This is a genomic window from Bacillus carboniphilus, assembly GCF_020524035.2.
Taxonomy (GTDB): Bacteria; Bacillota; Bacilli; order Bacillales; family JAIVKR01; genus Bacillus_CC.
Genome location: NZ_CP129013.1, coordinates 3,387,553 through 3,502,895 on the forward strand (window position 1 = coordinate 3,387,553; position 115,343 = coordinate 3,502,895).

The 115,343-nt window shown below is 35.2% G+C and carries 122 protein-coding genes and 12 pseudogenes (2 of these 134 only partly in view); 105 read left to right on the forward strand and 29 right to left on the reverse strand.

What is annotated here, in order from left to right:
• The 4 genes from LC087_RS17645 to LC087_RS17660 all read right to left on the reverse strand — a co-directional run.
• On the reverse strand, positions 1-249 hold the 5' portion of the coding sequence (locus LC087_RS17645; RefSeq protein ID WP_306019750.1) for a nucleoside deaminase. The gene continues 237 nt to the left of window position 1, outside the view; only the first 249 of its 486 coding nucleotides appear in the window; the start codon lies at positions 247-249; its stop codon lies off the left edge, out of view.
• Positions 250-315: 66 nt separating this feature from the next.
• Positions 316-471 carry a hypothetical protein gene (locus LC087_RS17650; protein WP_226541018.1) on the reverse strand — a complete coding sequence of 52 codons (156 nt, stop codon included), beginning with the start codon at positions 469-471 and terminating at the stop codon, positions 316-318.
• Between the two features lie 90 nt (positions 472-561).
• Positions 562-1,116: a hypothetical protein gene (locus LC087_RS17655; protein ID WP_226541020.1), complete on the reverse strand. Its 555-nt coding sequence runs from the start codon at positions 1,114-1,116 to the stop codon at positions 562-564.
• Between the two features lie 298 nt (positions 1,117-1,414).
• Positions 1,415-1,642, reverse strand: coding sequence for a DUF1128 domain-containing protein (locus LC087_RS17660; RefSeq protein ID WP_226541021.1), 228 nt, complete (start codon positions 1,640-1,642; stop codon positions 1,415-1,417).
• A gap of 206 nt (positions 1,643-1,848) precedes the next feature.
• Between LC087_RS17660 and LC087_RS17665 the strand changes: the two genes are divergently transcribed.
• From LC087_RS17665 to LC087_RS17680, 4 genes are all read left to right on the forward strand, one after another.
• On the forward strand, positions 1,849-2,319 hold the full coding sequence (locus LC087_RS17665) for a low molecular weight protein-tyrosine-phosphatase (RefSeq protein WP_226541023.1): 471 nt from the start codon (positions 1,849-1,851) through the stop codon (positions 2,317-2,319).
• A 78-nt stretch (positions 2,320-2,397) separates the two neighbouring features.
• Entirely contained in the window at positions 2,398-2,718 is a 321-nt protein-coding gene (locus LC087_RS17670) for a hypothetical protein (RefSeq protein WP_226541025.1), read from the forward strand.
• A complete protein-coding gene (locus LC087_RS17675; protein ID WP_306019751.1) occupies positions 2,711-3,562 on the forward strand; it encodes a YihY/virulence factor BrkB family protein in 852 nt (283 codons plus the stop codon). The genes LC087_RS17670 and LC087_RS17675 overlap by 8 nt, the downstream gene beginning before the upstream one ends.
• Positions 3,563-4,170: 608 nt before the next feature.
• Complete coding sequence (locus LC087_RS17680; protein ID WP_226541028.1) at positions 4,171-4,347, forward strand: hypothetical protein; 177 nt, start codon at positions 4,171-4,173, stop codon at positions 4,345-4,347.
• A 366-nt stretch (positions 4,348-4,713) separates the two neighbouring features.
• Here LC087_RS17680 and yjcZ read toward each other — a convergent pair whose 3' ends face one another.
• On the reverse strand, positions 4,714-4,803 hold the full coding sequence (gene yjcZ, locus LC087_RS17685) for a sporulation protein YjcZ (RefSeq protein WP_226541051.1): 90 nt from the start codon (positions 4,801-4,803) through the stop codon (positions 4,714-4,716).
• An 874-nt stretch (positions 4,804-5,677) separates the two neighbouring features.
• Here yjcZ and LC087_RS17690 point away from each other — a divergent pair.
• The gene (locus LC087_RS17690; RefSeq protein WP_306020870.1) at positions 5,678-6,070 is read left to right on the forward strand and encodes a recombinase family protein; all 393 of its coding nucleotides are present in this window, start codon (positions 5,678-5,680) and stop codon (positions 6,068-6,070) included.
• 260 nt (positions 6,071-6,330) lie between these two features.
• Here the strand turns inward: LC087_RS17690 and LC087_RS17695 are convergent, their stop codons facing one another.
• Positions 6,331-6,648 (reverse strand): YncE family protein, encoded by a 318-nt coding sequence (locus LC087_RS17695; protein ID WP_306019752.1) that lies wholly within the window; start codon positions 6,646-6,648, stop codon positions 6,331-6,333.
• Positions 6,649-6,740: 92 nt separating this feature from the next.
• The gene (locus tag LC087_RS17700; protein WP_306019753.1) at positions 6,741-7,904 is read right to left on the reverse strand and encodes a YncE family protein; all 1,164 of its coding nucleotides are present in this window, start codon (positions 7,902-7,904) and stop codon (positions 6,741-6,743) included.
• Positions 7,905-8,145: 241 nt separating this feature from the next.
• Between LC087_RS17700 and LC087_RS17705 the strand changes: the two genes are divergently transcribed.
• The 6 genes and pseudogenes from LC087_RS17705 to LC087_RS17730 form a co-directional block, all read left to right on the forward strand.
• The gene (locus LC087_RS17705) at positions 8,146-9,042 is read left to right on the forward strand and encodes an IS1380 family transposase (protein WP_226541070.1); all 897 of its coding nucleotides are present in this window, start codon (positions 8,146-8,148) and stop codon (positions 9,040-9,042) included.
• 107 nt (positions 9,043-9,149) lie between these two features.
• Positions 9,150-9,680 (forward strand): annotated as a pseudogene (locus LC087_RS17710) (transposase).
• Between the two features lie 631 nt (positions 9,681-10,311).
• Entirely contained in the window at positions 10,312-19,989 is a 9,678-nt protein-coding gene (locus LC087_RS17715; RefSeq protein WP_306019754.1) for a DNRLRE domain-containing protein, read from the forward strand.
• Between the two features lie 16 nt (positions 19,990-20,005).
• Complete coding sequence (locus LC087_RS17720) at positions 20,006-20,323, forward strand: hypothetical protein (protein ID WP_226541058.1); 318 nt, start codon at positions 20,006-20,008, stop codon at positions 20,321-20,323.
• A gap of 54 nt (positions 20,324-20,377) precedes the next feature.
• The gene (locus LC087_RS17725; protein WP_226541059.1) at positions 20,378-20,686 is read left to right on the forward strand and encodes a hypothetical protein; all 309 of its coding nucleotides are present in this window, start codon (positions 20,378-20,380) and stop codon (positions 20,684-20,686) included.
• Positions 20,687-20,701: 15 nt separating this feature from the next.
• Positions 20,702-20,908: pseudogene (locus tag LC087_RS17730) on the forward strand (polymorphic toxin type 30 domain-containing protein); the annotation flags it as partial.
• Between the two features lie 225 nt (positions 20,909-21,133).
• Here LC087_RS17730 and LC087_RS17735 read toward each other — a convergent pair.
• Positions 21,134-22,490: pseudogene (locus tag LC087_RS17735) on the reverse strand (IS1380 family transposase).
• A 66-nt stretch (positions 22,491-22,556) separates the two neighbouring features.
• On the opposite strand from LC087_RS17735, the gene LC087_RS17740 reads away from it, so the two are divergent.
• The 9 genes and pseudogenes from LC087_RS17740 (at position 22,557) to LC087_RS17780 (ending at position 26,924) form a co-directional block, all read left to right on the forward strand.
• Entirely contained in the window at positions 22,557-22,979 is a 423-nt protein-coding gene (locus LC087_RS17740; protein ID WP_226542544.1) for a hypothetical protein, read from the forward strand.
• Positions 22,980-23,081: 102 nt separating this feature from the next.
• Positions 23,082-23,216: a hypothetical protein gene (locus tag LC087_RS17745; RefSeq protein WP_264190002.1), complete on the forward strand. Its 135-nt coding sequence runs from the start codon at positions 23,082-23,084 to the stop codon at positions 23,214-23,216.
• A gap of 275 nt (positions 23,217-23,491) precedes the next feature.
• Positions 23,492-23,764 carry a hypothetical protein gene (locus LC087_RS17750; RefSeq protein WP_226542542.1) on the forward strand — a complete coding sequence of 91 codons (273 nt, stop codon included), beginning with the start codon at positions 23,492-23,494 and terminating at the stop codon, positions 23,762-23,764.
• 175 nt (positions 23,765-23,939) lie between these two features.
• Positions 23,940-24,499: pseudogene (locus LC087_RS17755) on the forward strand (recombinase family protein).
• A 101-nt stretch (positions 24,500-24,600) separates the two neighbouring features.
• Positions 24,601-25,146, forward strand: a complete 546-nt coding sequence (locus LC087_RS17760; protein ID WP_306019755.1) for a hypothetical protein — start codon at positions 24,601-24,603, stop codon at positions 25,144-25,146.
• 125 nt (positions 25,147-25,271) lie between these two features.
• Positions 25,272-25,613, forward strand: coding sequence for a DUF6678 family protein (locus LC087_RS17765; RefSeq protein ID WP_226542539.1), 342 nt, complete (start codon positions 25,272-25,274; stop codon positions 25,611-25,613).
• Between the two features lie 86 nt (positions 25,614-25,699).
• Complete coding sequence (locus LC087_RS17770; protein WP_226542538.1) at positions 25,700-25,885, forward strand: hypothetical protein; 186 nt, start codon at positions 25,700-25,702, stop codon at positions 25,883-25,885.
• Positions 25,886-25,897: 12 nt separating this feature from the next.
• Positions 25,898-26,227 (forward strand): hypothetical protein, encoded by a 330-nt coding sequence (locus LC087_RS17775; RefSeq protein WP_226542537.1) that lies wholly within the window; start codon positions 25,898-25,900, stop codon positions 26,225-26,227.
• A gap of 256 nt (positions 26,228-26,483) precedes the next feature.
• The gene (locus LC087_RS17780) at positions 26,484-26,924 is read left to right on the forward strand and encodes a rhs-associated protein (RefSeq protein WP_226542536.1); all 441 of its coding nucleotides are present in this window, start codon (positions 26,484-26,486) and stop codon (positions 26,922-26,924) included.
• A 440-nt stretch (positions 26,925-27,364) separates the two neighbouring features.
• On the opposite strand, the gene LC087_RS17785 is transcribed toward LC087_RS17780, so the two are convergent.
• Together LC087_RS17785 and LC087_RS17790 are read right to left on the reverse strand one after the other, a co-directional pair.
• Entirely contained in the window at positions 27,365-27,817 is a 453-nt protein-coding gene (locus LC087_RS17785; RefSeq protein WP_226542535.1) for an SRPBCC family protein, read from the reverse strand.
• A gap of 17 nt (positions 27,818-27,834) precedes the next feature.
• A pseudogene (locus LC087_RS17790) lies at positions 27,835-28,277 on the reverse strand (IS1595 family transposase); the annotation flags it as partial.
• 75 nt (positions 28,278-28,352) lie between these two features.
• Here LC087_RS17790 and LC087_RS17795 point away from each other — a divergent pair.
• The 7 genes from LC087_RS17795 to LC087_RS17825 all read left to right on the forward strand — a co-directional run bounded on the left by LC087_RS17795 (position 28,353) and on the right by LC087_RS17825 (position 33,589).
• On the forward strand, positions 28,353-28,958 hold the full coding sequence (locus tag LC087_RS17795; protein ID WP_226542534.1) for a recombinase family protein: 606 nt from the start codon (positions 28,353-28,355) through the stop codon (positions 28,956-28,958).
• Between the two features lie 23 nt (positions 28,959-28,981).
• Entirely contained in the window at positions 28,982-29,224 is a 243-nt protein-coding gene (locus LC087_RS17800) for a hypothetical protein (RefSeq protein ID WP_226542533.1), read from the forward strand.
• 134 nt (positions 29,225-29,358) lie between these two features.
• On the forward strand, positions 29,359-29,553 hold the full coding sequence (locus tag LC087_RS17805; RefSeq protein WP_226542531.1) for a hypothetical protein: 195 nt from the start codon (positions 29,359-29,361) through the stop codon (positions 29,551-29,553).
• A 295-nt stretch (positions 29,554-29,848) separates the two neighbouring features.
• Positions 29,849-30,862, forward strand: a complete 1,014-nt coding sequence (locus tag LC087_RS17810; RefSeq protein WP_226542529.1) for a hypothetical protein — start codon at positions 29,849-29,851, stop codon at positions 30,860-30,862.
• A gap of 598 nt (positions 30,863-31,460) precedes the next feature.
• Complete coding sequence (lepB, locus tag LC087_RS17815) at positions 31,461-31,646, forward strand: signal peptidase I (RefSeq protein WP_306020873.1); 186 nt, start codon at positions 31,461-31,463, stop codon at positions 31,644-31,646.
• A 158-nt stretch (positions 31,647-31,804) separates the two neighbouring features.
• On the forward strand, positions 31,805-32,713 hold the full coding sequence (locus LC087_RS17820; protein WP_226542526.1) for a putative zinc-binding metallopeptidase: 909 nt from the start codon (positions 31,805-31,807) through the stop codon (positions 32,711-32,713).
• A 531-nt stretch (positions 32,714-33,244) separates the two neighbouring features.
• Positions 33,245-33,589 carry an ABC transporter gene (locus LC087_RS17825; protein WP_226542525.1) on the forward strand — a complete coding sequence of 115 codons (345 nt, stop codon included), beginning with the start codon at positions 33,245-33,247 and terminating at the stop codon, positions 33,587-33,589.
• A gap of 361 nt (positions 33,590-33,950) precedes the next feature.
• On the opposite strand, the gene LC087_RS17830 is transcribed toward LC087_RS17825, so the two are convergent.
• The 3 genes from LC087_RS17830 to LC087_RS17840 form a co-directional block, all read right to left on the reverse strand.
• Positions 33,951-34,097, reverse strand: a complete 147-nt coding sequence (locus tag LC087_RS17830; RefSeq protein WP_226542524.1) for a BH0509 family protein — start codon at positions 34,095-34,097, stop codon at positions 33,951-33,953.
• Positions 34,098-34,321: 224 nt separating this feature from the next.
• On the reverse strand, positions 34,322-35,479 hold the full coding sequence (locus tag LC087_RS17835) for an MFS transporter (RefSeq protein WP_226542523.1): 1,158 nt from the start codon (positions 35,477-35,479) through the stop codon (positions 34,322-34,324).
• Between the two features lie 202 nt (positions 35,480-35,681).
• Positions 35,682-36,104, reverse strand: a complete 423-nt coding sequence (locus LC087_RS17840) for a pyridoxamine 5'-phosphate oxidase family protein (RefSeq protein ID WP_226542522.1) — start codon at positions 36,102-36,104, stop codon at positions 35,682-35,684.
• A gap of 208 nt (positions 36,105-36,312) precedes the next feature.
• Between LC087_RS17840 and cax the strand changes: the two genes are divergently transcribed.
• Both cax and LC087_RS17850 read left to right on the forward strand, forming a co-directional pair.
• Positions 36,313-37,365, forward strand: coding sequence for a calcium/proton exchanger (gene cax / locus LC087_RS17845; RefSeq protein ID WP_226542521.1), 1,053 nt, complete (start codon positions 36,313-36,315; stop codon positions 37,363-37,365).
• A 444-nt stretch (positions 37,366-37,809) separates the two neighbouring features.
• A complete protein-coding gene (locus tag LC087_RS17850; protein WP_226542520.1) occupies positions 37,810-38,607 on the forward strand; it encodes a YfkD famly protein in 798 nt (265 codons plus the stop codon).
• Between the two features lie 23 nt (positions 38,608-38,630).
• On the opposite strand, the gene LC087_RS17855 is transcribed toward LC087_RS17850, so the two are convergent.
• The 3 genes from LC087_RS17855 to LC087_RS17860 all read right to left on the reverse strand — a co-directional run bounded on the left by LC087_RS17855 (position 38,631) and on the right by LC087_RS17860 (position 39,803).
• On the reverse strand, positions 38,631-39,188 hold the full coding sequence (locus LC087_RS17855) for a bifunctional transcriptional activator/DNA repair enzyme AdaA (protein WP_226542518.1): 558 nt from the start codon (positions 39,186-39,188) through the stop codon (positions 38,631-38,633).
• A 240-nt stretch (positions 39,189-39,428) separates the two neighbouring features.
• The gene (locus LC087_RS19845; RefSeq protein ID WP_371932714.1) at positions 39,429-39,644 is read right to left on the reverse strand and encodes a GNAT family N-acetyltransferase; all 216 of its coding nucleotides are present in this window, start codon (positions 39,642-39,644) and stop codon (positions 39,429-39,431) included.
• Positions 39,645-39,803 (reverse strand): hypothetical protein, encoded by a 159-nt coding sequence (locus LC087_RS17860; protein WP_226542516.1) that lies wholly within the window; start codon positions 39,801-39,803, stop codon positions 39,645-39,647.
• Positions 39,804-40,024: 221 nt separating this feature from the next.
• Here LC087_RS17860 and LC087_RS17865 point away from each other — a divergent pair, with 221 nt between their 5' ends.
• The gene (locus LC087_RS17865) at positions 40,025-41,590 is read left to right on the forward strand and encodes a YncE family protein (protein WP_226542513.1); all 1,566 of its coding nucleotides are present in this window, start codon (positions 40,025-40,027) and stop codon (positions 41,588-41,590) included.
• Positions 41,591-41,703: 113 nt separating this feature from the next.
• On the opposite strand, the gene LC087_RS17870 is transcribed toward LC087_RS17865, so the two are convergent.
• Positions 41,704-42,546: a mechanosensitive ion channel family protein gene (locus tag LC087_RS17870; RefSeq protein WP_226542511.1), complete on the reverse strand. Its 843-nt coding sequence runs from the start codon at positions 42,544-42,546 to the stop codon at positions 41,704-41,706.
• 86 nt (positions 42,547-42,632) lie between these two features.
• The gene (gene yfkAB, locus LC087_RS17875; protein ID WP_226542509.1) at positions 42,633-43,754 is read right to left on the reverse strand and encodes a radical SAM/CxCxxxxC motif protein YfkAB; all 1,122 of its coding nucleotides are present in this window, start codon (positions 43,752-43,754) and stop codon (positions 42,633-42,635) included.
• Between the two features lie 191 nt (positions 43,755-43,945).
• On the opposite strand from yfkAB, the gene LC087_RS17880 reads away from it, so the two are divergent.
• From LC087_RS17880 to LC087_RS17925, 11 genes and pseudogenes are all read left to right on the forward strand, one after another.
• The gene (locus tag LC087_RS17880) at positions 43,946-45,481 is read left to right on the forward strand and encodes a fumarate hydratase (RefSeq protein WP_226542506.1); all 1,536 of its coding nucleotides are present in this window, start codon (positions 43,946-43,948) and stop codon (positions 45,479-45,481) included.
• Between the two features lie 168 nt (positions 45,482-45,649).
• Entirely contained in the window at positions 45,650-46,657 is a 1,008-nt protein-coding gene (locus tag LC087_RS17885) for an NADP-dependent oxidoreductase (RefSeq protein WP_226542548.1), read from the forward strand.
• A 548-nt stretch (positions 46,658-47,205) separates the two neighbouring features.
• Positions 47,206-48,630: a polysaccharide deacetylase family protein gene (locus LC087_RS17890; RefSeq protein ID WP_226542504.1), complete on the forward strand. Its 1,425-nt coding sequence runs from the start codon at positions 47,206-47,208 to the stop codon at positions 48,628-48,630.
• A 357-nt stretch (positions 48,631-48,987) separates the two neighbouring features.
• Positions 48,988-49,164, forward strand: a pseudogene (locus LC087_RS19850) (DUF2975 domain-containing protein); the annotation flags it as partial.
• Positions 49,165-49,203: 39 nt separating this feature from the next.
• A pseudogene (locus LC087_RS17895) lies at positions 49,204-49,395 on the forward strand (helix-turn-helix domain-containing protein).
• Between the two features lie 445 nt (positions 49,396-49,840).
• Positions 49,841-50,632, forward strand: a complete 792-nt coding sequence (gene pdaA / locus LC087_RS17900; protein WP_371932716.1) for a delta-lactam-biosynthetic de-N-acetylase — start codon at positions 49,841-49,843, stop codon at positions 50,630-50,632.
• Between the two features lie 167 nt (positions 50,633-50,799).
• A complete protein-coding gene (locus LC087_RS17905) occupies positions 50,800-51,696 on the forward strand; it encodes an NTF2-like N-terminal transpeptidase domain-containing protein (RefSeq protein ID WP_306019756.1) in 897 nt (298 codons plus the stop codon).
• Complete coding sequence (locus LC087_RS17910; protein ID WP_306019757.1) at positions 51,656-52,765, forward strand: penicillin-binding transpeptidase domain-containing protein; 1,110 nt, start codon at positions 51,656-51,658, stop codon at positions 52,763-52,765. The genes LC087_RS17905 and LC087_RS17910 overlap by 41 nt, the downstream gene beginning before the upstream one ends.
• Positions 52,766-52,987: 222 nt before the next feature.
• Positions 52,988-54,370 carry a 23S rRNA (uracil(1939)-C(5))-methyltransferase RlmD gene (gene rlmD / locus LC087_RS17915; RefSeq protein WP_226542500.1) on the forward strand — a complete coding sequence of 461 codons (1,383 nt, stop codon included), beginning with the start codon at positions 52,988-52,990 and terminating at the stop codon, positions 54,368-54,370.
• 242 nt (positions 54,371-54,612) lie between these two features.
• A complete protein-coding gene (locus LC087_RS17920) occupies positions 54,613-55,005 on the forward strand; it encodes a hypothetical protein (protein ID WP_226542498.1) in 393 nt (130 codons plus the stop codon).
• Between the two features lie 414 nt (positions 55,006-55,419).
• Complete coding sequence (locus LC087_RS17925; RefSeq protein WP_226542496.1) at positions 55,420-55,626, forward strand: hypothetical protein; 207 nt, start codon at positions 55,420-55,422, stop codon at positions 55,624-55,626.
• A 500-nt stretch (positions 55,627-56,126) separates the two neighbouring features.
• On the opposite strand, the gene LC087_RS17930 is transcribed toward LC087_RS17925, so the two are convergent.
• Positions 56,127-57,149 (reverse strand): YncE family protein, encoded by a 1,023-nt coding sequence (locus tag LC087_RS17930; RefSeq protein ID WP_306019758.1) that lies wholly within the window; start codon positions 57,147-57,149, stop codon positions 56,127-56,129.
• Between the two features lie 405 nt (positions 57,150-57,554).
• On the opposite strand from LC087_RS17930, the gene LC087_RS17935 reads away from it, so the two are divergent.
• The 5 genes from LC087_RS17935 to LC087_RS17955 all read left to right on the forward strand — a co-directional run bounded on the left by LC087_RS17935 (position 57,555) and on the right by LC087_RS17955 (position 61,120).
• Positions 57,555-58,379, forward strand: coding sequence for a DUF1259 domain-containing protein (locus LC087_RS17935; protein WP_226542492.1), 825 nt, complete (start codon positions 57,555-57,557; stop codon positions 58,377-58,379).
• A gap of 875 nt (positions 58,380-59,254) precedes the next feature.
• The gene (locus LC087_RS17940; protein WP_226542490.1) at positions 59,255-59,581 is read left to right on the forward strand and encodes a cupin domain-containing protein; all 327 of its coding nucleotides are present in this window, start codon (positions 59,255-59,257) and stop codon (positions 59,579-59,581) included.
• A gap of 90 nt (positions 59,582-59,671) precedes the next feature.
• Complete coding sequence (locus LC087_RS17945; RefSeq protein WP_226542487.1) at positions 59,672-60,190, forward strand: DUF6143 family protein; 519 nt, start codon at positions 59,672-59,674, stop codon at positions 60,188-60,190.
• Between the two features lie 36 nt (positions 60,191-60,226).
• A complete protein-coding gene (locus tag LC087_RS17950; RefSeq protein WP_226542485.1) occupies positions 60,227-60,436 on the forward strand; it encodes a hypothetical protein in 210 nt (69 codons plus the stop codon).
• Positions 60,437-60,439: 3 nt separating this feature from the next.
• Positions 60,440-61,120, forward strand: a complete 681-nt coding sequence (locus tag LC087_RS17955) for a DUF4386 domain-containing protein (protein WP_226542483.1) — start codon at positions 60,440-60,442, stop codon at positions 61,118-61,120.
• Between the two features lie 149 nt (positions 61,121-61,269).
• Here the strand turns inward: LC087_RS17955 and LC087_RS17960 are convergent.
• A pseudogene (locus LC087_RS17960) lies at positions 61,270-62,384 on the reverse strand (RNA-guided endonuclease TnpB family protein).
• Positions 62,385-62,614: 230 nt separating this feature from the next.
• Between LC087_RS17960 and LC087_RS17965 the strand changes: the two are divergent.
• Positions 62,615-62,824, forward strand: a complete 210-nt coding sequence (locus LC087_RS17965; protein WP_226543428.1) for a TM2 domain-containing protein — start codon at positions 62,615-62,617, stop codon at positions 62,822-62,824.
• Between the two features lie 223 nt (positions 62,825-63,047).
• Positions 63,048-63,284 carry a DUF2500 domain-containing protein gene (locus tag LC087_RS17970; protein WP_371932623.1) on the forward strand — a complete coding sequence of 79 codons (237 nt, stop codon included), beginning with the start codon at positions 63,048-63,050 and terminating at the stop codon, positions 63,282-63,284.
• Positions 63,285-63,363: 79 nt separating this feature from the next.
• Here LC087_RS17970 and LC087_RS17975 read toward each other — a convergent pair whose 3' ends face one another.
• Positions 63,364-63,546 (reverse strand): hypothetical protein, encoded by a 183-nt coding sequence (locus LC087_RS17975; protein WP_306019759.1) that lies wholly within the window; start codon positions 63,544-63,546, stop codon positions 63,364-63,366.
• Positions 63,547-64,044: 498 nt separating this feature from the next.
• Here LC087_RS17975 and LC087_RS17990 point away from each other — a divergent pair.
• A pseudogene (locus LC087_RS17990) lies at positions 64,045-65,772 on the forward strand (glycosyl hydrolase); the annotation flags it as partial.
• Positions 65,773-65,844: 72 nt separating this feature from the next.
• The gene (locus LC087_RS19940; RefSeq protein ID WP_443111817.1) at positions 65,845-66,090 is read left to right on the forward strand and encodes a hypothetical protein; all 246 of its coding nucleotides are present in this window, start codon (positions 65,845-65,847) and stop codon (positions 66,088-66,090) included.
• 658 nt (positions 66,091-66,748) lie between these two features.
• On the opposite strand, the gene LC087_RS17995 is transcribed toward LC087_RS19940, so the two are convergent.
• Positions 66,749-66,910: a hypothetical protein gene (locus LC087_RS17995; RefSeq protein ID WP_226543425.1), complete on the reverse strand. Its 162-nt coding sequence runs from the start codon at positions 66,908-66,910 to the stop codon at positions 66,749-66,751.
• 476 nt (positions 66,911-67,386) lie between these two features.
• On the opposite strand from LC087_RS17995, the gene LC087_RS18000 reads away from it, so the two are divergent.
• The 20 genes and pseudogenes from LC087_RS18000 (at position 67,387) to LC087_RS18095 (ending at position 81,571) form a co-directional block, all read left to right on the forward strand.
• Positions 67,387-67,743, forward strand: coding sequence for a hypothetical protein (locus tag LC087_RS18000; protein WP_306019762.1), 357 nt, complete (start codon positions 67,387-67,389; stop codon positions 67,741-67,743).
• A 35-nt stretch (positions 67,744-67,778) separates the two neighbouring features.
• On the forward strand, positions 67,779-69,038 hold the full coding sequence (locus LC087_RS18005) for an IS4 family transposase (protein WP_306019763.1): 1,260 nt from the start codon (positions 67,779-67,781) through the stop codon (positions 69,036-69,038).
• Positions 69,039-69,472: 434 nt separating this feature from the next.
• Positions 69,473-69,658 carry a hypothetical protein gene (locus LC087_RS18010; protein WP_226542606.1) on the forward strand — a complete coding sequence of 62 codons (186 nt, stop codon included), beginning with the start codon at positions 69,473-69,475 and terminating at the stop codon, positions 69,656-69,658.
• A 221-nt stretch (positions 69,659-69,879) separates the two neighbouring features.
• Entirely contained in the window at positions 69,880-70,524 is a 645-nt protein-coding gene (locus LC087_RS18015) for a LysE family translocator (protein ID WP_226542605.1), read from the forward strand.
• Positions 70,525-70,570: 46 nt separating this feature from the next.
• The gene (gene egtB, locus LC087_RS18020) at positions 70,571-71,791 is read left to right on the forward strand and encodes an ergothioneine biosynthesis protein EgtB (RefSeq protein ID WP_226542604.1); all 1,221 of its coding nucleotides are present in this window, start codon (positions 70,571-70,573) and stop codon (positions 71,789-71,791) included.
• A complete protein-coding gene (gene egtD, locus LC087_RS18025; protein ID WP_226542610.1) occupies positions 71,791-72,732 on the forward strand; it encodes an L-histidine N(alpha)-methyltransferase in 942 nt (313 codons plus the stop codon). The genes egtB and egtD overlap by 1 nt, the downstream gene beginning before the upstream one ends.
• A 177-nt stretch (positions 72,733-72,909) precedes the next feature.
• Positions 72,910-73,527, forward strand: a complete 618-nt coding sequence (locus tag LC087_RS18030) for a histidine phosphatase family protein (RefSeq protein ID WP_306019764.1) — start codon at positions 72,910-72,912, stop codon at positions 73,525-73,527.
• Positions 73,528-73,647: 120 nt separating this feature from the next.
• Positions 73,648-73,827 carry a DUF4083 domain-containing protein gene (locus LC087_RS18035; protein WP_226542603.1) on the forward strand — a complete coding sequence of 60 codons (180 nt, stop codon included), beginning with the start codon at positions 73,648-73,650 and terminating at the stop codon, positions 73,825-73,827.
• Positions 73,828-73,875: 48 nt separating this feature from the next.
• Positions 73,876-74,631 carry a class I SAM-dependent methyltransferase gene (locus LC087_RS18040; RefSeq protein WP_226542602.1) on the forward strand — a complete coding sequence of 252 codons (756 nt, stop codon included), beginning with the start codon at positions 73,876-73,878 and terminating at the stop codon, positions 74,629-74,631.
• A 140-nt stretch (positions 74,632-74,771) separates the two neighbouring features.
• Positions 74,772-74,954: a hypothetical protein gene (locus LC087_RS18045; RefSeq protein WP_226542601.1), complete on the forward strand. Its 183-nt coding sequence runs from the start codon at positions 74,772-74,774 to the stop codon at positions 74,952-74,954.
• A 125-nt stretch (positions 74,955-75,079) separates the two neighbouring features.
• Positions 75,080-75,307 carry a type II toxin-antitoxin system HicA family toxin gene (locus LC087_RS18050; RefSeq protein WP_226542600.1) on the forward strand — a complete coding sequence of 76 codons (228 nt, stop codon included), beginning with the start codon at positions 75,080-75,082 and terminating at the stop codon, positions 75,305-75,307.
• Positions 75,308-75,320: 13 nt separating this feature from the next.
• Positions 75,321-75,560 (forward strand): type II toxin-antitoxin system HicB family antitoxin, encoded by a 240-nt coding sequence (locus tag LC087_RS18055; RefSeq protein WP_226542599.1) that lies wholly within the window; start codon positions 75,321-75,323, stop codon positions 75,558-75,560.
• 136 nt (positions 75,561-75,696) lie between these two features.
• Positions 75,697-76,242, forward strand: a complete 546-nt coding sequence (locus LC087_RS18060) for a hypothetical protein (protein WP_226542598.1) — start codon at positions 75,697-75,699, stop codon at positions 76,240-76,242.
• A gap of 640 nt (positions 76,243-76,882) precedes the next feature.
• The gene (locus tag LC087_RS18065; RefSeq protein WP_226542597.1) at positions 76,883-77,293 is read left to right on the forward strand and encodes an NUDIX hydrolase; all 411 of its coding nucleotides are present in this window, start codon (positions 76,883-76,885) and stop codon (positions 77,291-77,293) included.
• A 36-nt stretch (positions 77,294-77,329) separates the two neighbouring features.
• Positions 77,330-78,102: pseudogene (locus LC087_RS18070) on the forward strand (Cof-type HAD-IIB family hydrolase).
• A gap of 26 nt (positions 78,103-78,128) precedes the next feature.
• Positions 78,129-78,557 carry an NUDIX hydrolase gene (locus LC087_RS18075; protein WP_226542596.1) on the forward strand — a complete coding sequence of 143 codons (429 nt, stop codon included), beginning with the start codon at positions 78,129-78,131 and terminating at the stop codon, positions 78,555-78,557.
• A 77-nt stretch (positions 78,558-78,634) separates the two neighbouring features.
• A complete protein-coding gene (locus tag LC087_RS18080; protein ID WP_306019765.1) occupies positions 78,635-79,387 on the forward strand; it encodes a Fic family protein in 753 nt (250 codons plus the stop codon).
• 240 nt (positions 79,388-79,627) lie between these two features.
• The gene (locus tag LC087_RS18085) at positions 79,628-79,975 is read left to right on the forward strand and encodes a hypothetical protein (protein ID WP_306019766.1); all 348 of its coding nucleotides are present in this window, start codon (positions 79,628-79,630) and stop codon (positions 79,973-79,975) included.
• A 26-nt stretch (positions 79,976-80,001) separates the two neighbouring features.
• Complete coding sequence (locus tag LC087_RS18090; RefSeq protein WP_226542592.1) at positions 80,002-80,334, forward strand: hypothetical protein; 333 nt, start codon at positions 80,002-80,004, stop codon at positions 80,332-80,334.
• A 232-nt stretch (positions 80,335-80,566) separates the two neighbouring features.
• A complete protein-coding gene (locus tag LC087_RS18095; RefSeq protein WP_226542591.1) occupies positions 80,567-81,571 on the forward strand; it encodes a S66 family peptidase in 1,005 nt (334 codons plus the stop codon).
• A gap of 185 nt (positions 81,572-81,756) precedes the next feature.
• Here the strand turns inward: LC087_RS18095 and LC087_RS18100 are convergent, their stop codons facing one another.
• Together LC087_RS18100 and LC087_RS18105 are read right to left on the reverse strand one after the other, a co-directional pair.
• Complete coding sequence (locus LC087_RS18100) at positions 81,757-82,314, reverse strand: GNAT family N-acetyltransferase (RefSeq protein ID WP_226542590.1); 558 nt, start codon at positions 82,312-82,314, stop codon at positions 81,757-81,759.
• A gap of 83 nt (positions 82,315-82,397) precedes the next feature.
• Positions 82,398-83,363: a bile acid:sodium symporter family protein gene (locus LC087_RS18105; RefSeq protein WP_226542589.1), complete on the reverse strand. Its 966-nt coding sequence runs from the start codon at positions 83,361-83,363 to the stop codon at positions 82,398-82,400.
• A gap of 948 nt (positions 83,364-84,311) precedes the next feature.
• Here LC087_RS18105 and LC087_RS18110 point away from each other — a divergent pair.
• The 3 genes from LC087_RS18110 to LC087_RS18120 all read left to right on the forward strand — a co-directional run bounded on the left by LC087_RS18110 (position 84,312) and on the right by LC087_RS18120 (position 85,538).
• Positions 84,312-84,755: a DNA glycosylase AlkZ-like family protein gene (locus LC087_RS18110; protein ID WP_306019767.1), complete on the forward strand. Its 444-nt coding sequence runs from the start codon at positions 84,312-84,314 to the stop codon at positions 84,753-84,755.
• Between the two features lie 70 nt (positions 84,756-84,825).
• Positions 84,826-84,996 (forward strand): hypothetical protein, encoded by a 171-nt coding sequence (locus tag LC087_RS18115; RefSeq protein ID WP_306019768.1) that lies wholly within the window; start codon positions 84,826-84,828, stop codon positions 84,994-84,996.
• Positions 84,987-85,538 (forward strand): DNA glycosylase AlkZ-like family protein, encoded by a 552-nt coding sequence (locus LC087_RS18120; protein WP_306019769.1) that lies wholly within the window; start codon positions 84,987-84,989, stop codon positions 85,536-85,538. Before LC087_RS18115 ends, LC087_RS18120 begins: the two co-directional genes overlap by 10 nt.
• A gap of 58 nt (positions 85,539-85,596) precedes the next feature.
• On the opposite strand, the pseudogene ahpF reads toward LC087_RS18120, so the two are convergent.
• A pseudogene (gene ahpF, locus LC087_RS18125) lies at positions 85,597-87,127 on the reverse strand (alkyl hydroperoxide reductase subunit F).
• Between the two features lie 12 nt (positions 87,128-87,139).
• The gene (ahpC, locus tag LC087_RS18130; RefSeq protein WP_306019770.1) at positions 87,140-87,703 is read right to left on the reverse strand and encodes an alkyl hydroperoxide reductase subunit C; all 564 of its coding nucleotides are present in this window, start codon (positions 87,701-87,703) and stop codon (positions 87,140-87,142) included.
• Between the two features lie 342 nt (positions 87,704-88,045).
• Here ahpC and LC087_RS18135 point away from each other — a divergent pair, with 342 nt between their 5' ends.
• Complete coding sequence (locus LC087_RS18135; RefSeq protein WP_226542584.1) at positions 88,046-88,348, forward strand: hypothetical protein; 303 nt, start codon at positions 88,046-88,048, stop codon at positions 88,346-88,348.
• Positions 88,349-88,798: 450 nt separating this feature from the next.
• On the opposite strand, the gene LC087_RS18140 is transcribed toward LC087_RS18135, so the two are convergent.
• Positions 88,799-90,154: an NAD(P)/FAD-dependent oxidoreductase gene (locus LC087_RS18140; RefSeq protein WP_226542582.1), complete on the reverse strand. Its 1,356-nt coding sequence runs from the start codon at positions 90,152-90,154 to the stop codon at positions 88,799-88,801.
• A 190-nt stretch (positions 90,155-90,344) separates the two neighbouring features.
• Between LC087_RS18140 and argF the strand changes: the two genes are divergently transcribed.
• The 20 genes and pseudogenes from argF (at position 90,345) to LC087_RS18240 (ending at position 107,126) form a co-directional block, all read left to right on the forward strand.
• A complete protein-coding gene (gene argF, locus LC087_RS18145; RefSeq protein ID WP_226542608.1) occupies positions 90,345-91,277 on the forward strand; it encodes an ornithine carbamoyltransferase in 933 nt (310 codons plus the stop codon).
• 33 nt (positions 91,278-91,310) lie between these two features.
• Positions 91,311-92,525, forward strand: a complete 1,215-nt coding sequence (locus LC087_RS18150; protein WP_226542580.1) for an argininosuccinate synthase — start codon at positions 91,311-91,313, stop codon at positions 92,523-92,525.
• A pseudogene (gene argH / locus LC087_RS18155) lies at positions 92,518-93,916 on the forward strand (argininosuccinate lyase). Before LC087_RS18150 ends, argH begins: the two are co-directional and overlap by 8 nt.
• Before the next feature lie 93 nt (positions 93,917-94,009).
• A complete protein-coding gene (locus tag LC087_RS18160; RefSeq protein WP_226542576.1) occupies positions 94,010-94,534 on the forward strand; it encodes a dihydrofolate reductase family protein in 525 nt (174 codons plus the stop codon).
• Positions 94,535-94,587: 53 nt separating this feature from the next.
• A complete protein-coding gene (locus LC087_RS18165; RefSeq protein WP_226542574.1) occupies positions 94,588-95,013 on the forward strand; it encodes a DUF3888 domain-containing protein in 426 nt (141 codons plus the stop codon).
• 182 nt (positions 95,014-95,195) lie between these two features.
• Complete coding sequence (locus LC087_RS18170; protein ID WP_226542572.1) at positions 95,196-96,608, forward strand: alanine/glycine:cation symporter family protein; 1,413 nt, start codon at positions 95,196-95,198, stop codon at positions 96,606-96,608.
• 193 nt (positions 96,609-96,801) lie between these two features.
• Positions 96,802-97,488: a DUF4176 domain-containing protein gene (locus LC087_RS18175; RefSeq protein ID WP_226542570.1), complete on the forward strand. Its 687-nt coding sequence runs from the start codon at positions 96,802-96,804 to the stop codon at positions 97,486-97,488.
• Positions 97,485-97,709: a hypothetical protein gene (locus tag LC087_RS18180; RefSeq protein ID WP_226542568.1), complete on the forward strand. Its 225-nt coding sequence runs from the start codon at positions 97,485-97,487 to the stop codon at positions 97,707-97,709. The genes LC087_RS18175 and LC087_RS18180 overlap by 4 nt, the downstream gene beginning before the upstream one ends.
• Before the next feature lie 17 nt (positions 97,710-97,726).
• The gene (locus LC087_RS18185; protein ID WP_306019771.1) at positions 97,727-97,981 is read left to right on the forward strand and encodes a hypothetical protein; all 255 of its coding nucleotides are present in this window, start codon (positions 97,727-97,729) and stop codon (positions 97,979-97,981) included.
• Between the two features lie 51 nt (positions 97,982-98,032).
• Complete coding sequence (locus LC087_RS18190) at positions 98,033-99,895, forward strand: TNT domain-containing protein (protein WP_226542566.1); 1,863 nt, start codon at positions 98,033-98,035, stop codon at positions 99,893-99,895.
• A 14-nt stretch (positions 99,896-99,909) separates the two neighbouring features.
• Positions 99,910-100,524 (forward strand): hypothetical protein, encoded by a 615-nt coding sequence (locus tag LC087_RS18195; protein WP_226542565.1) that lies wholly within the window; start codon positions 99,910-99,912, stop codon positions 100,522-100,524.
• A gap of 223 nt (positions 100,525-100,747) precedes the next feature.
• Positions 100,748-101,140: a hypothetical protein gene (locus LC087_RS18200; RefSeq protein WP_226542564.1), complete on the forward strand. Its 393-nt coding sequence runs from the start codon at positions 100,748-100,750 to the stop codon at positions 101,138-101,140.
• Between the two features lie 125 nt (positions 101,141-101,265).
• Positions 101,266-102,036 carry a TNT domain-containing protein gene (locus LC087_RS18205; protein WP_226542563.1) on the forward strand — a complete coding sequence of 257 codons (771 nt, stop codon included), beginning with the start codon at positions 101,266-101,268 and terminating at the stop codon, positions 102,034-102,036.
• A 16-nt stretch (positions 102,037-102,052) separates the two neighbouring features.
• Positions 102,053-102,658 (forward strand): hypothetical protein, encoded by a 606-nt coding sequence (locus tag LC087_RS18210; RefSeq protein ID WP_226542562.1) that lies wholly within the window; start codon positions 102,053-102,055, stop codon positions 102,656-102,658.
• Between the two features lie 519 nt (positions 102,659-103,177).
• The gene (locus LC087_RS18215; protein WP_226542561.1) at positions 103,178-103,423 is read left to right on the forward strand and encodes a hypothetical protein; all 246 of its coding nucleotides are present in this window, start codon (positions 103,178-103,180) and stop codon (positions 103,421-103,423) included.
• A 118-nt stretch (positions 103,424-103,541) separates the two neighbouring features.
• Positions 103,542-104,324, forward strand: coding sequence for a DNA/RNA non-specific endonuclease (locus tag LC087_RS18220; RefSeq protein WP_371932624.1), 783 nt, complete (start codon positions 103,542-103,544; stop codon positions 104,322-104,324).
• 5 nt (positions 104,325-104,329) lie between these two features.
• Positions 104,330-104,815, forward strand: a complete 486-nt coding sequence (locus tag LC087_RS18225; RefSeq protein WP_226542560.1) for an immunity protein YezG family protein — start codon at positions 104,330-104,332, stop codon at positions 104,813-104,815.
• 366 nt (positions 104,816-105,181) lie between these two features.
• Entirely contained in the window at positions 105,182-105,967 is a 786-nt protein-coding gene (locus tag LC087_RS18230; RefSeq protein ID WP_226542557.1) for a TNT domain-containing protein, read from the forward strand.
• Between the two features lie 15 nt (positions 105,968-105,982).
• On the forward strand, positions 105,983-106,585 hold the full coding sequence (locus LC087_RS18235) for a hypothetical protein (protein ID WP_226542555.1): 603 nt from the start codon (positions 105,983-105,985) through the stop codon (positions 106,583-106,585).
• Positions 106,586-106,847: 262 nt separating this feature from the next.
• Positions 106,848-107,126 carry a hypothetical protein gene (locus tag LC087_RS18240; protein ID WP_306019773.1) on the forward strand — a complete coding sequence of 93 codons (279 nt, stop codon included), beginning with the start codon at positions 106,848-106,850 and terminating at the stop codon, positions 107,124-107,126.
• 204 nt (positions 107,127-107,330) lie between these two features.
• Here the strand turns inward: LC087_RS18240 and LC087_RS18245 are convergent, their stop codons facing one another.
• Positions 107,331-108,218, reverse strand: coding sequence for an IS3 family transposase (locus LC087_RS18245; protein ID WP_371932717.1), 888 nt, complete (start codon positions 108,216-108,218; stop codon positions 107,331-107,333).
• On the reverse strand, positions 108,199-108,480 hold the full coding sequence (locus tag LC087_RS18250; protein WP_306019774.1) for a transposase: 282 nt from the start codon (positions 108,478-108,480) through the stop codon (positions 108,199-108,201). The genes LC087_RS18245 and LC087_RS18250 overlap by 20 nt, the downstream gene beginning before the upstream one ends.
• A gap of 84 nt (positions 108,481-108,564) precedes the next feature.
• Between LC087_RS18250 and LC087_RS18255 the strand changes: the two genes are divergently transcribed.
• From LC087_RS18255 to LC087_RS18300, 11 genes are all read left to right on the forward strand, one after another.
• Entirely contained in the window at positions 108,565-108,864 is a 300-nt protein-coding gene (locus tag LC087_RS18255; RefSeq protein ID WP_226543195.1) for a hypothetical protein, read from the forward strand.
• A gap of 15 nt (positions 108,865-108,879) precedes the next feature.
• On the forward strand, positions 108,880-109,134 hold the full coding sequence (locus LC087_RS18260) for a hypothetical protein (RefSeq protein WP_226543193.1): 255 nt from the start codon (positions 108,880-108,882) through the stop codon (positions 109,132-109,134).
• Positions 109,135-109,443: 309 nt separating this feature from the next.
• Positions 109,444-109,761, forward strand: a complete 318-nt coding sequence (locus LC087_RS18265; RefSeq protein WP_306019775.1) for a hypothetical protein — start codon at positions 109,444-109,446, stop codon at positions 109,759-109,761.
• Positions 109,762-109,879: 118 nt separating this feature from the next.
• The gene (locus tag LC087_RS18270; protein ID WP_226543190.1) at positions 109,880-110,125 is read left to right on the forward strand and encodes a hypothetical protein; all 246 of its coding nucleotides are present in this window, start codon (positions 109,880-109,882) and stop codon (positions 110,123-110,125) included.
• A gap of 32 nt (positions 110,126-110,157) precedes the next feature.
• A complete protein-coding gene (locus tag LC087_RS18275) occupies positions 110,158-110,415 on the forward strand; it encodes a hypothetical protein (RefSeq protein WP_226543188.1) in 258 nt (85 codons plus the stop codon).
• A 133-nt stretch (positions 110,416-110,548) separates the two neighbouring features.
• Complete coding sequence (locus tag LC087_RS18280) at positions 110,549-110,827, forward strand: hypothetical protein (protein ID WP_226543185.1); 279 nt, start codon at positions 110,549-110,551, stop codon at positions 110,825-110,827.
• Between the two features lie 143 nt (positions 110,828-110,970).
• The gene (locus LC087_RS19855) at positions 110,971-111,114 is read left to right on the forward strand and encodes a hypothetical protein (protein WP_371932625.1); all 144 of its coding nucleotides are present in this window, start codon (positions 110,971-110,973) and stop codon (positions 111,112-111,114) included.
• A 52-nt stretch (positions 111,115-111,166) separates the two neighbouring features.
• On the forward strand, positions 111,167-111,421 hold the full coding sequence (locus LC087_RS19860) for a 2'-5' RNA ligase family protein (protein WP_371932718.1): 255 nt from the start codon (positions 111,167-111,169) through the stop codon (positions 111,419-111,421).
• Positions 111,422-111,547: 126 nt separating this feature from the next.
• Positions 111,548-111,856: a glycohydrolase toxin TNT-related protein gene (locus tag LC087_RS18290; protein WP_226543183.1), complete on the forward strand. Its 309-nt coding sequence runs from the start codon at positions 111,548-111,550 to the stop codon at positions 111,854-111,856.
• A gap of 274 nt (positions 111,857-112,130) precedes the next feature.
• Positions 112,131-114,749 carry a class III lanthionine synthetase LanKC gene (lanKC, locus tag LC087_RS18295; protein ID WP_226543181.1) on the forward strand — a complete coding sequence of 873 codons (2,619 nt, stop codon included), beginning with the start codon at positions 112,131-112,133 and terminating at the stop codon, positions 114,747-114,749.
• A 530-nt stretch (positions 114,750-115,279) separates the two neighbouring features.
• Positions 115,280-115,343, forward strand: the 5' portion of a protein-coding gene (locus LC087_RS18300) for a class III lanthipeptide (protein WP_226543179.1). It continues 50 nt past the right edge of the window; the window shows 64 of its 114 coding nt (coding positions 1-64); the start codon lies at positions 115,280-115,282; its stop codon lies off the right edge, out of view.

Sequence of the window (115,343 nt, forward strand, 5' to 3'; positions counted from 1 at the left end):
ACTACTGTAGAGAGTAAAACCAGGTAATTGGTACGTTCTTAACCTTTTACATGCATCACGAATAGCAAGAACTTCAGCATGAGCACTTGGATCACATGTTGCAACAACTTGATTTTGGCCAATACCAAAAATATAACTATCTTTTACAATAAGAGCCCCGAATGGCCAACCTTGATAACCGAACTGTATGTCATTAATTGCTAGTTGTATCGTATATTGAATAAACAATATATCTTGGTTAGGTAGCACCACAATAAACCTCCTTAGAAAATAAATAAACAAAAGCAGGCGCCATTTTATGGTGCCTGTGAGTGACTATTCATTATCGTCTGTAGAAGCTTCCTTTGGTAATGGATCGATGCTTCTGGCATCGTTAACGTCCATAGATATTTTTAAAACATAAATAATAGAATAAACGCAACCAACTAACACTAACATGGAAAAAATCGTGGTTAACCACCATCCAATCATGAAATCCCCCCCTTTATACACCTATATGCAAGGAGAGGTATAAACAGAATAATCGTTTTTTTTATTATTTCAGTTTCTCATATCTTGATGTCAACTTGATTTGTAGTACAGTTCTCCATAGATGGTTACCCCCCAATACTTACCATCTCCGTCATCTTTGTTAAGAATGATATCTAAATCATGAAAGTATCGGTGGAGGTATAATACATCATCGAGTTCTACTGGACTTGTTTTGACGCGTTCAGCTAATTTTTTTATAGATTCTACATCTTCCTGTAATGCAGGGTCCTGAATTTTATCAAGGTTTTTTAATATGGTACGAGCATATTCTTGCTGTTCAATAGAATCAAGACTTTTGTATTTCCCAAATCCTGTTGTTTCATTGTAAAAGGAATGAACTTTATCAATAAATTTATTTGTCTCCTCTTCATCAAAAAGTTCTTCTGTTTCTTTTGTAGTTTGTTGAGAATGAGAGCTTGTTTTTTCCACAACTGAGTCTTCCTCTACCGTTTCTAGCTGTAGATTTTTTTCAGGTTTATCTACTGCCTCTTTTTCTTGAAAAAAAAAGTTAACAAGGATGGCTCCACAAATGCCAATAATAGCAAGGCTTGCAATTATAATCGTCATTACTTTTGTATCAGTCATTCTTTGATTCCTCCTTATAGAATAAAAATAAAATAATTGTCGTAAAATTCCGATAATTAATTTTGGAAATGATCTTTATCATGTGATTCTCTGCTATAATGAGGTAAGTGGATTGACTAAAGATTATGTAAAGAACCTATGCTTGTTTAGGGTTCAAGGAGAGTTTTCAAAAATAAGCGTGTTAATGGTATAGAGTTAATTGAGGGCTAATCAAAAGAGGTGTAAGGTTTCTTTATTTAAGCTCGTTTTAAAAGTAAGACTAACCATTAGATGACATTCTAGTGGTTAGTCTATCAATTTAAGATTTTTTTCTTAATTTCCCAAGTTCTTCTACGATAGCTTGCATTTCACTAGGGCTGATTTGCTTCTTATTTATAACCATTTCATATAAATCTTTAAGATCATCATACATGTCTTCATCAAATGATTCAGGTTTTATGACACCCATATTAAGAACATTTAGCTTCTCTACAATCTTATCAATCATGATTGTAATATTTTCTATTGATTTTTGTGATAAATCCACTTATAACAACCTTTCTAGTTTATGATCATTATTGAGTCTTGATAATCGTCCTACCTAATTTGATCTTAACATATTTTGATTTCCTCTACATATATAAATGTGTATACAAAGGTGCTTTGGAAAGAATGACTTAACAGGTTCTCTTGTGTTTTCATGATACCGGTAGTAATATTTTTCTTAAGGGGTATTTGCTTAGGAGGATTAATATGATAAGAGTATTATTTGTATGTTTAGGGAACATTTGTCGTTCTCCAATGGCTGAAGCTGTTATGAGGGATATCGTTAAGTCAGAAGGATTAGAGAAAGAAATCATGGTTGATTCTGCAGGAACAGGGAATTGGCACATTGGTAACCCTCCACATGAAGGAACAAGGTCTATTTTAGAGAAACAAGAGATAGAATATGAAGGAATGAAAGCAAGGCAAGTCATTCAAGATGACTTATTTGACTTTGATTATATTATTGCTATGGATGGCGAAAATTTAGGTAATTTACACAGATTAGCAGGTTACAACAAAACAGGTGTAATTAAACGACTACTTGATTATGTGCCGGAAGCGGGACAAGATGATGTTCCTGATCCATATTTTACAGGGAATTTTGAAGAAGTATATGAAATGGTTAAAAGTGGTTGTGAAAATTTGTTGAATACTATTAAAGAAACGCATCAACTTTAAGTGAGCACAATTATTAAGGTAGTAAAATAACATGACAATCGAACATTTTTGAAACAACTTCATAAGGAGGCTATTTCTATGGGGATGGAGAATAATATGCTTACAAAAGGGATTGTAGTAGGAGCTTTTGCTGGTATGACTCTAAGCTTATTTCATAAAGAAACAAGAAGATCGATAGAAAAAGAAGCAGGGCAATTGAAAGAGTGTATTCAAAATCTAATAAAAGATCCAAAGGAATCGATCAACAAAATGAATCACCATTTGAAAAAGTTGAGTCAGGACATTGGTGCAGCTATTGACGATGTTACAACTCTTAAGGAAACAACACCCACTGTGATAGAATTCTTACAAGAAACTAGAGATACGTTTAAAGGAATAGAAGATGGCAAACGTGGATAGTCAGACAATAGATATTAAATACTTCATTGCGATTCTTACTCGTTTATTTAAAAGGTTGAATCGCCACGAAGTATTTGGTTTGTCTGGTGAACTTGCTTATTTTTTTCTCCTTTCACTTTTTCCCTTTCTTCTTTTTCTTATCACGTTAGTTGGATATTTACCTTTGTCTGCAGAAGGTATTTTAGATTTTATCGAGCCCTACGCACCTGAGCAAGGAATGGCTTTTATTGAGGAGAATGTTCTCTATATTATAAACCAAGAAAACGGTCAGTTGCTGTCTATTGGGATTTTAGTAACAATTTGGTCTGCTTCTAACGGACTTAATGCCATTATTCGTGCATTTAATCGTGCGTATGAAGTCAAGGAAAGTCGATCTTATTTAGTGTCACGAGGAATGTCGATCATTTTAACCTTTGCAATGATTTTTGTTATTATCATCTCCTTGTTATTACCTGTATTCGGTAAACAAATAGGCAGCTTTTTATTTTCAGTACTTGGTTTGTCAGAAATATTTGTTGTCTTATGGGAAGCGATCAGGTGGTTATTAAGTACAGTGATTATATGTATCGTCTTTACTGGACTGTATTTTTTCGCTCCAAATAAAAAATTGAAGCTATCCGAATCTTATCCAGGTGCCTTATTTGCAACAGTCGGTTGGATCGTTGTATCCTATCTGTTTTCATACTATGTTAGTAACTTTGGCAATTATAGTGCAACTTATGGGAGTTTAGGTGCTGTAATCATTTTGTTAATATGGTTTTATCTCACCGGCCTTATTATTATTATTGGTGGAGAAATAAATGCGGTTATATTCAAGTATCATCACAGGAAAAGCTTCCATTAGTTTCTTTTATATTTATTGGTACGTTTGAACATAGTAATAGAGAAAAGATATTTAAAGAGGCTGTTCAAAAAGTCATGAAAAGTTGCTGTCGAATAACTTTGTTGGTTTGCTTTTCCGCTCCTCATGTACAGAGTACGTACACTCCCATTTGTTCGATGCACAGGAGGTGCAAGCGTCAACGTTGCCACAGGACGTGGCGGTATTTAGTTGACGTTCCTTAAGTTCACCGCCTCGTTCTTCTCTGCTCTTTTTCCCCTACTTTTTGAACACGCACTTAAAAGGAGCTTATACAATGACGAAGCATACAAAAAAAGGTGGAAGTCATACTAAGCAAAATGCAAAGCACAAGCCAAAAAATAAAACGAGTTCAAGTGCTAATGGACAAAATGGCTATCATTGATAATCATGATCCCTAATAAAAGGGATCTTTTTTTATTCATTTTCATGTTGTTTGTTAAATTTAACTAAATTAAGAGCTAACCGTTTACATTTGACTCAACAATGGTTAAAATTTAGTAGAATAGGTCAATGATTTTGTTATTATAAAACATATTAATGTATAAATATAACCTTTGATTAAATTGATTTAGGAAGGGAGTGTGGCTTTTTTGTTAATAGAGGATTTAGATCAACTCATTGAGGAGACAAAGGAGTTAAAGAGTGAGTTTAAAAAATTAGAATATCTTGAAAATCAAAACAAATTATTGAAAGAGCAGATGATGGAATTGGTGAAATTTTTAGCTAATGAACATAAAAATGAACAACAGACTAAAGAGAAAGCTTGATTACTATCTACCTACCTGTTCCGTTAAACATGTCAAGATATAGTATAGGTAAGTCTTACTGCTAGCCTAGCTGACTCGTCGTGGCTGTTGACGATCTATTTATTAGTTGATGTTCTTCTTTGTATACCTAGCTAAACGTGCGTTTTCGCTTTTCTTAAAATCTCATAAATAAAAATCAGGACGGTAAAAGTCTAGTAACTACTTTCCGTCCCGTTGTATAAGGTTAGTCGTCAAGGAATGCCAATCCAGCAAGAATTAATAATACAAATAAGACAAGTATGAGTGAAATAGGTGATCCACATCCTCCATAGCAATTATATCTACCCATAAGACAACACCACCTTTCTTTTTTGAATGAATCTTTATCTAATAAAGGTTATTTGAACACGAACATCCAACGATGACTAGAAGGACAAAAGCTACGATGACAAATGCAATACTACTTAGATCAGCCATATGTTATAGCACCTCCCTTTCTCTACTAATAGTATGTCCGATGATGCTTGTCCTGTTTGGACAAGTGCGGAAAAATTCTGAAAAATAAAAAAATGGGTTATTAACTAGCATTGTAATTAGTACCAAATAGGCTTTAATCATAAGATTAAAAAGCGAGAAAATTCTGTTTTTAAATAGCTTTCGCATTAATAATTGGTCCTGTATTTCGCGAGTGAAAAGTGGGCTATTTGACTAATTTTGATTCACTTCGTCTTCAGTACACTTTTTTATTTCACTCACTCTGAAAGGAGGGACCCCCCTAATGGCAACGTGTGTTTTATTCGTGAAGAAGTTTGTTAGTACAGCTGCTAAAATAGGGTCGTGAAAGATCACCTGTCACTTTATTAGGAGAGGTTACTTGTAATAATCGTTGATTTTTTCTCGTACTAAGCGACAGTGATTACAACGATCCAAATGAATTAGCTGTGCTATGTTCATATCACTGAATAACAAGGAATATATCACCAAATGTCATACGTTCACTATTGCGTAGCTTTATAAAATTAAAGAACATATTTATTGGTATTACATTTTTATATGGAGTTTTTTATGATTCATTATCAAGGGTTAAGAGAACAATATCATTGAGTTTTGTGACCAACAAAAAGGTATCATTAATAGTCCTTAAAATAGAAGGTTAATAGACATTTATAAAAATACCCTTTCATCCGTTCATAAACCCGTACATAATTATATAAACTCGTCTATAAATTATAAGTTGACAATTAAAAATCGTTTTATGTATCTTTTAGAGTATAAACATGGAAGAGCGGTATAGACGATAAATATAGGATACGCTAAAGATGCGACAAAGGGGCAACGTCTAGATTTGCAGGTGGACGCACTTGAGAAGGCTGGAGCTGAACGAATATTCTCCGATCAAGATAGCGGCGGTAAATGGGATCGGGAGCAATTACATAGGTGTCTCGATATATTGCGAGATGGCGATACGTTAATCGTTTATAAACTCGATAGACTCGCCAGGAACGCCAAGCAACTATACGAAATAGCCGACTTGTTAACGAAAAGAAAAGTCGCACTCGTTAGCTTAAATGAAAGTATTGACACGTCAACCGCAATGGGCCGGGCGATGTTCGGAATGATTAGCATCATGGCCGAGCTGGAACGAGACATGATTCGAGAGAGAACACACGCAGGACTCGAAGTAGCAAGAGCACGAGGAAGACAGTGCGGACGTAACGTAATCCGATGGACCAATCGAAGGTAAAGAAAGCGTTAAAACTATGCGATGAAGGCGAGTTATCGATAAGCGAGATAACGAAAGAAGCCGGCATGAGCAAGGCGTTACTCTACAAAGAACTAAATAAACGCAAAGAAACAGCTCGGGAGGAATAGACCCCCGAGTTTTTTCGTGACTCGTCCGCCCGCGACGCCTCACTGTTGAATCCCGTCTTATTGAACTAGTACCTGGTACTATTTTATTTCTACTAAATTCACTAATGCAACATCGTTATGAACAAGACTTACCTAAAGAAACGTGATATCTCTGGGATTAGCCCCAACTGAAATCGTTGTCGTTACCATATTTGTAACACCATCAATGACATAAACACTGTTGTTTGTTAGATCGACAACATAAAGAATATTTAGGTTTTCACTAACAGCTACACTTGTTAAAGTGGTACTTCCCCCAAAAAAAATGGTTATGGTTGCAGCAACTACATCTAAGTTCCCATCAATAATTGAGATAGTACTGTCCAATGAATTAGTAACATAGATGAGGTTCCTATCTTCATTTAAAGCAGTTCCTATGGGTAAATTACCTACTGGAATTGTAGCGGTCACGACAAATGAATCTCCGTCAATGACGAGAACAGGGTCATTTACAAGATTATCATCTGTAGTGACATAGACCTTATTTGTGAATTCATTGACTACTAAATCTGCAAAAGGATCACTCCCAAAGTAACAGTCGCAGTAATTACAAAACCATTATCACCATCAATAACGGAGACGATATCTAGAAATTGAGATGTGACGTAGATTAGATTCCTTTGTTGATCAACAGCAACACTTTTCGCAGTGGGAGCTATGGTGACAGTATCAATAATAATATTAGATGTCCCATCAATAATAGTTAAGGTGCTCCCGACGTTATTCGCTAAATAAATTAAATTTTCATTTTGATTAACAGCAACCCCGTAATCATCGACAGCCATACCTGCTGTAATCGTGTTGATAATTAAATTAGTTGTCGCATCGATTACGGATAATACATTTATTGTTTGATTAGCTACGTATACTAAACCTGTGACGGAGTTTGCGGCAATTCCAGTAGGGTTTGTAATGCCTGTAATGGTATCAACCACCATATTTGTAGAGGCATTAATAACGGATACATTATTGGAACCAAAGTTCGTAACATATAGCAATAAGCGTACAACTTCTGTCACACCAACTGACTGCACGATTTGTCCATTCACGGTAGCACTTGCAGTAATTGCGGTTTTTGTCAGAGGCTTTGGTGGAGTCACAACCACACTCGTTACATAATTACCATTCATATCCGTTGTTGCAGGATTCGGAACAAACGAAACACCCGACGTTTCAGCAGTAAAACTAACATCTACTCCTGCTTGAGGAACACCGTTAAACGAGACATCCCCCGATATTTGTCCTTCACAATTGATTATATCCGGTAAAAATAGATTTAATTGCGGAGTGATCGGATAGTCTATATCTTGCAAAACCTTTGGGCTAGACACGAATAAACGAATGAATTGATCAAACTCGCTCGTGGCGTCTTCAAAAGCTGTTAAAGTTGGTTGAACGACAGCAGTAGTGGTTGTGTCGCTTCGATTGGCTAAATCGATCTCCACCTCAATTAAAAACGATGGTGTTAAAGGGGACTCAAACCTTTCCGTGCTATTTGCGTTAACTGTAAATGAAACCGAGTTGACGAGTGTCTCAGGAGAGGAATTTTCGTCGAAAAATCGTACGGATACACTCGCGCTGTTAGAGGGGTCTGTATTTCGAACTAAAAGAAAAACTAACTCTAAATTCGTTCTAAAAATCGGACCCGTTGTATATAAAATAGACATTGTTCACGACCTCCTTTCCTTATTTTATATACTCTATGCAAAGGAAGACTGTCCTGCATGGACGAGTGCGGATTTTCGAAGAATTAGGTACACATTGTTAAAATAAAAATATACTAATAGTGCGATACTCGATGTTCTGCAAAGTTTCTGGACTTGATACGAACCCCTTAGTATGGAAAACTAGGGGGTTTTTGTGTGTTCTCATGCACTTAAAGGGCAATCATACGATAGGTAAAAGTTAATTGCGTCAGATAGAAAGAAAGTAAATTTTGAAGGTGGAAATCTAACATCGGATTCTGGCCTTCTTTTATATAGAGACTTCGATGAAAAGCTGGGTCTTAGTCGCCTAATAAAAGAAACGTTACAGGTGAATGATTCTGTTTATCATCATACTCATCCCAATAGTGATGTAATCATACAAAAAATTTATCAACATGTCGCTGGATACCACACAGATGACCATGCGGATGAACTAAAGAAAGAACCGCTTTTTACTTCGATATTAGGAAAAGAACGATTAGCTTTACAACCAACCATATCTCGGTTAAATCAGAAGTTTGATAAGGATACCTTGAAACAGCTTCAAAAGATCAATCAAACCTTTTTTGATCATGTTCAAAAATTCCAATCCAGTAATTATTTTCTTCTAGACCTAGATTCGGCAAACTTTGAAGCGTGCGGGAACCAGTATGGAACAAGTTACAATGCTCATTATCAAACCAATGGATACCATCCTTTATTTATGTTTGATGGATTGACAGGAGACTGTATAAAAGCTGCGCTTCGTTCTGGCCATGTGTATACCTCAAGGAATGTGGTTCAATTCGTGGGTCCAACTCTCAAACACATAAACAAGAACTACCCTTGGGCTTCCATTGTGATTCGATGTGATAGTGGATTTGCCGTTCCAGCCCTTTATGAACTAGTAGAAGAACATGGCGCAAAGTATGCCATCAGGCTTAAAACAAACCGAAAACTAGAATCAAAAGCGCAAGAAATAGAAGACGTGTTAAGAGATCGATTGGATATCAAGCCGATGAAGCCTTACGTTTTTTACAGAGTAAGAAAGTATAAAAATCTGTCCTTATTCGGATGGTGCTTTTATTTTTGTCTAGCTCCAGCGCCCAACGACTCGTAAGTTTTCGCCCTTCTCCTTATGATAAGTTAACATCGAAGCCCTGCGGCTTTTCGTGTTTCCTTTATCTCATACGAAGTGCTCAAGCCCCTTCGTCGTTAGACGGGCGCTTGCGCTTTTCTTATAAAGAGTTTGAGTATCAAGCTGCTAGTTGGGATCAGCCACGGAGAGTGGTTGTCAAACTAGAAAAACCGCCTGGAGAGTTGCTTTTTCGCTATACGTTTATTGTCACCAATCTAAGTTACAGACCCAAGAATGTCATCAAATTTTATCAACTTCGAGGATCAATGGAAAATTTCATTAAAGAAGGGGAAAGCGGATTTTCATTTGATCAATTAAGTAGCCCTGATTTTTATACAAATGCTACTAAGTTACAAATGAACATGCTCGCTTACAACTTTCATAACTGATTTCGTCGTTTATGTTTACCTAAAAAAATGAAAAAGAACCGAATGGAAACCGTACGAATTCAACTGGTGAAAATCGCGGGTAAAGTAGTGAATTCTGCCCGTTATCAGACGTTTAAGATGTGTGGAAGTTGTTTGTATAAAAAAGAGTTTTGGTCTACACTCCAAAACATTCATCGTTTACCCCAAATAGAATATATGACTTTAATCCATTCTAAAATATTACACTTTTAAACTGCACTTATCACTATAGGAGAAGTCTGCCCTTTTTTAATGATTAATTCAAAATAATGGTTATTATATAGAGGGATCTAAATAAACTAACTGATTTCCTATCCAATTCTTCATTTCATTATGAAAAATCGAGCGTACCTCACTAATAAATCCCAAATAATGCATGCGAATTTTAAGCTATGAATAATTCAGGTTCAAATTGACTCTACTCTAAGTGAACAAAACAACAAAATTTCTTCAAATATCTTCATTTCTTTTATCTCCTCATCATGAAACATAGCCGAATTTTTCTCAGTATTATTTCTTTCATAAACAATGGTGCTAATGACTATGAAAAAAGCAGAAGTTGACAAAGATTCTGTATTTCTTTTTGTTATAACAAACCATAATAAGGTTAGAGAATCATAATCTGTATGTAATGGTTCCTATGTTGACTAGATTTCACTACTCCTATTCTTGTATTCTAAGTAAAGGTTGTTACTTCCTTGAAATATTAGAAAAGAAACTGATAGGAAGTAACGTGAAAAATATATGAGAATGGGGTGTGCAGCAAGAATGAATGAACATCGACTGACAAAGTATATTGCTATGTTTCTTGCCTTTATTTTATTTTTTTCGTCTATACCATTGCATGGTTTGGCAGAAACCCTGCAAAAAAAACAATGAAACAAAAGTAGAAGAATCGGACCAACAATCTTCTGAAGAAGAAGTGAAAATGGAAGATTTGGAAACAATACCACCGGTTGATCTATCTCAATTTGAGGGATTTGAGGCTGGAGAAGAAATTATTGACATGCGAACAGAAACCTCCAAGTTTTTTTATAATGGGGACGGAACGATAAAAGAAGAAGTGTACTTGGAGCCTGTTCATAAAAAAGAGGAGGGTGAAGAGTCATTTGAGGATATATCAACGGATCTAGTCGAAGACTCTTCCGATGAGAACAAGCTAGAAACAGAAAATACGTTTTTAGATACGACATTTTTAAAAGAAATGAAGAATGGAGAGTATGCCACATTTGAAAGTGAGGGTTACTCTCTAACGCATTCACTTATAGAAGCATCTGGAGAAGAAAAAGAAACTCTAAAAGTTACAGATGTTGAAGCTGTATTTGAAGAGAATACCATTACCCATCAGAATGTATTCCCATCAATTGATCTACAAAACATTGCGTTTGCACGACATACAAAAGAGTATCTTATCTTAAACTCGTATGAAGGATATCATCAGTTTACATTTAAGGTCAAAACAGATTTACAAGCACAGCTCACAGATCACGGGGAAATCGATTTTATAGATGATAAAGACAAGGTGATCTTTTCGCTTCCCAAGCCCTTTATGGAAGACTCGAATTTTGATGAAGAAAAAGGAGAGTATCTTCGTTCGGAAGCTGTTGAGTTTTCTCTTGAAGAAACAGAGAACGGATATTTTATAGGGTTAGAGGCTGATTCAGAGTGGTTATTAGCACCCGAACGTCAATATCCGGTTTATATTGATCCAACGGTTAAAGATTTAGGGATTGCAGAAGATGCGTTTGTTATGAGCAAATATGGAAATGAAAATTATAGTACACCTAATGATAAACATGATAAAGGATATGGTGAGACTTATTTACTAAAAATCGGTTACTATGACTCAACGACTAAAACGTGCTATGCCTTTATTAAACCGCAAACGAATGGATTTACCGTTGGGAATGGGTGGATGACACAAAAAGCTCAATTAAAAGTGTATGTCACACATAGTAGTGTATCTTATAACACCAATCTTTGGTTGGATCGTGTAGATAAATCATGGTCTGCAGGATCAATAACATGGAATGAACGTCCTTCATCTACGAATATAGGAATTGTGAGTGTGGGAAAAAACCAGTGGGCGACATTTGATGTCACCAGTACGGTAAAAGAGTGGAATAAAGGAACACGCCCTAACTACGGTTTTAAATTGCATTCGAATGGGAATGGAAAATCGTATTGGAAAAAGATTGTTTCTGCCATCGATAGTAGTAATAAGAAACCAAGACTTGAAATTACACATACCCCACTAGGAACGGCTAAAGCTCCAAAAGTAACTGCGCATTCAAGCGGAAAAAATACAGGAACGGGTTATTTTAATCTTTCATGGGATAAAATCGCGGGAGCTACTCATTATAAAGTCGCTATTTATAATGGGGAAGAATATCAGTACTTCGATGTAGGGACAAGCACATCCTGGTCAACAAAAGGAAAAGGAATTTGGCCAACAACATCCGAAATCAAAGATGGGAAATATAGTCTTCATGGAGACGAAGATGGAACGGTTAATGGTACAGGAGCGGAGCTTCCGAATAGCCCCAATAGTACCTATATTGCTTCTGGTGGAAAGTATAAAGACAATCATAATTATTGGTTTAGGGTGATTGGGTACAACAAAGAGTATGACAAGGCGACAAATATGTCAGGCGCAACCATGCCTACACTTCCTGATAGTACGAGACCAAACCAGCCTCAAACTCCGACAGCTATGATCGTTAATGAAAGTAAACCTAACAGTGGAGACCAAGTACAAGCCAGTGTGAAATGGAAAAGTGTGTCGGATCTTCCTGAGGATATCGCATCAGGCATTGATTATTATGCACTTGAAAAAAAGGTCAATGGATCATGGAGTTCTGTTGCAAAGGTCAAGCATACCGGAAGCAATGATTACGAATATACAGTGACAGGATTACCTGATCAATCTTCTGTGGCGTTTCGTGTGGCAGCTGTAGATAAAAACCAAAATACTTCTGGTTTTTCTGAGTCCCACACGCTTATCACGCCCGACCGTACAAGGCCAAGTGCACCCACAACCGTATCGATTGAACCGTCTACTTGGAGCAACAACCAAGATTACGTGGTTTCATGGGAAGGGATAAAAGATAGCGGCTATTTAGCGAACATCCAATACCGAATCGATAGTGGGGCGTGGAAAAATCTTGGAACCACGAATGAGAGTGGATCCAAGAAGCTTTCAGAGGAGTTAACCGATGGTATTCATACGGTTCATATTCAAGGAATTGACCGCGAAGGGAATACCAGTTATTCCAAATCGGCGACCATATATAAAGATACCTCGGCCCCGGCAGTTTCGCTTCTGTATCCAAAAGCAAACCAAACGGTAGATGGTATTGAAAACATTCGGATGATCATTGAAAATCCGATACCACGAACCAACTTGATTCATAATGGTGATTTTATAAGTGGGTTAAGTGGGTGGAGTGAATCTCGTTATTATGATACGGGTGTGATTTATACAAGTGGTAGCGTGAATAATTCCGATAAGGATGAGGAAGTCACCGAACCTGAGGAAAAAATATCCTTAAAAATAGATCCGGATTCTTCAAGTTCAGAATGGGGATACATTGCGTCTACTTCTTCTTTCATAGAGGTCAAACCCAATACAACGTATAAATTAATGGGGGATATTCAGACAGACTTACAAAAAGCGCATGCCTTTTTTAATATAGAAGTGCTTGAAGAAAATAAACAGTGGTATTGGGTGGATAGCCGAGATACTTCTTTATCTGGTGTTCAAGGTTGGACGAACCATGAAATAACCTTTACTACATCAAGTGAAGCTCAAAATCTTAAAGTTTATTTGGAAGTGGAACATGAAGATGCGAACGCGAAAGGAACCGCTTGGTTTGACTCGATTCGTTTAGTAGAAGTCAATAAAGAGACGAACACCCTTTCATCAACCAATCTGATTTATAACGGAGATTTTTCAAAAGGATTAGATGGTTGGGGAGAGTCTCGTAAGTATGATGAAGGTGTGATTTCTTCCAGTAAAGGAACCGATTCTTTTGATAAGCAAGAAGGCGATGCTCCAGAAAGAGTGACACTCAAAATAAATCCAGACTCTTCAAGCCCTGGAGCGGAATGGGGTTATATTGCTTCAACATATGTAGCGAGTGTCAAACCGAATACGACGTATACGCTATCTGGAGATATTAAAACAGAACTGGAAAAAGCGCATGCTTTCTTTAACATTGAAATTTTGACTGAAAATCCGAATTCTCGTCTTTATTGGATTGATGATGGTCGTGATCAACAACTAGAAGGGATTCATCCTTGGACGAGTCAAACCATCACGTTTACGACACCAAATGATGCGTCCAATGTTCGGATCTATTTAGAAGTCGAACATACGGATGCAAACGCGAAAGGAACCGCTTGGTTTGATTCAATTCGATTGGAGGAAGTGAACGAAACTTTAGGAGAGTATCAATGGTCACTTGCTTATGGACAAGAAGATGACCCTTCGTCTTTCACCGAGATTCAGTCGGGGACGAGTCAGTCGAGCGACCTATCCTACGCTTGGGATACGAGTTTGTTAGAAGATCAAACCAATTATACACTCAAGCTAACAGCGACAGATGCAGCTGGAAATCAAACAGTGAAAACGACAAACGTGGTGAAAACAAGAGACACATCTAGCATTGAGCCAAGTATCGATATTTTAAGTCCAGAAAAAGGAAGTGTCATCACGAGGCCATCTCCGCATCTTGACTTTTTAGTGAACAACCTTTCTTTGTTTACAGATGAGAATATGCTTAGGAATGGAAGCTTTGATGAAACGATTCCTGATGTGAAAGAAGGAACGGAACAACCGAAAAACTGGACGCTCAGTGTACAAGGTGGAAGCGCGACAACCGGTGTGTTTGATGCGAGTAATGGACGTATCTCTGTCCTATCCTTTGAATCACTTATGGAAAACCCTGCATGGAACTGGGGGAGTGCATCGTACTCGCAATGGAAAACCATTGAACCGAATACAACGTATAAAGTCAGTGGGGATCTCTTTGATGAGGTCGACGATGTGAGAGGATCCATATTTGTTGATTTATATAAGGGAAGCACCTTTGTCGAATCAATCAAAGTAGATTCAACCGCCGCCTTTGATATGGAGAAAAATGAATGGGTTCAGCATGAAAAAGTTTTCACGACGTCCGATGACATTACAGGCATGACGGTTCGCTTGCAAGTGGAAGGTCAGTCAAAAGGACCTGAAACGACGCTTGCTTTTGATAATATTTCGTTAGTGAAAGCAATGGATCAATTTGAAACCGATGTGTTTATTAATTCGAAGAAAGTCAATACGGAGGAGCAACCGACTGCTAATATTTTGTTTGATGCGACGAACTATGTAGAAGGAAGTACGAACCATCTCTATATTCGAACAAAAGATGCGGAAGGTTCATTTGATTATAGTACGTATGCTTACCGAACAAACGGACTGATGGACACGTTTGAAGACCAAGAAAAAGTAGAGAACCTATTGGGTGTTCAGCACGACAGTAATCAAATACACTTGCTTGAGTCCTCCCAAACAGGTTCGTTTGAATCAAAAGCCATGACGTTTGCGGGGAATATCAGTACGATCTATTTCAATCCAACAGAAGAAAAACCAGCAGGTACGGACATTGCCTATGAGGCATCTGCCGATGGTGGAGACACATGGGAATTCATTAACCCTAAAGAAACGACGGCACTCACGCATACGGGAACGAAGTTGAAAATAAGAGCAACCCTAACAAGTTCATCGATGGGTGTGACGCCAACCTTACAGGCGTATGAATCAGAAGTGGTGTATGTAAATCCAAACGGACACTCGTTTGAGGTCCATCTCATTGATCAACCTGAGAAGCTAACGGCCACCTCGAATGTGAACTATATGACATTATTACGCTGGGAATCGTCTAAGACAGCTGATGTGACATACCGCATTTATCGTAGTAAGGAAAAAGGATTTTCTCCTTCCAGTGAAACCATGGTCGCCGATCAAGTGAAAGAACCATTCTGGAATGACTATAACTTGAATTTTGGCGAAACCTTTTACTACAAAGTCGTGTCTGTAAAAGAATTTAATGGAAAGCCACGTGAAAGTTTACCCACGAACGAAGCTTGGGCATCGGTCGTAGATGAAGAAGAACTTAATAAACGATTAGGATTACAAGATTATTGGGGTTACAGCACGTTCCCGACGGCTCATGGGGATGGCTATATTAACATCAGTAGTGGAAACTTGGTGTACCAAACAACGGATTTTGTGACCGTGTCTCCGCAGTTAGCCAAGGTGATGAGACGCACGTTTAATAGTCAATCCACGACGAAAACGCCATTAGGTTATGGATGGGATTTCTCGTTTAATACGGCTTTACTAAAAGAATTCGATAAGAACGGGAAAGAAGTAGGACTGATTTTAAAAGATGGCGATGGTAGCTTACATCGTTTCGTTAAAAATGAACAAGGGACGTATGATACGCCGAAAGGGATTCATATGACACTTACGCAGAATCAAGATGGATCTGTTGATATCTTGCGAAAAGACCAAGTCAGTTATCATTTTGATACACAGCTCAAATTACGGTCTCTTTCTGAACCGAATGGAAATCAGCTAACCTTTAAATACAATGATCGTGGGAATGTGGAACAAGTCATTAGTGGACATGAAGAAGGGCTTTTAGAAGATGACATTACGTATTTCTACTATAACAAGGATGACCTTTTAAAAACGGTGATTGATCATGCGGGACGGGAATACACCTTTGAATACAAGGATTTCCATCGTTTAAGAGAAGTGTGGCAACTAGTCAATGACAATCAAAGGTATGCGGAAGAATATGAGTATAACGATGATAATGAACTTGATAAGCTCATTGATGCGGAAGGATATGAAACGGAACTTACGTATAAAGAGGATCGTCTGGAGAGAGTCACGGATCCAGTAAATGAGTATTCCACTTTCTTGTATGAAGAAAACAAGACAACGATGACATCGGATCAAGGAAAAAAGGTGACATTTACCTATAACGAAGATGGCAACATTCAATCGAAAACGGATCCTTCTAATCATACTGTGCATTTTGAATATACAGATCAAATGTTAGTGGAGCACATGTATTATGATAATACCTTTATCAATGAGGAGAATGAGGAGAGTAAGATAATAACGAAAACGCTCCATCATTGGTACACGTATGATGATCGAGGAAATATCGAGACGGTCGAAGATCCATTAGGAAATGTCACACACTACCAGGACTACAACGATCGAAATTTAGTCGGTAAGATTATTGAACCTGTAAGAAAAGAAGATGGCGTCACTGTCACCGCCACTACTTCGTATGAATATGATGATAAAGGGAATTTAGAAAAAACGGTGGATCCCGAAGGAAGAACCATTTCCTATACGTACGATGATATCGGGAACCAAGAAACGATGACCAATGAATTCGGTCATACCACCACGTACAAGTATGATTCAAAAGGGCGCGTTCAAAAGATTATCGAACCGTTAAACAAAGTCACAGAAATCGTGGAATATGACGAGCAAGGAAACCCAAAGAAAATCAAAGATCCAAAAGGGAATATCACAGAGAGTAAATATGATTTACTCGATCGATTAGTGAAAACGACGGATGCCAAAGGGAATACGATCGAACGAAATTATGACCTCACTCATAATTTAGATGATGTGACGGATGCTAAAGGATATTTAACGGATTTTGAGTATGATGAAGTGGGCCGGTTAAAGACAACCACTCATCCAAATGGAAATGTGGATTCGATTCATTATGATTATGATGACGAAGGCAATGAAAAGATCACCTACACCGATGGAGAGAATCGAACCATTACAAAATATTATGATGAGGTCGGCCGATTAGCCAAAGAAGAAGCGGCCAAAACGGTGACTTCGTATGAATATGATCTCATCGGAAATATGACAAAAGTGACCGATGGCGAAGGTCGAGTTGTAGAGTCAAGGTATGATGAACTGAGTCGTCAAACACACGTGATTACAGACCCTTCGGGGAAGAATATTGTGACATCAAGTGTGTTTGATCTACAAGGAAATGTCCTTCATTCGATTGATGGGGAAGGCTATCAAACCGACTATCAATACGATAGGCTCAATCGCTTAAAAACCGTCACTCAAATGGTGGATGAAAAACCGCTTACGACTTCGTATGACTATGATATAGAAGATGGGGAGTTCATTAAAAATAAAGTCACAGATGCCATGGGAAGAGAAAAAGTCACGTATTTAGATGCCCTTGGTCAGGTACGAAAAGAAGTCGATGAAGGGGATACGTCAGACAGTGAAAGAATGGTCAAAACGTTTACCTACGATTTGAATGGAAATTTAGTTGAAACAATATACAATGATGATTCTGTCGTGGAACACAAATATAATGAGCTGAATCAACTGGTAGAAGATATATATGGAGAAGATCATTATACAAATTACCATTACGATGATAATGGAAATCGTGAAACGATGATCAATGTTCAGGATGGAGAAAAGATCACAACTTCTTATGCCTATGATACGAAAGGACGCTTAACACAAGAGGTGCAAGAAGGTTCAGCCATTACGTATGCCTATGATGCGAGTGATAATGTGATTCACTTGTCTTATCCAAAGGAAGAAGGCGATCAACAACAAGATATTGAATACAACTATGATGATTACAATCGCCTTGAATCCATTGTAGTTGAAGGACAAACTGCGCAGGGATACACGTATAATGACGCTGGTCAGGTAGGGACGATTAAAAACTACCTCGAGTTTGATACAGAAGGATCGAATTATACGGTAGTGGATTATGCCTATAACACGGCAGGCATGACAGAAACCATTAGCTATAAGAAATCAGGAGAAACGACACTCGAAGAATTTACGATGTTTTATGACAATCGTGGGTATGTAGAAGAGGAAACGATTGATACTAACTATGATCAAAGTAAAACGGTGAAGAAAACGTATAAGTATGATTCTGTGGGAAGATTAGATCATTCGACGGTGGATGATAAATTGACCAGTTATACGTATGATGGAGTCGGGAACCGAAAGACGATGACAGAAGACAGCGACTCTTATGTCTATACGTATAATCAGTTTAATCAATTAAAGACCACGACGAAAAATGGAAAAGCCCATGCGTCATATGAGTATGACAAACGAGGAAACCAGAAAGTAGAGACGATTAAAAAAGAGATTGATGATTCTTGGAAAGATGTTCAAACGACATACACCTATAACTTAGCCAATGAGCTTACCAAAGTGGAAACCAATACACCAGGATCAGACATTTCTGTGACGAAGAATTATTATAATGGAGATGGACAGCGAATCCGTCGTGATGTAAATAGATTGACGGAGAAGTATTACTATTTTGATGATGCCCTTTTGTATTCGACGGACAAGGATAACCAAAAGGTGACTGAAAACATTTTAAACCCTTCTGGTTTGATTGCGGCATCGAAGCGTTTTGATGGAGTCTATGAAAATAACTATTTCTTCTATCATTATGACTTGCGAGGTAGCGTCACGAACATTATTGATTCAGATGCCAAACGTGTCAAGGGGTATGAATACGATGACTTTGGAAATCCAAAAGAAGTCGGCGATAAAACGTTTAAGAACGATGTGAAGTTCACAGGGTCCGTTCACGATGCGTCTACCGGACTCCATTATATGAACGCGAGATATTATAGCCCAGACACGGGGCGTTTTATCTCTCAAGATACGTATAAAGGATCACCATTCGATCCATGGACGCAGCATCTCTATACGTATACAACAAATAATCCTGTGAATTTTGTGGATCCAACTGGTCATTATCATGCTTCCCCAGATGGGAGTAAGATCTTAACAAGAGGGAGTAAGGTTATCCCACCTAATAAACCAACGCCGCCTAGTAATGATAATGGAAAAAACAAGGGTGGATCAAATGGTCCGAAGAAAAATGATGCGACTAAACCAACGACCAAGAAGTCAGGTGAGAAGAGTTTCTGGAAGAAAGTAAGTAATGTCGCGCATCAAGCACTCGATTATGCAGGATATGCCCCAGGTTTAGGACAGATTGCATCAGGAGTCGATGCCGCCCTTTACGCATTTGAAGGGGATTATAAGAACGCCGCCATAAGTGCAACAGGTATGATACCAGGTGCAAAATATGTGACAGGTGCAGCCAAGGGATTAAGGTTTGCTGCTAAGGGTCTTGATAAAATGACTCCTAAACAATTAACTAAAACATCTATAAAAGGCTTGAGAGAAAATCTACCTAAAGGTTGGAAAATGTCAGAAAACGGACCTAACGGAAATGATTTTGTTCATATTAAAGATTTAGATAACAACTATAGGATTAGAGTCGATCCACCTGATAAAGTGACAAAATATGATCACATGCATGTTTACGATAAAAATGGTAATTCATTAGACATAAATGGTAATAGTGTAGATTATAAAAGTCCTGATGCTCATTTACCATATAACAGAAATTAATTTGGAGGTGTGTGATTTGAATTCTTATGAAAAAAAATTGATTGATGAAGGTATTATTGACTCACCCTTGACAGATTTTATTATTAGTAAATGGTATGATAAAGTAACACTTGAGTTTAATAATAACATTCACATAATAAGGGTAGAATTCGTTAATTGTTTTGAGATTAAATTTAAACATGATTTAAAATATTTTGAAGGAGAAAAAGAGCATCATTATTTTATGCAAGATGTCGATATAAAAAAAACTGATGACTTTTTCAATATCAAACTCTCGGCATATCCTTTCAATGGAGAGATAATTTGTAAGAAAATCGAAATTATAAAAGAATAAGGGTATATATCATTTCTCAAACCTTGATTGGCTAAATGCCTTTCAAGGTTTTTGTTGTTATTTTACGTAAATGTAGCCTATCAAGCACTCGATGTTGCAGGATATGCCCCAGGTTTGGGACAGATTGCATCAGGAGTGGATGCCGCCCTTTACGCATTTGAAGGTGATTATAAGAACGCCGCCATAAGTGCAACAGGTATGATACCAGGTGCAAAATATGTGACAGGTGCAGCCAAGGGATTAAGGTTTGCTAAAGGTATGGGAAATTGGGCTGATGATGTCATCTCCAAAATTCCATCAAATGCTTCAAAGAGAGTTCTACATGCTTCAGATAATATTAAAGAATGTGTTGAGTATAAATAGAAGGATGGAGCTACGTGGAGAGTTAGAATGCACAGTAAAGATTTATCTGCTCCTATTAATTCAAATGCTAGCAAAGGTTGGACCATGAGGGTACAAAGAGGGAAGTGGTATATGGATGGTGAAGGAAACTGGCATAAGAGAAACTTATTAAACCAAAATAGCAATCACTATAATGAAAATATTGCTGATCAAACTCATATACCAATAAAAAAACCTAAGTAGGACCTGAATCCGTGGTATTAGCAGTGATGTTCACGCAATCATGGTATTTTGAATAGAGTGAACACCCTGGATATGATGAAGCTTTCCATGACCTAAAACAGGGAAACGGAAACCTCTTATTTAGAGAGAAAAAAAGCACGCTAAATAAACCTCTAAAAAGAACGGATTTTTACAGGTTTTTCTATGTTTTCTTTTTTCTAATTTAAATTAGTGGATGAAGACCGCCTAAGTACTGAAAACCGAATAGATCCTTCTAAACGTATGGAACCAAGGGCTATTTTTGCCAAACTTTAAGTAGACTTTTCGTGCATGTCTAACCATCTTAGAGGCAATGGTAATTAGATTTTGAATGACTTTTTTTATTCGACGTCGAAACACCTTCTTTTTTTAATGGGGCATCACTTCCTTTTAAACTTTCTTGTCCAATGATTCGAAGCAGATTATAAACAAAACAGCCAAGGTGTAAGATTAAATCATTCGTCGCAAACTTTCCTGATGGAAAGCGCTCTAAATCCAAATCTGTCTTTAATTCACTATGAAATTGTTCGCATGTTCCGTGTTCATGATAGAGAGGAATGACCTGTTCAGGTTCGATATTCAAAGAAGTCCAGTAACTTTCGAACTCGATTTCAGGGACTAATAAAATTTGTCCATTTCGATCGATCGTCCGCTCCACGACCTTATAAATTTGACGCACGGGTTTTCCCATTTTCTTAGGAGTTGCTTCGACAGACCCGTAAAATATTCGTTTTCCTTCCCGAGCTTCGATCTCCTTTCCGCGTTCTTTTGCGATCATTAACCAGGTCTCTGGATTTTCTCTTCGTGGGTTCCGTTTAATAATAAAATCGACCTTTTCTTCGTCACATACCTTTAAATTATCCGCACTATCATTTCCACCATCGAGACGAATGAGTAGAGGAAGATCGGTGATTTGTTTGGCATAACGAATGGATTCTTGAAGGAAGTGGTCTGTTCCTTTTTGAACATGCGTCTTTCCTTCACGCAATTCAACATTGACAATGTATCCTTCTTGACCTAGATAGCTGAAATTTGGCGCATAGCCATCACATCCCTTATAGGTACGACTCACGCCTTCTTTTTTGGTGTTCGAATTATCAAAAGGAGATACATCCATATCAAGTGGGACGAAAGCTTTCTCCTCCCCGTTCTCGTCTTTTAACATCGTGGGTGTGACGGGAGAATCAAATTGTTTAAGGAGCTGAACGGATTCTTCGAGAATAATGTTTTTCCATCCATCTTCTTTGGCGATTTGATTTAAACGCTGTCTGAGTGTTGAACTTGATGGCACTTTCTCCATATCCAATGCACGCATAAAAAAGGGATCGTTTCGAAAAGGTTCGATAGGATCAAAATCATTTTTACTCTGACTCAACAAGCCTATATAGGCTTTTATAATATTTCCATTGTTTATCGATGGAGCTGATTGAATTTGGGGGATCTTGATATCAGAGAAACGTTGACACACTTTCGTTTTAGATAAGAGTAGCCCAATTAAACCTAATCCTGAATGTGTTGATAAGGTTTCATCTGAATCTTCTAATATAAATTTCATCGTATGCACCTACCTGGTGAAAAATTTTTGAACCGAATTTTGCTCATAACACTTATTATACCAAGGTTTGCATAGTTGAAAATGATTTTCCTTTCACGGATTCAGGCAAATGATAGTGATAAACAATTAAAAGTCATAGATCAACTATGCGATCTATTAGAAAGTTATGAATATTGTAATGAAAACATTGAGGGTATAGAAGATATATTAACATTTCTATTGGAAAAATTGAAAACAGATCTTGATGATACGATAAAAAGTAAAAAAACAGAAGTTATGGTTTTAGTTTTTATGTATCAGAAAATAACTGATTATACGCTTGATTTAACAGGTCTAGATATAGATAATTTAGGTAATTATGCTTTATCAAATTTATTAGAAGTTATTGGTTATTCAAAACAAACTAATAGTCTATTTTTATTAGAAAAATATAAAAATCACAGTAATGCTCTTGTTCGAGAGGCTGCATATATGGCTATTAGTGAGATAAATATTTAGTATTATATAAGAACCTTGAAAGGCATCCAGCCAATCAAGGTTCATTTTTGGATCTTCGTCATTTACAATAATTGTTGAGATAAATTAATATCGGACAAGGGAATGAATTCAATTATTTCTCATTATTCACCACCTGTTACAAGTAGAAAACGAGGATTAAACATTAAATTAGCCATTCACTTTATTGAATTTGTTCACTTGAATTACGCTTTAAATAGCGATGAAGCTCTTTTTTGAATTCGTAGGTTTAGATTTGTTCAAATAGAATCTACTCTTATTAAACAGTGTAAATGGTCAGTTTAAAAGATTTTGGACTGATTCATATGCTGGATTATCTCCACATGTCCATCAACCAACTAGAAACATTAATCCTAAAACGGGTGAAATCTATGGAGGACAAGGTAGAAAAACGGGTAACGGAGGTGTTACATCTCCAGAAAAACAAGATGTTAAACAATTATATCGACACCTAAATGATGGAAAAATAGCATAATTGATGAAGGGAGAGTTATATGAGAAAGTTAAAAGCTACCCAAGAATTGTTCTTTACAGCTTTACATGAAATTCAAGAAGAGGTGTTTCAGGTTGCTTTGAATAAAAATAATTGCGAGAATGTCGAAAAGTTATTATACGATGTAACCTATGAGACCATTTATAGTATTATGGAGCTTTTTGACGGTTATACAAAAGAGAATTTACAGTTAGATATTATAGAAAAAGAAAATGAAAAATCCTTAAAGGAAAATATTCAACTACATGACATTTGTGTAGATTATATAAAATAATAGTTTCAAAAAAGGACGTTTTCGGGACTATTTGTGGTTCCACATAAAAACGTCTATTTTTTATAGAATAGTAGTTCCAAAACTCATGTCTAAAAACAAAGTAACAAAAATAGTTGTAAAAGACGTTTTTGGTGCTAAAATGAGGTTGAAGTCGATTGTAAAGGAATGATATTAGGTGATTTTTGGATATGCTAGGGTTAGTACCCAGGAACAAAATTTAGATATGCAAATTGACTCTTTAAAAGAATACGGTGTAGAAAAAATTTACAAGGAGAAAATGACAGGGACAAGAAAGGATAGACCTGAGCTTGAAGAACTTCTTAAAGTTTTGAGAACAGGTGACAAAGTAGTTGTATATAAGCTTGATCGTATTTCGAGATCCACTCAACATCTCATTCAACTTAGTGAGTTATTTATGGATCTGGGAGTTGATTTCATTTCGATTAATGATAGTATTGACACTTCTACTGCAATGGGAAAATTTTATTTTCGAACAATTGCAAGTATTGCAGAGTTGAACGAGACATTATTAGTGAACGTACAAAAGCAGGACTTCAAGCTGCAAGAGCTAGAGGAAGAAAAGGTGGAAGACCAACAAAACCTGAAGATAAAATAGCAGCTGCGATTAAAATGTACAAAAGTAAGGACTATACTATTAGGGAAATTACCGAATTAACAAGAGTTAGTAAGACTACACTGTATCGATACCTAGAAAAATTTGATAAAGGTTATTGAAAAATACTTTATTATTTTTTTATATGATTATTAGTAACGGGGGTGAGCAACTATGCTTGAAGATTTAGATGAATCAATTTCTAATCTAAGTAATATGACAGATGTCGACATTCATCTTGTTGGTTTTAAAAAAAAATTTAGATACATTAATTATTGATATTAATTTAACATTTTATGATGAAGAGGAAATTTTAGAGAAGTGGCAGATTGTTTGTGAAGATATCGAAGCTCATAAAATTCAATACGATGTGTTTCAATCATGGGATATATATAATGAACATCAGATGCTTTGGAATTATAACAAAGAGTGGGTTCAGGTTTTTTTAAAAGGAAGTACGAGTTCAACTACTGAAGTAATTGGAGAACTTTATAAAATTCACGCCGATCATACTAAAGGTTACATCCCTTTTGATGAATACTTTAATTATAGAATTGACAAAATTTTAGACGGAGGATTTGGACTTTTTGCTAAAGGTCCTTGTGATTTAATGGAATTATACAGAAGTGTTTTAACTAAGTATCAATATAAAACCACTGTGCTGTCTCTAGATGATCGAAACGGAGAAGAGGATAGAACAGATTACATTCTATTAGTAATGGGTAATTCATATGTTGTTGCTAAAAATTTTCTAGCTCAAAAGATTTAAGGATAAAAGACATATTAATGTATATTATTGAAGGTCAATTTAGTTTAAGTGTTAGTTTATACCATATTCCACTCTTTAATAATTGACCTTAAAAGTTAAATAGAAAAGAGAAGGGGTGAGAATTAATGCAAGACAATAAGTTTCAACAGTTAATGAATAATACAAAGTGGAATGAAATAAGAAAGGCGATGATTGAATATGACGGAACAACACATTGGCGAACAAAGGATATTGAAAAAGGGTTTGTTTCCGATTGGGATGGTGATTGGTTTTATCATTTTAAAACAAATGGAACTAGTGAGGACTATAAGTACATAGAATGGTTAGAAATAAAAGTACCAAGTTTAAAAATGAAAAATGATGTCTTAAACATCTTTAAAAATATCAATGTTCCAGGAGAAATTTTTGAAGATGTAATTAGAGTCTATGGTTATTGTCAATTAGGAAAGTTCATTCAATACTTATAAAATAATACATTGAAATAATGTGAAGGAATTACTGGGAATGAGTAGGATCCCCATAAATAAAATAGAATAATAAACAAATAGAAGTAATGAATCAACAGCAAGAACTGTTAGAAAGTTATGAATATTATAGTGAAAAACTTGAGGGTATAGAAGATACATTAATATTTCTGGTGGAAAAATTGAGAACAGGTCTTGATAATACTTTGAAAAGTAAAAAAAGAGATGATTCACATTTAAATGTTTCTTTAGATGGAAAAATAACTCATAAGTAAGGAGGGAACTTATTGTTTGTACGACTATTTGTTGATGCAAATGATGAAAAAAGTGCTTTAGATGTATTCAATATGGTTATCGGGAATTTAAATTCTATTGTGATTAGCTATAAAATTGAAGAGATAAAACCATATTGGAAAATTGATAATGTATTAATTATAGAGTTTTCATTAGATTTATCAGAAATTATAACTATAGATAAACTTACTGAAGAATTAAAAGGTATTTCTGACAAATGGACCGCTTTTGGAGAACCGGTTGAGGAACTTTTGGCATCTGATACAACAGAAGGTTGTGAATTTTTGTTAAAAGGAGTAAGGATGATAAATATATATTTATAGTTTTAATTGTAAAAAACATTAACCTTGATTGGCGATAAATTCCTTTCAAGGTTCTTTTATGTCATACTAAGAATAAACCCATTGGTAGGCAAACAAAGGATGGTAAAGTAGGTTTTAGAATTGAGCATGACACTAGAAGTGGAGCTCATATTAATGTTTGGGCTGGAAAAGAAAAAGGTCCTCATTATGAATTTGATGCATCTGAGAAAACCGTTAAAAAAATACAAAATCGTTTTTGATAAGGGCGATCATTTATATGAGTATTTATGATGATGAACTAATCAAGGATTTATTACAAAGTGATTTAAAAAAGTACTTTAAAAAAATAGAAGACCCTGAAAGCTTTATTAATTTAATAGAACAAAATTTTGAATTTAGTGGTTCACAAATAGATTGGTTTAAAACTGATAATCACTATAGTAAAGAGTCGAATAATAAATCTTTACTAAGTGATGCTAGACTATTTATTGCTGAGTTAAAAGAAAAATATATGAATAATAACATTCCACTAATGTATATAGGCGATAACCTTACAGAGTTTGGGTATCAATTCGAGATAAAGGATATAGAAAAGATATTAGTCTTCTTTTTAGACATTCCTCAGCATCATTATTTCATACCTTTAGAAGGTGATTGGTGTTTGGGAATATCGTATGAAAACTATTTAGATTTCGGATTCAGTTTAAATAGGAGTTAGTTTAATAAGAAATTTGATAGCCCAAGTAATAGGGTAATAGTATTGAAATAACCACCTTTTATAAAAAGGTGGTTATTATTGAATTGAATGTTCAAATAGACTCTACTTATAATGAACTTTATGGCATTATATAGAAAGTGCATCTTATAGGCTAAAATGACATAGGTTTAGAGAGAGTTTGTATATTTTTCCAATATGTTCATTATGACTTGTTCAATATATATTCTAATTTGAGTGGTGAAATTGATGAATTTTAGTGTCAAAAAATATTCCTCAAAACGAAGCTATTCCACCTGCATACACTGAATTTATCGGTAAGCAGATTAAAGAGAAATTAAATGTGAGCAATAAGACGGAATTAGTTACCTATTCCCTTTAAAATTATGCTTTGTTAGATTAAAATATTGATTTTTCGCAAAAAAAGTAATGAAGTGGTTCCATTAACTTTTTTCAGCTATCCTTTTTAATTCTTTTGCACGATTTATAATGAAATTTCTCATATATTTTTCTAAAAATAATCTATCAGCAATTGCTCCAAGAATGCCAAAAGGAGATTTATAAGAAAAGGTGTCTTTCATAGTAGTCCCTGTACCACTTACTATAAATTCGTGTGTATGTGTAAATGAGTGGAACGCTCCCTTTACCATAACATCTGTAAATTTATATGGTTTTTCCATCTCTATTATTTTAGCAGTTAATGTTTGTTTTACTCCAAGGTGGATAGCTTCCCAAGTAACTGTATCGCCATTTTCCATCAGTCCAACTGTAGTACCATCAATCGCTCTTTCCTTTGTTTTACATGTTGTTTCTGTGTGTACATCAACATTTCTCGCAAGGTCAAAACAAACGTTGATAGGTGCATTGATAAAGATATCGTGTTTAATTATAGGCATATTAATTTACCTTTCATTTATTTAGTGTTGAAAACAGGTAAGCGTAAACTATCATAAAAGTATTGGTCATTTCAAATAGAAATGACGATAATAAAAATTTTATTATATTGTGTTTTGTACTTTCGTTACTACGACTATCTACAAACAAGAACAATGCAAGGGAGTTGTCGAGATACTTTGTAGCCACACCTTTAAAGCAGTCTATCCATTGTTTCATACGAGAATGGAGACCATTTATATTTCATATGTTGTGATACAAGCCATTAATAAAGTGTTTACAATCGTTAGATTTAATTCTGTAATGTTCGATATCTTTTTATTTTGCATAGGTTTTGTAGGCCCTCCAAGAGTCAGTAACGAGTACCTTATAAGTTGTCAGCTTAGAACTCATCATATTATCAACCTTAGTTTTCACAACCCAACCCATACAAGCAACTTTGGAGACGGTTGCTTTTGTTCGGTAGAGCCTGAAATAAAAATAATTTCGTCTAAATGCTTCATAGCGACACGAAAAGAAGCAAGTGAGGTACAGAAAATGATTATTGGATACGCAAGAGTAAGCAGCCAATCACAAAATTTAGATAGGCAAGTTGAAGACTTAAAAAAACATGGGTGTGAACATATTGTTCAAGAGAAAATAAGCGGTAAAAACTTTGATCGTCCTGAATACAAGAAAATGAGAAAGAAACTAAGGTTTGGTGATACACTTGTGGTACATGATCTAAGCCGATTTGGACGAAATAAACAAGAAATCATCCAAGAGTGGGAAAGTTTGATTGAGGATAGCATTGATATTGTTGTCCTCAACCTTCCAGTATTGAACACTGCCCAATACAAAGACATGGAGGGTGTAGGGAAACTAGTAAGTGAGATTTTCCTTTCAGTGATGTCTTGGCTCGTTGAAGAAGAACGTTTACGAATTAAGACTGCTCAACAAGAAGGAATCAAGATTGCTAAAAGGAAAGGGAAGTTTAAAGGGCGACAAACCAAATATCATGCTAATGCGACAGGTAGGGATAAACTTGTCTATGATAACATCGTGAGCGAATTGAAGAAAAAAACATCCGTCAGGGATATCAGTATTAAAACAAATGTTGCAAGAAATACGGTGTACAGAATTAAAAGAGAACTAGAAAAATAAAAGTTTGAAGGAGAGTAAATAATATGTTCAAAAAAAACATAGAAATAGAAAATTACTTTGAAGACGGATTACAAATTAAGGTGAAGCAAACCCGTATTGGTAAAATTGTTAGCCTTAGACCCAATGATCACAACAGAGTAATAGATATTTCAGTAAAGGATAGTTCAATTGAGTACAGTATAATAGATATGAATAAAGGAAGCATGAAATTTAGTATCCCTGTAGGTGTTCATCAAAAAATTTTAGATGAGTATCTTAGGGGATAGCGTCAGGGAAGTGCAGATATACAACCATCAGGTTATCCCTACTTGTAGTAGATGATAATTAATGATGATTGGCTAAATGAAGTTAGTAATTGGTTACATTTTAAAATGTTACAGCACATAAGGATGTTCATGTATTGCTACTAAAAACCGCACATAATATAGATGATGGTATGTTTATAGAATATCGTTACATCGTAAATTCAGAGACTGGGAGAGCCAGATTTTATGAACCTTCTTTAAAAAAACTCCTAAATGATCGTCTGGAAGCAAATAAAAGAAACGAGCCTATCCCATTTGTACCAATGGGTATAAACAACAAGGTTGATTAAATAAAAGAAGAATTAAATATGCGAAAAAACAAATATGGCATAAGTAATGTTTTGTAAATATTTAATAGAAATAGGAAAAATAAATTTAAAAAGGCATTTTAACATTTAATCTGAAAACAATCCACTAAATAGAACATTATAGTCCATTTTTGTCATCCTCTCTTCTTCTAAAGCTATTTTAAATAAAAGTTGCAGATTTATTCAAATCTTTTCTTCTTGACTTATAGCTGACATAATAAACGGGTATGATAACCTTGAATAAAGTCACAATAGATGACCAAAAGGAGATAAAGGTATGAAATATTTATTAGTTTTTCTATTTTCTGTTTTTAGCTTCACGATATTATTTTCGGGGTGCTCTTCACAAAATGAAACCGAAGAGCCAAATTCGCAGTCAGAGGAGAATCAAGTCTCGGATGAAACTTCACCTAGCTTTTCCGAGGGAAGTGGAGAAGTCACAGATGCAAACATCTATACTTGTCAAAATGCAAACAACAGTAGAGACAGTGCTATAGGAACTGTCACTTCTGAAGAAGGTGAAATATGGAATGTACCTATTCAACCAAATGAAGAGTTGGAAGATGCAAGCGACCTTTACAATGAATGCACTGGGACTATCTTCCCCTCTATAGAAGACCTTGATGTTAATGATATTCCAATTATCGAAATTGATGAAGATGGAGAAGTAATAACTGGGTATATTTTTGCTGATAATTATTTCGAACTGTACATAAATGGTCAACCTGTTGCAAAAGATGCCGTTCCATTTACTCCGTTTAACTCACATGTTGTTCGTTTTAAAGCCTCGTATCCAATAACTTATGCGATTAAAGCTGTTGATTGGGAGGAGAATATTGGTTTAGGTACAGAAAATAATCGTGGTAGTGATTATCATCCAGGAGATGCAGGGATTATCGCTGTCTTTAGTGATGGGACGACTACATCTGAAAGTTGGTTAGCTCAAAGTTTCTATATTTCTCCTCTAACGAATAAGGATGACCTTGTAATTACAGAAGACAATAATGGAAAGATAACTCATGAAACACCTGACTTTAATAAAGTGACATGCACAACAGATTGTTATGCCGCTCATTTTTCACTAGATGAAAACTGGTATGCAAAAGATTTTGATGATTCAAGCTTTCCTCATGCTGTCACTTATACAACAGATGAAATTGGTGTAGACAATAAAAAAGCTTATATGAATTACGAAAATCTTTTTAGTAAAGGTCAATTTGTTTGGACAAAAAACCTTGTTTACGACAATGTCATTATACTACGTCATACAGTAGATGAACCCTCACAATAAGCCATACCACTAGCAGTTTCCAAAAGAAACTGCTAGTGGTTGTTCAAAAAGTTCTACGATGGCCAGGATGGTCTAGCATCATCGATAGCTCTCGCGACGAGGCTGTACTTAGTTGATGATCCTTGTAGATGTTCTGATATACTAATGGGGTTGTAAGGCTTTCAGCACATAACATTCTTATGTGTATGATTGTATATTCCTCAGATCATTAAATTTTGATGAAAGATTTATACCTGTGTGAATGAATGGTAAAGCACAACATCTTTCATAGAGGTGTGTGGCTTAAAATGGGCTTTGTTATCGAACAAGAACCATAAAAAGACTCTTAAAAGTGCAACCTTTAAATAATACCATAATATTGTATAACCAAGGATTACTAAAGATTAAAAGAACGAACCTTCATAATATTGAAGGTTCGTTAGATTATTTATTGAGGTGATCCATAAAATGCATGAACGCTAGGTGATCTACCTTATTGAAAAGTCTTAAACGACCACCTACTATAGTAGGTGGTCGTTTAAGACTTTTTTTGATCAATCTTTTTTAAAAATGAATTGCTTATTAGTAGCAGTTAATAAGTGTTTGCAAAGGATTTTTAATCAAACTTTATTCTGAAGATACAAAAGTAACAGTTCCTGATGGTTCTCACTTTGTATTAGGAGATAATCGTAAGAAAAGCTTTGATAGTTGTATATTTGGATTTATCTCAAAAGACAATGTTGTTGGAGAAGCAAAATTTAGTTATTCCCGTTTGACGAATTTGGAAAGACAGAATAAAAAGTAACAACAAAGCTATCAATATATAATCGAGAATTTGTTAAACACCTTTATTTAGGGTACTCTTTTGAAAATGAGCCAAGTCTTCATTCTTTTTGTAGACAACTTGAAAAAGAAAAGAGTACTATATTTTATACATCATAGTTTATACGAGGAGAAGAGAGCATGAATCAAAAAAAAGTACTGAGATGGGGATTAATGTTGCTTATCTTATTTTTAACAGCATGGTCAGGATGGATAAATTCATCTGAATTATCAAACCGTGAGACAGTTGAAAGTTCTAAAACACTATCTCCAGATGACAATATAGAAAAAGTATGTGAAGATATCTCTTCATGTGGTTTTTTTGGTGATCAACTCATTCGAGAGTTACCATACGACTTTTTAGACACTCAAGAGGTGGAAGACGTATATGTTGAAGAGAAGATACTAGCTCGTTATAAAGTTCAAGATGGAAAGTTAGTGAGAATCGTAGAAGGAGAGGGAAGTGAAGGGAATGAAGAACTTTGGCGCTTATTTACGCAAGTAATTCCGATGAACCAGCGCCAAATGATTGGTGAATTTGGAGTGTTTACAGATGGTATCGGTACAACCCTAGCTTATGTTGAACCGTTAGACAAAGATCCTATTCAATGGACGCTAAGGATAGATCCAGCAGATACAACCTCCTTTCCAGATTTTATTTATACAATTGTTCATGAATTTGGACATTTATTAACTCTAAAAAACAGTGAAATACCTATCCATGAGGATTCATATTTACAACTTTTTATGGATCAGTTTTGGGATCATATTTATGATGAATGGATAGAGAGAGATGTATTTGAGGATGAAGATGAGCAATTAAAATTCTATGATAATTACCCCGATAAGTTTGTCACAGATTATGCTGCAAGTCATCCTGAAGAAGATATAGCCGAATCGTGGGTTTATTTTGTATTAGGAGAGAAGCCTACAGGAGAAGAAATTTGGGAGCAGAAGATTCTTTTTTTCTATGGTTTTCCTGAACTTGTTCAATTAAGAAGTGAAATACTGCAAAATATTTATCAACTACCTCAAAGTTCAGAAGAATAAGGAGTAAATAAATAAGCATGTTAGATGGGCGTGGTTATTTAATGATTTTAATAACCTTTTCCTTTCTGATGGAAAAATTTTGAATTGAATTTTGCTCATAACACTTATTATACCAAGGTTTGCATAGTTGAAAATAATTTTTCTTTTATGTATTAAGGTTCTATATTCGGTATTAAATGGTTAATTAAGAAATATGGGAAAAAGATTATAGGAGACGCTGTAAAAGGTATAAGTAAAGCTATAAACAAGAAATCATTAGGCTAAGGTTCTACTGGACGACAACAAGCTAAAATTCAGAAGAACAGATTTCTATGAAAAGTGTTTTATCTAATCCTTTGAAAGGTGCTAAACAAGTAGTACCTAAAAGTAAAATGAATGATAAACGTTGGCCTAGTTCAAAAGGATGGGTCAAAATGCAGAGAGCATTTAAAGTTAAAGATGAGTAAACTGTAAACATTCATTTTAACTACAATAAAAAAACTGGTAAATTCGATGATTTTAAATTCAAATAATTGGTTGGGTGAATGCAAAATGAGTGAGTTAAAGGGGATATTTAGAAATTGGGAAGATAAGCTAGACAAAGATGAATGGTATTTTAGCAACTCGTTTGAAAAAATTACCGAGGGAATGAGAATGGAGGAAGCTTTTAACTATATACCGTCGGTTATTAATGAGTTATTACAGCTTGAATCACCTTATCTAATCGGTGAAACACTTGATTTACTTCACAGTGTTTATTCGATAGCAAACACCACAGAGATTCATTCTGAATTAAAGAATAAAATAGTTAATATTGATCAATTAGTATGTGAATATGGGGATGAATATTCAAAAAATTCACTTTCTGAATTTAAACAATCAATTAGACTAAATTAAAAAACCAAGGAATTGGCTTAATGGCTTATTCCGTGTTTTTTTATGTAAAAATGAGGTGACAGTGTTATAGGGATACGTTATCGAATCTAGGATTCAACCGCTACATCTAAATATTTTTTTTACTTTTAGAGGTTGTTAAAAAAATCCTACGATGCCCAGGACAGGCTAGCGAAGACGTTGCTCTCGCGACGTGACTGAACTTAGCCTGCGTTCCTTTAAGCAGTCGCCTCGTTCTTCTGCGTCCTTTTTCCCCTCCTTTTTAAACACGCACTTATAGGACGATAAAATAAAAGGGTGATACCTTAAAAATATCTACAAAAAAAATAAACGTCACTTTACGTAACGTTAAGAATATCTTCTTTTATTCAGCATGAGCTAATTGGCTATTGTAAGTGGTGAAGTAAATATGTTCGATATCAGCATCTGTCATATACATTAATGTTTCTCGGTCATACCCTTTCAACTTTTCGATATAATTAATCATATTTTTACGTTCTTGACGACTCATTTACATTTCCCCCTCGTTATTTTGTTATGGTACAGATTTAATTTGTTATTTGTATTATATAACAGAAGGGATGGAATATTCAATCTTTTTTTTTAAAAAAAAACGCCCAGTTTTTAAAATAGAAACTTCAGAAGGATTTTATAGGATTGAATTGTTTATAAATGCTCGTTACATAAGCATAAAAAGAGGCCCTATTGAGAAGAATAGGACCTCGATTATTGGATTTAACTATGAAGTTGTATCTTTTCTTGTTTATGTATCATGGTTGTTACAAATAACAGAAAAAGGATAGATGAGATAACATGAAAGAAATTACCACCTGGGACAAATTGGATATACATGCCCCCTAGAAACGGTCCGACGATACTTCCTATACTGAAAGAAATTCCACTCAGTAAGTTTCCAGCTGGAAGAAGAGACCTAGGGACAAGGTCTGCCATGAAACTAATTCCTAATGAGAAAATCGAACCGATGGCCATACCTGCTAAGGCTAAACATACAATTAAAGCCAAGGGAGACTGTAAAAAAGATGCAATAAAAAATAAGGTGCTTCCTAAAAAGGTAATGGTGGAAATTATTTTCTTTCGTCCCACTTTATCACTAATCATTCCTAGTGGAATTTGGAAAATGATCGAACCTATTGAAAATGAAGTCAAAATCAGTGCAATGTCAGAAGACGTAAGTCCTGTTCGCAGGGCATAAACAGGGTAATTCCCATTTAAAGAAGCTTCTAAAAAACCGTAAGCTAATGTCGGAAGTAATGCAATCCATGCTATCTTAATGACTTGAATAAATCGTCCAACCGTATTAGATATGGATGCATATTCAGTCGATTGTTCAGGAAATTCATTCTTTAACAAGAAGACTAAAGACCAGGCTACTAAACTAAGGAATGCGCAAATCATAAACGGCATATGCGGATGCTCATTAGTAAACGTGGCTAACAAAGGTCCAGCAGCAAATCCTAAACCAAATGATAGACCATATATTGAGATGGTTCTCCCTCTTTTAGCCTCCTCTGTATCTGAAGTGATCCACGTCTGTGTGGAGAAATGGAGCATATGATCTCCAACACCAATGAGAAGACGGAGGATAAACCAAAATAAAATTGATTGTATAAAGACAAAACCCACTAAACTAACGATCACCAATAATCCACCTATAACAATGATTCGTTTATAGCCCAGTTTTCGCAGTGGTTCTTCCATAAAAAATGAAGCTATAAAGATACCGATATAAATTCCAGTGGCATGTAGACCGTTAATCGTAGATGACACACCTTGCTCTTCAAAAATAATCGCAATAACAGGGAGTAACATCCCTTGTGAAAACCCTGAGATAGCGACAATAATGACTAAAATAATAAAACGACCTAAAGGCATTTAACCACTCACCTTTTCTTTAAAGAAGTTGCTCAAAAGGTGGATATGACGTTTGTTTTGAAAACATTTTACGTACCTATTTCCCTTTTTGAACACAAACGAAAACAAATATTCAAGAGAATGTTACAGGTTCAAATAAGAATTGGCAAGGAAAAATTTTTAGACAAAAATAAAAAGGCTGTCTAAGGACAGCTCTAACTTATTAACAAGTTAATGTTCCAACTAACGTGCCAGCTCCTTTAAAATACCTGATTTTTTTAGGCGTTATTTTTAGTAATACATAGTCTGGATCATCAGCACTTTGAATCCATTCTTTTAAGTGATCATTCCAGAAGTGTTCTTTTAATTTCGCGCTTGTCTCGATTGAGCAAGTTCCCTCAATCTCAGCATACTCATCGTTCCACTTTTTTCCTTCATAACCGAGCAAGATATGTACATGAGGGTTTGCTTCTATCTGTTCTGTTTTATGAGCTTCTTTATTCGTGGCGCAAAATAAGGTCATATCTTCATGAAAAAACATCATAAAACGGGAGTAAGGCTTATTGTTTTGAACAGTAGATAACACACCTATATTATGGCCATTAAATACAGAAAGAATTTGTTCTTTTAGTTGTTGGTCTGACATTCTATATTCTCCTTTATTCAATATTTAAAAGATGTTGTTCAAAAAGTTCTACTGAATATGCCTTAATAGGCCTTCTTTTTGAACAACTATATAAAGAGTCTCTTTTAATATAGAGTGCTTTAATTTCTTAAAAAAATACTTGGGAAGATAATCTTTAGGCATTTGGGAACGATATTGAAGATTATAATTTCATAAGGAGATGTGAACGTTGCTTGGACGAATTTTTTTCTTCATTCTTATTGTAGGACTCCCATTATCAATCATAGGTAGCCTTTTACACTGGCCTTCTTTACTCATGTTTATTATTTACTGTATTACGATAATTGCATTAGCTAATTATATGGGAAAAGCAACAGAAAGTTTAGCAATCGTAACAGGCTCCACAATAGGTGGTTTGTTAAATGCAACGTTTGGGAATGCTGTGGAGCTCATTATTGCTTTTTTTGCATTAAAAGAAGGATTAATTGAGGTTGTACTAGCATCCTTAACAGGTTCAGTCATAGGTAACTTATTGTTGGTAGCAGGTTTATCCTTTTTTGTAGGTGGTATAAAGTATAAGAGGCAACAATTTAACGTGTATGATGCTAGACATAATTCTGGTTTATTAATGTTTGCTATTATCGTTGCCTTTTTTATACCTGAGATCTTTTCGATGACCTTAAGTGACTCAAAAACGATGGTACTAAGTATAGGTGTTTCTCTTATCCTTATCGCCTTATATTTAGCTGCTTTATTTTTTAAATTAGTCACTCATAGAGGTGTTTATCAACATAGTAATCAACAAGATCACGAGGAAGTTCCAGAATGGTCAACACAAAAATCGTTGATCATCTTAGTTTTATCAACGATTGCTGTCGCTTTTGTTTCAGAGAGTTTAGTTCATACTTTTGAGTCGGTAGCTGACGCTCTAAGCTGGTCAGAATTATTTATCGGGGTTATCATTGTTGCCATTGTAGGGAATGCGGCTGAGCATGCTTCAGCTATAATTTTAGCTTATAAGAATAAAATGGATATTGCTGTTGAAATTGCTGTTGGTTCAACATTACAAATTGCGATGTTTGTTGCCCCCTTACTAGTATTAATTTCATTATTTTTTCCGCAAAGTATGCCACTCGTTTTTACAATACCGGAGCTTGTTGCGATGAGTACAGCCGTTTTATTAACGATTTCCATTGCAAACGATGGGGATACAAATTGGTTTGAAGGAGCCACGCTTTTAGCGGCATATGTCATTATGGGAATCGGTTTTTATTTACTTTGAAAGGTTGATTGACTAAAAGTTCGCCGATGGACATGGAATTTCCTATTGGATGATGGGGAATCTACGTTGTCAAAGAAAGTAGGAATCGTTAAAATTTCATCGCTGTCTTTACAAATTGTTTGATTCTTATGCTCACCCAATTGTGAATAGCACGTACTTTAATTTCCTATGCACAAAAAAGAGCTCCCTTCATTTCTAAAGGGGGCTCAAGGTGTGTAGGACAAAAACATTAGGAGAATTAAAGAATGAATAATGAGTAAAAAGCTTTACTCATTGTTGATTAAGCCTATTATACTATATTATTTTAAGTTTGTAAATATTCTGAAAACAATATCTTTATTTTTCTTTTATTAGATTAAGGATAAAACAAGATCCCATTGAAAATAATGATGAAAAGAGAATAAGAAGATACGCTAAATAAATTTTAAAGGGGTTTGATAACATATGAAAAAAATCATTCTAACCGCCATCTTTTTGGTTATATGTTTATCCACTGTTTCATATGCAGAAGAGAAAAATGAATCAAAAGATCAAATGGATATCCCAAATTCAGTTATGGATATTAGTAAAGACAATACGTATCCAAATCCAACAGATGACTTACCCCGTCTGCAACCGAGTGAGCTAGCACAAGAGTTAATTGAATCTTCTGAAGTGAAAATAGAAAACCCAGATTTAATACTCCAGCTAAATGAATCATCTATTACAACATCACCAGTGGCTATAGGCTATCGAGCAACTATTTATTTAGGACACTGGGCGCTAAGGTATGATTCTAATGAAACAGCAACTAATTGGGAATACAAGAAAATCAACACAAATTTCACCGATAATCGCGGAGCAAAAACACAGTCTCAAATGCACTATACGCAAAAGAAGCAAGAAAAAGTGACTGGTGGGCTGACGGCGAAAGTCCCTTATGAAGAAGACGTTAAAAAGATGATGCTACAACGAGCGATGGAAAAAACTGAACTACCTTTATCCTTTGAAACGGTAATTGGTACGGGGACGAAAAAAGATCAAGTTTATAATGTCCCAGTAAAAAAAGTGGGTTACTTGTATGGCTATGCTCCTGCTGTCAATGAAAAAGGAAAAGTGACCTATGGAGAAGTTTATTTACGATTGAAGGGAAGTAAGAAAGAAGTTATTGTAAAAAACGTAACACAACAAGGAATTGGGGCATGGATTCCCATTCAAGATCACGTGTCATTTGGATTTGTAACAAGCGACCAACCAAAATAATAACAAGAAATCACATAGGCATTCTATATGTGATTTCTATGCTTTTGGGGGCTCTCCCCAGTATGTCGTTTAAACACGGAATAGAAAGTTGAAAGACTATTAAATCCAGACTGATAACAAATATCGATTGTTTTTAATGATGTATTTTCTAAAAGTGTTTTGGCATAAGTTACTTTAATCATCTCGAGATAGATTCTAGGAGTTTGACCTGTGTGTTTTTTAAACGTTCGGTTTAAGTGAAAACGGCTAACATTCATTGCTTTTGCTATATCCTCTAACGTATGGCAATCTCTAAAGTTGTTGTTCAAAAAATCAATCGAATTTTGAATTAATTCTTCTGAGGGATGATAGACTGAGTTGTTAAAGTCAGGTTTACATCTTTTACAAGGACGAAATCCATGATTTAAGGCATCTTCTGGGTTGCTAAAAAAACGAACATTTTCTAGTTTAGGGTTTTTGGATTTACATGAAGGCCTACAAAATATAGAAGTCGTTTTCACTCCGTAAAAAAACACCCCATCAAGGGCTCGATCACACTGAATAATAGCACTCCACATCTCATCTTTAGTAAGAATTTTCATTCAAACAACCTTCTTTATTCGTTTTTTCAATCTTACCATGTTTCCTATTAGTATTTCTTCTGGATTGTTGTTAATAAATTCTACTTGCATTTTTAGGTAAGGTTCTAATGTGTTTTAGGAATGTGGTCATGTTTTGATCCTCTTTCATCTTTTCCCATACCTTTCATTTAGAGAAGTCGTTCCCATCGTTCTTCAAGTAGTTCTTTGTTAGATAAGATTTGTTTACGGGTTTCCTTCAGTTCAAAGCCACTTTTTTTTATAAAGATTTCGAGCTGAATGAAGTTCTTTGTTTGTCGAAAGGGTTATTTTTTTATATTGGTGTGTTTCTATTAATTGTTTACCATAACCGTTCCCCTGAACGCTAGGTTCAACAAGAAAAAGGCCAAGTTGGGCTGTATTTTGAGAGGTTTCAAAAATACTAATTGAGCCTTTTTGTGTTCCTCCTAATTCTAGAATTCAAATTTGTTCTTTATCATTGTTTCGATCCATAAATTCTTGTACTTGGCTTTTAATGAATTCTTTGAATGTAAAATCGTAGTTGTACTCTTGGTGGTAAAGTTTATAGTGTGAGTGAATAATGTATCTGGCATCATCTAATTGAAAAAGACGAATCATGAGTCACCTTCTTAATTAAATAGTAAATATGCTAATTTTATCATAATTCTTCTAACATTACTTTGATGAAATTTCAAGTATCAACCTTCCCTAAGTATTTTCGTCTATTATTGTTTGAACAAATTTTTAAAAAACTTTTGTTTAAGATATCTGCAACTATCCAATCCCTTTTTATTTTTCTGCATAGTATATATGAAAAATAATTTAAGGAGGAAGGATAGATGGTAATCCTATTTAGCACAGGTCCAATAGACAATACAGATTTAACCTTGAATAACGTAGAGATTCGTGTTCGAAATACTGACCCTTCAAATTTGGCTAATGTACAGGTTCGCCTTTTGAATGAAAGTATGTCCCCTGAAGTTCTTAGTCAATCACAAGCATTTAACGTTAATTCAAATAGTTCAAAAGGTGTTTTGTTTAGTGCAGTAGCTTTAACATCGTTTTTAATTGAGGTGGAAATAGATTTAGCAAATCGAAGTGATGAAGTTACGGTAAGTGCTGTTCAACCAACGATAACCACCTTCAATGGATCAAGTGAGTTTAAACAATTCATTCGTTTACTTGTTTCGAGTCCGGAGGTTTTACAAGATATAGACTATCCGGTTACTCCTCAGCTCAATCTATTTTTATCCGATTCATTCAATTGTAAAACACAAATTTTTGGTGATTTAACACTGGGAGGTGTTCCACAAGCTGGCGTAGATGTTAGTTTCACGGCTAATACGTCGGGTGTCATGTTTGTCCCAAATCCTGCTGTGACGAATATAAATGGTGATTATGTAATGTCTGTGGTTGTCACACCGTCAAAAGGATTGACTGAAACAGCCATCACAGCTTCTGCAACTGTAAATGGTCAAACGATACAGACAGTAAGTGTATCGGAGATTGTTTGTCCTTTTAAATTATATGTAACAAATACAGGAACAAATAACATCTCTGTCATTGATACAAATATAAATACAGTTATTGATACAATTACGGGGTTTAATTCACCTTCAGGCATAGCTGCAAATGGATTTACAAAGTTAGTTTATGTTTTTAATGAAGGTTTAAACGTTCTTTCAGTTATTGATGCTGATACTAATATGATTACCACTACTATTACAGCAGGAACTGGTGTGCAGCAGTATGGTGTAGCTGTGAACACAATTGAAAATATCATTTATCTTGCCAATCGGTTTGGAAATAATGATGTCACAATAATTGATGGAATGATGAATAATATAATTACAACGGTATCCGTAGGATTTCAGCCTATTAGCGTGTCTGTTGATGAACAACGAAATTTGACTTATGTATCTAACAATTCTGGAGAGGTTTCAGTTATTGATGGGAATAATAATTTTGTGGTAACAGCCACTATAACGCTGGGGATTTTTGGTGTTCGCGGTATTACCGTAAATGAAACAACTAATCTAGTCTATGTTGCTGGTTTAAGTAATAACTTAGTGACGGTTATTGATGGGTCTTTTTTTACAATTACAACGACCATTAGCATACAGGGATTTCCTAATGGGATTTCCTTAAATGAATTAACAAATTTAGTCTACACTTCAAGAGTAATTGATAATAGTATTTCTGTCATTGATGGAAATCTAAACGTAGAAACTGCTACATTTTCAGTCGGAATTAACCCTCTTGGTATTGCTGTTATTGAACCATTAAACCAAATATATGTTGTTAACTTGGGTAGCAGCAATGTTTCTGTTATTGATGGTAGTTCAAATCTTGTAGCGGCAACTGTCACAGTGGGAACTAATCCTGTAGATATTACATTTCTTTAATATAAATGGTTAAACGTTATTTGACTGGTGAACACGCACTTAAAAGGGGTTTAACAAAGCATGAGAAGATACATCTGACTGAAATAAAATGGGAGAAGGTTAGCTTCCTCCTCCTACTCGAATTTATCATCTGAAAAGTACAACCGGTCCTCTGCCATTTTAATGTTGTGGTCAAACATCGTTTGAGCAATTAAGTTTCTCGTTTCCGTACTGAGGGGCCAATAATGTTGGTCTTCTACTAAGCCGATGACCGTATATTCATACCCTCGGTAATTAGATTGAAGAGAAGTTATCCCATAAACTTGGAAGGGCTGGATAGGCATCATTCCGGCATCCTTTTTTAAACATTCTTCAAACTGATCATTAAGCTCAGAACAAATCGAATCAAGAAGCTTTTTTACTTTTTGAGGATCTTCTCGGTAGCTAATGTCAACACTTTCAATGACCCGCATATGACCAATATTATAGTTTTCAATGGCCTTGATTTGTCCATTACTAATGGTAAGGAGCTTACCACTCCATTGGCGAATTTTTAACGAACGTAAACCAATGTCCTCGACTGTACCGCTGTACGAATTGTTAACGGTAATAAAATCACCTTTGTGAAGCTGTTTCTCATATACGTGGAAAATTCCCGCTAAAATATCTGTAATTAAGCTTTGTGCACCTAAACCAATGACAATTCCTGCCACTCCTGCTCCTGCTAAGACTGTTCCCATATTTATTTCAAAGAGAACATCGATGGCCACAATGATAAAGGAAAAAGTCGCCACATATTTCGTTAATGAACGAATGATACTCTCCATGGTCTTTTCCTTTTTATCATCTATTAAAGAAGTTCGCTTGAAAAAGTTATGGACGAGTTTATTAATAATGACCACAGAAATCCATAATATGATTCCAATAACCACCGTCTGTATATAGGGATTATGATAAAGGGATATTACTTCTTCCATAACTTCACCTTCTTTCGTCAACCTAGCAGAACACCTTCTCTATAGTTTAGCTCATTTCCTTTTTTGTCATCCAAGGAAATATCAAACTACAATGCTTTTCTATTTGAAAAATCCACGTCTTGATAATAACTGTTTTTCACTAAAATATTTGGACCTAAACATTTCACAGCAGGGCAATGGCAACTAAGCTGTTTGGCGGTTTCCGTTGTCGTCCACTTTTCATACGCTTGTTGTAAAGTATGAGTTTGAATGTTGCCAAGTGGAGGTGTATCACCGAAGTCGGTTACGATAATTTCTCCATTAAAAATATTTACATTTAACCTAGAACGACCATCTGGATCATTTCTTACGGTTACATTAGGACTCTTTCTTAGTCTAGATAAAAGTTGCTGGTCGCGTTCATTTTGATTACATGAATAAAAAGGTAACGTTCCGAAAAGCATCCAAACTGATTCGTCACGAATATCGAGTAAATGATGAATAGCATCACGCATTTCATCAAGAGATAGAACTTCTAAAGTGCTCGCGAAATCACTTGAATACATTGGGTGAACTTCGTGTCGCTGACATTTCATTTCATGGACGATCTGTTTATGGATAGAAGCTAAATAAGGCAGTGTACGTTTGTTTAACATCGTTTCAGCTGAGACAATCACACCTGCTTCTACTAAAGAACGACTGTTTTCAATCATTCGTTCAAAATATTTGGCTCTTTGTTCTCTCGTTGGCTTTTTTTCCATCATCGCAAAGCCACCGTCTACAAAATCATCAATGGTTCCCCAATTGTGGGAAATATGTAACACATCAAGATAAGGAATGATTAACTCGTAACGTGATAAAGGTAACGTTAAGTTTGAATTGATTTGCGTTTGAATGCCTCTTTCATGAGCGTATTTCAGGATAGGAACGACATACTCTTTAACAGATTTCATCGACATCATGGGTTCTCCCCCAGTAATACTAAGAGAGCGTAGGGAAGGAACTTCATCTAATCGCTTTAGTATTAATTCAATTGGGAGGGCCTGAGGGTCTTTAGGTTGTAAAATATAGCCTACCGCGCAATGCTCACAACGCATATTACAAAGGGTAGTCGTTGTAAACTCTACATTCGTTAATTTCATTTCACCGTATTGTTCTATATCTAAATAAGCTTCCCATGGATCATAAGAAGGGTTAATTTTTTTTTGTTGATCTATAAGATGACTCATATGAATGACTCCTTTTTATCCAAAGTGAACTAACAGTAAATTTTAACACAGTTTTTCTATTTACGCTCAACGATTTTTTCATTTAAACCTCTATACATCTTATGAAAGAAGGTTTCGCTTTAAGAGTTTTTTTGTTCATCGTATAATGAAATTGGGAGTAATTTAGACAACATTTAAGGGGATGAAACGGGATGGAGAAATTTTATGAAAGCATTTACAATTTAATTGTACAAACGTCTACCAATCTACCAAATGACGTAAGGATAGCGATTAAACAAGCGAAGCTCAATGAAAGTGCGGGAACACGTTCAGCGATGAGCTTGGATACAATCTCAACAAATATACAAATGGCGGATGAAAATGTATCGCCAATTTGTCAAGATACGGGATTACCAACTTTTAAAATTAAGACGCCAGTAGGGGTTAATCAAATAAAAATAAAGGAAACAATCCATAATGCGATTATTCAAGCAACAAAAGATGGGAAACTAAGACCTAATGCCGTCGATTCATTGACGGGTAAAAACTCAGGGGATAATATAGGTGCGGGAGTACCTGTTATCAAGTTTGAACAATGGGAAAAGGACTATATTGATGTTCGATTAATCTTAAAAGGTGGGGGCTGTGAAAATAAGAATATTCAATACAGTCTTCCTTGTGAACTAGAAGGTCTAGGACGAGCAGGCCGTGATTTAGACGGGATTCGAAAGTGTATTATGCATTCTGTTTATCAAGCTCAAGGACAAGGGTGTAGTGCTGGGTTTATCGGTGTTGGAATTGGTGGAGATCGCACGTCTGGCTATGAATTAGCGAAAGAACAGCTTTTCCGTTCTGTAGATGATACGAATCCAATAGAAGAATTAAGACAATTAGAAGAGTATGTTTTAGAAAATGCCAATAAGCTAGGAATTGGTACAATGGGATTTGGGGGAGAGACTACTCTTCTAGGCTGTAAAATTGGTGCGATCCATCGTATACCTGCAAGTTTTTTTGTATCGGTAGCTTATAACTGCTGGGCTTATCGTAGACTTGGATTCAAAATAGATGCCGATTCAGGAGAAGTGATTGAGTGGCATTATCAAAATAAAACGGATGAAATTCTTAAAAAGGAACAACCTTTTGAAGAAGAAAAACAACAAGAAGTCAATGAAGTTGTTTTAGAAGCCCCCATTACAGAAGAAAAAATTCGTTCGTTAAAAGTAGGAGATGTTGTGCGAATTAATGGTCTTATGTATACGGGAAGAGATGAGATTCATAAATATTTAACAACAAATGATGCCCCAGTGGATTTAAATGGACAAATTATTTATCACTGCGGTCCAGTTATGTTGAAGGATGAGGAAGGAAATTGGCAAGTCAAAGCAGCGGGACCAACAACGAGTATTCGTGAAGAACCTTATCAAGGAGATATCATGAAAAAGTTTGGCATTCGTGCAGTCATGGGAAAAGGCGGAATGGGTCCGAAAACGTTAGCCGCTTTAAAGGAGCATGGAGGGGTCTATTTAAATGCGATAGGAGGAGCTGCGCAATATTACGCTGAATGTATAAAAGGAGTTCAAGGTGTAGACTTGATGGAGTTTGGAATCCCCGAAGCAATGTGGCATTTACAAGTGCAAGATTTTAAAGCGGTTGTGACCATGGATTCGCATGGAAATAGTTTGCATCGAGATATTGACCAATCATCTTTGCAAAAGTTAGAACAGTTTAAAGCGCCCGTATTTAGTTAGTCTTACGAAAAAAACATCATGATTTTCATAACCAAGCATATCTTTAAAGGAAAAGTGTTCATAATGTTACACTAAAAGGGTACATCAAACTACAACTACGATGAGTATACATCACGTTTAGTTGAGCACTTTTTCTATAAGGAAAAATAAAAGGGAGATGGGAAAATGATGAATCAAGAAATTCAATTAGTCAGTAGACCAGAAGGAATGCCTACTGCCAATAACTTTAAACAGGTTGATACAGATATCCCTTCGTTAAAGGAGCAAGAGATACTTGTTAAATCTATCTACATATCGGTTGACCCGTATATGAGAGGAAGAATGGTAGATCGTAAATCTTATATTCCTCCATTTGCTCTTAACGAAGCTATAACAGGTGGAGTCGTTGCCCAAGTAATAGAAACAAAATCAGATAAGTTTAATAAAGGCGATTATATATTAACAAGCTTTGGAAAATGGCAACAGTATCAAACGGTAAAAGAAGAAAATGCGATGAAACTGCCAGACTTAGATGTCCCTAAAAGTTATTTTCTTTCTGCTTTAGGAATGCCAGGGTTAACCGCTTATTTTGGAATGCTAGACATAGGTGAACCAAAAGAAGGAGAAACCGTTGTTGTTTCTGGAGCAGCTGGTGCAGTTGGAATGGTAGCTGGTCAATTGGCGAAAATAAAAGGCGCTAAAGTAATTGGAATCGCTGGTTCTGATGAAAAAACACGTTTTTTAGAAGAAGAGCTACATTTTGATAAAACGATTAATTATAAAACAACGCCTAATATACTAAATGAATTAAAAGAAGCGTGTCCTAATGGTGTCGACGTTTATTATGATAATGTAGGTGGAGAGATTTCAGACGCGGTCATCTCTCTTATTAACCATAAAGCGAGAATTCCATTATGTGGTGCAATATCTTCTTATAATAAACTAGAGGATTATGGTCCTCGTTTACAAGGTATGCTCATTACAACAAGCTCTCTAATGAAAGGGTTTATCGTTAGCGATTATGCAGATCAGTTTGAGGAAGCCACTAAGCAATTAGCGATGTATATGATGACAGGTAAATTAAAGTTTAAAGAAACAGTCGTTGAAGGATTTGATAAACTACCAGAAGCCTTTATTGGATTATTTAAAGGAGAAAATATCGGTAAAATGGTGGTTAAGGTTGGAGAACCTGAATAAGTTTGATAGAGGAAAAAAATAAGAGGTGCCAAGTCGACATGATTTGGTACCTTTTATATAAGATCGGAAAGTATAAACTTTGTCCTTAATAAGATAGTGCTTTCATTGTTGTCTAGTTCCAGCGCCCAGCGAAGGGTAGCGCTTTCGAAGCACACGACGTGCTAGCATCATCGTTGCCCACAGGACGTGACTGCTCTTAGTTGACGTTCCTCATCATTCGTCGCTAAACGGGCGCTTGCGCTTTTCTTATAAACTGATAGATTTGGAATCAATGAATTACCAGTTGAATAGTTTAATAGCCCATATTAACATTAGAAACAAAGAAAATTACGTATATATTCACCTTGAGAGTAAGGTGTGTTTTTTTTTTTTTTTTTTGTTCATTTTACGACTATTAAATAAACTATAGTAGTTTATGAACTATAAGTATTTCATTCATTCAAGTGAAATACTTATTATTTTCATATTTACTTTAGCAGAGGAGTCTATCTCCCTTAATGCATGTCCTCTTTTTAATTATGACTAATTTTATAATAAGGAATGATTTTGTGAGAACAACACGATTAAAGTTGATTGCATGCACATTAATGCTCGCTCTCCTTTCTGGATCCTTTATATTTATGATTCAGTTATTAAGTGAGGATACTAAAGCTATAGAAAAAATTGATAGAAAAAACTGGAGCCAATACCCTGGCTTATTATTAGAAACAAGAACGAAAGAGACGGACTTTTATACGTTTTCAATAAGCTATCCAGTTTCAGAAAATCAAGAGCTTAACAGTGAAATTAATGATTGGGTTGAAGATCAAAAAACCCTTTTTTTGAAAAAAGTAGAGGAAAATAAAGAAATATTAAACGAAAATTATCGTGCTTCTTTTTCCGTTAAGGTAGATACAAATCAATTAAGTGATCAAATGTATAGTTTAGTTTTTTCAAGTTATCTTTTTCCAGGTGGTGCGAATGGAAAACAATCTATGAAAGTCTTTAATATTAATACATCTACTAATGAGTTTATTCACATTGATGATGTGTTTAAGGATAGAAATAGTATGAAGCCAATTGGGAAGCTTATTCAAAACGAAATGGACAATAATGAAATTCTCTCTGCTAATATTGATAGGTCTATGTTAGAGCAAAAATTAAATAGTCCAGAAGAATGGAATTGGTCAATGGATTCTGATCAGTTTTATTTGTACTTTGATGAATATGAAATTGCTCCAGGAGCAATGGGGCCAGTGGTTTTAAATTTACCCATGGATCAAGTCAAACCTCATTTGAAACCAAAGATAGCAGAGGGGATAAATGGTTCTCCTAAGGAACCAGAGGAACAGAAAAAGGAAAAAGAAGCTGAGCCATTAGATCCAGATGGAAAATATATTGCTCTCACTTTTGATGATGGACCTAGTCCTAAAGCTACACCTGAAATATTAAGAGTATTAGATAATTTTAATGTAAAAGCCACATTTTTCATGCTAGGAAGTCAAGTGGAATATTACCCTGATCTTGCAAAGGAAGTGGCTGAAAGAGGACATGAGATTGCCAATCATACTCAAAATCACGTTGACTTGACACATTTAAATAAAGAGTCAGTAAGAAAGCAAATTGTAGAATCAAAACAAATTATTACAGATGTGACAGGTGTTAATCCTAACTTAATTCGTCCTCCATATGGAGCGTTCAATCGTAAGGTAGAAGAAGTAGCTTCGTTAACAAATTCTCCTCTCATATTATGGTCTGTTGACTCTTTAGATTGGAAACTTTTAGACCCTTCACTTGTAAGTAAAGTTGTCGAGCGTGAAGCAAAAACAAATTCAATCGTTTTACTTCATGATATTCATCCATCAACAGCTGAAGCATTACCTGACATTTTAAAAGTGCTACAAAAAGATGGGTATCAGCTCGTAACGATCTCACAATTGTTAACTTTACCTCAGTTTGATTCGAGTGTCCCTGTTTACGGGTCTGTTAGATAACATTTTTTGTGGTATCTTTGGTGTCAATGACACCTCGTAAAAAGAAAAATAGTAAGAAAATGTTTTATGAGGTGTCTTGTATGGGAAGATCCACACTATTTTTATTGTCTCTTCACCATTTTCTGTTGTTTACACTCAATCCATGCAAGCGCTGAAATACATCAAGAACTGTGCCAATACTATTAGTTTTATTTTCTATACCTAGCTTTAGCTTGCGGAAGCACCTGCGTAGCAGGAGGTGTGGTATAAAACCACCTACTTTTAGTAGCATTTCTTTTAGTCGGCTTTAGCCGATAAAACTCGTAGGCGGTTCAGTCCGCCTACGAGAAACCTCCGTACTTTAGTGCGGAGTCGTTTAGTTATGTTTTAGGTAGTCTATTTCTTTTAGCACAAAGTGTTTTACATCCCGTTATTGCGTTAATGGGGTTCGTTATTATCTTCCTATCTGCTGTGATTGCACTCTTCAGCGTGATCCTTCAGAAGCTTTTAAAGAACGTGTTAGAATTAAAATCTGAACAAGAATTAACAGTTTAAGGTGTGGATGTTGTGACCATTGTTGTAAATTTAGACGTTATGTTAGCGAAAAGAAAAATAACGGTTACAGAATTATCAGAAAAAGTGGGGATCCCGATGGCGAACCTATCTATTTTAAAAAATGGAAAGACAAAAGCAATTTGGTTTTCTACACTCTAAGCCATATGTAAAGCATTAGAATGCCAACTAGAGGATATTTTAGAGTATAAGAGGTTGTTCAAAAAGTCATAAAAAATTGCTGTCGAATAACTTTGTTGGTTTGCTTTTCCGCTCCTCATGTACATAGTACCTACACTGCGAGTGCTCAAAGCTACACCGCCTCGTTCTTCTCGGCTCTTTTTTCCCTACTTTTTGAACACGCACTATAAGAATGATGAAGATATTTAAAAACTATTCTAACACTAAAACAATATTTTTTAACCGTAAAAGAGATGCACAATCTTAATAAAGAAGAATTAAAGTACTGGATTACTGAACGTTTTGGAATAGATAAAACCTTGGATCATCAAGTATTTACGATACATCAACAGATAACATAATAATGGTTGAAATTACTAGCATATACAGATTCCTCTTTTCTCAAACTAAGAAAAACAGTGTGTAGAAAGGGGACATATTGGTGCGAGACAATCCTAAAGTTAAAAGGAAATATATCATAAGCAAAAGAAAGACCTTGATCGTTTTGACACTTATTTTACTTGTAACATCTCATTTACTAACTGAAAAGGTTTATGCTGTTTCAAATAAACCAATTCATTGGGGCTTTCAAAGAAGTACAAATCACCAAGCACCCACAGCAGGCAAGGAGTTTGATGATCTTTTAAAGAAGTATGATTCTTTTTATAAAGATGAAACCGATCAAAAAGAAATCTATTTGACCTTTGATAACGGTTATGAAAATGGAAATACGAAAAAAATTTTAGATGTATTGAAAAAGCAAAAAGTACCCGCGACCTTTTTTATTACGGGCCATTACTTAAATGAAGAAGAAGCGTTAGTCAAAAGGATGGTAAATGAAGGTCACATTGTTGGTAACCACTCATGGCATCATCCAGACTTTACGAAAATTAGTGGTGAGAGGATAAAGAAAGAATTAACGAGTGTCAGTGATAAAATTTCGGAACTAACGGATCAAGAAGAAACAATCTATTTGCGTCCGCCAAGAGGCATCTTCAGTGAACGAGTGCTGGAAAAGTCACATGAACTAGGCTATGTGTCCGTGTTTTGGTCATTAGCGTTTGTTGATTGGAAAGTAGACAAACAAAGAGGATGGAAATATGCGTATGATAACGTTATGAAACAAATTCATCCAGGTGCGGTCATCCTTCTTCATTCTGTCTCTAGAGATAATACAGAGGCATTAGAAAAAATCATTGTTGACCTTCGTAAACAAGGTTATAAGTTCAAATCATTAGATGATTTAATGATTGAAAATAAGATATTTCATCCTTATTTTATAAACCTATAAGGAAAATCTCTGGCTAGTGCTAGAGGTTTTTTGTATGTAACCAAATAGGACCTTGACTTAAAAGTAAATGGTATAGTGTAATGGAGAAGGAAAAAATAACTAGAGTTGTATATTTGGATGAAAGAAAACATATCTATTAAAATACTTTGAATAAAGGGGTTGTAAATATGAAGAGATCATGGCTGGTAGTGGTTGTGGGCTTACTTTTATTTGCTTTGTCAGGCTGTTCAGAAGAACCGAAGCCAGAAGAAGCATTTGAATCATACATATCACAATGGAATGAGCAAGAATTTGAGAAAATGTATGAACAATTATCAACGGAATCAAAAGAGAATATATCAAAAGACGATTTTGTTGAAAGATACGATACGATTTATGAAGATATAGAAGTAAACAACTTAAAAGTAGATTTTACAAAACCAGAGGAAGAAGTAACTCCGGATGATGAGGGTATAGTAGAGCTTCCTTTTTCAGTTTCAATGGATACGATTGCAGGTCCCATTTCATTTGATCACAAAGCAACCCTTCAGTTAGAAGGGGAAGAGGATAATCAAGATTGGACAATTAATTGGGATACTAGTTTTATTTTCAAACAGTTAAAAGAAGGAGATGAAGTGACATTAAAGTCTGATGTGCCGACCAGGGGACAGCTTTTTGATCGTGATGCCAATGGGTTAGCGATAAATGGTAAAGTACGATGGATTGGTGTTGTTCCAGAACAAATGGGAGAGGAAGAACAACTGATTCTCGAAGAGTTAAGTGAGGTTATCAATATAAGTCAAGATGATATTAGAGAAAAGTTACAACAAGGATGGGTCAAAAATGATCCGACTCAGTTTGTTCCAATAAAAGGGGTTATAGGAGAAGTAGATCCACGCTTAGAAGAGATTGCTTCCGTTATGACGATGGAAAAGACTGAGAGAGTCTACCCGTTAGGTGAAAAAGCAGCACATGTAACAGGCTACATTAGGCAAATGTATGAAGAAGAAGCGGAAGAATTCACGAAAAAAGGGTATAGCTCCTATGAATATATTGGAGCAGCCAGGCTTAGAGCAAGTATATGAAGAGGTATTACATGGTGAAACTGGATGGAAAATACTTGTTGGAGAACAAGCGATTGCGAGTAAGCCGAAAGTGGACGGAGAAGACATTTATTTAACACTTGATGCAAACTTACAAGGAAATCTTTATGATCAGTTAAAAGCAACTTCAGGGGCATCCGTTGCAATTGATCCGACAACAGGCGAAACGTTAGCAATGGTAAGTAGCCCTGCCTATAATCCGAATGATTACATTTTAGGATTCGATGAAGGAGAATATGATACACTCAAAAATAATCCAAATGATCCTTTTTCTGCGAAGTTTAATAATAAATATTCACCGGGTTCTACATTAAAACCATTAACGGCAGCCATTGGCCTAGAATCTGAAACGTTAGACCCAGAAAAAGTAGAAGAAATTACGGGGGAAAAGTGGGAGAAGTATAACGTTACACGTTGGTCAGACAAAGACTCTCAAGTAGATTTAGCAGATGCCTTAATCCAATCTGATAATATTTATTTTGCTCGCCAAGCGGTGAACATGGGAGCAGAAACGTTTGAAAAAGGACTCGAATCATTTAAGTTTAATCAAGAGTTAGATTTCCCATTTCCGATTGCTACCTCAAGCATCGCAAATGATTCATTAACAGAAACTTTGTTAGCACATTCAGCATATGGTCAAGGACAAGTATTAATGAGCCCTTTTCATTTAGTCATGACTTACACGATGTTTGTGAATGAAGGGAATATGATAAGTCCTTATTTACGAAAGGAAGATGGCCCAGCCAAAAAAGAGCAATTAATAAAAGCGGAAAATGCTGAATTAATTAACAGCCACTTACGTCAAGTTGTTGCAAGTTCAAATGGGACGGCGAAAGATGCAGCAGTAGAGGGTCTAGCAATAGCAGGGAAAACAGGAACAGCCGAGCTGAAAAAGACTGGAGAGGAAAAAGGGCAAGAAAACGGCTGGTTTGTAGCTTATGAAGAAGAAAAGAAAAACTTGTTAATCGCCATGATGATGGAAGATGTGAAAGATGGCAGCCATGATACGTTAAAACCTGTAGCTGAGGTGTTTCGAAATTATCAGAAGTAAACATAAAAACGCTCATAACGATGAGCGTTTTTATGTTTACTGAGATTCAAGAAAAAAGTATATCTTGCTTCTTCCTAAATGGTCGGCCTTATTTAACTCAAATTTTCTTGTACTACTCTTTTTGCTATTAATATAGGTCATGACAATTATAGTAAAAGCAACTAGCTATGTTATAATGAATCAGCAAATAACATAGAGCGGAGTAGAAATGGAGAGAAAATGATGCAAACGAAACAAACAGGAGTAACGATTGAGATAGGACAAACCTTTCCATTAACAATTAAACGTTTAGGTATAAATGGAGAAGGAGTCGGCTATTTCAAGAAAAAGGTGGTTTTTGTCGAAGGAGCTCTTCCAGGTGAAGAAGTCGTCGTTCAAGCAACAAAGGTTCATCCTAAATTTACAGAAGCGAAAATAAAAAAGATTCGGAAGCACTCCAAGCATCGAGTAGATGCTCCTTGTCCTATCTTTGATTCATGTGGGGGCTGTCAATTACAACATCTCGAATACAATGAGCAGCTTAACCAAAAACGAGATATCGTCATTCAAGCGATGGAAAGACATGCGAAGCTCAAATTAACTGATAAGCAAATTAAACAAACGTTAGGTATGAAAAATCCGTGGGAATATCGAAATAAGAGTCAATTCCAGACAGGATTAAAAAAAGGCAAAGTAGTTGCAGGTTTATATGCATTGAACTCCCATGAATTGATTAATATTGATCATTGCATAATTCAACATCCATTAACAGAAACAGTAACGAATGGTGTGAAAAGGATTCTACAAGACTTACAAATCCCTATTTATAATGAGCGGAATCGAAAAGGGCTGATTCGAACAATTGTTGTGAGGGCTGCGATTCATACAAAAGAGGTGCAAGTGGTCTTTATTACGGCTAAAGAACACATTCCAAAAGAGTCATTACTAATTAGAGAAATTGAAAATCGACTTCCACAAGTAAAAAGTATCATAAAAAATGTTAATGGGGAGAAAACGTCTCTGATTTTTGGAGATAAAACCTTGCATCTAGCAGGTAAACAAGTGATTGAAGAAAGACTAGGAGATTTATCTTTTAACCTATCAGCCCGCGCGTTTTTTCAGCTTAACACAGAACAAACCGTTGTTCTCTATGAGGAAGTGAAAAAAGCAGCTAAGTTAACAGGAAATGAAAAAGTGGTCGATGCCTATTGTGGTGTCGGAACCATTGGTCTATGGGTTGCTGATCAAGCAAAAGAAATTAGGGGAATGGACGTCATCTCAGATTCCATTGAAGATGCGAGGAAAAATGCTCAAGCGTTAAACTATCGTCATGCCCATTATGAAACTGGGAAAGCAGAGACGTTAATGCCAAAGTGGGTCAAGGAAGGTTGGAGACCAGATGTCGTAATGGTTGACCCTCCAAGAACAGGCTGTGACCAAGCCTTCCTAAAAACCCTTTTAAAGGTAAAACCAAAACGAATAGTTTATGTTTCTTGTAATCCTTCTACTTTAGCAAAAGACCTTCAGTTTTTATCAAAGGCGTACAAAGTTGATGCGATTCAGCCAGTTGATATGTTTCCTCATACTTCGCACGTAGAATCTATCGCTCAATTAACCCTTATATAATAGGGATTTGAAGAAGGTTAAAGTTTTTTTGACGGCAAAATAACCGCGAAAAGATTTTCTAACCTTCTTTTCTCATATAATTGCAAAATTTTTGCGCGGATGTTTCATGCACCTGAACAGTCACATGAACATAAATATCACCGGTTGTTTGACCAAGTCTAACCTGAACCTCTTTCAAACTCACTCCTGCTTCGAGTAATAGGGTGGCATGGGTATGGCGTAAATCGTAAAAATGATCATTAATGTACAAAATCAATGCTAATAATAGTGCGGACATTTCGGAGATCTCATTTGGATTTACTTCTGAAATGGATGCAAACCCATCTAATGATGGTTACACCTATATTGTTAAATTGGCCGATACCATCTGTGGGTCAGATTTTGTGATTTTGTCAGACGATCGTGTGTTACAAACAGTAAATGAAAATGCATTCATTTATTGTTGTACACCAGTCTTTCCATACGGTCCATATGGACTGACATTTGGCAGGAAAAGTTATGGTGGATACAAGCTCTATAAAGGATTATGGTTAATTACACCTTATCTTGCGACCATAAACAATCTTTCAAATGCCGTTATAAAAACGGCAGATAAAACGATGAAGATTACCTATACGTTGCAAGAAGTACAGTAGTTTTAAAAAGTCGCATGCTTTTTTATATAGATTTCTCCAATAATTCTTCCGAAAATTTCACTTTGCAACTATATTAAACAGTTTATAACCCTTACTGGAGAGTCAAAAGTTCTCCGATATTTTTCAAAGCTTTTCCCCATACAAGTTGTTTTTTATGTAATGGTAAGGGATTCCCCTCGCTTTCCGCGGACGACCTGTCAAGCCTCCTTCTTCGTCCCTCACATTGCGGGGCCCGAGCCTAGCCCGTTTTTCCGCAGGAGTCTGGGATCCCTTACATAGTCCATTTTATAAAGATGACTCAATCCCTTAAATAGAGAATTTTCTGCATAAAAAATAACCCTTCTGCTTAATTTCATGTTATCCTAATAAGCGCCTTAACTATAAAGGAGACATGTCATCAATGAAGAGTTATCTTTGATATTTTATCAAACTCTTAAGCGATTAACCATAGCGATTATGTGGAAAAGAATAGATAAAGAACTTTCAGAATTTAAAACCTGTTTTACAAGACAAGCTACCTATGAGTGGTTTGTCATTATTGTCATTGGATTGATTCTTCGTTCTGATCAATTAGGATTGACCTCCATTATTCGTGAACTCTCTCTTGCCCCAAAGTCTTAGCCTGCGATGGTTCATTTTTTCAGATCCTATGCTTGGAAACTAGGAAACCTGATTCATGCATGGCCCCGGATTGTCCACCAAAATGCTCCGATTTATAAGAAAGACGGTATTACGATTCTTACCTCAGCGAAGCTGGATTTAAATCCCATATACATGATTGAATTGTACAGTTTCCGCTTTAAAATTGAGTGTACCTTTCGCGAACTAAAACAAGTAATCGGTGGTTTTGGATAACAATTTTGGTCAAAAGCCATGCCCAGACTAAAACGATATGCGAAAAAAGAAGAGATTCATCCATTAGAAGAGACGGAGGATAAAAAGGATAAAGAACTCATCTTGTCCACATTAAAAGCCATTGATGAATTTGTGATGTGTAGCTGTATCGCTATCGGGATGCTTCAAATGTTGTCTCTTGCTTTTTCAACTAAGATGAATGAGAGTCCTGTTCGATTTCTAAGAACGAAATCGAATCCCATTGTTTCAGAAGCAACGGTGACCTATTATTTAAGGAAGGCAACTTTTTCGCTTTTCAGTAAAATCAGCCGTTTAAGCATAAGTCGAATAATAAAAAAAGAAGCAATCATACTCTTTTTTTTTTGACGAGGATCTGAGGGCATCTTAAAGGTGAAAACTATTGACTGACAAGTAACATAAATCGTATTTGTTATTTCATTCAATGCTACTAGTAAAGGACGACTTCCAACACCCAATACAGTGGCCGTAATGGTGTTGATTTCTGCATCTACAACAGCTACATTATTATCTAGCTCGTTCACTACATAAATAAGCTTTGTTGTATTGTTTATCGCTATTCCATTAGGTTGACTAAACGGCATAATTGTATCTACTATTACATTTGTGCTATCGATAACAGATATATTACCATCCAAAAAATTTGTAACATAAACCACGTATTCACATTCTACTTCCGTCACTCCAACCGATTGAACATTTTGCCCATCAACCGTGGCACTTGCGGTAATAGAGGTATTTGTCGCTGCTTTCGGCGGAGTTACAACGACACTCGTTACATAATCACCATTCATATTCGTTGTTGCAGGATTCGGAACAAAAGAAACCCCCGAAGTGTCAGCCGTAAAACTAACATCTATCCCAGATTGTGGAATACCGTTTAATGAGACATCCCCCGAAATTTTGGGTTTACAATCAATTGTATCCGGTAAAAACAAATTCAATTGCGGAGTTACCGGATAGTCGATATCCTGTAAGACCTGAGAACTCGAAACAAGTAATCGAATGAATTGAATAAACTCGCTTGATCCGTTAAACACAGTCACTGTTGGTTGAACGGCAGTCGCGGTAATCACCTCGCTTCGATTGGCTAAATCGATCTCCACCTCAATTAAAAACGAAGATAAAAAAGCTACACTATACAATTCACTATCGGTTCTACTCGCATTGACTGTAAATGAATCCGAGTTAATAAGTGCCTCCGGTGAACTGCTTTCGTCTAAAAGTCTTACAGTTACACTCGCACTGTTTGATGGATCCGTATTTCGCACTCGGACTTCAACATTACTAAAAAAAGATTTGTGTTATCGATTGGTCCCGTCGTATATAAAATAGACATCTTATACTCACCTCCTTTTGTAATGTACTTATAGGTTATGTAAAGGAATCTGAGAGGGAATGGACGAGTGCGGATTTTTCGGAGATTTAGGTACACATTTTTGAAAAAAAAGTATACTATAAGTGCGGATACTCGATGTTCTGTAAAACTTCTGGACTTAATATGCCCCCTAACGTGGAAAACTAGGGGAGTGTGCTCTCATTCTTTTAATGGGTAATTTTATAATAGTTAAAAGATAGTTTTGTCAGAATGACCATGTGCAACACGCAAAAGTAAGTTGTGTCATTCTTACGTTGTATTCGTTTAAGCAGTATTAAAAAGTGTAAGGAGAATCATAATGAAAATTACAACAAGATTATGTGAGCAGTTGAGTAGAATAATAGGAGGTGAAGTAACTAACTTTTCAAATATTCCTCAAACTTGTAATATTGTAAACTATAGAGATATTATGGTGAACACGTTATGTCGAGAAAATACAGATCCAGTAAATAACTTATTTTGGTTTCAAAGTACAAATATAGAAGACCAAACATTAAACTTGGCTTTTTTAGCATTATTACCAAAGGAAGTTACTTCCGTGGTTAATAAGTTAAGTCAATTAAATATTACAGTCACATCGATTACACAGTATAGTCTATTTACAACTCCGAATATTATAAACGTCTACGTTCAATCTGTAGATAATCCCCTATTATTTGCTGAAAAGATAAGAAAAGTATTAAATACACTAAATAATGTTACCCCTCAACTACCTGTACCTCCACCTTCTAAATCATTTTTAGCCCTATGTCAAGAGTTTAGTAGAATTATTGGTGGAGAAACAGATATTTTGGGAGATTCCTGTGAAGTATTGAGGGTACGTAACATTAACGTTAAGGTAAACGGGATACCAACCACTATAGGAAGTACAAAATTACTCGGCTTTTCATTCCAATCTTTAGATCAGAATAAAGATGCATTGTGTATTGGAACGGTTGCTTTATTACGCGAGGAAGTAAAACTCTTTATTAATAGTTTAGAAAGAGAAGGTAAGTTTATAAAATCATCTTTATTCAATAGATGGTTTACACATCCCAATTTAGTATACCTAACCTTTGTTACGATTGAAAACCCTATCGTGTTTGCTAATCAAATGAGTTTTCTCATAAAATGCCTAAAATAGAACAGGACTGTCATTATTGAGGGTGTGCTTTGTGAACATCGTTTCTGATCCAAAATGTTTCCTTTATGTGCATTACCTAAACTTCTCAGGTCTGATATTTTTTGATTTTTTGTCGCCTATGATAGTAGAACGATAGCTTCTCATGATGCCTTTTCCTGGTTAGGTAAATATATTGTTTAATAGTTAATGTCTTTGCCCTGTAGGGCTGATAAATATCTCTATTAAATTTGGCTCATTTATCCATTTTAGAATCGTGCGTGTTACATGGAGAAGAGGATATAATTTCCTTTAATAAAAGAGCTCGAACCATGCTAAGGTCATGTTTTCAAAGAATTGTGTCCATAGAGGCTCAAAGTTAACCGACATGGGATACGAACTGTTATTAGGGAAATCTGTTTAAGAGGTTGTTCAAAAAGCCCTACGATGCCCATGACGGACTAGCGCATCATCGTTAGCCGCAGGACGCGTCTGAACTTAGATGATGGACTTACAAAGGGTTTCAGCTTTTCTATTCAGCGTCCTTTTTTTCCTACTTTTTGAACCCGCACTATAATAGGTATAGTCTATTAGACCACAAAATGATCGTCATATCACAACTAATAATGTTAAGTGGAACATCTATCAAGCTACTATTTGTTATCCGATTGATAATTAATTGAAAACTTATTGAAATAGGTATGTAAGAATAATTTGATATAGTTGGTACAACCCATTATAAATATTTCTCCGAAGAGCATCCATCTAGTTGGGTGCTTTTTTTCTTAAGAAAGCGTAGAAACCTGTCCGCTTCCCTTTTATTCCTGTACAGTTCTAACACCCAATGACTTAAAGGTGGAGGAACGTAGATTAAGTTACAAAGAAAGGGTGAGATAGCTATGAAAAAGAAAACAAAAGATAACAGCGAAGAATTTAGAATAGGAACGATATTTAAGGGATGGCACCTATTAAATCATGATCAATTAAGTATTATACATGAACAAATGTCACCAAATTGTGAGGAAGAGTTGCATGATCATGAAAAAGCTGAACAATTCTTCTTTGTTTTGAAAGGAACGTTGACGTGTAAGGTTGATGGAATTGAACATATTTTGAGAGAAAATGAAGGTATTCATGTCCCCCCTAAAATGAAACATAAAATGATTAACTATACTAATGATTCAGTAGAATTTCTAACAATTTCTTCTCCTCATTATCGTTTATAAAAGGTGGACTTTCCAAAAACATATTTTTCAGGAATATAGCACAAGATCCTAGAATAGATTTTACAAACGATGGGATGAGGAGGAATATAAGTGGAGAAATTTAAAAGTGTTATTACGACTCCTGATGTAAGGGTTCAAGCGGAGGAAGGAAGGCTATTTTCTGGTTCAACAGAGATTTTGCAGTTTGGAAATAGTACTTCGGCATGGGGGAGATTGTGTAATCCAAAACAGTCTACAGTAAATTTATTTATAGACGTATTCACAATAAGCAACTTTAGCGATAACCCTTTTACGGCTAATCTATATAGGAACTCACTTCCCCCAGGGGATAGACTTAAATCTTCTGATGTAGGTAATGCTAACTTTGGATCAATTAACTCTCCTGAAGGTGTTATTCAATATAACCCTTCTGTAAATGGCGTTCCATCAGGTGGGACCAGAGTCATCCCCAGACGTGTTCCATCAAATGAAACAATAGCAGATTCTATTGATGGGAAAGCTATACTTCCTCCTGGTACTTCTCTATTAATATTTTTAACTAGTGATACATTGGTAAAAGGAGAAATTCAATTCGCTTGGTGGGAAAACAGAGATATTACTTGTTACTAACAGTGTTTAGAATAGGGTGAGAAAGGGTGGACTGTTATGGTTGAAACGTCATCTATTTTTGAGCTAGGTGAACAAAGGGTCGCTGAGTTAGTCATATATATTAATATTGCGTCTGATCGAGTATGCTTTTTGCCATATGGGCAGCTTGTTAATAAGACGATTACATATACAGGATATAAAGAAATAAGAGAACAAATCCAAAAAGAAGCTACCGTTGAAATGAGTAGACGCTCGGTGACGGTCTAGGTTATGGTGATAAAGGGAGCGAATTCCGTTCGAAGGTCTACAACGATTGTCGGTATGCTATTAATAGTGGGAATAGTTGCAGGTGTATTTAGTGTTGTTCCTGTTGTAGATGGAACAGATTATCTTGCCCAGGCTTTTTTACATAAACAACAAGTGCTCATAGGATCATTTTTTCAACTGTTAATGGTCGTTGCGTATGTAGGGGTTCCTATTTTATTATATTCGATTTTAAGTCAGCATAATAAAACACTAGCTCTTGGATCTGTTGCTTTCGGCATAATTGCGGGTGTTTTCATTATTATCGGGGTAATTACTCTTTTATTGTTATTGGCATTAAGTCATGATTATACAAAATTAGCAACTGTAGATGCATCCTATTTTCAAGTCATTGGTGATTTGTTAAAACAAGGACGTGATTTAGTTAATCATGTAGCAACAACATTAGCGTTTGTTTTAGCCATGCTCTTGTTTAACTATATATTCTACCAAAACAAGCTTGTTCCTCGTTGGTTGTCAGCTTGGGGCATTATTGGATCTATATTGTCCATTTTGGCAAGCTTATCATTTATGGCAAGTTTTATAGGATTAGATGCAACATACATGCTACTAAACGTCCCAATAGCTTTTCAACAAATTGTCTTAGCTACATGGTTGATAATTAAAGGATTCAATAAAACGGTCTAGAATCGTCTTTTTTATTGAAATAATACTGTTTAGGGTGAACTACATACCACCTACGCTAGCGATTAGAGGTGGATGCTTCCTAGGTACAGAAACCTAATGGTCTCTAATGGACTAGGCGATCCCTCGTGAACCAAGAGTTCTTGTTTCCTTTATGTAAGCTTTCGAATACCTTCGTTTTTGATATTGATTGACGCATTCCAATCACGATCGGATGAGAATCCACAATGACAATGGAACACTCGGTCAGAAAGCGTCAATTCTTCCTTGATTTGACCGCAATTTGAGCACGTTTTTGAAGAAGGAAACCATTTATCGATCTTGATTAGTTTCTTTCCTTGTTCTTTTAACTTGTACTCTAAATAGGATGTGAACCTCCCCCAGGCATTATCAGCTACACTTTTACCAAACTTCAATGCTTGAGACATCCCTTTCATATTGAGGTCTTCAATAATGACGCAATCGTATTGGTTTGCGAGTCTATAAGACTGTTTATGAAGAAAGTCTTTTCTTTGGTTGGCGATTTTCTCATGAATTTTCGCTACTTTTAAGCGCTGTTGATGCCAACGAGAAGAGCCTTTTGTTCGTCTAGCTAATATGCGGCTTTCTTTGGCTAGCTTCTCTACCATTTGACGATAAAAACGAGGGTAATTGGCTTTCTTACCTGTTTCACTATCGACAAATAAGCCATTCATCACAAAGTCTAGACCAATCAATAAATGAAATTTGGTTGTTCTACAATTTTCTTTTCATATTCAGTCAAGATGGACACAAAAAACTTCCCTGTTTTAGTCATGGAGATCGTACACGCTTTTATCTTATGTCCATCAGGTATTGGGCGATGCTGTTTGATTTTTATCCATTTCAGTTTTGGTAGTTTGATCAATCCATCTATAAGTTCAATATTTCCATTTACAACGTTTGTTGAATAGGATTGTCTCGATTTACGACTTTTGAAGGTAGGAAAGTCAGCCTTTTTAGCAAAGAAGTTTTGATACGCTTTTTGAAGATTGATTTGTGCATTCGCTAAAGCGAGTGAATCAACTTCCTTCAACCATTCGAATTCTTTTTTGTACTGGGCAGGTGTCGGGAACTTTTGCATTTTCAAGGTTTCCTTATCATCCTTATATTTCTCATAGGTTTTCTTACGGTCATCTAACATTTTGTTGTACACAAAACGCACACAACCAAAGGTTCTGCGAATAAGAGAAGCTTGTTCACGTGTAGGATAGATACGGAATTTATACGCCTTGTTTAGCTTTGTCACGATTTTCACCTACCTTGACATTCTATAACAATATTATACAAAAAAAGAACCGATTCATCACCCACTTCCTCTTCATTTAGAAGTGGGCGACTTCTCGGCAATTACGTTAAATCTCAAGATACATCAGATTTCTTTTCTTTCTCAGAAATCATTACCATTGTTTCTTCTATGACATTCCTATAATATAAATCTGTTCTTATAATTTTTTACAACATCTAGGAGGAAACAACATGTCAGAAAAAAACTGGGTAGCAACAATACTACTTTGCGTTTTCTTAGGTGGATTCGGTGTACACCGTTTCTACGTAGGAAAAATTGGGACAGGTATCTTAATGTTAGTGACTTTTGGAGGATTAGGTGTCTGGGCAATAATTGATTTAATTGTTATCATTTTAGGTAACTTCAAAGATAAAGAAGGTAATGTTATTAAAGCATCCTAATTAGGATGCTTTTTTTAAATGATGTTCTAAATAATTTGTAGAAACTTTTCCTTTGTTGAATCGTTAAAAGTATAATTGTTATAGCGATTTAGAAAGAGGATGCCGAAATAGGTATTATCCTTATGAAGATCCGTTTTTTTCTAGGTTTGAAGTTATCTTTTTTTTGATTTTTTCCATTATATTATTAGTATTTGTCTCAATATTTATCGGTGCAGTGGTATAGTTGGGGCGTAATAATAAACAGCCAGTATTAACAGTTCCAGCAAGGATAGCTTCAAAACGTCATCATCAAGGCAGAGAAACGTCTACATCATATTATGTTACTTTTGAAGTAGTTAGTGGTGATCGTATGGAATTTCATGTTAGTAGCTCTGAATTCGGAATGTTGTCCGAGGATGATATTGGTTATTTGACGTTTCAAGGTACAAGATATCATAGATTTGAACGTAACGTAAGCTAGCGAAATAACTAGTATCCATGAAGATTCATTTTATTAATTCAAGAATTAATGGATAAGTCGAGAGGACGCAAGACAGGTTTTATAAATTTTCATTCACCTTTGGTCTAACAAAGAAAAGGTCTATTAAACCAAGGATCACTGCTATCGAGAAAAATAATACTAAATTTCCTGTTATTGCTGCGGCAGCATCTAAAATAATTGAACCAAAGAAACGAATAGTTTCAACTTTCTTTCTATAATGTTGATTAGGGTTATTTTCCATTTCATCACCTCGTGATTAAATGAGTTATACTCATCTTTTATTTTCATGTGTTTAATCAGTTTATCTTAAGTAATATATAAGATTTTAATATAATAATATCTTTGACGATTATCTTCTAATTTTATCATAAATAATGATCTTTATTGAACAAATGGTTTTGTAGTAGAAAGGGAATAAAATCTCATTACCACAATAAGTGGGGTAAGAACTAAGAATATGTCCATGAAAACGAATGGGGAATTTAAAATATCAATCTTGTTTAGAAAGAAGGTTTTGGGTTCAATTAATTCCTCTTTACGAAAAAATTCCGTAGAGAGATGTTTTATTTATAAAGTCATAAGATTGATTCTAGCCATTTTAAGGGGGGACTTCTTAATAACAATTTCTTTTTAGTGATAAATTGTAAAATGACTTTCAAAAGTGTAAACGTTTATAATTACTCCTACTATCACAATTAATTCACTAATAATCTAGACTAATGAAAAAGAGTAAAAATTCGATAAATTCAAGGAGTATGCTTATGCTCATGTGGTAGATACAAAGGTTGATTGGTCTTATAACGAATCAACGAGTCAAGTCGAAACGACATATACATTTACGACAGAAGCAAAAGAAGCGTCAACTCAAGGAACAATCTTTGCTCTTTATCCACATCAATGGAAGAACACGAATCAACCACTACTAGACTATACGTTTGATTCTGTTCGAGGGACAATGAAAGTAGCAGAAGGCACTTCATTAACAACCATAATGGCTTTTAATGGAGTATTGCCATCGTTACTGGATGCAGGAACGTATGATCAAACGACTTTAGCTAGTTATATAGACGAAGCGCAAACAGAAGTTGATTCTTCTTCAGATACGTATTGGTACGGAAAGCGTTTAGGAGAGCTGCGAAGCTGGTACCCATTGCTGAACAAGTTGGAGATACAGAAGCAGCTAATCAATTCCGTTAAGAGATTAAATTAGGCTTAGAAGACTGGCTGACGGCAACAAATGAAAGCGGTACCATTGAGTCGGAAAATTTATTTTACTACAATGATAATTGGGGAACATTATTAGGTTATCCAGATAGCTTTGGCTCAATTGAAGAAATGAATGATCATCATTTCCATTATGGATATTATATTAAAGCTGCAGCCAGAAATTGCTCGTGTAGATGAAGAATGGGCTAGTGATGAACAGTGGGGACAAATGGTGGAACTCTTAATAAGAGGCATTGCCAACTGGGATCGAAATGATATAAGTTTTCCTTTCTTGAGAAACTTTGATATGTATGCAGGGCATACATGGGCCTCTGGTCATGCAAACTTCTTGGATGGGAATAACAATGAATCCTCGTCTGAGGCAATGAATGCTTGGGCCGGTATTATTCTTTGGGGCGAAGCAACAGATAATAAAGAGCTTCGTGATTTAGGGATTTATTTATTTACAACGGAAATGAATGCGATTAATGAATATTGGTTTGATGTAACAGGTGAAAATCATCATGAAGACTTTACGCGTGAAACCGCAAGTATGATTTGGGGAGCTAAAACAGTAGGGGATGCGGTATGGTGGACAGCTAATCCCGAAGAAGTTCATGGAATCAACTGGTTACCAATCACTGGTGCTTCGTTGTATTTAACGCAATACCCGGAATATACGAAGCGAGATTATGAAGCTTTAGTTTCTGAAAATGGTGGAACCGATTGGGACGTTTGGGAAGATCTCATTTGGATGTACCGCGCAATTGAAAATCCAGACGATGATTCTGGAGACGACTCAGGTGACGATTCAGGGGATGATTCCAGTGATACAGAGTCTGATTTTGATGCTTTTGAGAAGATTCAAGCAGAAGACTATAGTTCAATGGGAGGTATCCAAACGGAAACTACTAGTGATAATGATGGTGGATTAAATGTAGGCTGGATTGAATCAGGTGATTATCTTGTATTCGAAGATGTTGATTTTGGAAGCGGTTCCAATAAAGTGGAGGCACGAGTGGCTACTGAAACAACAGGAGGTACCATTGAATTTAGACTAGATAGTGTGGATGGAGAACTGATTGGAACAGTGGACATTACAAACACAGGTGGCTGGCAAAATTGGATAACGAATTCGGCGGATATTACAAGTATGTTAGGTATCCATGATCTATATTTAGTCTTTATTGCGGAATCAACTAATGCAATTGGAAATATTAACTGGTTTATGTTTAGTAACGAAACCGGTTCAGACGATGACTCAAATGAGGGTGATGATTCTAATAATAATGACGATACCACGATTATTACAGCTGATGATTATACCATAGAAATGTTGAGCAACGATTCTTCAAGTGCTACGTTTATTTTCACTCCTACTATAGAGGCATCTTCTTTTGTAGACTTCCACTATATAGTGAATGACCAAGGTCAACAAAATGTAAGAGCTACACAAAACGGAGAAAAATGGGAGTATACCGTTACTGGTTTACAAGAAGGAGATTCCTTAGATTTCTTCTATACGTATGAAAAACAAGGGCTGGCATATGATTCTCCTTGGTATGAATATACGCATTGAGCCTATGATTGAAAGTTAAGATTATTGATTGACCTCACGCCTCCCGAAAAGGAAGGGTGAGGTCATTTACGTTTTACAAAAGCGAAATATACCCAAGAAGTGGATCTACTATGCTAACTTGGATTTTCTCCTATATTGCCATATTCCTATTTTATACTTATATGTAAAAAAAAACTATGAAAATACATTAACAGTCACAATACTTAAGGTGCAAAAAACATATAGTCCCAATGCTATCCTTTTATTATGTTTAGGCACTTCTGTATTTTTGAATACTTTGATGTTTTTGTATGTCAAAAGTAAAAATACGAATATTGATACAATTAACAGTTCATTCATTATCATCTTTCCTCCTGTTGGATTCATATTGTACTGACATTCAACGTAAGAAATAAAATAATAGTTTTAATCGCAATCTTCGTATAGTCTTTGATCGAAAGGATATTAGTCAACTAGTTTGTAGATTGAGAAAATTCCTATTGTTAGCACGGGCAGTTTAATCGCTAACCTTATAGTCATTGAATAATGCCCTATGAGATATTCCAATAAAATTGTAATGATTATTGCAAATATGATGACATAAATAGTTGCTTTTTTTATACGAATCATCCTAATAAGAGTAGTAATTAGTAACGGTGTTATATATAGCTTTCTCTCGTTATTCGTTTTTTTGATTTTTTTGAACTTCCTTCAATAATTGAATGATTAACTTATTTTGATCCATCACTTTTTTATTATCCTTATCCAAAATTGGTAAATAGTATATAATGAAAACGAGTATAGTAATGATAGGCAATATAACTAATACCACTGTTAACATTTTAATTCACCAACTTTTTTATGCATGCTTCTATTAAGTAGTGAAAATATTAAGATATTTACAAATTATACTTTACACTAGTTGGCTATTTTTTTGAAGAAAAGAAGGAACAAAATAATATTTCATCTGGACAGTTTGGAATATTTACAAATATGGGGAGGGGAACAAGTTGAAGATTAACGAAAAGCATATAGTTATGGGGGATAAACTGCTTAGATTTACTCATATACAAAACAACGCGAGCAAAGTTTGTTTCATGTTTTCCGGTGCTGCGTATACATATGACAAGCCCTTATTTTATTATTCAACAATGAAATTTATAGAAGCTAAAATAGATATTATCCAAATACATTACCATTTTAGTAAAGATGACTTTCAGCTTCCTATTGAAAGTTTAGCAATTTTAATCGAAAGTGAAATCAAACCTATAATAGAAAATGTTTTTAGGAATCATCAGTATAAAGAGAGTCTTTTTTTTGGGGAAGTCTCTCGGTACAATCCCAATTATAGACAAACTAATAGATGATTACACACAATCAAAGTTTATCGCTTTAACCCCTTTATTAAAATACGACTTCATTATGAAGTCACTACAAGATAGTCAAAGCAATATTCTTATCATCATTGGTAAGAAAGATCATCACTATATTAAAGAAAAAGTGGAAGTATTAAAAAAGAAAACAAATATAAAGGTGATCATTAGCTTTGCATTAACTATTTTTCAAAATGTCAATACCTTTATTGAAAGAAAAAACTTAAATATTATTGAAATTATGGAAAATACAAGTCTTTTTAGGTATAAAAAAATCCTTTATAATTTGGAGAACAAGTAGCACATGTCCAAATCCAAACTATAAAGGAAACAAGCATGGACAATTGTAGCACACATCCTACTTTAAATAAACTACTAGAATTTTTAGATGAAGATACGTTTAAAAAAATAACCAACGTTCACAATTTAGATAAGTACATAAAGAAACTGACGACCTACTGTTTATTTCAGATTTCCATTGTTGCTCATATTCGAGAGATTGAAAGTTTAACCCATGTTTCTCTTTATTTAGAAGACGAGAAACAACTGCAGGAAATGATCAAACTTGATTCCATTAGTACTTCTCAATTATCCAGAAGGCTTAAAGCCATTCCTTCTTCTGTTTTTGAAAAGGTTTTTCGCCACCTTTTGATGAAAATTCACTCTCGATTAAAAAACAAGCCTATTATTCGAGAGATCAGTCGTTTACATGTGATCGATTCTTCTACGATGACCATGTCTCTATCTCAGTATCCATGGGCCACGTTTCGAAAAACAAAAGCCGGTATTAAGCTGCATCTTAAAGTCGTTGTGACAAAAGAAATGACCATTCCAGATGAGGTCGTGTTATCTCCTGCGAACCATTCTGATCGTTCTAAGATGGATTCGTTAGTGGAATTAGACCCTGATTGCCTTTATCTTTTTGATCGTGGGTATATGGATTATAAACAGCTTGATCACTATTGTTTTAAAGACATTCGATTTATTACAAGGTTAAAGAAGAACGCCAAAATCGAGTATTTAAATGAACAAGTGCCGGATCCCGAAAATCTCATTTTTCAAGACGCTGAAGTGTATCTTGGCGGTGAACAAACAGGGACAAAGATGATGCACACGGTTCGTTTAATCAAAACAAAGGATCGTGAAGGTAATGAAGTTATCCTCATTACAAGTTGTTTTGACTTAACCGCAAAAGAAATCGGTGACCTTTATCGATATCGTTGGAAAATCGAAACTTTTTTCAAATGGATGAAGCAACATCTTAACATCACCTCTTTTTATGGAAAGAGTCCAAACGCCGTTTATAATCAAATTTGGATCGCTCTTATTACGTATTGCCTAGAGGTATTACTGAAGCTTTCCTTAAATGATGACGGTTCGCTACTAACCTTTAAGAGAAGACTGGAAACCTTATTATATCAGCCGTTTCATACATTTGTTAAAGCGCTGTTCAAAGAAAAAACCAGAACCTCCATAGGACGAAGGAAGCAAAATTGGGAAGTAGAATACAGGATGCTCGAGCAACAAGTACTTAGAGGGGAGGTGGACTTTTTAGACGAGCCAACAGGCGAACCTCTTTTTGTGCATTTTTCATAATAAAAGTATAATTATTTAAAAATATGGATAAAGGCTACTTGATGCAGAGGTTATCTTTTTTTAATTTTAAAAAGACGGAAAATTCAGTTATTAATAGTATTTGCGAATCAAAAGCTGCTTGATTTTTATTGTGAAGTTTTATGCAACGTTAATGAAAGGTGATAGAGTTTGAAGGAGTAAATCATTCGTTAGATATTGAACCCTTCGATACAAGTGGGTCTATCTCTGTTTTGAAAGAGACGATCAATGGCATAAGCGACTATTTAAAGTGAGCATAGTAATAAAAGGTGTTTTTTTGGTGGATGATTCAGAGAGATAAAATTTAGAAAATACAATGATGACGATTTTGGTTTTCTATATTCGTTATTATCTAATCCCGAAATGGTTCAGTATATGGGAGACGGTAAAGTGAGTGATAAAGAAGGTACGAAGATATGTCAGGAATGGTTTTGACTATACTTTATAAACCTAGTATTCAATCAGTAGATGAAGCTTCTAAGTTACCATCTTATGTGGAAATAGGTAGTAGTTTAAATGTCATTCCTTTGCTCATTTTCTTTCTTTTAGCACTCGCAATTGCTTTTGGAATAACCAAACTTTTCACTAAAAGGGCTGTTTAATAACACAACATTAAGAAATGACCACCAAAATAAAACCTCTAGAATTACTATTCTATCCATTCTATTTTATTACTCACATATTTTTTCCTCTCAAGATGAATAGACACGTATAAATGAAATCATAAAAGTTCTCTTAATCCAACAAAACCTCCTTAGCATATTATCGCATACCGCTAATATAACTAGATATTATAAAGACAAGCTGCTAAGGGGGATGAAATTTGTCTTTACTTTTAGTGAAACATATTGTGCTTGGATTATCAATCGCTGCTCCCATAGGTCCTATTAATATCGAAATTTTAAGAAGGGGATTATCTCAAGGGTTTTGGTCATCCCTTTTAGTAGGAGCAGGAGGGATGAGTGCTGACTGTCTGTTAATGTTCTTCATGTATCAAGGACTGGCTCAGCTGCTTACATTAGATGGAGTTCAGCTTATTTTCATTATTTTCGGTTCAGTCGTCTTAACTCATACAGGTGTTCAAAGTCTCAAGAAAAAACAAGACTCCTTTCATGTTGATGATCAAAATCAGCCTTTTAGAAGTAGCTTATTAAATTCATATTTAACGGGCGCTTTTATCGCGGCCTTTAACCCGCTCAATGTGCTTTTTTGGCTAGGAGTATATGGATCAGTGTTAAGTGATACGTTTAACAATGACAACAGTATTCAAGCTTTTTTTATTAGCAGTGCTGTTTTTATTGGAATCGGATTGTGGAATTTAAGTTTGTCTTTGATTGTCCACTTTGGAAAAAAATCATTAAATCCCAATATCCCGAAAAGGATATCTTTTGTAGCGAGTCTTATTATATTAGGATTTGGTCTTGAATTAGGCTTCCAAGCCATTATGAGAGTAAAGGATATGCTGTAGCCAGATAATCATAAATGAGGTGATTGTTATTTCTAGAAAAGCGGAGTTGTTAGAGAAATATCTATATACGAGAAATTTAACATTAAGCATTGTTGAACCCTTACAAATTGAGGATTTTGGTGTACAAGCGATGGTCGATGTGAGCCCTCCTAAATGGCACCTAGCCCATACGACATGGTTTTTTGAAGAATTTATTTTATTGAATAATAAGCCTGAGTACTCACCTTACTTTCCATATACAAGAGAGTTGTTTAATTCCTACTATGAAACATTGAGCAAGCCATTCTCAAGATCAAAAAGGGGACTTATTTCACGTCCGACTGTAAGTGAGGTATTAGATTATCGTCAAGCAGTAGATGAAGAAGTTACCAATCTTCTAAATAATAATGATGAAGTGGATGAAAAGGTTTATTCGTTCATTCAGTTAGGAATTCAGCATGAACAACAGCATCAAGAGCTTTTAATGACAGATCTGAAATATAACTTTTCTATTAATCCATTAAAGCCTATTTATAAGGAAATGTCAGGTCATTCATCTTTACCTCGCTTAAAGTGGTATGATTTTGAAGGAGGTATGACGACTATCGGAACAAATAAGAAAGAATTTTCATTTGATAATGAACAGCCCGAACACCAATGTTTTCTTTATCCTTATTCTATAGCAAACCGACCTGTAACGAATGGTGAATATCTTGAATTTATTGAAGACAAAGGATATGAGACACCAACGCTTTGGCTTTCTGACGGATGGCAAACTGTGACGGAGCAAAAGTGGAACGCACCTCTTTATTGGGAATACGTCGATGGCAATTGGCATCACTTTACACTCTCTGGAATGAAATCAATAGAGAAAGATCAACCGGTTACACATATTAGTTTCTATGAAGCTGATGCTTATGCTAGATGGGCAGGTGCTCGATTACCTACTGAACAAGAATGGGAGAATGCTTTTAAAAATGAAGCAATTGAAGGAACATTTTTAGAAAATATGCTTTTTAACGAAGAAGACCGATCAGAGAAGAACGTCTTCGGTACTGTTTGGGAGTGGACATCAAGCCCTTATACACGCTACCCTCAAAGTGCTAGACCAGAAGGAGCATTAGGGGAATATAATCAAAAGTTTATGAGTAATCAAATGGTTTTACGCGGAGGATCTTGTGCATCTCCTCGCAATCATATTCGTTTAACGTATCGCAACTTTTTCCATCCTGATAAAAGATGGCAGTTTAGCGGTATTCGATTAGCGAAGGAGGAATCAGCACTGTGATGCAGGTTTTCAATCCGCCTCTCTCCATCTTACAGGAAGAGGTTTTAAAAGGTTTAAAACAATATCCAAAACAGCTCCATCCTAAATGGTTTTACGATGATAAAGGGAGCCAACTCTTTAATCAAATAACGACGCTGCCTGAGTATTATTTAACTCGAGCTGAAAAAGAGATTTTGACTACCTATCATTCTGAAATTACGTCTCTTATACAGCCGAATGCCTCTCTCATTGAATTAGGGTGCGGTAATGAAGAAAAAATTAAGCTTCTATTGTCCTCTTTGAGATGGGGAAATCGTTATGTCCCAGTTGATATTTCTCAAAAAGCACTAAATGAGACGGTTACAAAATTACGCCTATCCTTTCCGTTGTTGGATATAATACCAATTCAAGCTGATTATACTCAAGCGTTTTCTTTCCTAGGCAATAATCTAGTTGAACCGAAGATTGTTTTATTTCTTGGCTCAACGATTGGAAACTTTGAAGAAAGAGATCGAGAAGTATTTTTGAAGAAGCTGGCGAAATATTTAAATCCTCAGGATGGGTTACTAATTGGTATTGATTTAATTAAATCAACGAAAGTAGTAGAAGATGCTTATAATGATTCACAAGGCATTACTGCTGCTTTTAACAAGAACATGTTGCATCACTTAAATCGAGAACTTCAAACAAATTTTCAAGTGGAACATTTTAAACATCACGCCTTTTATAATCACAAACAAAATAGAATTGAAATGCATCTAGTTAATATGAAGCTACATAACGTGACCATTGGAAATGAGACGATTTCTATATTACCTGATGAAACGATTCATACAGAGAACTCTTATAAATTTGATTTTGATGAGTTTGAACAAATGCTGCATAAAGTTGGACTTTGCATGCGAAAAATCTGGATGGATCAACAACGAAATTTTGCCTTAACGTATATTAAGAAAATCTAGCCCTCAAAAAGGGCCTTTTTTGATAAGATTGGTTACGATAGATTTGGAAATATAATAAAATAAATGAATATAGTGGCGCTTGATGAAAAAGATATTGAGAGTTTTCTACCTCTATAGTAAGAGAGGAATAAAGTATGCGCTCATGTGTTTGGATGAGATAAGTGAGGAGAACGAATATTGCTAACATTATATATTACAAGACATGGCGAAACGATTTGGAATACTGAAAGAAGAATGAAAGGATGGGCAGATTCACCATTAACGAAGAAGGGAATTAAAAATGCTGCTTCTTTAGGGGGTAGGATGAAACAGATTAATCTTGATGCCATCTACGCAAGCTCAAGCAAGAGAACGGAAGAAACAGCGAACTTAATTAGAGGGGATCGGGATACTCCCATTATCCTCAATGACGATTTAAAAGAAATCAATATGGGAGAATGGGAAGGCAAACGCTTTCTTCAATCGAGGGGGAATTATCCAGAGGCGTTTCATTCTTTTTGGAATACACCACATCTCTATAAACCAGTAGGAGGAGAAAGTTTCGAACAATTAAAAGATAGGGTGTTGAAAGCAATGAATTTTATTCAAGAAGAACACACTTCGGGGAATGTTTTAGTCGTGACGCATTCCGTTGTCATTAAGACATTACTTGCATTCTTTAAAAATTCTCCATTGGAGAACATATGGGATCCTCCCTATATTCATGATACAAGTTTAACCGTCGTTGAGTTGGGTGAAGGAAAAAGTAATATTGTGATAGAAGGAGATATTTCTCATCGGAATGAACAGATGTAGAAAGAGAATGTCATGTGCAGATTTGAGAGGAATGAACTTTTGTTCATGAAAGGCTATATTTGTAGGAATGTAACGATTTCCGATGTATTACGTCTAAAATTTTGATAGGAAGTGACTTAAGTGGCTGAATTAAGTATTGGTGATATGCTCTTTCAATTAGTTGCTCTAACAGTTCCTGTTTTAACGATTGTGCTGATAGGTTTAGTTGTTCGCTCATTATATAAAAGAAAAAATCAACTAGATGCTATTGAAGAAAACCTAGATGAAATAAACAATCAAATAATGGAAGAAAAGAATTAGCGGATTTAGAAAACCGCTTTTCTTCTTGATAAAGGGAGACATGCTTAAATGACAGATTACTTTGATACAGAAGAAGCGATTAGAAGATGGGATTCATTTGCGAATACATATGCAAACAATGCCACTGAACAAGGCGATCTTCATAGAGAGGTATTTTTGAACCCTACTTTGTTTTCATTAATGGGGGATATAAAAAATAAAAGAGTGTTGGATGCAGGATGTGGTGAAGGGTATTTAAGTAGGATTTTATCTAAGTCTGGTGCAAAAGTAACAGCAGTAGATTATTCACCAACAATGATTGATTTAGCGAAAAAAAGAAGGCCTGAGGATGAACCCATCCATTATCAACAAGGAAATTGTGAGGAACTATCTTTTTTAGAAGATGCAAGTTTTGATTTAATCATATCTAACATGGTGATTCATGACCTTGCTCATTTTGAAAAAGCGTTTCAAGAAATGCATCGTTTACTAGTAGATGGAGGTAATTTTATTTTCTCTATTTTACATCCTTGCTTCATCACTCCAGAGTCTGGATGGGAGAAAACGAAAACCGGAGAAAAGCTACACTGGAATGTAGATCAATATTTTTATGAAGGTGTATACGAACAACCTCTAGGAGACAAAGAAAGAATGCTGTTTTTCCATAGAACGTTAACGAGCTATATAAATGGGCTTATCAATACTGGTTTCACATTAGAAGCGGTAATTGAACCTATGCCATCAAAAGAAATGCTCAAAAAATATCCTTCTTTTGAGGAAGATTTTAGATGTCCTGACTTTATCGTGTTCAAAGTGAAAAAGTAAAGGTGAAGTGTCGGTATGATAGATTTTTTTAGTACCTTAGACTGATTAGAGAAAAAGATTGATCCTCTCATTCGTTTGCGGATATAGTTATTACTATTCAATCGAACCGAAGCTTTTAAAAATTATTTAGGAGGGCTTTGATGACCGATAAGAAGAAAAGGATATTCCTTATTATTGGGATGATAAGTTTATTGTTTTTCGGAGCTCTTGTTTCGAATTATAACTCTTTCAACAAAACAAAAAATAGCTGTTTTGAATCTAATGGAAAACCAACTGTTGAAAAGTCATTCTTAGCCATTAATTGGAGTGTATCCTGCAAATAAAAAGGTGATAGAGAAGGAACTAATTAGCGTTCATTTCTCTTTATCTTTTTAAAAGAACAATTCTACCTCATTACATGCATATAATGATACTCACTATTGTATTGCATTGTAAATGAGGTGTTTAATTGCCAAACATCGAAAAAATAATTGGGAAGATGAAAAATCAACCAAGAGGTGTACGTTACAATGAAGCAAAGAGAGTTCTAAATCACTACGGGTACACATTGATTAGAAAAAGAGGGTCAAATCGTTATTTTCGTAACAAGGAAGGAGACCTCATTGTCGTAAAAAAAGAAAGTGTTTTAAAAATTTCTTATGTGAATGATATTTTGGAAAGAATTAATGAGGAATAGGGAGGAATGGGTGTTGCCTGAAACAAAAAGTAAAGATTTGAATTATTATCTTTCTCTAAATTATTCTGTTGTTATTAACAAAGTCAATGATGATGGGGATGATTATTTTTTTGGGAGAGTTTCAGAGTTAGGCGGTTGTCATACAACTGCAAATACGATTGCAACCCTCATAGATGAACTTGAACAAGTGAAGAGAGAGTATTTAGAAATCAAATTACAATTTGGTGACGCCATTCCTGAACCGGATAAATAGGACGGTTCTTATTTAGCCATATACTAATGGAAGCCCTTTTATGATACTTAGATTTTTTGTTTTGCTTATCATCATAAAACCTACGTATTCATGCTGTTAATCAAATAATATTTACCAAGAGAAAGAGGTTGCATTATTGAATAAGATTATGGTGATTTTTCTTATTACTAATTTTGTATTCTTCTCTTTTCCAGTGGTTTCAAATGCTTGTTCTTGTGTGGAATCCCAGGGCGTAGAGGAAAGCTTAGAACAATCAGATGCTTTATTTAGTGGAAAAGTAGTGGATATTAAAGAGAAACAAGGTGTAAACAAATTCCCTTCTAAATCAGTTCTGTTAGAAGTGTCGAACACTTGGAAGGGGGTTAATCAATCACAAATCATTATTACGACAGGTTTAAGTGACAGTGACTGTGGCTTTAATTTTAAAGTGGGACAAGAGTATTTAGTTTATGCTCATGAGTCCGATATGTACGGAGAAAAAACTCTCATAACAACAAGTTGTAATCGTACAAATGATTTGAACTCGTCACAAGAAGATTTGAAGATACTTAGTAAAGGACAGGAACCTAAGGAAGAAGTTGATTTAACGGATGAATTTGAAGGGTATCAATATTATTTATGGATCCTGTTCGGTGGGATTTTTGTTATTATACTATTTTTTATTTGGAAGAGAAGGAAATAGTCAGGAATCTATAGTGTGGTAGAAAAGGTAACTAGGAGAGTGATAGGGCATTTATCTCTAGATGGATTCATAAGGTAAACAATTCAGCGAGAACTAGAAAAAGTATTAGTAGGAAACAAGGATATGAGAGAAAAAGGAATTGGACAACAAACGATGATCGGAATTCTTAAAAAAGTGTCATTTGATCACCTTCACTTACACAGAATAAGTGTATTTTTTTGACAGAGTAAGAAAGTATAAAAATCTGTCCTTATTCGGATGGTGCTTTTATTTTTGTCTAGCTCCAGCGCCCAACGACTCGTAAGTTTTCGCCCTTCTCCTTATGATAAGTCAATGGAGACGCCTCCAGGAGGGAGGTGGATCTACGTTTGCCACAGGACGTGGCGGTAGTTAGTAGATCCTCTGCTTTCTGGCTTTTCGTGTTTCCTTTATCTCATACGAAGTGCTCAAGCCCCTTCGTCGTTAGACGGGCGCTTCCGCTTTTCTTATTTTACTTGTTATGAAAAGTAGATTTTTAAAAAGAAGGACCACGTCGAGAGACTAGGAAAATGGGACGAGAATGTTGGTGTCCATGGAAAATGAGTATGCTAGAACAAGAATGAAAATATTTAAGAGTGTGAGAATAAATGGAGGGATGTTTATGCACCAAGTACCTAAACATATTGTCTCAGCATCGACTATTGTCTTGAATGAAGAGAAAGATATTCTCTTAATTAAAGGACCTAAACGAGGATGGGAAATGCCAGGTGGACAAGTAGAAGAAGGAGAATCTTTGAAAGAAGCTGCTATTAGAGAAGCAAAAGAAGAAACTGGAATTGATATCGAGGTGATAAAGTTTTGTGGCGTTTTCCAAAATGTCAGGAGCTCCATTTGTAATACGCTGTTTTTAGCAAAACCGATTGGAGGAAAACCTACAACTTCCGAGGAGAGTCTCGAAGTAGGATTCTATCCTTTAGAGCAAGCATTAGAAATGGTCACTTGGAAGAATTTCAAAGAAAGAATTCAATATTGTTTAGACGAAGAGAAACAACTATTTTATATTGAATTTTGAGAAAGTGAACTACCGTACGATAATCGGGGGATGAGGATGGACTATAAAATAATGTTCTTTGATGTGGATGGGACGATTACGAATCATAAGGATGGAAGTATATCGAGTAATACGAAAAGAGCAATTCAAACATTGAAAAAGAAAGGTGTTACGGTAGTAGCTGCTACTGGAAGACCTCTTTCGATGTGTCAAAAATTGAAGGAGATAGGGATTGATACGTTTATCACGGCGAATGGAGGTTATGTAAAGCACAAGGATGAGGTTATACATAAAGTCCCCATGGACAAAAAACTAGTAGAGGAGATCGTTGCGTTTTCAAAAAATGAAAAACACGGTTTATCCTTTTATACAGAGAGTCTAAGCATGAATGGAGTACGAGAAACGGAAATCTCCATAGCTTTAAAGGAAACTTTATTTTTAGATGAATACCCTAAAACAGATGAGTGGATCTGTTTGAAGGAAGTATTTCTCATGTGTTTATTTGCAACTGATCAAACAGTTGAGAAATATAAACGATCATTTCCCAACGTGACCTTTAGAAGATGGCATCCATATGTGTTAAATGTCTTACAGGAAGATGTTTCAAAATCTCTAGCAATCTTAAAAACATTAAACTATTTCGGTTATGATCGATCGGAAGCGATGGCTTTTGGGGATGGAGAGAATGATATCGATATGTTGGAGATGGTAGGGTTAGGAATCGCTATGGGCAACGGAAATGAAAACGTAAAAAGAGCGGCAAATATGGTGCTAAAAAATCAAGTGATGATGGGATTCACTATGCTCTAAATCATTTAGGAATTATATAAAATAATTAGACAAGGGGGCTACTCTTATGTTTATAGTCAATGTAGAAGGTGCCATTCATCATAATGGAAAATGGCTGTTAATCAAGAGAAGTGAAAAGGAAGATCACGCAGGAGGGATGCTTTCCTTAGTGGGAGGCAAATGTGAAATTGAAGGATTCTCCTCTACTATTCTAGAACGAACGGTAAAGAGAGAAATTTTTGAAGAAGTAGGAATAGAAGTGACTGATCTGAAGTATGTGAACAGTGCTTCTTTTGTAACGGAAACGGAAATGAATGTGATTAATGTTGTGTTTTTATGTCGATACAAGAGGGGTGACCTTTATGCAAAAAGCAAAGATGAAGTGGATGATGTATTTTGGATGAAAACATCCGAAATTGCAATGCATCCAAAGGCTCCTGAGTATTTAAAAGAAAATATCGCATTAGCTGAAAAAATGTTAACAGTACCATTATAAACATGTATTTCTCAGTGTTCTACTATGAAATGAAAAAATTAGATATTATAATTGAAAATACTAAAAGAGGTGATGTAATGGATTTTAAAGGTTTGACTCAATTAAAGGATGAGATTGAAAAAAAAAGACCTATTGCTCCATCAAAGATGAAATTAATTTCTCAAAAATTTCAGGAAGAATGGACGTATCATAGTAATGCTTTGGAAGGTAATACTTTATCTTTAGGGGAAACGGCTTTTTTCTTGCGTGAAGGATTGACGATTAAAGGAAAAACGTTACGTGAACATCAAGAAGTAACAAATCATGCTGAAGCAATTGACTATTTAAATGAAGTGATAAAGGATCGAGATATTACAGAGGGGTTAATAAAGGACTTACATGCAATTATCTTTTTAGGTATTAAAGATGATAAAGGAAAGTTAATTAAAGGTGGGGGCTATAAAAAAGAAGACAATTTTGCTATAACTTTAACAGGAGATATTAAGAAATACACCCCTTCAGTAGAAGTGCCAACTGAGATGGAAAAGGTAATAACATGGTATGAGAAAAATAAAACTGTTCTTCATCCAGCGGAGTTAGCTTCAATATTTCATCATAAACTTGTATCCATCCACCCTTTTCAAGATGGAAATGGTAGAGTAAGTAGATTGTGTATGAATTTAATTTTAATGAAGTATGGCTATCCTCCGGCGATAATACGGAAGGAAGAAAGACAAGAATACTTACTTGCATTAGAATCAGCGGATCAAGGTGAACTTTCTCCGTTAGTAGAGTTGATTACTAAAGAGATGAAAAAGAGCTTATTAATGATGAAAGTAATTGTGCAATGAGTAATCCTTTAAACGAATGAGATCGATTTATGAACAATAATTGTTTCAACTCTTATTGATTGAATAGAAATAGACTACTCGATAGTAAGGGGAAAGAATTTTTAGCAGAAGGAAGATGTTGATGTTGAAGAAGTATCTTATACTGACTTTCATTATTATGTCCCTTTTCATAGTTCAAGTACCAACTGTTTTTTCCACTCTGTTATAGGGGAAGGAGAAGCAGGAGGTTATAAATACACAGTGATTAAAGAACAAGATACATTTACATGGGAAATTGGACATGATGAAGAGCTGGTGACAATTGAAGAAACCGAAGAGAATAAGATAGAGTTGCAGGAATATAGAGATGCTGTGGAAGATGTGAACACACTGATGTTTAAAGTAATTCTATTAGGTTTATACAATTTGATTGTCATTATAGTTGCTACTATCATCTTGAAGAAAAATAAGAGAATGTCTGATGAAGGTGGCGGATTGATCATTGGTCTCTATGCTTGTTGGGCTTTTTATCACACGTTTGAAGATGCAATTGATCTAAGTACTGCTTTTAAAAATGCAAAACTTTTTTATTGGATATTAACGAATTAATTGAATTTTAAAAAGGGAAACTAGGTTTGAAGAAACATTTAGTGATTTTAGTAACGGTAATTCTTATGGTACTTATGGGATGTACATTTGAAAGTACAGAGGACAACGTGATAGACAATAATAGTAATGATTTCTCTTATTTAAGGGATTTAACAGAGAATGACCATAAAGCATATGAGCTTTTCATTGAAGAAAAATATAGTAAACATTTATCTGGGGTTTCACCAGAAAAAATCGTTCTTATTTATTTTCAAAGCGTAGTAATGAATGATATCGAAGCCATCTATGCCTTGACGTATGAAACTGATAACCAAGTGGATTTTATAACATTTGAAAACAATTATAATAGGGGAGATTGAAATGAGAAAGATATGCAATTGGCATTAGACTTCAGAAACTATGATTATATTAAAGTAGAAGAAAAATATACAGAAGAGGATAGAAGAGTGGTTAAGATGCATTAAACCTTTGGAGATTATTCTGTAAATCTACTTGAAGATTTGGAGAAACAAGAAGGTATATGGAAAGTTGTAGTGGATGATTGACATCCTTAATTTTCTAATAATTTCAAACAGAAAGGACTGCTTATGAATGTTGAGACCTAAAGTTTTGGAAAAAGGAGATCAAATTGGTGTTATTACCCCTTCATCACCCGCACCTGTCATGTTTGAGGAACGCTATCAAAGAGGATTATCCCAATTAAGAAAGATGGGATTTCACATTATAGAAGGAACATGTACAAATAAGAGCCAATCATATCGTTCTGCTTCGATAAAAGAAAGAGCTGAAGAGATGAATCAATTTATCTATAATGATGAAGTGAAAGCAATCATTAGCACGATTGGTGGCTATAACTCTAACTCTCTATTACCTTATTTAGATTATAACCACTTAAAAGCACATCCTAAAATTGTCATGGGGTATAGTGACGTTACAGCATTATTACTTGCCATATATGAAAAAACGGGATTAACCACTTTTTATGGTCCTGCTATTGTTCCTTCCTTTGGAGAGTTCCCAGAGATGTTCCCAAAAGGAAGGGAGTATTTTGAAAACGTGGTGATGCTAAAAAAGAATGCGCCTTATTCTCTTGAAATCCCAATAGAATGGACGGAAGAATTTCTCGATTGGAACACACAAGAGAGGGAAAAGCAAATGGTCGAAAATACAGGTTGGAAGACCCTTCGTCAAGGGAAAGCAAAAGGAACGTTAATTGGTGGAAACTTAAATACAATGTCGGGCTTTTTTGGTTCAGAGTACTTTCCAAACTTAAATGGAGCTATTTTATTTTTAGAAGATTCATTTAAAAATATGGCTGATCAAGAACGCTCATATAGTATGCTTAAAATTTCAGGTGTTTTTGATCAAATAGAGGGACTAATAATTGGCAAACATGAACATCTTAATGATCAGCATGCACCTTTTTCTCACGATGAATTACTGCTTGAGATCATCGGGGACGTTAATGTTCCTATTTTAATAAATGTAGATATTGGACACACTTTTCCATCTCATGTCTTTCCTATTGGAATAAAGGCAAGTATGGACGCAGGAAAGAGAGAAATAAGGTTTCTAGAAAATGGAGTGGTGGGATAGAAGAACTGATTTTTTTTTTTATTGGTCCTAATTGTTGATTTGCTCCATTAATTGGTTTGTTTCGTACTAACTATCCAACCATCAAGTAAAACATTAAGAATCATCTTTGCTTATGCTCTTATCAAGGTTTGATCTGAAAAGTTCCTTTTTGGAAACCCTCTTTACTTTCTCAAATTCAGACCTTGTTATTTATTATTCCACTCTCTTTTTAGTAGAGAAAAAGAATAATGGTCATAATACTTCCCTCTATATAAATGTTTCTCTCTATAAACTCCTTCATTGACAAAACCAAGCGTTTCTAAAATCTTAATAGAGTTTATATTATAGAGAGCAACAAAAGCATTTATTCTATTCAATTCCATGTTGTAAAATCCACTTTCGATTGCGCATATTAAGGCTTCTTTCATATACCCATGACCCCAATATTCGGGTGATAAATCAAAGCCAATTTCTGCAATGTTATTAAGCTTATCCCAACAGTGAAATCCACAAGTACCTAGTTGTTGTTGCCCTTCTTTTTTTATTAATATCCACCTGTTGTAACCATCTTTTTCTGGGTTTTGATATTCATTAACAAAATCGACAGCATCGTTTTTACTTGTAAACAGTTCTTCATCATATAAATATTCGCATACTCGTTCATTACTAAAATGTTGATAAATAAAATGAATATCTAGTTCCGTTACATTTCTCAAAATCAATCGATCAGTTTCTAAATTAGGGAACTTTCTTTGTGGATTCATAACAACAACTCCTATTCTTGTATGAATGGACCTTTCCTATCATTTTATCATTCTTTTAAAGAATGGAGCACTAATCGAGATCTTTATTGAGATAACACACTTTGCTCCTCCACTCGATTAGAGAGCTTGTCAATCATTGAACCTACCAAAGATGCTAACACTTGCTGAAAAAGCATGCCAATAATAATTGGAACAGCAACAGGAGCAGGAAAATAAGTAATAGCAAGAACAGCACCGGCACTAATATTCCTCATGCCACTGTTATACATCATCGAAATGGTGGTTGGTTTATCTTGTTTAAATAATACTCCAGCAATCCCACCAACTCCATAAGCAATGATAGTTAAGATGAACATGACAGCTGCAACGATCATCAACTCATGATTAAACTCTTTAAAATAAATAGCAACTCCAGAACTGTTAATCGAAACGACAGCTATCACTCCAAGTTTTGAAAAAGGAGATAAAGTGGTTGATAGTTTTTCGGTTGCTTCTTTTTTCATCCATTGATTCACGCACATTCCAATAAGAGAAGGGATAACAATCATCCCTAATAGCCCTTGCATCATGCCCATCACATTCATCTCAACAGAGGAACCCACTAACCATTTTAAAACTGCAGGCACCACAATCGGTGACAATAGTGTATCAAGGAGAATAATCGACAATGTTAAGGCAATATTTCCACGATAAATCGTTACCCAAATCAAACTTGTTATACCCGTAGGAATCACAAAAGCTAAAATAAGGCCCGTAATATAATAGGGATTGTTAGGGAAGACCCAATTTCCTACTACAAATGCTAATAAGGGGATCAATAAATGGAGGATGAACAGTGTTATCACTAGTGAAAAAGGATGTTTCATTACTTTGAATAAATCGGAAAAATTGGAACGAAGACTTCCTGTAAAGGTCATCAAAGCAAAAATCCATGGTACTAAAAAGAGAAAGTTATCTAAAGCTTGATAAAATAAAATCCCAATCACAACACTCGCAGGAGTCATGATAGGCATTAATTTTTGTAAAATATCGTTCATTCGATTTAACATACGTCTGACTCCTTCACAAATCATAAAGCTCATAAAAGCTATTTTAGAGTAGATGACGGGGAAAATCAAAATAAAGAGTTTTTATAATAAATAGGAAGTTGTTGAATTGATCTATTGTGGAGGTATAATAAAAAAGCAGGACTGAAAAACAAAGGTATCTAGCTTTTAACTATGTCTTTCTAATGCAAGTACTTAGTAATCTTCTCTCTTATTTCAGTAAACATCCTAAAAACCCTAGTAAGTATACCTAAAACAATGGAATCTATAAGCTGGAATACATAATAATAAAGCTGAAGGTTATGCAAAAAATCAGCTTCAAATGATCATTTCCATAAAATTTATTGCTATTGTAACATAAAGAAATCATTCATCGAGATATGACGGCTATAATTTAAAATCTTAATAAGGCTAGGTAACAACATGAACCATTTTCTAAAATTATTAAATGAACATAAAAAAATCACCCTATTCTCGGGTGTACTTCTCATCATTTTCGGTATTTATTTTCATGAACTTTCTTTTAGTATCAACAATATATTTTTTGTTTCTATGCTTCCACTTTTATTCTTGTCTATTGGTTTGAGTTTCATTTGTTTCGCTATTTATAGTTCAGTTTCCGATGAAAATGTAAAAAGCCTATTTATAAAGTCATTGTTGCTTCCCTTTTTAATCATGATTATAAGTAGCATGTTAAATAGAGTAGGGATTGCTTCTGATTCTTGGATCAGGTCGATCATTATTGTTCTTCCTTTCTTTTTATTTTTCTTGAGGCGTTGAGTATTGCCTTGTGAGGACGACTTTCGTGTTAGTGAATCATATTGTTAATTAGTAAAGCATCCTAGTGGGTGCTTTTTTTCTTTTACAAGTAAAGGTAGGTGACAGACCTATCGTTTGGTATAATATTCTTATAAAAAACGTGTTGAATCTAAAAAAAAGAGTTGATCAAATATGAGAGATAAACAAGGAAAAATGGTTATTACAAAAGCACAAGCCCGTCGATTTCTCGTCAACTATCACGGATTAGGTAGTGACGAGCCTTTCAAAGGAAAAAAAGGTATTCAACAATATATTGAAAAGGTAGGGTGTATTCAATATGACCCACTTAATGTTGTAGGAACAAATCCTGATTTAGTTTTGCAGTCGAGAATAAAAGGTTATTCACCTATTCTATTAGACGAGCTATTGTATACTGATCGCACATTAATAGATGGTTGGGATAAAATGATGGCGATCTATAGTACAGAGGACTGGCCCTATTTTCATCGAATCAGAGACAAGAATGGTGAATCAATGAAAAAAGTTATGAGCAAGGGAGGAACTATACAAGTTTCTGATCTAACGGAGCAAATTAAGAAAGTAATTAGGGTAGACGGTCCTAAATTAGGCTCGTGAGATTAGTATAGGTGGATCAAATAAGGGTCGGTGGGGGCATCGTAAGCTTTCGAGTGAAGCTTTAGATTACTTGTTTCACATAGGTGATTTAGGAATCTACCAGAAAAAGAATACCCAAAAAGTATACGAATTAATTGAAAGGCTTTTGCCAAATGAGTTATTAAGGTCGAGTGATCCATTTGAAACAGACGAACAATTTTATCAGTGGTATGTGAAAAGACGAATCGGCGCATGGGAATGATCTGGGCCCGTAATGGTGGAGGCTGGCTTGGACATTTTCTATACAATAAAAGCATCAGGCAGCATGCCATTGATGAGTTATTGTCTGAGAATCAGATTGTAGTGGTCAAAGTTGAAGGGATTAAGGATGATTTTTATATAAAAAGAGAAGATATTGAATTGCTGAGAAATGTTGAAGATATTCCGAATAAGGAAATTCGCTTTCTGGCACCACTCGATAATCTACTATGGGATCGATTATTGGTAGAAAAACTTTTTAATTTCAATTATAGATGGGAAGTATATGTCCCGAAAGATAAACGGAGGTTTGGGTATTATGTATTGCCTGTTCTTTATGGAGATCAATTGATCGCTAGATTTGAACCAGAGCATAATCGAGGAAACGAACCACTACAAATTAAAAATTGGTGGTGGGAAGAGGGGATTGAAATAACAAATGAACTAGAGGGCTCTGTTCTCGAAGCTTGTGAACGATTTTGCAATTATCTAGGGGTAAGGAATATATCTGAAGATAGTAGGATGCGTATTTTCTCTCAAAAATGAAAGAATAGTAACCGATAAAAGAGTCTCTCAACTAAAAACAGTTGAGAGACCCAGTGCACTAATTTCGAATCAGATAATCGAAAGCACCTAAAGCAGCATTCGCGCCTGATCCCATTGAAATAATGATTTGGTTGTAAGGACTATCTGTACAATCTCCAGCAGCAAATAATCCTGGAACACTTGTTGAACCACGTTTATCGACAACGATTTCTCCCATGCGCGTACGTTCAACGGTTTCATCTAACCAGTCTGTATTCGGTACAAGTCCGATTTGGACAAACACACCTTGTAATTCGACGTGTTTTTCTTCACCAGTTTCACGGTCAATGTACGTAATGCCGTTGACATTGTCTGTACCCGTAATTTCTTTCGTTTGTGCATTTTTAATGACAGTCACATTTGGAAGACTGTATAAACGTTCTTGCAAAACAGCGTCAGCTTTTAGCTCTGACATAAATTCAAGAACTGTTACATGCTTGACAATACCTGCAAGGTCAATCGCAGCTTCAATCCCAGAGTTACCTCCGCCGATGACAGCCACGTCTTTCCCTTCAAATAATGGACCATCACAGTGAGGACAATAAGCTACCCCTTTATTTTTGAATTCTTGTTCACCAGGAACACCAACATTGCGCCAGCGAGCACCTGTTGAAACAATGACACTTTTACTTTTTAGTACAGCGCCATTTTCAAGCTCAAGTTCGAAAAGATCGTTCTTTTCTAAACGACGAGCGCGTTGTAAATTCATCACGTCGATATCATATTCCTTCACGTGTTCTTCAAGGCTAGCAACAAGCTTAGGTCCTTCTGTTTTCTTCACACTAATGAAGTTTTCGATGCTCATTGTATCTAACACTTGACCACCGAAACGTTCAGCTACAATACCTGTACGGATTCCTTTACGAGCCGCATAGATGGCTGCACTTGATCCGGCAGGACCACCACCAACAACAAGAACATCGAAAGGTTCTTTGTTATTGAATTCTTCAGCATTTTGACCAGCACCTAACTTAGCAAGAATTTCTTCTAATGTAATACGGCCACCATTAAAGAATTCTGCGTTCAAGTGAACTGCTGGTACGGCCATTACGTTTTTACGTTCTACTTCTTCTTTAAAAGCAGCACCGTCAATCATCGTATGTGTGATGTTAGGGTTAAGAACGCTCATCATATTAAGGGCTTGTACCACATCTGGACAGTTATGACAGCTTAAACTTACATATGTTTCAAAGTGATGTTCGCCTTCAATTGCTTTGATTTGATCAATTTATGGATTGATCAATCTTTGGAGGTCTTCCACTGACTTGGAGTAAAGCGAGTACGAAAGAAGTAAACTCGTGACCAAGTGGAATTCCAGCAAACGTAATCCCTGTATCTTCACCCGGACGATTTACAGTGAAGCTTGGTGTTCTAGGTAAATCAGCTTTTTCTACTGAAATTTTTGACGACATTGAGGCTAGTTCATCAACAAGAGCTAGCATGTCTTTTGATACGTCATCTTCACCTGCACTTACCTTTAGAAGGATATCACCTTCTAAAAGCTTTAGGTATTGGTCAAGTTGTGCTTTTATATCTCTTTCAAGTACCATTTTTAGGGCTCCTTATATTTTACCTACTAAATCAAGGCTTGGTTTTAATGTTTCAGAACCTTCTTCCCATTTAGCTGGGCAAACTTCTCCTGGATTGTTACGTACATATTGTGCTGCTTTAATTTTGTTCACAAGTGTACTTGCGTCACGACCAATGCCACCAGCATTAATTTCAGCTGTTTGAATCACGCCGTCTGGATCAATAATAAACGTACCACGATCAGCAAGACCTTCTTCTTCGTTTAGTACGTCAAAGCTACGAGTGATTTTTTGAGAAGGATCACCAATCATCGCATAAGTGATTTTTCCAATTGTTTCTGATCTGTCATGCCAACCTTTATGTGTGAAATGAGTATCTGTTGAAATGGAATATACTTCAACACCAAGCTCCTTTAATGTAGCATATTCTTTTTGAAGATCTTCAAGTTCCGTTGGACAAACAAAAGTGAAATCTGCTGGGTAGAAGCAAAAAATACTCCATTGACCTTTTAGGCTTTCATCTGTTACTTCAATGAACTCTCCATTTTTAAATGCTAGAGCTTTAAATGATTCTACTTCTTTACCGATTAATGACATAATAAATCTTCCTCCTAAATTATATTCATTCCTACTTCATATAGAGAAGTAAGAATATTATTATCTAAAATAATTCTAATTCGATATCAATTATTAATTAGTATCGACTATTTGTCAAGCGAAAAGGCTACTAATTCTCATAATCGATTTTCATAGAGATCATATAGGTCAACAAGGTACCAAAGATAGAAAAGCTCTGAAATAAATGTATTTTTATTTTTCTCAATAGAATAACAATAACTGAAAACGTTCAGCTAAAAAACATTGATGTTTAATCAATTTAAAAATAAACTTAATGTATTCCATTTAAAGAAAAACGATACGAGAGGTTGAGGGATACACATGTCGGACCAAACAACGAAAAGAATTATGATTGGTATACTCATCTGTTTAATTATTATTATCTTGGAACCAAATAATTATAACGATGACCATTATTATCCAGATTTTCTTGATGCTGATGTAACGACTGATGTAGAGAATGATACGGTAATAAAAATGGGTGAAAACAAAATTGGAATTATCGATACGAATAAGATGTCAGATCGCTACGGAGAAATCATCGTTTTACAATTTAACGAAGATACAAAAAAGTTTAAGCATATCGGTGACTATAATTACGCTGATGAAATGTATGGTGAGTAGAAGGTATTAGGATGAACTAAAAAAGAGGGAGTAGGTACCAAAAGTTGTGTCCCCTACTCTTTTTGCTGATATGACCATAAAATAGAAAAGATAATTTTGAAGGAAAACAAAAACGTGAGGAGTCCCAATATCACCCCAATGGTAATATGTGTTGTCGATTGATAAAAAGATGGGAAGAAAGAAATAGATATAAAGTTAAGCAAGTATAGTACCATAAAAGCTGTCAATGCAATGATAAAGTCTACTATTCTAGTATTTAGTCTCATATATATATTGTAACAATTAACCAATAAAATAACAATTAGAAGCTAAACCTTAGCAATCACCAGCACTTTATCCCTTGCCCAATAAATTCATCCCCTTATAACAAGCCATAGTACTATAAAAGAAGGAAAACATGATCAAGATGATTGTGAAGAATTGTCTTCATCATACAACGGTTGAGGAAATTCATTCTGTACAATTGTTCGACAAATATTTCCCAAGAAATAGACCGCTAGCAGCTGCTTGTGATAAGGAGTGAGTCACTCCTGAACAATCGCCAATTAAAAATAAATCTGGAATGCTCGTTTCAAACTGTTCGTTCGTTTCAATCATAGCTTCATAAAACTTCGCATCGATTGCATACAACAAGGTATCATCTAGTAAGGGTTCACCAACTAAGCTTTCTAATGAAGAAGCCATTTCTAGAAATGCTCGGATATAAAGTTCTGGAACTTCATTCTTTATATTTCCTGCTTCAATATGTGTCAGAGAAGGAATGATAGAATTATTTTGTAAGTCTCCTATAAAAGTAGCCTGTTTTTTTCGTAAATCTCCTAGACGTTGAACAACAAGACGCCCCTTTCCTTGATTGATTTTTTGGATAATCGACTGAGCATATATTGTGGCTTCTTCATAACGATCAAAATATTTAGGAACAAATAAGGAGAAGTTTAAATTATCAGTTGGTTCACCTTTTTCCCGGTAGTTTTGACCGTCAGCCATCACTAATCCATTTTGATATTTGCGAATAACTCGCCCACCTGGATTCATACAATATGTGGTTGCTTGAAAATCTTCTCCCCTGTACCGTAGCTTTGTTTCAAATGTGGTTTTAAGAAGAGGGGCCATTTGTTTACGGCTCATTTCAATACGTAAACCAAGGTCGACTCTCGTTTTAGCAGGAGGAATGCCTAAATCGCTTGCTTGTTTTTGCATCCAATCACTGCCGCTCATCCCTGTTGCCAAGACAAGCTTTTTTGTTTTGAAAGTTCCTTTGTTTGTAGAAAGTGCAAAACCATTCGTTTGTTTAGTTATTGAGTGAATATCTGTTTCAAAGGTGAAAGATACCTCTCTTAGAGAAAGGTATAATTGTTGAAAGATTTTGGAGGCAAGCACTGTACCAAGGTGTCTAACTTCTGTAGACAAAATTTCTAATCCATGTTTTCGTGCTTTTTCCTCTAAATAGACATCTTTAGTCGAGTACAACTCGACTTGATTCGCCCCGTATAAGCAAAGAATATGATCGACTTCCTTCATTAAAATATATGCTCTTTTATAACCAATTTTTTCTCCTAAATGACCTCCAAAGTCATTTGTATAGTTAAACTTCCCTTCTGATTTTCCTAGTCCAGCAAAACCAAAATATTTAGGGCAAACCTCACAATGACAGGTAGGTTCTCCTTTGTCGAGAGAACAGATGCGACCTTCTAGTTGTTTTCCTTTATCAATGATATGTACCGTGATATGAGGATTTGATTTTTGTAGTTGATAGGCAAGGAAGACGCTACTTACTCCTGCACCAATGATAGTGATGTCGTACATAATGAGTGCTCCTTTCGATATATCTAGTATATTTCAACGACATGTAAACAGACAACCTTGTTTAAAAGTTAGGAAGGTTCAAGAAAAAAATATAAAAATGTGCATAATCACTATTGAATATAAATACATATCAATCTATAATTATACAAATGCTTCTTTAGGAGGAGATTAGGTGAGTGTATTAAAAAACATGAAAACGAACCAAGAGTTAGTAGGCCGAGATTTCTTAACGATCGATGATTTTTCAACGGAGGAAATTGAATTTCTTCTTTATGAAGCAGCTGAACTAAAAAAACAAAAAGGAATATTAGATGTATTGAAAGGAAAAGTACTTGGCATGATTTTTGAAAAAGCATCAACGAGAACGCGTGTCTCTTTTGAAGTAGCTATGCTTAAGCTCGGTGGTCACGCCTTGTTTTTAAGTGCAAAGGATATTCAACTTGCTAGAGGTGAACCCATTGAAGATACTGCTGAGGTACTTTCTCGATATGTAGATGCTTTGATGATTCGGACGTTTGATCACCGTACGATAAAGCGTTTTGCAGAAGCGGCGTCCATTCCTGTGATAAATGGCTTAACGGATACTCACCACCCTGCACAAGTTTTAGCAGATTTGCTGACGATGAAGGAGCAAAAAGGGAGGTTAAAAGATTTAAAGGTTACCTATTTCGGTGATGGTAACAATGTTGCTCATTCCCTAATTGAAGGAGCATCAAAAGTAGGCATGAATTTAACCATTGCCTGTCCAGTCGGATATGAGCCAGACAATCAAATTATTACAAACGCGGAACAAACAGCTAAACAGACAGGGGCTACGATTCAGGTGATCCATGATTCGATCGAGGCGGCAAAAGGTGCAGAAGTGTTAATAACGGATGTATGGGCAAGCATGGGGCAAGAAAAGCAACAAAAAGAGCGGATTAACGTATTTGCTCCCTATCAAGTCAATGAGGATTTATGTAAGTTTGCTTCGGACGATTATATCTTTATGCACTGTTTACCCGCTCATAGAGGAGAAGAAGTGACGGAAACAATTATCGATGGGCCTCATTCGGTTATTTTTCAAGAAGCGGAAAACCGACTTCACGTACAAAAAGCACTATTGAAAAGTTTATTAAGTTAAATGTATAAATATACAATTAGGAGGGATTGAAGAATGAAAAAAGAAAAATTGATTCTTGCTTATTCTGGAGGGCTAGACACCTCCATTTCGATTAAGTGGATTGAAGAGCAATATGGTTATGATGTCATTGCACTTGGACTTGATATAGGTGAAGGAAAAGATTTAAAAGCGATTAAAGAAAAGGCTTATCAAGTAGGTGCATCAAAAGCGTATATGATCGAAGCGAGACGAGTACTTGCTGAAGATTACCTTTTACCTGCTCTGAAAGCAAATGCCCTTTACGAAGGGAAATACCCTTTATCATCCGCATTATCTCGCCCACTAATTTCAAAATTTCTTGTCGATGTAGCTGAAAAAGAGGGAGCAACGGCTGTCGCACACGGTTGTACAGGAAAGGGGAATGATCAAGTCCGTTTTGATGTTTCCATTCAAGCGCTGAATCCTGAATTAAAGGTGATTGCACCTGTACGTGAATGGTGCATGACTCGTGATGAGCAAATTCTATATGCAAAAGAAAATAATATTGAGGTTCCGGTGAACCTTGATCAACCGTTTTCAATTGATGCAAATATTTGGGGACGCGCGTGTGAAGCAGGTGTTTTAGAAGACCCGTGGACAGAGCCACCTGAGGAATCTTATGAATGGACGGCTCCTATTGAACAAACGCCAAACAAGCCAGAATATATAGAGATCGACTTTGAAGAAGGACGTCCGATCGCCTTAAATGGTCAGCAGATGCCTTTTGAACATTTGATTGAACAGATTAATGAAAGAGGCGGGATTCATGGGATTGGGCGAATTGATCATGTTGAAAACCGTCTTGTCGGAATTAAGTCTAGAGAAGTATATGAATGTCCTGCCGCTTTGATCTTAATAGGCGCACATAAAGGGTTGGAATTTTTAACACTTACTCGCGAAGTATCTCATTTGAAAACAACCATTGATCAGCAAATGGCTAAATTAATTTATGAAGGACTTTGGTATTCCCCTCTTCGTTATGCATTAGAAGGGTTTATTAACGAAACGCAAAAAGTGGTCACTGGTAAAATTCGCGTGAAGCTGTTTAAAGGAACTTATTCCATTGTAGGGCGTCAGTCGAAAAATTCACTTTATTCAGAGCAGCTCGCCACGTATTTAAAAGGAGATCTATTTGATCACAATGCCGCCACTGGTTTTATCAAACTTTGGGGGTTACCAACGAAGGTGAATGCTGAAGTTCAAAAACAAAGAGGGTATTCAAATGTCTAAGTTATGGGGAGGAAGGTTTACAAAAGAGACAAATAAACTGGTCGAAGAATATACAGCCTCGATTCCATTTGATCAACAGCTAGCTGAAGAAGACATTGCTGGGAGTTTGGCTCATGTGCAAATGCTAGGGGGAGACGGGGGTAATCAGTTGCGAGGACGCAAGGAAATTGACAGAAGGACTTCATGTCATTTTAGAAAAAATGGAGACCGGTCAATTTGTGTTTGATGTTTCGGAAGAAGATATTCATATGAACATTGAACGAGCGTTGATTGAAGAAGTCGGTCCAGTTGGCGGGAAAGTCCATACTGGAAGAAGTCGTAATGATCAAGTGGCAACAGATATGCATTTATATTTAATGAAGAAACAGGATCAGTTTATTTCTCTTATTGAAGAAGTTCAACGTGCGATTATTAAACAAGCTGAACAACATATTGAAACGGTACTTCCTGGTTATACACACTTGCAACGAGCACAACCAATCTCCTTTTCGCACCATCTTCTCGCGTATTTTTGGATGTTTGAACGCGATAAAGAAAGATTTCAAGAAAGTGTAAAACGAGCAAGTATGCTTCCCCTTGGAGCTGGGGCTTTAGCGGGAACCACTTTTCCCATTGATCGATATCGAACGGCCAAGTTGCTTGGATTTGAAGGAGTGTATCCAAATAGTATCGATGCCGTAAGTGATCGAGATTTTATCGTTGAATTTCTTTCTAATTCGTCTATTTTAATTATGCACATATCTCGGTTGTCGGAGGAAATAATTATTTGGAGCAGCAGTGAATTTCAATTTATTGAGCTAGATGATTCATTTTGCACAGGATCTAGTATTTTGCCACAAAAGAAAAACCCAGATGTACCTGAATTGTTAAGAGGAAAAACGGGTAGAGTATTCGGGAATCTGTTTAGCTTGTTAACGGTTTTAAAGGGATTGCCACTAGCCTATAATAAAGATTTACAGGAAGATAAAGAGGGCATGTTTGATACGGTGAAAACATTGGATGGGGCACTTAGACTGTTAGCACCTATGATTGAAACGATGACGGTCAATACGGAAAACATGAAGAAGGCCGTTAGTCAAGACTATTCCAATGCAACGGACTTGGCGGATTACCTTGTTTATAAAGGAATAACATTTAGAGAAGCACATGAAATGATTGGTAAAATTGTTCTTTATGGTATTCAAAACAACAAATTTTTGCTAGAGATAACAGTTGAAGAATACAAACAATTTTCACCCCTCTTTTCTGAAGATGTATTTGACATTTTAACTCCTTTAAACGTCATGAAAGCGAGAAGGAGTTTCGGAGGGACATCTCCTGATCAAGTGAAAAAACAGATTAATTTAGCTTACAGTCATTTAGAAAAAAGCGACAAAGGTTGTCATAAATAAAGGGTATGATCTCTATTATTAAAACTAACATGTCCTAGCGGTGAAGTCAGTTTTGAACAATCACAATAAGTTAGTGATAAAGGAGAATTAACTATGGCACGAAAAGTAGTCCTATACATTGCAGCAAGTCTAGATGGGTTTATAGCGAAAGAAGATGATGACCTTAACTGGTTAGAGGAAATGGAAGTTGAAGGAGACTGCGGATATTCGGAGTTTTATCAATCAATTGATACAGTCATTATGGGGAAGAGGACGTATGATTATATTTTAAAACATGCAGAAATGTTTCCTTATCCTGATAAAAAGTGTTATGTTTTCTCTACCTCAAAGACAGGTTCTGATGAACATGTTGAGTTCGTGAATGAAGATGTCGGCTCATTTACCAAAAACTTAAAAGAGGAACAAGGGTCGAACATCTGGATGGCCGGTGGAGGAAGCATACTAGATGACTTTATGAAATCAAGCTTAATTGATGAATACATCATTACGGTAACACCACATCTTTTAGGGAAGGGAGTTTCCTTATTTAAAGACCATAACCCGGAGACAGAACTAGTGTTAATAAAGGTGAACCAATACGGACAAATGGTTCAGTTGCATTATAAAATTAAGAACTAGTAGAATAATTCCCTCTCTTTTTCAAAATAATAGTTGAAAAGGAGATGATCTCGATGAGGAGATTATTATTTATCTCGCTTATCATTATGATGACGACTGTTGCAGTTCATGCTGAAAAAGAGCATAAACATGATTCAAAAGGAATGGAGCAAGCAGTCGATAATTTTTTATTGAGTCAATTTAATGATGAATTAAATCAAGCTGTGAAAGATTATTATAAAAAAGAGTCAGTCATATTTACTCTTGATTGGTGGAACGACCATTATGATGTTGTACAAGTTGATCAATGGGAAAAAGGAAGAGAAAAAAACCACCCTTATTTATTTACATTCACCGTGTTACCCTATGACGAACATAATGGTGAAAAGTTAGGAACGGATACAATTACGTTCGGAGTAGCTCCTCTTTATGATGAATGTGCTGATAAAAATTTTGCTGCATCTGAGGTCGAATTAATAAATTATAAACATAAAAAATGAGCGCTATTGGAGTATCTCCAGTAGCGTTTATTTTGTGGATTTCTTTAACAAATTAAAACATAAAACAGGTAAAGTATAGTAATTTGTCAAAATAGATTGAAAAATGTCGAAATTGATATATAATAATTTTTATACTTTTAAAATTATTCAGAAAATTACATCTAAGAAAAGAGGTCGACATCATGCAACCAGTAGTTGATTTTTTAAATGGATTGTTATGGTCGAAAGTGCTTATAGTAGCGTTATTGGGTATTGGAATTTATTTTACGTTTTCAACTAAATTTGTTCAGTTTAGATATATTAAAGAAATGGTTCGTCTTCTGACAGAAAAACTACCTGAGGGTGAAAAAGGAAAATCAATCTCTTCCTTTAAATCCTTTTGTATAGGTGCAGCAACTCGAATCGGAACAGGAAACTTAGCTGGGGTTGCCGTAGCGATTTCTCTTGGAGGACCGGGTGCGATTTTCTGGATGTGGGTTGTCGCTTTACTTGGAGGAGCAACGGCTTTGATTGAAAGTACACTTGCTCAAGTTTACAAAGTAAAAGATCAAGCCGCTTTCCGTGGTGGACCTGCGTATTATATTGAAAAAGGACTAAATAAAAGATGGTTAGGCATTATTTTTGCGATCTTGATCGCTGTCACATTTGGACTTATTTTTAACTCTGTTCAAAGCAATACGATTGCTCTTGCTTTTGAAAATGCTTTTGGAATGAATAAACTAATGATAGGTATTATTATTACGGTTTTAACGGGTTTTGTTATCTTTGGTGGGGTTCATCGAATTGCGAATTTATCAAGTGTAATTGTTCCGGTCATGGCGATTCTTTATATCGTGATCGCAACAGTTGTTATGATTTTGAATATTACTGAGCTTCCCTCTGTTTTTAGTCTTATTTTTAAAAGCGCATTTGGCTTAGAGCAAGCTGTTGGTGGAGGAATTGGTGCAGCCATTATGAATGGGGTCAAACGTGGGTTGTTCTCAAATGAAGCAGGAATGGGGAGTGCGCCGAATGCTGCTGCCGTGGCAACGACTTCTCATCCAGTTAAACAAGGACTCATTCAATCATTAGGGGTGTTCATCGATACGATTCTCGTTTGTTCTGCAACTGCGTTTATTATCATCCTTGCTCCAGAGTATACAACGGGAGATACTTCAGGGATTGAATTGTTGCAAAGTTCATTAAGTTCACATATTGGCTCGTGGGCGAGTGTCTTTATAGCAGCAGCCATTTTCTTATTCGCCTTTAGTTCAATTATTGGAAGTTACTATTACGGAGAAACTAACATTGAATTCATTAAAGAAAGTAAGACGGCATTATTTATCTTTCGTGTTGCAACAATGGCGATGGTGTTAATTGGTTCTGTACTAAGTTTAGGCTTTGTATGGAGTTTAGCAGATTTATTTATGGCGGTCATGACGTTAATAAACTTAGTCGCTATTGCACTATTAGGTAAGGTTGCTTTCAATGTACTGAAAGACTATGAAAAACAACGTAAAGAAGGAAAAGATCCTGTCTTTGACCCAAGTCAATTAAACATAAGCAATGCAGAGGCTTGGGAAGAAGAAAAACCATCAAAACGAGCGGTAGTATAATAATGTAGGCTGTAGTTCCTTAGGGGATACAGTCTTTTTTAATGTGAAAAAAGAACTAAAATGATCTTGATATACGGTTATTTCTTCCTATTAATCTTTTGCACATCCTCCATTATACTTGTTTATATGGAAAATTCTATTTCCTTATGAAATGAAAACCACTCACTTTATGGAGAGGGATGGGAAAGAAACTATGGAACAAGATTTAAATAAGCAACTTAAAATGTTCACAATCGAAAAGATTCATCAGCTTACGGTTTTATCGGCGGATGATCAGCTGATTAATGACTGGCCAGTAATCAAAGAGTTTATGGATTTGTTTTTGGAAGATCGAGCTGTTTTTCAACATTTATATGATACGTATCGATATAAACTCGAATCCATCGACATTGTCAGTCAAGATATTGATCTTTATTATCGAATAGAAAATGGCAAACATACCATCGCTTTCTTGGACAAAAAGTTAGCATTCGATGAGGCTTTTTACGTACAATTTTTGTCTTATTCAATCGAAATTATGCGAGAAGTGTTGCCGTTAGGTTCGGTCGTTGAGTTAGACCCACGATTTTTTGAATCAGAATCGGCTTCTTCAGCTACGAAAGTCGTCATTACAAAACGATTTATCGCACCGAAAAATTTCCAATCTTATTTCCCTTACGCGGGTGTCGTCTATCCGGTAGGACAAATTAAAAAAGAGGCAGAGATTTCTTTTACGTATCCGTTAATTAAACGTGTCATTCATCATGGATTCAAAGATGAGCAAGAAGAGGCGTTCGAATTATTGATGAAAAAAGAATTGATCTTAGAAAAAAGTATGAGATCGATTGAGTTTTCTCATGTGGATATGAGGAAGTTACAAGAAGCAGGTGAGATACGTTGAGGTTATATGATTATCAATTTTGTAATAATCTTATAAATGGCGGTTGGGATAGCGGTATTATTAATAATTTAAAAGATGCTCGGGATGAAATTAAACAAAATTTCAAACAGATGGATTTCGATAATGCGAGTACGCATGAAGACATGAGAGATATAGTAGAAGAGATGGTCGCTGAGATTAACCAATTAATTTCTACGATTGAAGCGGTTTATTTCAGATAGGCGAAAGGGGGAGTAAGGTGGGAAATCAGGACATTCATATTGACTTAAATGAGCTGAAGGCTGCGTTAAATACATTAAAGCAAAGCATAAATGATTTTAGTAGCTACACGACAAATTTCAGATCTTCGACAAGAGGGGAGTTAAAAAGTTTTAATTCAGACTTTATTCAAGAAGTCGACGCGTTATTAGATAATATGGGGAATGATAGCGAAACCCATCTATTAAAAAACGTTGAAGCTATCTATCAATCGGGGGGAAAGCTTGCATCATAGAATGCAAAAAACAGATGATGAAATTGGCCACGTCATAAGGAGTGGCTCAAAATGACCTTTAAAAGGGATTTGAAAATTAATTATGGAGTGTTGGACGGAATTATTGAACAACTCTATGTGTATAAACGAGCCCTTGAAAATATGGAAGCGGCTTTAGCAAAAATATTTCTTTTTGCCTCTCAAAATCAAGGAAAAAGTATAGATTCATGGGTTGATAGAATGGATGAATCGAAAGAGTACATAAAAGGGTATCAAGAACAGATTGATGATCTATTAAATTTATTCGAGAATTACGTTGATGAAACAACTTCGTATATCTCACCATTATCGAGACAAGCAATGATGAGAGTCGATCGTAATGATATATGGGTGAATTTACGTCAAATGGAACAAGGGATTTCTTGGAATGTACCTAAAGCAAAACAAGTTGCAAACAGTAAGCCTTCCTATTCCTTTTTTGACGACCCAACGGACAGTGAAATAGAAAAAAGTAAAAGCAACCAACATAAGTTGCAACAAATTGAAGCTGAAATAAGCAATACAGAACGGTTTTTGAAGCAGCGAATGGATGAACTATGGAGATTGTATGATACAAAGGTCAAACAGTTTGAAAATGTCGACGATGATTATGGAACGAAAGCCGTTCGTGTAAAGAATCGATATACAAACTTTTTCGAGGGTATATGGGATTCAGTTGAAAAGGATGCAAATAATATTTATTCTTTTGTGAAGGGATTTTCTGTTGCGCTTTATGAAATCGGTGAAGGGATATTGACCATTGTTAAGGATGCCGGAGTGATCTATCTTTCCCAAGAGATACCAGATTCAATTGAACCAGAATGGTTACAGAAAACCGCCAATGAGACAGTGGAAAAGTATGCAGCTTCCCTTAAACAAATCATTGAAGACCCTATGAGTGTAGTGGAGTCGATTGGCCAGTCTGTTTCAGATACGTATGAAGAGGAAGGGGTCATGTATGTTGCAGGAAGTGCCTCCACCTCATTCATTCCTTTAGTGGGACAGGTAGGAAAGGCATCAAAAGTAGGAAAACTAGCAAGCAAAGTGGACGCAAATAAACCGGTTTCTGGTACAATAAAACCAAAGACTCAGGACCTAGTCGGAAGCCACCCTGCTTTCCAAGGAGTGAAGCAAGGAACCGTTCAGTTTGTCAAAGACGTTAAAAACGGAGCGGTCTTGTTTTTAGATGGTGCTAGAGGCGGTTTCAAAAGACTAAATAATCCAGATGGAAACTTTGCCTATGCGATGAATGGGCCAAGGAATGTGCTAGATTCTCAGTTTGTGAACAATAACCTCAGTCATGTTATGAGTTCGGTAAATAGAGTGGATGGTAAGGACTCTACTATGACGAAGACCAAATTGGAAGAGGTTGAAGGAAGCAGGAAAAGTGATCATGTTATTTCTGATCAAGATAGGGAAAGGCTTAAAGGGTGGGCTTTTCCTCCAAGTGATGAGTTATATGTAAAATATAAACACGTATATGATAATCCTGAATTTTTTAATCAGGAAACAGGAGACATAAATTGGCCAGGGACAAATGGTGATCCAAATATAGATGGCTTTGTAAATGGGGAATTTGAAATTGAAACACTAGAACCGGGGAAAATGATTGATCGATATGGAAGTAACCCTAGTGGTCAGTATTTTTCTCCAGCAGGCTCCAGCTATGAAAGTAGAGCGTTGCCACCTTTTATGTCTGAACAACCCTATACTAAGTATAAAGTTCTTAAAGAGTTTAAAGTAAAGTCTGGTTTGATTGCACCATGGTTTGATGAAGTGGGTGAAGGAATACAGTATAATTCTACAATGGATATATTTGATATTTATGGTCAACCATATGAGGCTACAGTACAAAATTTAAAAGATTTGAAGTACATTGAAGAAATAAAAGATTAGAGAGGTTGATTCTATTGAATAGAAGACAATTGCAACTTATTTGCGAAAATATTGGGAAAGGTATTATTTTCAATAAAGACAGTATAAAAGAAGAAAAAGATGGGTTTTATGAAAGCTATCATCAAATTGAGAAGCTAGGAAATGATTGGTATTATTCTTTTATGAACTATGATATTAGAAAAGATCCCGAGAAAAAAAATATGAAGGAATTTAGTGAAGAAAATGAGGCTATTAAGTACTTATTATTAAAGATATTAAGAGATTATTACTTTAATAGAGTTCATCCAGGTAATAATCCTGTTTTAAAAATGACTAATATCAGCGAATTAGAGAGGTATTTTAAACAGTTAAATGTTTCGGATGAATGTTACAGCTTTAGCGTTATTAAACCACAAGAAATATATGCAGAAATCATCAATCAAAAAATGAGAATAAGTTATATTGGTATGGCTAATCAAATAAGATTTTCTTCTCCTCTGGTAAATATACAAGATGGGATTTTTGAGGTATATAGACTGACTTATTATTTACATTTCTTAAAAAAAGTTGAGAAGGAATTTCTTCAAAAAAATATCTTGACAGAAAGGTTTTCAGATGATGATATTCAATTTTTTATGTTAAATAGATAGTATTATATATAATTTAAAAATATCTATTTTTATATCCTCTAATTAACGAGAACATAAGGGATTTATCCTTGTGTTCTTTGTGTTTTTGGCTCTACACAAGAATATTGTGGTGCTCATTATCCTGAAGCGTGTTTGACTGCTACGTAAAAAAACACACAAAAAAAAGATGAGGTTATAGCAATCTTTAATGGAAAAGTATTTGTAGAGTATAGAGGTGAAATTATTGATTAAATCAGGGTTATATGGAATGTACAAAGATGAAGAGTATGAAATAACGATAGATATGGATGATAATGTTAAAATTATGACAGAAGATAAGAGTAAAATCGATCATACTTTTGTAGATACCTATAAGAGCGGGCTTTTTACTAAAATAGTAAACCCAACAGAATTAGTTAATTGTATAAGCATCGTTACTTATGGAATTATCCAAGGAGAGAAAGTTCAAGTATTAAAAGAAAAGGAAAATGATTATCAAGTTTCAACAAATTCGTTACTTGTGGCAAGTAATTTAAACTTACCTAGAGTTGACAGAGATACGTGGATTGGCTGGATATCTAAAAGTAAAGTGAAACTTATAGAGGAGAAAACATCTATTAATCCTTTAGATTTGTAAAGTATAGTTCTTTTGAAATATTGTTTTTTTAGTTCTTTATGTGAAATTTTAGGGCGCAAGAAATTTTTCTTGTGTCTTTTCTGTTTTTATAAGAAATATTGTTATATTAATTAGCTTTCCAAGGAGTGAAGCAAGGAACCGTTCAGTTTGTCAAAGACGTTAAGAACGGAGCAGTCTTGTTTTTAGATGGTGCTAGAGGCGGTTTCAAAAGACTAACCAATCCAGATGGAAACTTTGCCTATGCGATGAATGGGCCAAGGAATGTGCTAGATTCTCAGTTTGTGAACAATAACCTCAGTCATGTTATGAGTTCGGTAAGTAGAGTGGATGGTAAGGACTCTACTATGACGAAGACGAAATTGGGAGAGGTTGAAGGAAGCAGGAAAAGTGACCATGTTATTTCTGATCAAGATAGGGAAAGGCTTAAGGGGTGGGCTTTTCCTCCAAGTGATGAGTTATATGTAAAATATAAACACGTATATGATAATCCTGAATTTTTTAATCAGGAAACAGGAGACATAAATTGGCCAGGGACAAATGGTGATCCAAATATAGATGGCTTTGTAAATGGGGAATTTGAAATTGAAACACTAGAACCGGGGAAAATGATTGATCGATATGGAAGTAACCCTAGTGGTCAGTATTTTTCTCCAGCAGGCTCCAGCTATGAAAGTAGAGCGTTGCCACCTTTTATGTCTGAACAACCCTATACTAAGTATAAAGTTCTTAAAGAATTTGAAGTTAAATCAGGAATCATCGCTCCATGGTTTGACGAAGTAGGGAATGGTATACAGTACAATACCCAAATAGAGATAATTGATATAGATGGTATAAAATATAAAGCTACCGTAGAAAATTTACTTGATTTAGATTATATTGAAGAGATATCTGATTGATGAAAGGAAGATAAGGATGGATAGACAACAATTACAAGATATTTGTAGAGATTTAGGTATCAAAATTAAGATAGATAATGAAAGAATTAAAGAGGAAAAAGGATACTATGAAAGTTTTCATCAAATAGAGAAGCTTGGGGATGACTGGTATTATTCTTTTATGAATTTTGAAAAGAGGCCAAAAGTAGGAAAAGATAATATGCAACATTTTCATGATGAATATGACGCAATAAAATACTTTTTTATAAAGATTATAAAGAGTCATTTTTCACGTGAAATATCTAGAAAGCCTAAACCCCAATTCAGCAGTATCAGTGAATTAGAAAAATTTTTCAGTACAATGGGTCTTTCTGAAGATCAATATAGTTTTGACGTTATTAAACCTCAAGTAATATATGGAGAAGTTGTTGGTGATAAAATTCGTGTTAATTATATTAATAAAAACAGACAGAAACAATTTAGCTCTCATTTATTAAATATACAAGAAGGCCTTTCTGAAATACGTAGATTGACATATCGTTTAGATGTAATAAAATCAATAGAGATGAGGTATATTCAAAATAAATTTTTGAAAGAGAGATTTAATGATAATGATATACTACTATTTGTACTAGGTAGATAGAGTAAAACAATTTGATTATAATAAACATCTAAAGGTAAAATATGAAATATTAACTAAAGGTAATTACAAGCAATTGTGTTTGATAAATAAAATGAAACAATTTTCGCTATTTTATTTGGTACGCTTTTTTCCAGTTAGAAACGAGTGTTTTACATGGAGAAGCGGATATAATAGCTTTAGACAAAACGTCTAGAACCTTGCTAAGACCGTACCTTTAAATAATTGTTTCCTTAGAGATTCCAGGTCAAACGAAGTAGGAAATGAATAAATTCCTAATTAAGTTTCCTATTTAAATATTGAAATCTGTTCAAATATAAATATTGCTCACAGCAATCTAACACAGGGAGGTTCCTTGTGTTTTTTGTCTTTATTTAGTAGTGAAATATTCAAAGAGGTACAAATTACTATAGGTTGTGGTGCTCTTTGAAGTAGAAGGGGAACTACGATCCTTTCTAAAAGATAGGAGTAAAGAATAGAAATAGTGAAAGTTCAATTACTGAAATTAGTAGAGAAAATCCATTGCCAGAAGGTTGGGATAGAGTCGGTGGTAAAGGTGGAGTAGATTTCACTGTATTACCTGATGACGGTATCCCTTACACATACGATCAGCGTGCCATCCCTTATGTAGAAAATCCTTCTGCAAGATATGTAGCAACTTTTGATAATGAATCTTATTTTGATGTGATTGATGCTATTAGAAATGGGGATCTGGAAGAGTTAAATAAAATTGTAGTTTCTAAAAGTATGATTATAGTTAATAGTTAACATCCACTAACCTAGACCAAAGTTCACTGCCTATTAAACAAGAACATTGGTCTTTTTGTTAAGACCCTCTTGTAACCTTATATTAAGTTATCAACCCAACAAACTGCCCGTTTAAGGAGTGAAGCGAGGAACCGTTCAGCTTGTCAAAGACGTTAAAAACGGAGCGGTCTTGTTTTTAGATGGTGCTAGAGGCGGCTTCAGAAGACTAACCAATCCAGATGGAAACTTTGCCTATGCGATGAATGGACCAAGGAATGTGCTAGATTCTCAGTTTGTGAACAATAACCTTAGTCATGTTATGAGTTCGGTAAATAGAGTGGATGGTAAGGATTCTACTATGACGAAGGCGAAATTGGGAGAGGTTGAAGGAAGTAGGAAAAGTGATCATGATGATTTAAATGAAATTAAAGAAGTTGATTTTGGGAAACACATTATAAGAGGTAAAAATGGGAAGAAAGAGCTTCTTCCTGATGCAAAATATGTAACAAATGATAACTATAAATATATTACTGATGAATACGGTCGTATTATTAATGTAGAAGCCCCTGTTCTTGTATTGAAAAAAGCCGATAGGAACAAATATGCTCAGGCAAATGTAGGAGGAAAAGACAGACTTCCTGATGACGGTGGACACTTAATAGGCGCCCAATTTAATGGTCCTTCTGACATTGATAATCTTGTAGCTCAAAATAGTCAAATTAATAGAAGAGGTGGTGTTTGGTATGAGATGGAGACTGAATGGGCTAATGCTTTAAAAGAGAGGCCGCCTAAAAAAGTCTCTGTTAGCATAGAACCTATATATTATAATAATTCAGTAAGACCTTACTCTTTTCTAGTTGAATATGAAATTGAAGGACAATTTCCGGTTATTAGGGAGATCGCAAATAAACCAGGGGGATGATAATGATGGGTTTAGAAATAGCATTGAACAAGCTATACACTGAAATTGCTCAACAAGTAAATGATATAATTCCAGTTGAATGGGATAGTTTTTATTTTAATGGAGAAGTTAAAGAGAGAGAAGGAGGAGTCTTCTTCTTTTTTACACCAAAGGGTGATGAAGAATATATATTTTCTCATTATATACCTAAAATTTATAATATGGATAAAAAGACCTATAATAGAGAGTTACATAAATTATTTGAACTAACAGTAGAATTGCAAAAGGTTTTTATTGAAAATGATCAAGAACCATGGTTTTCAGTGACTATAATAGTCAATAAAGATAGGAAATTAAATGTATATTTTGATTATAGAAACTGGCGAGAAAGTGAGTTTGGACCAGCAGATAGAATCAGCTATTTTGAATATAAGTATATTTGTAAAGAAAAGAAAAAAGAGGATATTGAGTTAATGTTAAAAATGAAGGAGTTTGAAGAAAGTCAAAAATAACCTCTTCTTGGAGTGAAAAAATTTTATTGTAACCTCAAGAAAAGCTACTCTAAGTATGATAAAACAAAATACTTATTGATGGCTAAATTTCACTATTTTAGACCAAAGTTTCTCCTGCTTCAGGGAAACTTTGGTCGTTTTGGTGTGCCTGACATGGATGCAATCTATAGGGGTGAAAGTCTCGAATTGTGAAGGCAGAAGTAACAGTTAGTTTAACGCAAGGGTGTCCATGGTGACGTGGAATCTGAAGGAAGCGAGCGACAAACTTCCGGTCTGAGGAACACGAACTTCATAGAAGGCTAGGTATCATTGGATGAATTTGCTAAACAAAACAAAGTCCTTTCTGCCAAAGGTGATACAGAGTAAATGAAGCAGATAGATGGAAGGAAAGGAACCGTTCAGTTTGTCAAAGACGTTAAGAATGGAGCGGTCTTGTTTTTAGATGGTGCCAAAGGTGGTTTCAAAAGACTAACCAGTCCAGATGGAAACTTTGCCTTTCCGATGAATGGGCCAAGGAATGTGCTAGATTCTCAGTTTGTGAACAATAACCTTAGTCATGTTATGAGTTCGGTAAGTAGAGTGGATGGTAAGGACTCTACTATGACGAAGGCGAAATTGGGAGAGGTTGAAGGAAGTAGGAAAAGTGATCATGTTATCTCTGATCAAGATAGGGAAAGGCTTAAAGGGTGGGCTTTTCCTCCGAGTGATGAGTTATATGTAAAATATAAACACGTATATGGTAATCCTGAATTTTTTAATCAGGAAACAGGAGACATAAATTGGCCAGGGACAAATGGTGATCCAAATATAGATGACTTTGTAAATGGGGAATTTGAAATTGAAACACTAGAACCGGGGAAAATGATTGATCGATATGGTAGTAACCCTGGTGGTCAGTATTTTTCTCCAGCAGGATCCAGCTATGAAAGTAGAGCGTTGCCACCTTTTATGTCAAAAGAACCATATACTAAGTATAAAGTTCTTAAAGAATTTGAAGTTAAGTCCGGTTTGATAGCACCATGGTTTGATGAGGTTGGGTATGGTATACAGTTCAATACAAGTTTGAAGATTTATGATGAACTAGGTAAGCCATACGATGCAACAGTCAAAAACTTAGAAAAGTTAAATTATATAGAGGCTATAAGTGAATAAGAAAGGACGATTAATTTGAATAGACAACAATTACAAGATATTTGTAGTGACTTAGGGATAAAGATTTTATTTAAGAATGGATGTATAAAAGAAGATAAAGGAGGATACTATCCTAGTTATAACCAGATAGAGAAAGAAAATGATGGTTGGTATTATTCTTTTATGAATTCTGAGACAAGACCACGCCCAGAGAGAGAAGAAGTAAAACAATTCAAAGATGAAAAAGAGGCAATTAAATATTTTTTTATTAAATTATTAGATGAGTATTTCCTTCATGATATATCTCGTACTCCCGTAGCAGATGTTAATAGTGTTAGAGAATTAGAACAGTTTTTTCATAGTATAGGTGTTCCTGATGAATATTATAGTTGTAGTGTTATTAGGCCTCAAGAGATGTATGGAGAAATTATTGATGATAAGATGAGGGTTAATTATATTGATAAAAACAATCAAAAGAAATTTTCTTCTCCTCTAGTAGATATAAAGAAAGGCTTTACTGCTTTGAGTAGAATAACGTATCGCTTATATTTGATAAAAGAGCTGGAGAAGCAGTATTTGAAAAGAAAGATGTTAACTGAAAGTTTTACTGATGATGATATATTAGTCTTTTTGATGTGAACTATTAAATCATAGGGATGATCCTCATGCTTAATTAGTAAATTATAGAAGAATTCACAGTGACGTCTCGAAATTTATACAAATACGATAGAAAAAATATTACTATAGGCTGTAGTTCTCTTTAATGTAGAAGGGGGCTACGGTCTTTTTTAAAAGGTAAGCGTAATACTTATCAGGTGAAGATAAATTCAGGAAGATCAAAGAAGCATACGATGCTTTAGAAGTAAAAGGTGATGTTACAGTTGTTTCGGACATGAAATATTTGAAGCCTGAAGCATTTGGATCTAACGGAAGGATGATTGTGGATTGGCCAGATAACATGGGGTTTGTCGAAGGAGAAATTAAAACAATAAATAGAAATAATCCCTTACCAAAAAGATGGGATAGAGTGGGGGGAAATGGGGGAGTTAATTTTACGTTGTTACCTGATAATGAAATTCCCTACACGTATGACCAGCGTGCCATTCCTTATTTAGAAAACCCTTCAGCAAGACATGTAGGAACTTTTGATAATGAATCTTATTTTGATGTGTGGATCTGAGTCAAATTTTCGGACACAAAAAAGTTAGTTCACTTTAATACCTATGCTCGAAGAAAACTTGTTTTATTTTGACGCTTGACAGGGTCCCTCCGCGGGCATGATTCTGTTGCCGAGAAACCAGATGCTCCGACATCGGCATCGCCAAAGGAGGCTATCATGCCCGCTACTCCCTATAAAGCTTGATTCACACATGTTAGAGAGTCGCTATGCGCATGCCCGAATGCTGTCTTCTACTTCTTGTGGAGTTCGATACCCGATACTTCCATGGATTCTTTTTCGATTGTACCAGCCTTCAATATATTGAAATAAAGCCATGTTAGCCGATTGATAGTTCAGGTATTTAACTTGATGGACTTCTTCTTTTTTCAAAATGGCGTGAAATGATTCAATACAAGCATTATCATATGGGCAACCTTTACGGCTAAATGAATGTTTGATCCCCTTGGAACGGATGGATTCTGCAAATTCTTCACTTGTATATTGAGAGCCTAAATCCGAATGAAAGATGAGCTCCTTTTTAGGAGATTGCGTTTCATACGCATGATTCAGTGCTTTTATCACTAGGTCTGTCGTCATCGTTTTTGAAAAGGCATAACCTATGATTTTCTTAGAATGTAAATCCATCACTGAAGCTAAGTAGCACCAACCATCTTTAATCGTATGGATATACGTAATATCTCCCACCCATTTTTCATTAATCGTTGTGGTGGTAAAGTCTCGGTTTAATAAGTTTCCTTGTTCTGTTACTTGGTGCTGACTAGTATAAGGGCGATATTTCCTTTGTATAATGGAGCGGATTCCAACTTTTTCATTAGCCTTTGAACTCTTTTTAGACTCACGGAAAATCCTTTTTTCGAGTTCCATATGAATTTTGGGTGCTCCGTACCGTTTTTTACTATCTGTATGAATTTCTATCATTTCTTTGGTTAGTTCCTTGTTCTCACGATCACGATTAGACTCTGTTTCATGTAGTGATTGATAATACGTACTTCTTGGAATATCTAAGACTTCACACAGTGCTTGTATAGGGTGTTGATCTTTATACTTTTCAATCGTAGCGGCTAACTCAGTTTTACTTACTTTTTCGCGAATATGGCCATAGCCTTTTTAATATTTCATTCTCCTCCTGAAGGCGGCGCATTTGTTTTTTTAATTGGATTAAATCGTCCGTCGTAACGGTCGAACCATCTTCTAAATCGATTGGAGAGAATCGTTTAATCCATTTATAAATCGTTACTTCAGACACGCCATATTCGCTACTTAGATTGCTTACTGAGTTGCCAGAATGATAAAGATTAACCACCGTTTTTTTGAAGTCTTCATTGAATTTTTTATTAACACCTTGGTTACCCATCAAGGACACATCCTTTCGTTTTTTATTATAGTCAATAATTAGAAAGCTTAACTAAGGTGTGTCCATGAAACTATACTAGCATCCGTGATTGATGCAATTAGAAGTGATGATTTAGAAACACTAAATAAAATAGTAGTGAATAATGGAAAGGACCCTATCTCAAATGTTACTTTTGATAGAATTCAATCAAGTTATATAAGTTTTCAGGAAGATTTACAAAAATCAATTGGAAATATTGATTCAACATATGGATTGGAAGGCACAGCTGCACCATGGGTAAACAGTATAAAAGGCGAAATTTTAATGGAGGGTGGGGCAGTACAAATTGTAACACCGCTAAATGCAGAGATATTAGAAATGATAGGGGTTATACCTAAATATTAAGGGGGCTATTCAAAAGTGAATAAGCAAGAGTTTATAAATAGATTTAAGAAGGAAAAATTGAACATGGGTGAATATATTATGGTGCTAGATAGTATAACAGATGAACCACTTGTAATGGGCTGTGTATTTGATGGTGATTTTTGGAAAATTTACGAAACCAGGGAAAGAGGGGGGCATTTTGTAATAAAAAAAATAAAAAGTGAAAATGAGGCTTTTGATTACTTCTATGAATTATTATTAGACAGACATAATTATTTGAATCAAAAATAGTAATACATAATATTAATCTATTAATTGATTTTGTGAATTTTATAGTATAGTTGGAAATCATGAAGTTATTTGTTGAAATTCTAATTATTTAATTATCTAATAAGTATCACTGCCACAATCAGGCTGTAGTTCTCTTTAAAGTAAAAGGGGGCTACGGTCTTTTTTAAAAGGTAAGCGTAATACTTATCAGGTGAAGATAAATTCAGGAAGATCAAAGAAGCATACGATGCTTTAGAAGTAAAAGGTGATGTTACAGTTGTTTCAGACATGAAATATTTGAAGCCAGAAGCATTTGGAGCTAACGGAAGGATGATTGTGGATTGGCCAGACAAAATGGGATTTGATGAGGGATCAATTACTGAAATTAGTAGAAAAAATCCATTGCCAGAAGGTTGGGATAGAATCGGTGGTAAAGGTGGAGTAGATTTCACTGTATTACCTGATGACGGTATCCCTTACACATACGATCAGCGTGCCATCCCTTATGTAGAAAATCCTTCTGCAAGATATGTAGCAACTTTTGATAATGAATCTTATTTTGATGTGATTGATGCTATTAGAAATGGGGATCTGGAAGAGTTAAATAAAATTGTAGTTTCTAAAAGTAAGATTATAGTTAATAGTTAACATCCACTAACCTAGACCAAAGTTCACTGTCGATTAAACAAGAACATTGGTCTTTTTGTTAAGACCCTCTTGTAACCTTATATTAAGTTATCAACCCAACAAACTGCCCGTTTAAGGAGTGAAGAGAGGAACCGTTCAGTTTGTCAAAGACGTTAAAAACGGAGCGGTCTTGTTTTTAGATGGTGCTAGAGGCGGTTTCAAAAGACTAAATAATCCAGATGGAAACTTTGCCTATGCGATGAATGGGTCACGGAATGTGCTAGATTCTCAGTTTGTGAACAATAACCTTAGTCATGTTATGAGTTCGGTAAATAGAGTGGATGTAATAGGAATAAAGTTAGAGATAAATATTCTACTGCAATAGATAATAAAGTCACAAAAGTTGATAAAGTAGAGTTGCCTGCGTGGATAGGAGTATCATTTAAAGATGGAAACTATAGAACTGTAATAACCAATGAGAATATAAGATTTTATAGAACATTCGGTGAAGGAGATCATGTAGCAAAGGTAAATGGTTCTTTTGCTCCTACTGTTCAAGCAGGAAATAGAATCAATGCAAAGGTTAATACTGCTTCAGTTCCAGAATGGAATAATGATAGACAATATGAAGCAGTTATAGAAGTTCTTGAAGGGGAATTTTTAAAACATAGGTAGAGTTGAGAAACAATATACTGAAACGGGTGTTCTACTAGAAGGTGATGGTGATCCAATATGGTTACCGTGGGATTGGTCATCAGAATGGATTAAAGAAATTAGGCTAGTTTCTAGTAGATACGGAGGATTATAAATGGACTTAAAACAACAGTTAATATCTCAAGTAACGGTAGTATTAGCCAAGCTTGAAAGGGACTATTTCAATGAGATATACCGTAGTGGTCTAATAAACTTAATTTATAAAAGATATAAAAATACTCTAGAAATACTTGAAAATAACGGAGATGTAAAAGGTATATTTATTAGTGGAGGTGTTAGAGCGTACTTAGATAGGTATAGTGATTATGAAAATCCATTATTAGAAGAAATGCATAAAGCAGAAAAATTATATGAAAAATTACGATCGGTTTAACGAATGAATTAATACCTGATGATATTTATTTATTAATAAGCTGTTTTCTATAAGATTGTTTTTTTTTGTAAAATAATATCATTTGTATGTTTTGAATTTTCTAGTAAAATTATTAAAACTGACAATAACAGGAGTGAAGAAGAATGAAAGTGGAGTATTTTATAGGAATTGTCCCTCCTGAAGAATATTTAGAACGAGTTGAGCTTTTTCAAAATAAATGGATTAAACAATCAGATGTAGAACCTCACATAACTTTGAAAGCACAAGGGGGGATTAACTCCAGATAAAAAATGGATAGACAAAGTACAGAAAGTGTGTGAAACTTTCAAACCTTTTCATGTGTCATTAAATAAGCCAAAGTATTTTGGAGATAACATTTTATATTTGAGTGTTAACTCAAATAATTTACCCAAATTGCATCAAGAAATAGTGCAAGAAATTTCACCGTCTGAAGACTTAATAAAACAGTATTTTGAACTCGATGCCTTTATACCTCACTTAACTCTGGGGATAGAACAATACGGAGGAAACATTTCCACTGGACTCTCTAAAAAAGAACTAAAAGAAATGGAAAGATTAGCGGACAAAGAATGAACACCATATCCCAACTTTGAAGTGAATTTTATTAGAGTATATGAACTAAACATTGAAAAACAAAGATATGAAAAGTATATCGATATCTCTTTAAACAATTGACCTTACTATAGTGAGGTTTTTATTATGCACTTCTCAACACTTGGACGGTTGTATAGTTGGATTTCTGACACGCTGTTTTTGGCGTTTACACACGCATACCATAACCTTAAATATTTCAATCAGGAAACGGGAGACATAAATTGGCCAGGTGCAAATGGTGATCCAAATGTAGATGGTTTTGTAAATGGGGAATATGTAATTGAAACACTAGAACCGGGGAAAATGATTGATCGATATGGAAGTAACCCTAGTGGCCAGTATTTTTCTCCAGCAGGATCCAGCTATGAAAGTAGAGAGTTGCCTCCTTTTATGTCTGAACAACCATTTATATAAAATCTTAACCTCATTAAATCCTTTAAATGGGCGTTTAAGTATAGAGAAACGGCATCACTACTAAATTTGAACAATTTTTGTCTATATATCATGATATAAAGGATTACCGTCCCGTTTGTCGAAATATTCACTTTAATCCATTATAGAAGCAAGACTATTGAAAATTGCACAATTGATATAATACGCATTATGAATTTAGAATATTATCAATTTTAAATAAATTAATCGCCTATACAGAAATATGTAAATTTTTTTTATAAGTTGGAGGGGTTTTATGGAAGAACACTTACTTTATCATCAATATATGAAACCTAATTCAGAATTTTTCGGAAAATCCAATGTGACAAAGAAAGATAATAGCTATGAATTAAAAGAGCTTCCTACTAATTATGAAGTGATCTCAGAAAATAATTCTGATTGGATATATTATCATCCTAAGGATTCAGTACTTCCAGAGCAAGGATGGAAAATACATGTAACCTCTTCATTTGAAGATGCACAGGCCATACTTAATAAGGTTGGCCATTTATGTATAGATAAGATGGTTGGGTTCAAGCACCTGAAGGATCAGCAAAGCTTTATGAAGATGAATTCGAAAAATGCAAATCGAGCTACCTCTGGAAAGTTTATTACCATCTATCCTATTAATAATGAAGTCTTCGTTGAACTATTAGACACCCTCTCACTATTGACAACATCTTTTAAGAAAGGACCTTATATTCTTAATGATAAAAGGTGGAAAAATAGCAATATATTTTACAGATATGGCGCGTTTAAAAGTATATTAAATGAAAAAGGCGAACATTGTATTAGAGATAAGCAAGGTAATTTAATTAGAGATCAAAGAGTTCCGTTTTATCAAGTTCCTGACTTTGTAAAAGATTTTGATGATTATCTTCATACCTTAAATAAGTGTGAAGAGCCAGAAACCAAAGAAGACAGTAATTTAGAGAGATACCAGATTGAAACTGCACTTAGTTTCAGTAATGCTGGCGGGATCTATTTGGCCACTAGAAAAAAAGATAATTTAAAAGTTATTATCAAAGAAGCTAGACCTAATGCGGGTTTAGACGGGATGAAAAAAGATGCCTTAGAAAGGCAAAAAATCGAATACAATGCTTTGAAAACTCTTAAAGACGTACCTGGAGTTGTTCAATTAATTGACTATTTCAAAGAATGGGAACACTATTTTTTAGTAGAGGAATTTATTGAAGGAAGTGATTTAAGGCAATGGCTTTCAAAAGAATTCCCTTTTTTCAGAGGAGGTAACCATCTAAGTTTTCATGCTGAGAAGGTCAAAAAAATTGTGTCACAACTGATGATTTTGGTAGAAAAAATGCATTCTAATGGGATAGCTATGGGTGATTTACAACCAACAAACGTTATGGTGACGGACGATTTAACTGTTAGCATAATAGATTTTGAAACTGCTATGTCTATTGATTCTCAAGACAAACCCAATATGGAGACAATTGGATTTTCCTCTCGGGAAATTAAGGTTAGTGGAGCAAGAGACTGGTATGGATTGAAGCGGTTAATACGGTATTTAGCACTTCCAGTTTTATCTTCTGAAGATTTAGAAATATATTTACAAGACAACCACCTCAACTGGATTAAAGAAAATTATGAAGAACCCTTTTATAAATTCATAGTAGCATCACAAGAAAAATGTAATGAGAAAATGAAACATTTTCAAGAGGATCATTTTAAAGAAATCCATCTTTCTTACCGAACAAGCGACTTTAACTTGACGTCTATTACTAATAAGTTGATAAGAGGAATTGAAAATAATTTAACAAAGGATGAAAGATTCATTAACGGTGACATTCGTCAGTTTGAGATGGAATCAGGGAAATTTAACTTTTTATCTGGAGGTACTGGTGCAGCCTTTACACTTACTAAAAATAAATCTAGCACTTATGAAGTAGATAACTGGATTAGCAACTATTTGTTAAATAATCTGCATACGATTCAAGAAAATGGGCTGTTCACTGGAAAAGCAGGAATCTTTGCGTTACTTTATGATAAAGGATATGAAGAAATTGTATTTAACGAGTTGAAATATTTAAAAGATACTACTAACAAAACGGATATTTCATTACGGTCAGGTCTTTCAGGTATAGGTTTATTTGTAATTAGTTTGTATTTGGAGACGAAAAATACAGAATATTTAAAGTTAGCAATGGAAATAGAAGAATGGATTGAGAAAAATAGAGTTCAAGGTAAACCGCTTAAAACTAATGACTGGATGGCGGTTGATATTGGCGCAATTGATGGATTATCTGGTGTATCTTTATTCTATTCAGCACTTTATTCTTCTACAAATAATAAAAAGTATTTAGAAAAAGCTACGTTTTTTCTAAAAGAAGATTTAAAATCAACAAAAAAAGACGAATTGATCGGTGTGTTACAAACGATTGATAATAGGAATCAACTATTGCCATACCTTTCCGGAGGGACTGTTGGAGTTGCAATTGCCATTTGGTTTTTAAACCATGTGAGTGGTCAAAATCTATTTATAGATGAAATGGACTCCATTATAAAAGTATCTAAAATAAGATGTACAATCAGTGGAGGTTTATTTGACGGAGCAGGAAGTTTTCTATTAATTCCTCCTTTAGTGAAAGACCAACAAAAAAAAGAGGAAATTACTAATAATGTTGTAGAATTAATGAATCTTTTTTTAATACAAAAAGACGATTTTTATGTATATCCTGGGCAATTTTCCTATAGATTATCTGATGATGTTTATACAGGTAGCTCAGGAATAATTTTGGCTTTAATGGGAGTAGTAAAAGATAATCCACTTTATTGGCTCCCTTTGGTCAATTCAGATGAATTTCTAGCAAGAACCCAATCTAAAAACAGATCAAAAGTCAATGCAAAAGGATAATGACCTATTCATCTAAGTATACATAGTTGAAGTTTCTCGATATAAAACATAATTTTACTTCAATATAAATGTAATCAGGTTATATTTTTGTGAAATGATGCTGTGTTGAAATTGTAAAAGTTGGAACAGGAACCTGATGATAAAGAACTAGCAACCGAGTCTATTCCTATAAGAGGTTGTTCAAAAAGTCCTAAAAAAATGTCGGTTGAATAACGTTGTTGGTTTGCTTTTCCGCTCCTCCGACGCACAGGAGGTGCTAGCGCAGGTGTTAGCTCTCGCGACGTGGCTGTACTTAGCCTGCGTTCCATAGAGCAGACCGCCCCGTTCTTGTCTAGCTTCAACCCTTACACCCTCGAGGTCATAAGTCACTGAGAACAAAAGATAAAGAACACCTTTCTTATCTCCGCGCCTTATGCTTGTCGGGTGTGAGCAAAGGGTTTCAGCTTTTCTATTCAGCGTCCTTTTTCCCCTACTTTTTGAACACGCACTATAAAAACATTTTAAGTGGTCAATGAAAGGAGGTGAAAGAGATGAATACGGTATTAGAATTGCAAAAATTAGCAGATGACACTGAAGGTAAAGGACAATCAGTGG

Excerpts from the sequence above, each read along its gene's own strand:
- LC087_RS17665 (WP_226541023.1), top strand. The coding sequence starts at position 1,849 with ATGATAAGAGTATTATTTGTATGTTTAGGGAACATTTGTCGTTCTCCA.
- LC087_RS17910 (WP_306019757.1), top strand. The coding sequence starts at position 51,656 with ATGAATATATTGGAGCAGCCAGGCTTAGAGCAAGTATATGAAGAGGTA.
- LC087_RS18135 (WP_226542584.1), top strand. The coding sequence starts at position 88,046 with ATGTCGGACCAAACAACGAAAAGAATTATGATTGGTATACTCATCTGT.
- LC087_RS17810 (WP_226542529.1), top strand. The coding sequence starts at position 29,849 with ATGAAATATTTATTAGTTTTTCTATTTTCTGTTTTTAGCTTCACGATA.
- LC087_RS17800 (WP_226542533.1), top strand. The coding sequence starts at position 28,982 with ATGTTCAAAAAAAACATAGAAATAGAAAATTACTTTGAAGACGGATTA.
- LC087_RS17905 (WP_306019756.1), top strand. The coding sequence starts at position 50,800 with ATGAAGAGATCATGGCTGGTAGTGGTTGTGGGCTTACTTTTATTTGCT.
- LC087_RS17865 (WP_226542513.1), top strand. The coding sequence starts at position 40,025 with ATGGTAATCCTATTTAGCACAGGTCCAATAGACAATACAGATTTAACC.
- LC087_RS18005 (WP_306019763.1), top strand. The coding sequence starts at position 67,779 with ATGGACAATTGTAGCACACATCCTACTTTAAATAAACTACTAGAATTT.
- LC087_RS19855 (WP_371932625.1), top strand. The coding sequence starts at position 110,971 with ATGAAAGTGGAGTATTTTATAGGAATTGTCCCTCCTGAAGAATATTTA.
- ahpC (WP_306019770.1), bottom strand. The coding sequence starts at position 87,703 with ATGTCATTAATCGGTAAAGAAGTAGAATCATTTAAAGCTCTAGCATTT.
- LC087_RS18075 (WP_226542596.1), top strand. The coding sequence starts at position 78,129 with ATGTTTATAGTCAATGTAGAAGGTGCCATTCATCATAATGGAAAATGG.
- LC087_RS17750 (WP_226542542.1), top strand. The coding sequence starts at position 23,492 with ATGAGAAAGTTAAAAGCTACCCAAGAATTGTTCTTTACAGCTTTACAT.
- LC087_RS18225 (WP_226542560.1), top strand. The coding sequence starts at position 104,330 with ATGGGTTTAGAAATAGCATTGAACAAGCTATACACTGAAATTGCTCAA.
- LC087_RS17830 (WP_226542524.1), bottom strand. The coding sequence starts at position 34,097 with ATGAGTCGTCAAGAACGTAAAAATATGATTAATTATATCGAAAAGTTG.
- LC087_RS17715 (WP_306019754.1), top strand. The coding sequence starts at position 10,312 with ATGGTTTGGCAGAAACCCTGCAAAAAAAACAATGAAACAAAAGTAGAA.
- argF (WP_226542608.1), top strand. The coding sequence starts at position 90,345 with ATGAAAACGAACCAAGAGTTAGTAGGCCGAGATTTCTTAACGATCGAT.
- LC087_RS17795 (WP_226542534.1), top strand. The coding sequence starts at position 28,353 with ATGATTATTGGATACGCAAGAGTAAGCAGCCAATCACAAAATTTAGAT.
- LC087_RS17825 (WP_226542525.1), top strand. The coding sequence starts at position 33,245 with ATGAGTGAGTTAAAGGGGATATTTAGAAATTGGGAAGATAAGCTAGAC.
- LC087_RS18230 (WP_226542557.1), top strand. The coding sequence starts at position 105,182 with ATGAAGCAGATAGATGGAAGGAAAGGAACCGTTCAGTTTGTCAAAGAC.
- LC087_RS18100 (WP_226542590.1), bottom strand. The coding sequence starts at position 82,314 with ATGAATCCACAAAGAAAGTTCCCTAATTTAGAAACTGATCGATTGATT.
- LC087_RS17765 (WP_226542539.1), top strand. The coding sequence starts at position 25,272 with ATGCAAGACAATAAGTTTCAACAGTTAATGAATAATACAAAGTGGAAT.
- LC087_RS18140 (WP_226542582.1), bottom strand. The coding sequence starts at position 90,154 with ATGTACGACATCACTATCATTGGTGCAGGAGTAAGTAGCGTCTTCCTT.
- LC087_RS18095 (WP_226542591.1), top strand. The coding sequence starts at position 80,567 with ATGTTGAGACCTAAAGTTTTGGAAAAAGGAGATCAAATTGGTGTTATT.
- LC087_RS17835 (WP_226542523.1), bottom strand. The coding sequence starts at position 35,479 with ATGCCTTTAGGTCGTTTTATTATTTTAGTCATTATTGTCGCTATCTCA.
- LC087_RS17770 (WP_226542538.1), top strand. The coding sequence starts at position 25,700 with ATGAATCAACAGCAAGAACTGTTAGAAAGTTATGAATATTATAGTGAA.
- LC087_RS17745 (WP_264190002.1), top strand. The coding sequence starts at position 23,082 with ATGAATTCAATTATTTCTCATTATTCACCACCTGTTACAAGTAGAAAA.
- LC087_RS17975 (WP_306019759.1), bottom strand. The coding sequence starts at position 63,546 with ATGGAAAATAACCCTAATCAACATTATAGAAAGAAAGTTGAAACTATT.
- LC087_RS17940 (WP_226542490.1), top strand. The coding sequence starts at position 59,255 with ATGAAAAAGAAAACAAAAGATAACAGCGAAGAATTTAGAATAGGAACG.
- LC087_RS17855 (WP_226542518.1), bottom strand. The coding sequence starts at position 39,188 with ATGAAAATTCTTACTAAAGATGAGATGTGGAGTGCTATTATTCAGTGT.
- LC087_RS18045 (WP_226542601.1), top strand. The coding sequence starts at position 74,772 with ATGACCGATAAGAAGAAAAGGATATTCCTTATTATTGGGATGATAAGT.
- LC087_RS18010 (WP_226542606.1), top strand. The coding sequence starts at position 69,473 with ATGTCAGGAATGGTTTTGACTATACTTTATAAACCTAGTATTCAATCA.
- LC087_RS19940 (WP_443111817.1), top strand. The coding sequence starts at position 65,845 with ATGTTGAGCAACGATTCTTCAAGTGCTACGTTTATTTTCACTCCTACT.
- LC087_RS17840 (WP_226542522.1), bottom strand. The coding sequence starts at position 36,104 with ATGTCAGACCAACAACTAAAAGAACAAATTCTTTCTGTATTTAATGGC.
- LC087_RS17760 (WP_306019755.1), top strand. The coding sequence starts at position 24,601 with ATGTCGACATTCATCTTGTTGGTTTTAAAAAAAAATTTAGATACATTA.
- LC087_RS17820 (WP_226542526.1), top strand. The coding sequence starts at position 31,805 with ATGAATCAAAAAAAAGTACTGAGATGGGGATTAATGTTGCTTATCTTA.
- LC087_RS17870 (WP_226542511.1), bottom strand. The coding sequence starts at position 42,546 with ATGGAAGAAGTAATATCCCTTTATCATAATCCCTATATACAGACGGTG.
- LC087_RS18065 (WP_226542597.1), top strand. The coding sequence starts at position 76,883 with ATGCACCAAGTACCTAAACATATTGTCTCAGCATCGACTATTGTCTTG.
- LC087_RS18080 (WP_306019765.1), top strand. The coding sequence starts at position 78,635 with ATGGATTTTAAAGGTTTGACTCAATTAAAGGATGAGATTGAAAAAAAA.
- LC087_RS17650 (WP_226541018.1), bottom strand. The coding sequence starts at position 471 with ATGATTGGATGGTGGTTAACCACGATTTTTTCCATGTTAGTGTTAGTT.
- LC087_RS17880 (WP_226542506.1), top strand. The coding sequence starts at position 43,946 with ATGGAGAAATTTTATGAAAGCATTTACAATTTAATTGTACAAACGTCT.
- LC087_RS18280 (WP_226543185.1), top strand. The coding sequence starts at position 110,549 with ATGGACTTAAAACAACAGTTAATATCTCAAGTAACGGTAGTATTAGCC.
- lanKC (WP_226543181.1), top strand. The coding sequence starts at position 112,131 with ATGGAAGAACACTTACTTTATCATCAATATATGAAACCTAATTCAGAA.
- rlmD (WP_226542500.1), top strand. The coding sequence starts at position 52,988 with ATGCAAACGAAACAAACAGGAGTAACGATTGAGATAGGACAAACCTTT.
- LC087_RS18165 (WP_226542574.1), top strand. The coding sequence starts at position 94,588 with ATGAGGAGATTATTATTTATCTCGCTTATCATTATGATGACGACTGTT.
- LC087_RS18160 (WP_226542576.1), top strand. The coding sequence starts at position 94,010 with ATGGCACGAAAAGTAGTCCTATACATTGCAGCAAGTCTAGATGGGTTT.
- LC087_RS17860 (WP_226542516.1), bottom strand. The coding sequence starts at position 39,803 with ATGATTCGTCTTTTTCAATTAGATGATGCCAGATACATTATTCACTCA.
- LC087_RS18265 (WP_306019775.1), top strand. The coding sequence starts at position 109,444 with ATGATTGTGGATTGGCCAGACAAAATGGGATTTGATGAGGGATCAATT.
- LC087_RS18170 (WP_226542572.1), top strand. The coding sequence starts at position 95,196 with ATGCAACCAGTAGTTGATTTTTTAAATGGATTGTTATGGTCGAAAGTG.
- LC087_RS17780 (WP_226542536.1), top strand. The coding sequence starts at position 26,484 with ATGAGTATTTATGATGATGAACTAATCAAGGATTTATTACAAAGTGAT.
- LC087_RS17850 (WP_226542520.1), top strand. The coding sequence starts at position 37,810 with ATGAAAAAAATCATTCTAACCGCCATCTTTTTGGTTATATGTTTATCC.
- LC087_RS18175 (WP_226542570.1), top strand. The coding sequence starts at position 96,802 with ATGGAACAAGATTTAAATAAGCAACTTAAAATGTTCACAATCGAAAAG.
- LC087_RS18105 (WP_226542589.1), bottom strand. The coding sequence starts at position 83,363 with ATGTTAAATCGAATGAACGATATTTTACAAAAATTAATGCCTATCATG.
- LC087_RS18210 (WP_226542562.1), top strand. The coding sequence starts at position 102,053 with ATGGATAGACAACAATTACAAGATATTTGTAGAGATTTAGGTATCAAA.
- yjcZ (WP_226541051.1), bottom strand. The coding sequence starts at position 4,803 with ATGGCTGATCTAAGTAGTATTGCATTTGTCATCGTAGCTTTTGTCCTT.
- LC087_RS18120 (WP_306019769.1), top strand. The coding sequence starts at position 84,987 with ATGGGAATGATCTGGGCCCGTAATGGTGGAGGCTGGCTTGGACATTTT.
- LC087_RS17785 (WP_226542535.1), bottom strand. The coding sequence starts at position 27,817 with ATGCCTATAATTAAACACGATATCTTTATCAATGCACCTATCAACGTT.
- LC087_RS18150 (WP_226542580.1), top strand. The coding sequence starts at position 91,311 with ATGAAAAAAGAAAAATTGATTCTTGCTTATTCTGGAGGGCTAGACACC.
- LC087_RS17995 (WP_226543425.1), bottom strand. The coding sequence starts at position 66,910 with ATGTTAACAGTGGTATTAGTTATATTGCCTATCATTACTATACTCGTT.
- LC087_RS17670 (WP_226541025.1), top strand. The coding sequence starts at position 2,398 with ATGGGGATGGAGAATAATATGCTTACAAAAGGGATTGTAGTAGGAGCT.
- egtD (WP_226542610.1), top strand. The coding sequence starts at position 71,791 with ATGCAGGTTTTCAATCCGCCTCTCTCCATCTTACAGGAAGAGGTTTTA.
- LC087_RS17655 (WP_226541020.1), bottom strand. The coding sequence starts at position 1,116 with ATGACTGATACAAAAGTAATGACGATTATAATTGCAAGCCTTGCTATT.
- LC087_RS17920 (WP_226542498.1), top strand. The coding sequence starts at position 54,613 with ATGTACAAAATCAATGCTAATAATAGTGCGGACATTTCGGAGATCTCA.
- LC087_RS17935 (WP_226542492.1), top strand. The coding sequence starts at position 57,555 with ATGAAAATTACAACAAGATTATGTGAGCAGTTGAGTAGAATAATAGGA.
- LC087_RS18040 (WP_226542602.1), top strand. The coding sequence starts at position 73,876 with ATGACAGATTACTTTGATACAGAAGAAGCGATTAGAAGATGGGATTCA.
- LC087_RS17955 (WP_226542483.1), top strand. The coding sequence starts at position 60,440 with ATGGTGATAAAGGGAGCGAATTCCGTTCGAAGGTCTACAACGATTGTC.
- LC087_RS17950 (WP_226542485.1), top strand. The coding sequence starts at position 60,227 with ATGGTTGAAACGTCATCTATTTTTGAGCTAGGTGAACAAAGGGTCGCT.
- LC087_RS17885 (WP_226542548.1), top strand. The coding sequence starts at position 45,650 with ATGAATCAAGAAATTCAATTAGTCAGTAGACCAGAAGGAATGCCTACT.
- LC087_RS18190 (WP_226542566.1), top strand. The coding sequence starts at position 98,033 with ATGACCTTTAAAAGGGATTTGAAAATTAATTATGGAGTGTTGGACGGA.
- LC087_RS18110 (WP_306019767.1), top strand. The coding sequence starts at position 84,312 with ATGAGAGATAAACAAGGAAAAATGGTTATTACAAAAGCACAAGCCCGT.
- LC087_RS17700 (WP_306019753.1), bottom strand. The coding sequence starts at position 7,904 with ATGTCTATTTTATATACAACGGGTCCGATTTTTAGAACGAATTTAGAG.
- LC087_RS18290 (WP_226543183.1), top strand. The coding sequence starts at position 111,548 with ATGCACTTCTCAACACTTGGACGGTTGTATAGTTGGATTTCTGACACG.
- LC087_RS17965 (WP_226543428.1), top strand. The coding sequence starts at position 62,615 with ATGTCAGAAAAAAACTGGGTAGCAACAATACTACTTTGCGTTTTCTTA.
- LC087_RS18250 (WP_306019774.1), bottom strand. The coding sequence starts at position 108,480 with ATGGGTAACCAAGGTGTTAATAAAAAATTCAATGAAGACTTCAAAAAA.
- yfkAB (WP_226542509.1), bottom strand. The coding sequence starts at position 43,754 with ATGAGTCATCTTATAGATCAACAAAAAAAAATTAACCCTTCTTATGAT.